We start from the raw sequence: 101,743 nt of genomic DNA on the forward strand, positions 1-101,743 counted from the left end.
GCGCCATGACCGGCTACGGCTTCCCGGACATCCTGGTGGAGCTGGTCGATCTCTTTGCTCAAGGCAAGCGCGAGGAGGCGCACGACCTCTTCGACGCGCACCTGCCGCTGATCCGCTACGAGCAGCAGCTCGGCATCGGGCTTGCTGTGCGCAAGCACGTGCTGATGCGGCGCGGCGTCATCGCCTCGGACGCGCAGCGCAAGCCGGGCATGGCATTGTCTGCGACGGCGCGGGCGGAGGTGGATTATCTGCTGGAGCGGCTTGGCCGGCGCGACAAGCGCGCGGCGGTCTGAGACAGAGCAAGCGGGCGGCGTGGGCTGCCCGCTTTGCGCCATGGTCAGGCGTCGGCGAGTTCGATCCAGGCCGGCGCGTGGTCGCTGGCATGCTCCCAGCCCCTCACCTCCCGATCCACCTCAGCACGCGTGAGCCGGCCGGAGATCGACGGGCTCAGAAGCAGGTGGTCGAGCCGCAGCCCCGCATTGCGGCCCCAGGCGTTCCGGACGTAATCCCAGAAGGTGTAGATCGTCTCGTCCGGGTGGAGCTGCCGGATTGCGTCCATCCAGCCCTGGGCGATCAGACCGGCATAGAGCGCCCGCACTTCGGGGCGAAACAGCGCATCGTCCTGCCAGCGTTTTGGCGCATAGACATCGAGATCCGTCGGCATGATGTTGTAATCGCCCGCGAGAACGACGGGTGCGCCTGTCGCCAAAAGGTCTTCCGCATGCGCCAGGAAGCGCTGGTACCAGGACAGCTTGTAGTCGAACTTCGGCCCGGGTGCGGGATTGCCGTTCGGCGCATAGAGGCAGCCGATCAGGACGCCCTGCACCGCCGCCTCGATATAGCGGCTGTGGCTGTCATCCGGATTGCCGCCCAGCCCGCGCCGCGTCTCGATCGGATCGGCATCACGGGCGAGGATCGCGACACCGTTCCAGCTCTTCTGGCCGTGCCAGACGGCGCCGTATCCGGCCCTTTCGATCTCGCGATAGGGGAATTTGGCGTCCGGCGCCTTCAACTCCTGCAGGCAGACGACGTCCGGGCTCGCCTCCCGGAGCCAGCGAAGCAGGATATCCAGCCGTCCGTTGACGCCATTGACGTTGAAGGTCGCGATCTTCATGCTGCCCTGACCCGGCCGACCTGGGAAAACTGACGTCTGTGGACGCCTTTGGCCATTCGATCTCTCCTGCTTACCAAAGGATTTCATCTTGTGAAGCGAGGCTAGAACGTGCGGGAGGTGCAATCGATGCCTGCTTTGGAAAGTCTTTACGATCGCCTTTAGCAAAAGATTCAGCCGCCCGTGCCATGGTTTCCGTCCAATGACGGGCGTCGCACTGCCGAACGCGGAAGGCTCGTCCGACTATCCGAATGGGGAGCAGCCATCATGGCCCAAAGATTCCGTGCGAATGTCCGCGAATTCATCGCCGAAAATTTCCTTTTCCGCGCCGACGCCGAGATTGCCGACAGCCAGTCGCTGCTCGACAGCGGTGTGATCGACTCCACCGGGGTTCTGGAACTGATCGCCTATCTGGAGGCGACCTACGGCATTAGCATCGCCGACGAGGACATCGTCCCGGAAAACCTGGACAGCATCGACAACATGACGGGCTACCTGGCGCGGAAGCTGCCGGTCGCGGCCTGACGACCCGCGATGCGCATCGAGGCCCGGTTCCGCGACAGCGTCAGGCATTTTCCCGCAAAGACGGCGCTTGTCGCCGGCGGACGCCGGCTGAGCTATGCGGACCTCGATGCCCAATCGGACCGACTGGCCGCGGCGCTGATCCGGTCCGGGGTCGAGCCAGGATCACGGGTTGTCCTGCTCCTGGACAATGATGCCGAGGCGGTTGTGAGCTTCCTTGCGACCTGGAAGGCGGGCGCCGTCGCCTGCCCCCTCTATCCGACGATGAAGGCGGAAAAGCTTGCGGCGATTCTGACGAATATCGAACCGACGGCGATGATCCTCCACGCGCGGGGGCTTCCCACTCTCCTGGCAGCCGTCGCCATCGCCGACACCAGACCGGTGATCATTGCCGCGCATCTGCCTGAGGACGCCGCCCAGGACATCCTGCGTTTCGAACGTCTTGTCGCCGTGGACGCCGTGGACGTGCTGCCGGTGATTGCCGACGATAGCGAGCTTGCCCTGCTGATCCATACCTCCGGTTCGACCGGCCGCCCCAAGGGGGTGATGCTCAGCCATGCCAATGTCGATGCCGCCTGCCAGTCGATCCTGGGCTATCTGGAGAACACTGCGGACGACGTCGTGTTGAGCGTCCTGCCGCTTTCGTTCGGGTACGGGATCACGCAGATGGTGACGATGGCTTCCATCGGCGGGACGCTGGTGCTGGAGAAGAGTTTTGCCTTCCCGCGCAAGATCGTCGATCGTCTGGCCGAGGAAGAGGCAACCGGCTTCCCCATGGTGCCGGCCATGGCCGCACTGCTTGGCGGCATGAAGGACCTGGAGCCCGGCTTCCTGCCAAAACTCCGCTATGTCACCAGCGCCGCAGCCGCCCTGCCGCCGGCGCTTTCCGGCCGATTGCAGGCGCTCCTTCCCGAGACGAAGATCGTCGTGATGTACGGCCAGACCGAATGCCTGCGGGTGAGCTTTCTGCCGGCAGGGGAACTTGCCGGACGGCCGACCTCCGTGGGCGTCGCCATTCCGGGCACCCGGGCCTATGTAGTCGACGAAACAGGCGAACCGGCTGAACCGGGGACAATCGGCGAACTGGTGGTCGAAGGGCCGCATGTCATGGGCGGCTACTGGGGTGATGACCGGTCTTCCCAGGCGACGCTCGAGGTGACGAAGCATGGACGACGCCTGCGCACCGGCGATCTCTTCCATGTGGATGCCGAGGGCTTTCTCCATTTCGTCAGCCGCAAGGACGACATCATCAAGACGCGCGGCGAGAAGGTTAGCCCGCAGGAGGTCGAAAGGGTGCTCTACGCCCTTCCCGGCATCCGCGAGGCGGCCGTCGCCGGCGTCGACGATCCGATCTTTGGCCAGGTGGTTCGCGCCTATGTGGCACTCGAACCGGGTGCGCGCCTGTCGGAAAAGGATATCATCCGACACTGCGCCGGCCAGCTGGAAGACTACATGGTGCCCAAGAGCGTCGAGTTTCGCGACGCGCTGCCGAAGACCACGACCGGAAAGATCAGACTGAGCGCCGGCGCCGAGACCGAACCACAACTGGAGAATGCCCTATGACCCCGAGCATGATGACTGCCGCGAAGGCTGCGACATTCTCCGCTGCCAGCTTGCACCTCGACACGGAGGCCGAGATCGAGCGCATCTGCGGCTGGATCCGCGAAACCGTGAACAAGGACCTGCGCAAGCGGGGCGTCGTGCTCGGCCTTTCCGGCGGCATCGATTCCAGCGTCACGGCGGCGCTCTGCGCCCGGGCGCTGGGGCCGGGCAAGGTCACCGGCATCTTCATGCCGGAACATGATTCCGATCCGGAGAGCCTGCGGCTCGGTCGCGCGCTCGCGGAGGCCACCGGCGTCGAGACGGTGCTGGAAGACATAGGCCCTTCTCTTGCAGCTATGGGCTGCTACACCCGGCGGGATGGCTTCATCCGCCAGATCGTGCCGGAGTTCGGCGAAGGCTGGGGTTGCAAGGTGGTGCTGGAGAATGCGCTGTCGAGCCGCGGCTACAATATCTCCTGGCTGGTCGTTGCTCCGCCGTCCGGCGAACAGAGCCGGCACCGCATGCCGCTCGAGGTCTATCTCGGAATGATTGCCGCCGCCAACATGAAGCAGCGCACCCGCAAGCAGATCGAATACTACCACGCGGACCGGCTGAACTTTGCGGTCGCGGGAACGCCGAACCGGCTGGAATACGACCAGGGCTTCTTCGTCAAGAACGGCGATGGCGCGGCCGACTTCAAGCCGATCGCGCATCTCTACAAGACGCAGGTCTACCAGCTGGCGGCGGCGCTCGGCGTGCCGGAGGAGATCTGCCGGCGGCCGCCGACGACGGACACATGGTCGCTGCCGCAGGGGCAGGACGAGTATTATTTCTCGCTGCCCTACGACCGCATGGATATCTGCCTCTACGGCCTCGACAACGGCATCGACCGGGAGGCCGTCGGCGACGCGGCCGGGCTGACGGCAGATCAGGTGGATGCCGTGTGGCGCAATATAGCCTCGAAGCGGAAAGTGGCCGAATATCTGCACGCCATGCCGGCGACGATGCTGGATTGAGGTCTCGAGGCGCAGGGCCGGTCAGTCGAAACTGTCGCCGATCAGCCTCATCCAGTTTTCGCCGGCGAGGCCCGTGATCAGGGCCTGGCCGGACTGGATCGGTTGCAGCAGTGCCTTGTCCCTGGCGTGGGCGAGATAGTAGGTCCGCCCGAAGAAGGCCGTCCTTCGCGTCAGCAGGTCCGGCGTCAGCCAGGGATGACCCGCCCCCCGCAGCCCGGCGCAACCGCTTTGATCCGCATGCGCGAACAGATCATCGACCAGCTCGCCCGCAACCGCCGGTGCGCAGAGCGCCTGCAGAAGCCGGCCGATACCCCTGGGCCGGCCGAAATAGCCATAGCATCCGGCAAGCTCACCGTTGCGCGAGAGGCCGACGCGCCAGGCCACCTTGCCGAAATTTCGTTTCTGTGCGGCATGATCGAGCAGCCAGTCCAGCCACTGGCGGTCCCATTGCGGCCGCAGCGGAAACGTATCCTTCAGCGTCAGAACGGCATCACGGAACTCCTCCCGTGTCGCGTCCCGGAACTGGACACGACGAGCGGGCGAGACAGGCGCGCGCAGGGTCGAGAGACCTGACCTCTCCACCACCAGATCGGCGAATGAACCGATAGGCCGCAGAACGCGCGCAACGCCGGAGACCGTCTCCATGACATTCACCGCCGCTTCTGCCGGGCGGAAGATGCGCAGCCAGTTGAGGCTGTAGCCGAGATCGGGATGCAGGGAGAGTTTCTGCCACATGCCAAGCGTCACGGCATTGGCCGTTTCCGTCAACGAGATGTCCTGCGGGCCGGCCAGAAAGGCGCGCAGCAGTCGGGCGCCCGCCAGCGGGTTTCGCTCGTGACCTTCCACCATCATGGAGCCCGCGAAGGCCGCACGCAGAGATCGGCCCTCCCATTCAAGTCGCATGGGAAAGACGCCGATGAAGCCTTCGACCTTGCCTGCCGGACCGACGAGGACCTTCGAGCGGATATCGGCATCGGCCCAGGGATGATCGAGGAAAACGGTGCCCAGGTAGGGCACCAGGGAGGACGGCAGCGTGTCGACCTTGCGGAAGGTCTTCTGGAACAGTTTTGCGACGGCGGGGAGATCCTCGCGCTCGAGATCACGCACTCCCGCCTTGTCCAGCTGTTCCAGCATCGGTTCCTCATGGGCACCACCTGGATGGTGGCGGCGGCCATGATTGGCACCAAGGCATTAAACAAATGAAAAGAGGCCCCGCGCCGCGGAGCCTCCTGCAAAAAACGGTTCAGATGTTAAGCCTACATCCAGTAAGGCGGAACGCCGTAGTAGTCGTAGATCGTCCGGCCCTTGTCCTGATACCAGCTATCATCTTCCAGATCGTTGTAGCGCGGCGCGCCGGTGATCTGATCCTTGGTCAGGTCGATGCGGTAACCGTCGAGTTCCTCATCGTACGTCAGCTTTTCCCAAGGCAGGGGATAGTAGTCATCGCCGATCCCCATGAAGCCGCCGAAGCTCAATACGGCATAGGCGACGCGGCCGCCGCGTTTCTCCAGAAGGACGCGGGCGATCGAACCGATATGCTGGCCGTCGGCGCCGTAGACGCGCGTGCCTTCCACCTTGTCGCTGGCAATCAACGAGGGCGTGTCCTTCACATAGGGATCCTGCCCTGCGCGCGGTTCCTGGTGCAACATCACGTACCTCCTTGTGGTTCGTTTGGTGTACCTGGAAACAACTCGAGCCCCGGCGCTTCGTTCCCGTTGACGTTTACGTCAAGGTTATATACCAAAAACCAATGGAGATTGGCCTGAACCGGGGCCCGTGGCATAGTCACGCTCTGCCGCAGAGTGGAGGACTTTGCGCCAGGTCGATCCCGGGACAAGAAAAGGGAAGAGGAGGCCCCGATGAACGAACTGCACGCGCGCGAAGGCAACCGACAAGACAAGGTGTGGCTTGCTTCCTACCCGCCATCGGTGGCGGCGGAGATACCGCCGCTCGCCTATACGTCGCTCGTTCACCTGTTTGAGAGCTGCTGCGTGGAGTATCTGCCGCGCATCGCCTTCTCCAGCATGGGCCGCGCCATGACCTACCGCGACCTGGAGGCCGAGTCCCGCAAGGTCGGCGCCTGGCTTCAGGCACAGGGGCTGGCGAAAGGCGACCGCGTCGCGGTGATGATGCCGAATGTGCTGCAGAATCCGGTCGTGACCTACGGAATCCTGCGCGCAGGGCTGGTGGTGGTCAACGTCAATCCGCTCTATACGCCGCGCGAGCTCGAGCACCAGCTGAAGGACTCCGGCGCAAAAGCGATCTTCGTGCTGGAGAATTTCGCGCACACGGTGCAGCAGGTTGCAGCGCAGGTAGGGCTTAAGCACATCGTCGTGACGGCAATGGGCGACATGCTCGGCGTCAAGGGCCATGTCGTCAACCTCGTCGTGCGCAAGGTCAAGAAGCTGGTTCCCGCCTGGTCAATCCCTTCGGCCGCGACCTTCAAGACGGTTCTCTCGGAAGGCAAGCACCAGACGCTGAAGCCGGTGGACATTGCCAGCGACGACATCGCGTTCCTCCAGTATACCGGCGGAACGACCGGCATATCCAAGGGCGCGGCGCTGACACATGCGAACCTCATCTCCAACAAGATGCAGATCTCGATGTGGCTCGACGCCGCCTTCGAAAACCGGCAGCGGCCCGAGATTCTGACGTTCGTCTGCGCGCTGCCGCTCTATCATATCTTCGCGCTGACGGTGAACTCGCTGATGGGCATTGCCATGGGCGGACACAACATCCTCATCGCCAATCCGCGCGATATCCCGGCCTTCGTCAAGGAGCTGCAGCAGCACAAGGTGCATGTCTTTCCGGGCCTCAACACGCTCTTCAACGCGCTGATGAACAATCCCGACTTCGGCAAGGTGGACTTCTCGTCCATGATCCTGGCGCTCGGCGGCGGCATGGCGGTGCAGCGACCGGTCGCGGAGCGCTGGCAGGCCATGACGGGAACGGCGATCACGGAGGGATACGGCTTGTCGGAGACATCCCCGGTGGCCACCGCCAATCGCTTCGACATGCAGGAATTCACCGGCATGATCGGCCTGCCGCTGCCGTCGACGGACATCTCCATTCGCGACGAGGAAGGCAATGCGCTGCCGCTCGGCGAAGTCGGGGAGATCTGCATCCGCGGGCCGCAGGTCATGGCCGGCTACTGGCAGCGCCCCGACGAGACCGCCAAGGTGATGACCGAGGACGGCTTCTTCCGCTCCGGCGACATGGGCTACATGGACGACCGCGGCTATACCAAGATCGTCGACCGCAAGAAGGACATGATCCTCGTCTCCGGCTTCAACGTCTATCCGAACGAAGTGGAAGAAGTGGCGGCCATGCATCCCGGAGTGCTCGAATCTGCCGCCATCGGCGTTCCGGACCGGCATTCCGGCGAAGTGGTGAAGCTCTTCGTCGTCAAGAAGGATCCCAATCTGACGGAAGAGGATCTGCGCGAGCACTGCGCTGCCAACCTGACGGGATACAAGCGGCCACGGCTGATCGAGTTTCGCACCGAGCTGCCGAAGTCCAATGTCGGGAAGATCCTGCGGCGGGAGTTGCGCGGCTAGAAGTCAGGCACGATACGCCGCTTGATTTGACACCGAAAGCTTATAGGTTCCCGTGCATCCCTCCCCCGGACCACGAGGACCCCCATGCAGGCCATCGTCAAAGATCTGAAGAACACCGCCGCCGCCACGAATGCGACCGATCTTCGCGCCGCATTCGCGGCCGACCCGGAGCGCTTCGCGCATTACAGCGTGGCGCTCGGCGACCTGCTGATGGATTTTTCCAAGACCGGCGTCAACGAGCAGGTCATGGAACTCCTGGAGCGGCTTGCCGGGGAAGCCGGTGTCGCTGCCAAGCGTGACGCGATGTTTGCCGGCGAAGCGATCAACTTCACCGAAGGGCGGGCGGTGCTGCATACGGCGCTGCGCAACCGGGACAACACGCCGGTTCTGGTCGACGGCAAGGACGTCATGCCCGATGTCAACGCGGTGCTTGCAGCCACGGGACGCTTTGCCGAGGGCGTGCGGTCCGGAGAACTCCAGGGCGCGACCGGCAAGGCGATCACCGACATCGTCAACATCGGCATCGGCGGCTCGGACCTTGGCCCGGTGATGGCAACGCTGGCGCTGGCACCCTTCCACGACGGCCCGCGCGCCCACTTCGTCTCCAACGTCGACGGCGCCCATATCGCCGATACGCTGAAGACGCTCGATGCCGAGACGACGCTCTTCATCATCGCCTCCAAGACCTTCACCACCATCGAGACCATGACAAATGCCGCCTCGGCGCGCGCCTTCATTGCCGATACCCTGGGCGAGGATGCCGTAAGGCACCATTTCGCGGCCGTTTCGACGGCGCTCGACAAGGTCGCCGCCTTCGGGATCGAGAGCGACCGGATCTTCGGCTTCTGGGACTGGGTGGGTGGACGCTATTCCATCTGGTCGGCAATCGGCCTGCCGCTGATGATCGCGATCGGAGCTGAGAATTTCGGCCGTTTCCTCGATGGCGCCCATGCCATGGACACGCATTTCCGTGAGGCGCCGGTGCGGGAAAACCTGCCGATGCTGCTCGGCCTGATCGGCTTCTACCACCGCAATGTTCTGGGTTACCCGTCGCGGGCCATCCTGCCCTACGACCAGCGGCTGTCGCGCTTCCCTGCCTATCTGCAGCAGCTCGACATGGAATCGAACGGCAAGGGCGTGACTGTCGACGGCACACCGGTGGAGGGTAATTCCGGGCCTGTCGTCTGGGGCGAGCCCGGCACCAACGGCCAGCACGCCTTCTACCAGCTCATCCACCAGGGCACGACCGTGATCCCGGCGGAGTTCATGATCGCCACCAAGGGCTTCGAGCCGAAGCTGCACCACCAGCACGAACTGCTGATCGCCAACTGCCTGGCGCAGTCGGAAGCGCTGATGAAGGGCCGCAGCCTTGACGAGGCCAAGGCACAGCTCACCTCCAAGGGGACGGACGAGAGCCAGGCGGCCTTCCTCGCCCCGCATCGCGTCTTCTCCGGCAACCGCCCTTCGATCACCTTCGTCTACGACCAGCTGACACCGTTTGCGCTCGGGCGCCTGATCGCGCTCTACGAGCACCGCGTCTTCGTGGAAGGCGTGCTCTTCCGCATCAACTCGTTCGACCAGTGGGGCGTGGAGCTGGGCAAGGAACTGGCGACCGGACTGCTGCCGGTCGTGCAGGGGACGGAAAGCGCCGAGGGACACGACAGCTCGACCCAGGGACTCGTTGCCCGGCTTCGCAGCAAAAGCGCCTGATCGGCAACAGGGGGAGCTGCTCCCCCTGCCCTTTCGCCGGCTCAGCGTCTGGCGAATCTTGACCAGTCGATCCGCGGCTGCCGGCGCGTCGAGCGGCCGGCTGCCATCAGCAGCGAACGGCCCCGGGCGAGCTCGATTGCCATCTGCAGGCGAAAGTTGCGAAACCCGGTCTTCGGCTTGAAGGTCCGCGGCTCGTCACTCCGTACAAATGCCGGCTCCTGCGGCGTATCCGGGAAAAACCGCATCTGGACCACCTGCGCCGGCTCGATCATCTGGCCGTGCAGCCAGTGACGCTGCCAGAGGTAGGAATCGATCAGGCGGTAGCGTTTCGTTTCGGCAAGAAGACGCGAGGCCGCCTCCGGGCCGATGACATAACCCGCCAGCCCGACGCGATTGCGATAGATGCGACTTGCGGAGACGGACCCTTGCTCGTCGCTCCAGGTCGGCGTGTCCGCGATGATGTGAGGCTCCGGGGTGAACTCCAGATCATAGACGTGGCGCCAGTCGTGATGCTTCCCCTCGATCGCCGCCAGTGCGACGGAGATGGTGTCGGCAAGCACGGCATCGTCCTCGAGGATCAGGCACAGGGCGCCGTCGGCAACAACCTCTTCCCATGATTTCCGGTGGGATTGAAAGCAGGCGATATCCTGCGGGAGCGTCGGCCCTGGCCAAGTCTGGGCCGCCTCCAGGCAGTGGGCGTCGCTCAACTCCGCCGCCTCGACGGCATCGACGAATTCGTACTGCAGGCCGAGGCGCTGCATCTGTTCAATCTGGAAGCTGCGCCGGCCTTCGGCACCGATCCTGCTGATGATGCGTATCTTCAAGATCGGCTGCCTCCGGCCTTAGAGCCCGATCTCGTGTGCGAAGGGCGGGTTCGCGCCGGCGCGGGAGACGGTGACGGCGGCGGCCCTGGCACCCAGTTCGAGTGCCCGGCGGACCGAACTCTCGTCGAGCGCGGCGATCTTCTCCTTGGTCAACAGATCCTGCATCTTGAAGGATGCCAGAATGCCGGCGTCGAAGGTGTCGCCGGCGCCGACGGTATCGACCACGGTCACGCGCTCGCTCGGGACAGAGACCTTGAAGCGGGACGTATAGCCCGTTGCACCCTCGGCGCCGCGGGTCAGCACGACCAGACTGGCGCCCTGCGACAGCCAATAGGCCGCCCTTGCATCGTCATCGCCCTCCAGGCCGAACCAGTCCAGGTCCTCGTCGGAGAACTTGATGATGTCCGACATCGCGGCCATGCGAGCGACGCGGTCGAGATGCTTCTGCTTGTCCTTGATGAAACCGGGGCGGATGTTGGGATCGAACGAAATGACGCGCGTCTGGAATTCACGCCGCATCAGGGCCTCGTAGGTACCGCCGCAGGGTTCGGGGATGAGGCTGATGGCACCGAAGTGGAGCGCCTCGCAGCTTTCTCCCAGCACAGGCAGATCGGCCTCGGTGATCATCCGGCCGGCCGTTCCCTCGTCATAGAAGGCGTAGCTCGCCTGGCCATCCACCAGCTTGACGAAGGCGATGGTCGTCGGACGGGACGAGACCGCGGCGAAACTGGAATCGACGTGGCTGGCGGCCAGCGTGTCGCGCAGGATGTCGCCCATCATGTCGTCGGAAAGGCCGGTGAAGAAGCCGGTCGGCTGGCCCAGACGGCCGAGCGCGATGGCCGTATTGAAGACGGCACCGCCGGCGTAGGGGGCAAATCCCTTCTCCCCCAGCGTCGTCTCGCGGGGCAGCATGTCGATCAAAGCCTCACCGCAACATACAATCATGACGATCCTCCCAGAGACACGATGCCTATCCGATTACGCGAGCTTTTGCCCATTGACTAGAGCGAAAGCTCAGCAACCCCGCCGTTGCGCCCGGACCAGGCGAGCGGCGCGTCGAGGAAGGCCTCCACCTCGGCGAGCGTCTTCTCATCGAATAGTTTTTCAGCGCGGGCGACCGCCAGAACGTGCCGCCAGGTGGCGATGTGATGCAGTTGCACCTCGCCCTTGGCAAAGCGCGCCTGGGCTTCGGGAAAGATGTCGTAGAAGAAGAGTGCGATGCCGTGATCTACCGTGCCGCCCGCTTCGCGGATGGCGTCGATGAACTTGAACATGCTGCCGCCGGCGGTCGTCAGGTCCTCGATGACGAGCACCCGCGCGCCTTCCGGCATATGGCCCTCGATCTGGGCATTGCGGCCATGGCCCTTCGGCGCCTTGCGCACGTAGATCATCGGCAGGCCCAGCCGCTCGGCCAGGAATGCGGCAAAGGGAATGCCGGCGGTCTCGCCCCCTGCAACGCAATCGAACTTCTCGAAGCCCGCGTCGCGCATCGCCGTCGCGGCGGCGAAATCCATGATCGTCGAGCGGATGCGGGGATAGGAAATCAGCTTGCGGCAGTCGATATAGACGGGGCTCATCATGCCCGACGACAGCTTGTAGGGCTTGTCGGCGGCGAAATGGACCGCCTTGATCTCCCAGAGCATCTTCGCCATCAGCTCGGCCATCACGCTGCGCTCAGGAAAAGTGGTCTGGATCATGCTGCCGCTCCTTCAAAGATGCCCGGTTCCTTCGAGCGCCATAGCAGCATGTGCGCCGGTTTGCCAGATGGTCGGCGCCCGAGGCATCACGCGCGGTTGCGATCCTCTTCGGCGTTCACCTCGCGCAGATGCCGCGCGAATTCGACGCGGTTGCGGCCGGCACGCTTGGCGGCGAACATGGCATCATCTGCCGACCCGAGAACTTCTTCAAACGGCCTGCCGTCCTCGGTACCGATGGCCACCCCGGCGCTGAAGGTGCAGCGAAAGACATCGGATCCGGCCACGAAATCCTGCAGGGAAAACCGGGCCGCGATGTCCCTGGCTGTTGTTTCAGCGCGACCCGCCTGGGTATCTTCGAGGATCATGACGAATTCTTCCCCACCAAGGCGAGCCACGGTGGCCTGACTGTCGATTTCGCGTGAAAGCTCCCTGGCAAAGGTCCTCAGGACTTCATCACCGGTCGCATGTCCATACTGGTCGTTGATCGACTTGAAGCGGTCGATGTCGAAGACGACAACGGCAGTCGAAGGGTACAGGCGGCGGTTCTGATGTTCTTCAAAGAGCGCGCGACGGTTCAGCAGCCCTGTCAGGGGATCGGTCATGGACTCGCGCTTGTGGTGCGCTGCCATGCGCCACTGGTGAAGCGCCAGAGACAAGGCACCAATGCCGGTCATGCCGGCAATGCATACGCCGATGTTGAGATTTTCCGCCCAGTTCTGCGGCGCATGTCCGAGGCGCCACTGGCGCTCCGCAATGAGAACGGCCGCACACAGAAGAAAGGAAACGCCGCTGGCGACATAGAGGATCGCCATGCCCATCAGCGCGCCGGGCGCCTCGCGCCGCGCCAGCCAATACTGCCTGGCCGTTTCCACAAGCAGCGTTGCCGTTGCCGTATTCATCACGATGAAACCGACCCCGTCGAGCCCTCCCAGCATCAACGGCAATCCCAGCGCCGCACAGACAAGCGTCAGAAGGCCTGCCGTTCGCCACCGCCTCATGCCGGTGCGGAACTGGAGTGCCGCACTGTAAATCGTGCTGAACCCGGCCATCAGGAGCGTGTAGGCGACCGATGCGCCCAGCGGCCCGGCCTTCACGGTGTAGAAGCTGTAGGCGACAATGCCGCCGATCGTCAGGAAGAGCGCGATGACGAGCGTGAGGAGAAAGGAATCGCTGCGACGGGAGAACCAGGTCCCGAACAGCGTCACCATCAAGCACGCCGCCGACACCCCAAGGGCGAGCAGGAGAGACTGGTAGTCAACCATGACCCGTGGCTTTCTCTTGCAGATGATCCCTCAGAAGAGGTCGGGGAGCAGGCTAGTCTGATTCTTGCAGGAAAGTTACAATTCCACTCGCAGTTCTCTAAACCTTGGTCGAGATGCCGATTTCCTAGCTGCCGCCCACACGCCAGTACAGCGGGAACATCGGGTCGAACACGGTGATCGGTCCGGATCCGGTATCGCATTTCGGCGGATAGCTTAGCGGCACATCCCCCCGCACCAGCGTCATCCTCTCCTCGTTGGGCGCAAGGCCGTACCAGGCTGGACCGTTCAGCGACGTGAACGCTTCAAGCCGGTCCAGCGCATCGTCCTGTTCGAAGACATGCGCAAGGCAGCTCATCGTGTTCGGTGACGTGTAGATTCCGGCGCAGCCGCAGCCGCATTCCTTCAGCGGGTCCACATGCGGCGCCGAATCGGTGCCGAGGAAGAAACGATGGTCGCCGGAGGTGGCCGCTGCCCGGAGCGCCAGGCGGTGGCTTTCACGTTTGGCGACGGGCAGGCAGTAATAGTGGGGGCGGATGCCGCCGACGAGGATGGCATTGCGGTTGATGATGAGGTGATGGGTGGTGATGGTGCCTGCAAGGTTGCCGGACGAACCCATGATGTAGTCGACGCCATCCTTGGTGGTGACGTGCTCCATGGTAATCTTCAGCTCGGGCAGCCGCTTGCGCAGCGGATCCAGAACCGTCTCGATGAAGACAGCCTCCCGATCGAAGATATCCACGTCGGCGGAGGTCACCTCGCCGTGCACGCAGAGCGGCAGACCGACCTCGGCCATCCGCTCCAGGACCGGCATGGCATTTTCGAAGTTGCGCACGCCGCTGCTGGAATTGGTGGTCGCGCCCGCGGGGTAGAGCTTTACGGCGGTGATGAGACCGCTCTCCTTGCCAGCCGCGACATCGTCCGGATCCGTGCCCTCCGTCAGGTAGAGCGTCATCAGCGGCTCGAAGCGATCCCCCTCCGGAACCGCGGAGACGATTCGCTCCCGGTAGGCGGCTGCGTCCGCAGTGGTGACCACCGGCGGCACAAGGTTCGGCATGATGATGGCCCGGGCAAAATGTCGGGTGGTATCGCCAATCACGCCCTTCAGGACGTCACCGTCACGCAGGTGCAGATGCCAGTCGTCGGGGCGGCGGATGGTCAACGTCTTCATGGGAGCATGCCTTCGCAGTCATCGATGCCCTCGCATAGCATCAATGGCCGGGCGGGAACAATCGCCGCCGGGCTGTTCAATTGCCCGCAGAGCCTCAGACGCTCGCGAAAAGGTGAAGGCAATTGCGGGTTGCGCGCAAAGGCGAAGCGACCGCTCAAGGAACCGCTTACCGGTTCGAGCGTTCGTTAATCCAAATGAAGAATATATGAATCGGAGCCAACCATGAAATCCCGGATTTCGAAAGTCAACAGGGGTTTTGCATTTGCCACAGGCACAGCCATGTTCCTCCTGAGCATGACGGCTGCCCCCAATGCCGAAAACCGCATGGATGCCGGCGGCTTCCTTGCAGCGCAGGCAGACTGCGACCGCCTGGCCGGCAGCCCCAACGACAATCAGCGGAATCGTGCCTATGGTGCCGTCGAGATCGACAGCATCGACGTGGCGGCGGTAGACTCCTGCCGGTTGGCCTTCGACGCCACCGGCAATCCGCGTTTCGCCTATCAGCTCGGACGCGCGCTCAATCAGGCGCAGGACATCGATCAGGCCATCGTCGCCTATGAGGCCGCGGTCGCAGCCGACTACCCGGCCGCCAAGGTGAATTTCGGCATGTTGATGGGTCGGCTCGGTGACGCGGACGCCGAGTTCAAGATGTACAGCGAAGCTGCCAACAGCGGCAACGTCCTGGCCTCCTACAACCTCGGCGTTGCCTATCGCGATGGTCTCGGCACCACCCCGGATGCGGAAAAGGCGCTCTACTGGCTTGAAAAGGCTGCCGCCGCCGGTGACGATACGGCTGCTTTCAATATCGCTGTCATCTATGACGAGGGAAAGCTTGTTCCCGCAGACGATCAGACGGCAATCGCCTGGTATGACATTGCGGTATCGCGCGGCAATGTCGATGCCATGGTCAATCTCGGCATCATGCTGGAGACCGGCGAAGGCATCGAGCCGAGCCTGCAGCAGGCTGCGGAAATGTATGCCCTGGCGGCCCAGCACGGCGACGTCTTCGGCGCAACGCGGCTCATGGAACTCCAGGATGCTGGCGTCCTCGCACCGCCATCCGCGCTCGCCGAAATGGACGAAGGCATGAAGACGCTGGTGCTGAAGGAAGGCGACGTCGAGACACCCGCCTCTTTCGCCAAGGACATCTGAGCAGATCGCGACTGGCGGCTTGACCGCAGGCTCTCCGGCGCAGCTGACAGCTGGCTAGCAACGCACATCGCGCCATGCCCGATATCAGTAGATGGTTGGGGAGAAATGGCGCACCCGGAACGATTCGAACGTCCGACCCCCAGATTCGTAGTCTGGTGCTCTATCCAGCTGAGCTACGGGTGCGTGCTGCAAGGCGACGGTGCCGCTTGCGTGGCGATCCTCTAAAACGTCCGCTTTCCGATTGCAAGCGATTTTCCGACGGCAATCCAAAATTTGCGTGTGAATTCACCCGAACGGTCTGAAAACACGAGAGTTTCCGCTCACGCCCGGGCGCGATAGTCCTCCAGTTCCACCGGCCGGTCCGGAATTTCGATCCTGAACTGGGTTCCAGGCCCGGGTTTTTCGACCAGCGCAATCGTGCCGCCATGAGCGAGGACCAGCTCGCGGGCGATGGCCAGCCCGAGGCCCGTACCGCCGGAGCGCGCCGATCCGCGGAAGGCGGCAAACAGATTTTCCCGCGCCTTGCGCGGCATGCCGGGGCCGGTATCGTCGATGGTGATGCTGACGACGCTGCCGATGCGGTGCGCCATGACCGTGATCCGCCGCACGGTCGCCGGATCGTCAGGATGGAAGGCTGCGAGCGCCTGGGCGGAGTTGCGGCAGATATTGTGGATGATCCGAAACAGCTGTTCGCCATCGGCGTCGACTTCGAGATCCGTCGCGATCTGTTCGACGAACTCGATGTCGCCGTCCGCATCAAGCGCGAGTATCTCGCGAACATCCTGGCAGAGTTCGGCGAAGCGGACACGGCGACGCCTTGGTGCCGCCTCCGTGGCCTGTCCATAGGAGAGAACCTCGCTGGTATAGCCCACCGCCCGGTCGATCGTGCGCAGGAGCTTGGGAGCAAAGCTGCGCACCATCGGGTCATCGACATCGACGAGACGGTCCGACATCAATTGCGCCGAGGCCAGGATGTTGCGCATGTCGTGGTTGATCTTGGAGACCGCGAGACCAAGATCGGCGAGGTTCTTCTGCTGCTTCAGCGTCCGCTGAAGCTCCACCTGCATAGCGGAAAGATGGCGCCCGGTAACGGCAAGTTCGCCCTTCGCGCCGCCGCCCTGAAAGACCCGCTGCGGGTCCTCCGGCCGTTCCGAGAAGAGCTGCATGTTGCGTGTCAGGTTGCGGATCGGGCGGATCATCATCCGGTTGATGGCAAGGAAGATGAGGACAGCCGTGATGAGGGAGATGACCAGCGAGAGGGTGAACATCATGCGCGAATACTGCAGCATGTCCCGGCGCAGGGCGTCGTCGGTCATCACCAGTTCGATGATCATGTCGCTCTCGCCGACAGGGCCGAAGACGCGCATGATGCGTCCGCCGCCGAAGACGAGCGTATCCATGGCATCGCGGATCGAGACGAGAAGCGGCACATCGGCAAGATCGTACTGGTCGTCCACCTGCGGCGGGATGTCCACTGCCGCCAGCAGACGGGAGGTCCCGTCCTTGCGAAGCGCGATGACCTTGGCACCTGTCGCCAGGAGCGTGTCGTCCTGGACACTGCGCGGCAGTTCCGAAGGCTGCAGGCCATCGATGACGATCCCGGCAGCCGCGGCGGTATCGAGCCGATCGCGCAGCCAGTTCATGCGCATGCCGGCGACAGAGGGGGCGAAGATCAGGACCTCCGCGAGCATCACGAAGACGACCGTCATCCAGAGAAGCCGCCCGGAAAGCCCGCGAAACAGCCCCGGCATCGGCTCATGGCCAGTTTGAGCCGACAAGACATCCGTTTCTGTTTGCGCTTCACCGCTCATGCGGATCTCCGGTCTTCGATGCGGCGGAACATCCGCGGCAGCAATGTACTTAGAAGCCCCAGGTTCTTTTACCAGTTTTTGCACCGCGCACAAACAAGGGCCGGATATGTCTCCGGCCCTTTCTGTCGATCCTGAAGCTGATGCCTGTGCGGCTCAGAACTCTTCCCAGTCCGCTTCGGCCGCAGCCGAGGATGCCGCTGCTCCGCCGACCCCGAACGCCTTGGCGATCGCGCCGGTCATGGCACGGGCCGGAGAGACGCGGGGGCGCTGGTCGGAGGCGGCGACCGGACGTGCCGGCCTTGCTGCCGCAGGCATCCGCTCGTGCACGGGCGCAGCTGCGCCGTGGCGCGGTGCGGCAGGCTGGGCGGCGCGCGCCTCGCCACTGCCGATCTCGAACCGCGACACCATCGAGAAGAGGCTGTTTGCTTCAGACGAGAGCTTCTGCGTGGCAGCCGAGGTTTCCTCGACCATGGCGGCATTCTGCTGGGTCACCTGATCCATCTGGTTGATCGCGGTATTGACCTCCTGCAGACCGGTTGCCTGTTCCTTCGCCGCCAGGGCGATGGAGTGGATATGATCGTTGATGCGCAGGACCCTGCTTTCGATTTCGGACAGCGACTCGCCGGTCTTCTGCACGAAGCGCACGCCGCCGGCGACTTCCTCGCCCGACTTGGTGATCAGGCCCTTGATGTCCTTGGCCGCCGCCGCCGACCGTTGAGCCAGCTCACGCACTTCCTGGGCAACGACGGCAAAGCCCTTGCCGGCCTCGCCAGCACGTGCCGCCTCGACCCCGGCATTGAGCGCCAGGAGGTTGGTTTGGAAGGCGATTTCATCGATGACGTTGGTGATCTGCGCGATCTCGCGGGAGGCCTGCTCGATGCGGCCCATGGCTTCGACGGCGCTGCGGACGACGGCACCGGACTGAACCGCACTTTCCTTCGCCTCGCCCACCATTACGGTCGCTTCCTGGGCACGTTCTGTCGACGTGCGCACGACCGCGGTGATCTGGTCGAGAGCGGCCGAAGTTTCCTCGAGCGCTGCAGCCTGCTGCTCCGTGCGCTTGGAGAGGTCGTTGGTGGCGCTGCTCAACTCGTTCGAGCCGCCGCTGATCGTGCTCGTGCTCTGCCGCACACTCTGCATCGCTTCGCAAAGGCTTTCGACCGCAGCGTTGACGTTGGACTGCAGATCCGCAAATGCGCCGCGGAAATTGCCGGACATGGATTGCGTCAGGTCTCCCTGCGCCAGACACTTGGCAACGCGTCCCGTCTCGCTGACACCGGCTTCCACGGTCGCCAGGAGCTGGTCGACGTTGCGGGCGAAATTGTCCAGGCTCTCGTCGCCGAACTGCTTGTCGATGCGCTTGCTGAAGTCGCCTTCCACCGCGGCGCCGACGACAGTTTCCATCCGCATGCGCAGATCGTCACTGCGGGCACGGCTGCCGTTCTCCTGCTCGTTCATCTGCGCAACTTCGATACCATTGCGCTTGAAGACTTCGACAGCGGCAGCCATCTCGCCGATCTCATCGGCCCGACCGACAGACGGAACGGCCGTCACGAAATCGCCTGCCGCGACCCGCTTCATGCTGTCGGTAATCTCGATGATCGGTCCGCTCAACTGGCGGCGGCCGAGATAAAGTCCGAAGGACGCGCCGGCTCCCACGCCGAGCAGCGTGATCGCGCCGACGACCCAGATAATCGTGCTGCTGAAATCGTCGAGGTTGGCATCCACACGCTGCAGCTCGGCCAGATCGGATTGGACAATTGCATCGATCTCGGCCTGGTATGCCTTTCTGTTGTTGCGGTTGCCTTCGTTGTTGCCCTGTTCGTTTGCCGCCTCCGGGCCGACCTCACTCCCGAGCCGGACCGTCTCAGACCGGAACGCCTTGAATTCGGCCGAGCGCTGCAGAAGGTTCTGGAAACCGGCCCGCTGGCTTTCCGGCAGAATGGCCTGCCAGTCCGCCAGCAGTTTCTCCATGCTGCCGAGGCTCTTGACCACGCCTTCGCCGAACTTCGCCGCCTGCTCGGTGCTTTTCGATCCGTAGATACCACGAGCATCCATGACCACCGCAGTCACGAGCCTGTTCAAGGTTTCGCCCATATGGGCTCGCTGCGCAGCCGCCTCATAGGCCTGCATGCGCGTCCGATATTCCGACATCGCAAAGACAGACAAACCGCCGACAAGCAAAGCCACGGCACTCATCAGTCCAACCAGAAGATTGATCTTGCCCCGGATTTTCATGAAATTCCCTTCTCTCATAACACTTCTCTGATCGCAGGGAAGTTTCATTGCGCCTGAGCACCACCCAGCCCAGTGCAAGAATTGACATTGAGGCATTAACAAATGCTTGAGCGAAACAAGGCGGGATAGACCTCCAATACGGGCGGAAAAATCGATCAAGGCCTTGGTTCAAGAGGGGTTTTACCGCAGGATTATTGATTTTACGCAAGACTACAGGTTTTCATCCCTCATTTTAGCGCGCGAGGATGTAATCGACCGTAGCCCCATTGGTTAATTTTGGCGCTTCCGTCGGGTCGCAGCGACCCATGAATTGACTTTTTGGGGAAAGTGCATCTATAAGCCGCGCACGTTCCGCCCTTTGCAGGCTCGCGCGCGTGCGACCTATGGCAGAACGTCTCCGAAACGCTGTTGCCGCAAGGCAAATTCAAGAAGGGCCGCACACCGCGGTATTAAATAAATGTCTAAGCGTACCTTTCAACCGTCCAAGCTTGTTCGCAAGCGTCGTCACGGTTTCCGTGCCCGTATGGCCACCGCTGGTGGCCGCAAGGTTCTTGCAGCTCGTCGCTCGCGCGGCCGCAACCGTCTCTCGGCCTAAGGGCCGGGCGTGCCCGTTCGCCGGGCGATGACGGACGAAGACACATCAAAGACAACTGCCGGGCGGCTGAAAAGCCGGCCGCAGTTTCTTGCCGTGCGCGCTGGCGAAACACGCCGTGGCCGCAACTTTGTTCTGGAAGTCCTGGACCGCAAGGAACCCGAGGCTGAGCCACGGGTCGGATTCACGGTCACCAAGAGGCACGGCAATGCCGTCGAACGCAACCGGATGCGGCGGCGCCTGAAGGAGGCCGTCCGACAATCTGCCGCGTTTGCAATGAAGCCCGGACACGACTATGTCATTGTCGCGCGACGGGAGGTCCTAACGGTGCCCTTCGCAGAATTGACCGTTCAGCTTGTCGAGCGCATCGAGGCACGGCCGAAACATAAGCGGTCCGAGGAGACCCGTTCCAGGAAAGCATGATGGAAAAGAACCGCAATTATTTTATTGCGATCGCCCTTTCGGTGGTGATCGTCATTGCCTGGCAATTCCTCTACATGAACCCGAGGATGGAAGCGCAGCAGCGGGCTCTTGAAGCCCAGCAGGCACTCCAGGGCGAAGCTCCGCAGCCCGTGGCCCCCGAAAGCCCCGGCGTCGCCGTCAATGGCACGCTGCCCGGGACGGTCCAGGCGCAGCCAACGGCTACCCGTGAGCAGGCGCTGGCGACAGCCCCGCGGGTCGCCATCGACACGCCTGCGCTGGCCGGCTCCATCAACCTGATCGGCGCGCGCTTCGATGACCTGAAGCTGCGCGAATATCACGAGACGGTCGACGACGAGAGCCCGCTCATCACTCTCTTCTCCCCTGCAGATACAGCCGGTGGCTATTTCACCGAACTCGGGTTCGTCCAGAGCGAGACATCCGGAGCGGTTCCGGGTCCCGGCACCGAATGGACCCTGGCGAGCGGCGAGAAACTGACCGTCGATACGCCGGTCGTCTTGAGCTTCACCAACGACCGAGGCGTCGTGTTCAACCGGACCATTTCGGTCGATGACCACTACATGATCACCGTCGTCGACAGCATCCAGAACGGTGCCGGCGAAGCCGTGACGTTTGCACCCTACGGTCGGGTCACCCGCTACAACAAGCCCGCCACGCCCTCGGTCTTCGTGATCCACGAAGGCTTCATCGGCGTGATCGGCGAGACGGGCCTCGTCGAAGAGAGCTACGGCGACATCGAAGACGACGCCGTGGCCAATGCCAAGGCCACCGGCGGCTGGCTTGGCATCACCGACAAATACTGGGCTGCCACGCTCGTCCCGCCGCAGGCGCTGCCCTACGAATCCCGTTTCTCGCATTTCACGGACGGCCAGCCCCGTTACCAGGCCGATTTCAAGAGCGATGCCCTGACCGTCGAGCCCGGTCAGTCCGTCGAACTGACGAACCTGGTCTTTGCCGGCGCCAAGGAAGTGCCGCTGGTCGACCAGTACGAGGAAGCCCGCTCGATTCCGCGCTTCGAGCTCCTGATCGACTGGGGATGGTTCTACTTCATCACCAAGCCGATGTTCCACCTGATGGACTTCTTCTTCCGCTACTTCGGCAACTTCGGTGTGGCGATCCTGCTGACGACCATCGTCGTGAAGGCCCTGTTCTTCCCGCTGGCCAGCAAGCAGTACGCGTCGATGGCCAACATGAAGCGCATGCAGCCGAAGATGGCCGAGCTGAAGGAGAAGCACGGCGACGACCGCATGGCGATGCAGCAGGCGATGATGCAGCTCTACAAGGAGGAGAAGATCAACCCGATCGCCGGCTGCTGGCCGATCCTCCTGCAGATCCCGGTGTTCTTTGCCCTCTACAAGGTGATCTACGTCACCATCGAGATGCGCCATGCACCATTCTTCGGCTGGATCCAGGATCTGTCTGCTCCGGATCCGACCTCGCTCTTCAACCTGTTCGGACTTCTTCCCTATGACGTTCCGAGCTTCCTGATGATCGGCGTCTGGCCGCTGATCATGGGCATCACCATGTTCGTGCAGATGCGCATGAACCCGACGCCGCCGGATCCGACACAGGCGATGATCTTCAACTGGATGCCGCTTGTCTTCACCTTCATGCTGGCGACATTCCCGGCCGGTCTGGTGATCTACTGGGCATGGAACAACAGCCTTTCGATCATGCAGCAGGCGCTGATCATGAAGCGTCACGGCGCCAAGATCGAGCTCTTCGACAATATGAAGGGCCTGTTCCGGCGAAAGCCCGCAGCCAACAAATAACCCTGAAAGCCCCGGTTCGCCGGGGCTTTTTCTTTTGGGGACATCGTGGAGGGCGCTGTCAACTTGACAAGCCGGAGCAAAAGCTGGAAGCCCTCCGTTCCATAGCGACAGGACCGAGACATCATGCCCGCAGACACGACCCCGGACGAGAAGCCGTTGTTCGGCCGCCCCTGGATCTTCATCCGCGGCGTGCCCTCGCTTGAATTCCTGCCACCGGAGGGCCCTCTGGAAGTGGCCTTCGCCGGACGATCGAACGTCGGCAAGTCGTCGCTCATCAACGCGCTGGTCGGCCACAAGGGGCTTGCCCGGACGTCCAATACGCCCGGTCGCACCCAGGAACTCAACTACTTCGTGCCCGAGGGCTATTCCGGCGCAGGCGGAGACCTGCCGCCGATGGCTCTCGTCGACATGCCGGGCTACGGCTATGCCAAGGCGCCCAAGGAAACCGTCGACGCCTGGACGAAGCTGGTCTTCGACTACCTGCGCGGTCGCGCCACGCTGAAGCGTGTCTACGTGCTGATCGACAGCCGCCATGGCATCAAGAAGAACGACGAGGACGTGCTGGACCTCCTGGACAAGGCTGCCGTTTCCTACCAGATCGTCCTCACCAAGACGGACAAGATCAAGGAGGCCGGCGTACCGCGGCTTCTTTCCGAGACGGCCGAAAAGATCCGCAAGCGGCCGGCCGCCTTTCCGCAGCTGATCGCCACCTCCTCGGAAAAGGGAAAAGGCCTCGACGAGTTGCGCCAGGCCATCCTGGACACCATCAGCTAACCGCTTCAAGGGCCAACATCCGGCAGCCTTGTTTCCACGATTGAAAACTTGCGCTACAAGGCGCCGCACCCCGATCGACGAGGACCTCCATGACTGCTTCGGACAGCGAACTTCAGGCACAACTCCTGGCCAAGGCGCTGCCCTACATGCAGCGCTACGAGAACAAGACGATCGTCGTGAAATACGGCGGACACGCCATGGGCGATGTCGAACTCGGCAAGGCTTTCGCGGCCGACATCGCGCTCCTGAAGCAGTCCGGCGTCAACCCCATCGTCGTCCACGGCGGTGGACCGCAGATCGGCGCGATGCTGACCAAGATGGGCATCGAATCCAAGTTTGAGGGCGGCCTGCGCGTGACCGACCAGAAGACGGTCGAGATCGTCGAGATGGTTCTGGCCGGCTCCATCAACAAGGAGATCGTCGCGCTGATCAACCAGACGGGCGAATGGGCGATCGGTCTCTGCGGCAAGGACGGCAACATGGTCTTTGCCGAAAAGGCGAAGAAGACGATCATCGACCCGGATTCGCGCATAGAGCGTGTTCTCGACCTCGGTTTCGTCGGCGAGGTCGTCGAAGTCGACCGCACATTGCTCGACCTGCTGGCCAAGTCCGAGATGATCCCGGTCATCGCACCGGTGGCACCGGGGCGCGACGGCGCCACCTACAACATCAACGCCGATACGTTTGCGGGTGCGATCGCCGGCGCGCTGCGCGCCACCCGCCTGCTGTTCCTCACCGACGTTCCGGGCGTGCTCGACAAGGACAAGCAGCTCATCAAGGAGCTTTCGGTGGCGCAGGCCCAGGCGCTGATCCAGGACGGCACGATTTCCGGCGGCATGATCCCCAAGGTCGAGACCTGCATCGAGGCGATCAAGGCCGGCGTGCAAGGGGTCGTCATCCTCAACGGCAAGACAGCGCATTCGGTGCTGCTCGAGATCTTCACCGAACACGGTGCAGGAACGCTGATCGTTCCTTGAGGCCGAGGACGGCAGCGCGCCTGTCCCTCAGAGCAGGACGAGCGCCAGGATCCCGAGCACGATCAGCAGACAACCGGCGATCTCCAGCCGGTTGACGTGCTCCTTGAAGACCAGGACCGACGAGGCGAAGGTAAACAGCATCTCGATCTGCGCCAGTGCCTTGATCACGGCCGCCGGCTGCAAGGTCATCGCCGTGAACCAGCCGAAGGACGCCGTGGCGCCGACGAAGCCGACGATTGCGGCCGGTCGCCATGCCCGGGCGATGCGAGGCAGCTCCTGCCGATCCTTCAGAACCAGCCAGACGAGCATCGCCACCGCCTGCATGACGATGACGACGAGCAGCGTATAGCCTGCCTGCATCACGGGGTCCGCAGCCGGCAGGCTTGGGGCCAGCGAGAGTGACGCATAGCGGTAGGAAACGCCCGATATCCCGAAGAGGAGACCCGACAGCAAGCCGAAGACGGCGGTTCGACTGCCGACGGAGGTCACCAGCGACCGCAGCGTCAGCTCGGTCCTCGCCACCGAGATGAGGATGACGCCGACGACGGAGATGGCGATGGCGACCACCGTTGCGACCGTGATCGTCTCTCCCACGAGGATCAGGGCCACCAGAGCGGCCTGCGCCGGTTCGGTGCGCGAATAGGCCGTGCCGACCGCGAAGTTGCGGAAGGCGAAGATGTAGACGAGCAGGAAGGTGGCGCCGATCTGGGCAAAGCCGCCTGCGACGGCCCAGATCGCGAAGGTGATGTTGGGTACCGGCATCGGCCGGCCGAGGCCGTAGTGAAGGATCGCCATGTAGAGGACGGCGAAGGGAACGCCGTAGCCAAAGCGCACGAAGGTGGCGCCGGTGGTGTTCAGCCTGCCGCGCAGGTGCTTCTGCAGCGCCGAGCGCATGTTCTGCAGGAAGGCCGCCGCAATCGTGATAGGGATCCAGAGTTCCATGCGATCGGCGGTAGCACCACCGTCGTGTTCCGCCAAGATCACTTTCGGCGCAGATCGAAGTCTGCCGTTTTCTTTCGCCGCCACAGCGTGCATAAGGCGGCATGACAAAGCCCAGCACCTCCCCTTTGCCCGCCGATTTCGCCCATGTCAAAGAGTGGGTCTTCGACCTCGACAACACGCTCTACCCGCATCACGTCAATCTGTTCTCGCAGATCGACAAGAACATGAGCGCCTTCGTCGCCGAACTGCTGCAGCTGGAGCCGGACGAGGCGCGGGCTCTGCAGAAGCGCTACTACCACGAGCACGGAACGACCCTGCAGGGGCTTATGCTCAACCATGGCATCTCGCCCGATGCCTTCCTGGAGCGGGCCCATGCGATCGACTATTCGGCGCTGCTGCCCCATCCGGAGCTTGGCGAGGCCATCAAGGCGCTGCCAGGCCGCAAGTTCATCTTCACCAACGGCAGTGTCCCGCATGCGGAAGCGGCTGCCCGCGCGCTCGGCATTCTCGAGCATTTCGACGACATCTTCGACATCGTCGCCGCCGACTACGTGCCGAAGCCTGCGGGCGCGACCTACGACAAGTTCGCCAGCCTGCACCGCGTCGATACCCGCCATGCGGCGATGTTCGAGGATCTGCCCCGCAACCTGAAGGCGCCCAAGGCGCTCGGCATGCGCACCGTGCTGCTGGTGCCGCGCAATCTCGACGACGTGCTGATGGAGCGCTGGGAGACGCTGTCGGACGAGGACGACCACATCGACTACGTGACGGACGATCTGGCAGGGTTCCTCACCGGTGTCTTGGGCTGAACCTTACCGAAAGTTCACCCAGGTTACGGATGTTTAAGTGGTTCCTCATGTCGGTTGCGCCTACCTTCGGGTCATAGACAAACCGAAAAGGAAGCCTTCCCATGAAGACCAACAAAGTCATTCTGGCATCACTTGCAGCCGTCCTCGTCGCCGGCACCGCCCTGCCAAGCTTTGCTGCACCCGGACGGGATGGCCCCGGTCGTGATGGTCCCGGCCGCCACGGCGCCAGAGGCGGCATGATGCAGGAGATGATGTTCGTCCGCCTGCTCAAGACCGCGGACGCCGACAAGAATGCGCAGATCAGCAAGGAAGAGCTCTCCGCACGCCAGGAAGCGCTGTTCTCCGAAATGGACGCCGACAAGGACGGCACCCTGATCCCCGGTGAAATGCGTGCCTATCGCGAAGCCAAGATGGAAGAGTTCCGCAAGGACAACCCGCGCCCCGATCGTGCGGAACGTCGCGAAGAGCGCCGCCAGGAGATGGCCCAGAACAACGGCGATGACGCGGATGACAGCAACGATCGTCCCGGCCGCCGCGGCGACCATGCAGATCGCCGTCACGAAGGTGGACGCATGGGCATGCATCACGGCGGACGCATGGGCCCGCAGATGGGTGGCATGCAGCTGATCCGTCAGGCGGACACCGACGAGAACGGCCAGTTCAGCAAGGCTGAAGTGACCGCTGCCGTAGACAAGCGGTTTGCCCGCATGGACCGCAACGAAGACGGCGTCATCAGCATCGACGACATGCCGGACCGCCCTTTCTAGTCACCAGTCCCCCAGACTAGTACGGTTCGTCATCAACCCGCCCCACCGCCTGGGGCGGGTTTTCTTTTGGCTTAGTGCTCGTAGAAGTCGGCGACGATCTTCCAGGCCTCGTCGGCCGTTTCAACGAAGCTGATCAGCTCGAGATCTTCCGGCGCGATCGTTCCGAAATCCGCCAGCGCCTGCCAGTTCACCATGGTGTTCCAGAACTCCTTGCCGAACAGGACAAAGGGAATGCGCTCCATGCGGCGCGTCTGGATCAGCGTCAGCGCCTCGAACATCTCGTCCATGGTGCCGAAGCCGCCCGGGAAAATGATAATGGCCTTCGCCCGCATCATCAGATGCATCTTGCGGACGGCGAAATAGTGGAAATTGAAGCTGAGCTCCGGCGTCACATAGGGATTGGGCGCCTGCTCGTGCGGCAGGACCACATTGAAGCCCACGGTCGGCGCGCCGGCTTCCGAGGCGCCGCGGTTGCCGGCCTCCATGACGCCGGGCCCGCCGCCGGTCACCACCACATATTCCTGATGGTCGAACTGCTCTCCGTAACTGGCGCAGAGATGGGCGAACTTGCGGGCTTCCTCGTAGTAGACTGACGCGGCCTCGAGGTTCCCGCGCTGGGTCTCGTTGCGCGCAGCCCAGGCTGCCTGGCCCGGCGCGGGAATTCTGGCGCCGCCGAACAGCACGACGGTCGACTTGATCCGACGCTCCGCAAGGACCATCTCGGCCTTGAGCAGTTCCAGCTGCAGGCGCACGGGCCGCAGCTCCTCGCGGCAGAGGAAGTCCTCGTCGGCATAGGCAAGGCGGTAGGTCGGCGACATCGACTGCGGCGTCTTCGGGACACCGGCGGCACTCCGCCTGTCGGTGGAACTATCCTTCAGGGGATCCCAGACGCCATCCTTGCGCCGCGGGCCATCCTTCTTCGCCTTCGCCATGTCCTGCCTTCCAAGCCTGATGCGTCGCGCCAATTCACATTGACGGTCGAGTGGCGGTCGCTTAGAGCAATTAGCATCATTTGGCCAGCCGCCAGACCACTCCGTTCCACCCTACTGACGCGACCTTAAGGACTTCCCATGAGCACCACCGACCTCGCCTCGCTGGAGACCACCATCGAGACTGCCTTCGAACAACGCGACGGCGTTTCGGTTTCGACCAAGGGCGAAGTTCGTGACGCCGTCGATGCCGCGCTCGAACTGCTCGACGGTGGCAAGGCCCGCGTTGCCGAACGCCAGTCCGACGGATCCTGGAAGGTCAACCAGTGGCTGAAGAAGGCCGTTCTCCTGTCGTTCCGGCTGAACGACATGGGCGTGGTGACGGGCGGCCCCGGCCAGTCCACCTGGTGGGACAAGGTGCCCTCCAAGTTCGAGAACTGGGGCGAAAACCATTTCCGCGCCGCCGGCTTCCGCGCCGTGCCGAACGCGGTGGTGCGCCGCTCCGCCTATATCGCGCCCAACGTCGTGCTGATGCCGTCCTTCGTCAATCTCGGCGCCTATGTCGGCGAGGGCACGATGGTCGACACCTGGGCGACCGTCGGCTCCTGTGCCCAGATCGGCAAGAACGTGCATCTCTCGGGCGGCGTCGGCATCGGCGGCGTGCTGGAGCCGATGCAGGCCGGCCCGACGATCATCGAGGATAACTGCTTCATCGGCGCCCGCTCGGAGGTCGTCGAAGGCTGCATCATCCGTGAAGGCTCCGTGCTCGGCATGGGCGTCTTCATCGGCCAGTCGACGAAGATCGTAGACCGGGCGACCGGCTCGATCTCCTACGGCGAAGTGCCCCCCTATTCCGTCGTTGTCGCCGGCACGATGCCGGGCAAGCCGTTCCCGAATGGCGAACAGGGCCCGAGCCTCTATTGCGCCGTCATCGTCAAGCGCGTCGATGAGAAGACCCGCTCGAAGACCGGCATCAACGAACTGCTGCGGGACTGATCGACAGCCATGGCCACAACCGATCCCGTCGAGAACCTGCAGGCGCTCATCCGCTGCCGTTCGGTCACGCCGACCGAAGGGGGGGCGCTGTCGACGCTGGAATCCGCGCTGACATCACTCGGCTTCCGGGTGGAGCGGATGGTGGCGACAGCGGAGGGGACGCCGGACGTGGAGAACCTCTACGCCCGGCTCGGGACCGAGGGGCCGCACCTGATGTTTGCGGGCCATACGGATGTCGTCCCGCCCGGCGACGAGGCATCCTGGTCGCATCCGCCGTTTGCGGCGGAAATCGCCGACGGAATGCTCTACGGGCGCGGCGCGGTCGACATGAAGGGCGGCATTGCCTGTTTCGTGGCGGCGGTCGCACGCCATCTCGAAAAGCATGGAGCACCCCGTGGCTCTATCTCGCTGCTGATCACCGGTGACGAGGAAGGCCCGGCCGTGAACGGCACGGAAAAGCTTCTGACCTGGGCCGCCGAAAAGGGCGAGACCTGGGACGCCTGCCTCGTCGGCGAACCGACCAACCCGGATGCGCTCGGCGACATGATCAAGATCGGGCGGCGCGGATCGCTGTCGGGCAAGATCACCGTCCACGGCGTGCAGGGCCATGCCGCCTATCCGCATCTGGCGGACAACCCGCTACGCGGGCTGCTGCAGCTGACGCATGCGCTGATGGACCCGCCCTTCGACCATGGCACGGACGACTTCCAGCCCTCTAACCTCGAAGTGACCACCATCGACGCGGGCAATCCCGCCGTCAACGTCATCCTGGCGAAGGCCACGGCGGCCTTCAACATCCGCTTCAACGACAGCTGGACGGCCGACAGCCTGAAGATGGAAATCATCCGCCGTCTCGACCTGGCCGCCGCAGAAGGCGCGTTGCGGCCCGGGCGCTCGCCGGTGCGTTACGACATCGCCTGGAGCGAGCGTCCGAGCCATGTCTTCCTGACCCGCAACAATGCCCTGACAGCCTCGCTGTCCGAAGCCATCGAAACGGTCACCGGACAGACGCCAATTCTCTCCACCACCGGCGGCACGTCGGATGCGCGGTTCATCAAGGATTACTGCCCGGTCGTGGAATTCGGCCTCGTGGGCCAGACCATGCACATGGTGGACGAGCGCGTTGCCGTGGCGGACCTCGAGACGCTGACCCAGATCTACGGCGGCTTCATTGCCAAATGGTTCGATCATGCCCGGGCTGAATGAGGTCAGGGTCTATCTCTCCGGTCTCTGGCTCCTCATCCGCGGCGAGGCAGCCGGGCTGAAGCGCCTCGACGTCAGCGACCGCGGACTGATGCGGTCCTTCTGGGCCATTCTCTGGTGCCTGCCGGCCATGACGGTGTCGTGGCTCTGGTGGCGCGCGCTCTACCTGCGGGGAATGCCGCAGGACACGGAACTCGGCGGGATCTTCTTTTTCCGGCTGGCGATGCTGGAGCTTGCCAACTGGCTCGTTCCGCTGATCCTGATCGGCTTCATGGCATGGGGGCTGGCGCTGGGGCGCAAGTATTATGCGATCGTGGTGGCCGTGAACTGGCTTTCGGTTCCCTTCGCCTATGCCTATGCTGTTCTCAGCCTGCTCCTGATGCTGGCACCGAACCTGACCGGCATTCTCTCGCTGATCTGGCTGATGCTGATGATCGCGCTGATCGTCTCGGTGTCGCGGATCTTCCGGGTCATCTGCGGTCAGCATCCGCTGATGGTGGCAACGCTGACCATGGTGCTGATCGTTCCGACGATGCTGCTCTCCGACTCGCTGGAGCGCTTCCTCGGCATCTACCCCGGCTGAGGATCAGACGTCACCCGGGTAATCCACCTTCATGAAATAGAGCCCTTCGGGCGGCGCCACCGGACCGCAGGCCTTGCGGTCCTTTGCCTCCAGCGCCGCGCGCACATCCTCTGGCGTCATCTTGTGCTCGCCGGCAAGTTTCAGCGTGCCTGCGAACGAGCGGATCTGATTGTGCAGGAAGCTCTGGGCCGAGGCGCGGATCTCGATGAGGTCGCCCACGCGCGTCACGTCCAGCCGGTCGAGAGTGCGCATGGGGCTCCTGGCCTGGCAATGGGTGGAGCGGAAGGTGGTGAAGTCGTGGTGGCCGACAAGCATCTGCGCCGCCGCATGCATGGCCTCGTGATCGAGCCCCTTCGGCAGCCACCAGGCCCGCCGTGCCTCAAGTGCCAGCGGCGCCGGGCGGCAGATGATCCGGTAGAGATAGTGGCGCCGCAGGGCGGAGAAGCGGGCATCGAAGCTGTCGTCCACCGCCTGGACGTCAAGGATCGCCAGCTTCTCTCTCTTCATTCCGAGGTGGGCGTTGAGCGCGTTGCGCAGCTTGTGGGGCTCCCAGCTCCGCGAAATATCCGCGTGGATGACCTGGCCCATGGCATGGACGCCGGAATCGGTGCGCCCTGCCCCGCGGATGGCGACCGTCTCGCCTGTCAGCGACAGGATTGCCTTCTCGATCGCCGCCTGCGCCGAATGTCCGTTCTCCTGCCGCTGCCAGCCGACATAGGGAGAGCCGTCATATTCGACCGTCATGCGGTAACGGGGCATCAGCCGAGCCTCATGCCGGGAAGGATCGGCGTTCCGCGCAGAAACTCCGACCCGTCAAGCGGCTTGCCGCCCGCCTTCTGGAGGCGTGCGAGCCGGACGGCGCCACTGCCGCAGGCGACGGAAAGACGATCATCCAGGACGGTACCCGGCTCGCCTTCGCCGGTCGCCAGCTCCGACGCCAGTACCTTGATGCGTTCGCTCTTGCCGTTGACGACAGCCTCCGTCCAGGCGCCCGGAAAGGGAGCAAGGCCGCGGATGTGGTTGTGGACCTCTTCGGCGGACCTCGAAAAATCGATGCGGGTCTCGCTCTTGTCGATCTTGGCGGCGTAGAGGACGCCGTCCTCGACCTGCGGCGTCAGCGGCAGGTCGTCCGCCTCCAGCTTGTCCATCGCCTCGACCATGGCGCGGGCGCCGACGAGCATCAGCTGGTCATGGAGTTCGCCGGCGGTGGTGTTTTCGCCGATCTCGACCTCGCGGGTGAGTGCGACGGGGCCGGTATCCAGTCCCTTTTCCATCTGCATGACCATCATGCCGGTCTTGGCGTCGCCCGCCATGATCGCCCGCTGGATCGGGGCGGCACCGCGCCAGCGCGGCAGAAGCGAGGCGTGGCCGTTGTAGCAGCCCAGCCGGGTGCCTTGGAGGATGGCTTCGGGAAGCAGCAGGCCGTAGGCGACGACGACCGCCACATCGGCCTGGAGGGCGCGGAAACGCTCCCGCTCGGCCTCTTCCTTGAAGTTCAGCGGCGTGAAGACCGGGATGCCCAGAAGCTCGGCCGCCTGGTGGACCGGCGACTTCTGCAGGTCGAGGCCGCGACGGCCGCCGGGGCGCGGCGGCTGGCTGTAGACCGCAACGATCTCGTGGCCCGCCTCCTTCAAGGCGCGCAGCGTCGGGACCGAAAATTCCGGCGTTCCCATGAAGATGATGCGAAGCGTCATCGTGATCCCGTCTGCGTTCGAGTGCACTCAGGTGGTAAGCCGCTGATGCCGAGCATCCAAAGGCTGTCGTCAGACAACGCGCGAGCGTGCAGCCTTGGTGAACTTCTTGATCACCATCTCACGCTTCAGCCGCGAAATATGGTCGATGAACAGGATGCCGTTGAGGTGGTCGATCTCGTGCTGCAGGCAGGTGGCGAGCAGGCCATCCGCCTCGACCGTCTCCTGCTTGCCGTCTCGCCCGATGTACTGGACCGTGACGGCGGCCGGGCGTTCGACCTCGGCGTAGTAATCCGGGATCGAAAGACACCCCTCCTCATAGACGGAGCGGTCGTCGGACGACGCCACGATCTCCGGGTTGATGAAGACCTGCGGCTTGTTCTCCTCGTCCTCGCGGGAGATATCGATCACCAGCAGCCGGCGCGGGACGCCGATCTGGACTGCAGCAAGGCCAATGCCCGGCGCATCGTACATCGTCTCCAACATGTCGTCGGCCAGGCGAAGGACTTCGGTGTCGACCTGCTCGAACGGCCTGGACGGCTGGCGGAGGATCGGATCGGGGAGAATGATAAGAGGCTTGATCGTCATCGCCTCCCATAGCGCATCTTTTTCGCGGATGGAACAGGCGAGAATGGTCTCTGAAGCGCTGCAGAGCCCCGATGTTCCTGTTTTGATCTTTCCACCGTTGCGATATCTGCTAGGGTGCGGGAATGGACAGCATCATCGACCTTCTGCACACATCTCTCCGGACCGTGCCCCCGACATTCTGGGTGATCCTCGTGATCGCGGCACTCGTCTGCGCCGCGGCGGTCTATGCCATTGCCTCCGCGCACCGGCGGGGCACAGAGGCGGCGCGCCAGGCGGCACAGGCGGAGGCCCGGCTGATCGAGCTCATGCGGCACCAGGCCGAGATGCAGGGACGCCTTGCGCATATGACGGAGACGCTGTCGCAGCGACAGTCGGAGCTGGGCCAGGCGGTGAACCAGCGGCTGGACGGCATGAGCCAGCGGCTCGGCAGCACGATCACCGAGCAGACGAAGTCCACGCACGAGAACCTGCGCCTGCTGCAGGAGCGGCTCGCCGTGATCGACGCGGCGCAGAACAACATCCAGAGCCTTGCCAAGGACGTTGTCGGGCTGCAGGCCATCCTCTCCAACAAGCAGACCCGCGGCGCCTTCGGCCAGGGGCGAATGGAGGCGATCGTGGCCGACGGGCTGCCGATGGGCGCCTATGAGTTCCAGGCGCAGCTATCCAACGGCAAGCGGCCCGACTGCACGATCAAGATGCCAAATGGAGCGCCGCCGCTGGTGATCGATGCGAAGTTCCCGCTGGAGGCATGGAATGTCTTTCGCGATGTGGCCGCACCCGAGGCGCGCAAGGCCGCCGCGGCGCAGTTTCGCCGCGATCTCGAGGTGCATATCCGCGATATCGCCGAGAAATACCTGATCCCGCGCGAGACCCAGGAGATGGCCTTCCTGTTCGTTCCCTCGGAATCGATCTTCGCGGAGATCCACGAACATTTCGACGGCGCCGTGCAGAAGGCGCAGCGCTTGCGCGTGGTGATCGTTTCGCCCTCGCTGCTGATGCTCTCCATCCAGGTGATCCAGGCGGTGCTCAAGGACCAGCGCATGCGCGAGCAGGCGCATCTGATCCAGGGCGAAGTGGCACATCTGATGGAGGATCTTTCACGGCTCGACGACAGGACGCGCAAGCTCCAGGGGCATTTCCTCGCGGCACAGCGGGACGTGGAGCAGATCCTCACCTCCTCCGACAAGCTTGTGAAGCGTGGCGCCAAGATCGGCGGGTTGGAACTGGAGAGCGTCACGGAGTCCGCCTCCGAGAGCGAGCCGAGCCCACCGCGGGCCGTGGAAAGCCGTAGCGGCCTGTTGAAGTTCCGGGTGGTTGACGAGGACTAAGCGCCTCGGGCAGTGTCGCCGCGAATTCAGCTTCTTCAAGGCAGCACACTATGATCACCGTCCTCGGCTCCATCAACATGGATCTCATCGCCACCACGCCGCGGCTTCCGGAGCCCGGCGAAACGCTTGCCGGCATCGGCTTTGCCACCGCCGCAGGCGGCAAGGGCGCCAACCAGGCGCTGGCGGCCCGCCGTGCGGGTTGCCGCGTGCGCATGGTCGGCGCGGTGGGAAAGGATGAGTTTGCCAGACCTGCTCTCGCGCTGCTGGATGAAGCCGGCGTCGATCTCACGGGTGTCAGCCCTGTCGACGGCCCGACGGGAACCGCCCTGATTCTGGTCGGCGGGACCGGCGAGAACATGATCGTCGTCGTCCCCGGCGCCAACGGCACCGCGACAGAGGCACAGGCGAAAACGGCGGTCGAGGCCATGTCGGGGGGCGACATCCTGATGCTGCAGCTCGAAATTCCGGGCACCGCGGTCGAGGCGGCCCTCAGGACCGCCCGCGCCCGCGGCGTCACCACAATCCTCAACACGGCCCCGCTGACGGATCAGGCGGCGCGACTGGCCGCCCTTGCGGATATCGTCATCGCCAACGAGACGGAGTTCGAGCTCCTGGCCGGCCGGTCCGACCTCGAACCGGCGGCACGAGAGGAAGCCCTGCTCAAGCTGCACGGGGAGACCGGCCAGACCTTCATCATCACGCTTGGTGCAGATGGTGTCATTGCAGCCCGCGACGGCTCGCTGCACCGGACGAAAGGGCTGAAGATCGAGCCCGTCGACACGGTCGGAGCCGGAGATACCTTCTGCGGCTATCTCGCAGCCGCCCTCGACAGCGGCATCGCCTTCGACCAGGCGCTCCGGCGGGCTGCCGTCGCCGGCTCGCTCGCCTGCCTCAAGCCCGGCGCCCAGCCTTCCATCCCGACCGGAGACGAAGTGGAAGGCCGGCTGCAGGGTTGACAGGCTAGAGCCGGCCGACCCGTTCCGTCAGCAGGTCGAAGAAGCCGTCGGCATCGACATTGCGCATGACCATGGCGTTCGGCTTGCGGCCGGAGACCCGCCACCAGTCGACGACCGTCATCCCGACCGTCAGCTCCGACTGCGTCTCGATCTCGACATTGCAGTGGCGGCCGGAGAAGAGTTCGGGCCTTAGCAGGTAGGCGATCACCGTCGGGTCGTGCAGAGGCCCGCCGTCGGAGCCGTATTTCTCCTCGTCGAAGCGCTCGAAGAAGGCGAGCCAGTCGACCAGCACCTGGGCCGGGCGGGTTCCCAGCGCGGCGAGCTTTGCCACGCGGTCCTTGCGGGTGAGCAGCTGGTGGGTGACGTCGAGCGGCATCATCACGATCGGCATGCCGGACGCAAAGACGGCAGCGGCGGCGTCGGGATCGACATAGACGTTGAACTCGGCGGCCGGCGTGATGTTGCCGCCCTCGAAGAAACCGCCGCCCATCATCACCAGCTCCCTGACCCGGCCGGCAATCGCCGGTTCCTTCCGGAGCGCGAGCGCAACGTTGGTGAGTGGACCGAGGGTGCAAAGCGTGATCGCGCCCGCGGGCTCGCGCATGATCGTCTCGACGATGAAATCGACGGCAGACTGCGGGCGGACCGCCATCACCGGTTCCGGCAGTTCTGCGCCATCGAGGCCGGTGCGGCCATGCACATGCTCGGCGGTCACCGGCTTGCGGACGAGCGGCCGCTCCGCCCCCTCGTAGACCGCAGCATCGCTGCGTCCGCAAAGCTCGCAGACGATCCGGACGTTGCGGCTGGTAAACGACAGAGGCACATTGCCGGCGACCGCCGTCAGGCCGAGCACCTCGATCTCATTGGGGCTGGCAAACGCCATCATGATGGCTGCCGCATCGTCCTGCCCCGGATCGGTGTCTATGATGATCTTCCTGCGCTCTGCCATGTCCTACCCTTGTCCTCGTTCGGCCTTCCTAGCTACACGCGCTCCCGAAGGCAGGCAATGGCACTGCCGGGCGGAACCAACGGCTTGCGCGCGGAACCTTGGGTTCCCATATTGCGTGCGGATACGGTGCCGCCTGGCGGGCCGCAATCATGGTCGCTTTTGCAAGGACTGAACAATGAGCCGCATCACGCCGTTCGCGAGCCCGCTGCTTCTGGGCTTCGACGCCATGGAAAAGACGCTGGAGCGTCTGGCCAAGGCCAATGACGGATATCCGCCCTACAACATCGAACGGCTCCAGGCCAATCGCGCCGCAGATGAGCCCGAGCGGCTGCGAATCACGCTGGCGGTTGCCGGCTTCAGCGAGGCCGAGCTGGAGGTGACGGTCGAGGAAAGCCAGCTGGTGATCCGCGGCCGGCAGGTCGATCAGCCGGATCGCGACTATCTCTATCGCGGCATTGCGGCGCGCCAGTTCCAGCGCATGTTCGTGCTGGCGGACGGCATGGAAGTGGCCGGCGCGGCACTCAGAAACGGGCTCCTGTCGGTTGATCTCATCCGGCCAGAGGCGGCGCGCATGGTGCGAAAAATTAACATTTCCGCATCAGAGTAAAGACAACGACATTAACGTCGTTTCGCCCCTCAATGCCGGAGGCTGGAATGCTCCTGAAAGAAGCGAACACGCAGTTGACCCTGTCCGAACTTGCCCACCTGGGCGCCGGAGAAGTCGGCTACATTCGCAAAATACGGTCGGAAGATGTGTCCCGTTGCTTCCCCGAAGCACCTGACATGGATCCCAACCTCGATCTATGGGCACTGTTTGGTGCCGATGGAACGCCGATCCTGCTGACCGACAACCGGTCCAGCACGTTCTTCAAGGCGGCCGAAGACGACCTGAAAACCGTCAGCCTGCACTAACCCATTCAACCGATCTTGCGGAATGAGAGGTAGGCGGACGAACGCCCCTCCCGGCGAGCCTTGGCTTCGTATCGCGTGCCAGGCCACCCCGCAAAGGGTGTCAGCCAATCCGACGACTGCCCCGCCAGCCATTCGAACCCGCCATGATCCCTGCAGTGGATCAGCGTCCAGTTGACGTAAGTGTCGATATCGGAGGCGAATTGAAACAGCCCGCCCGGCTTCAGCACCCGATGGAACCGCTCCAGATTGACCTGGGACACGAAGCGGCGCTTCCAGTGCTTCCGCTTTGGCCAGGGATCGGGATAGAGCAGATCGATGCGGTCGACCGAGCCGGCCGGCAGCCAATCCAGAACCTGCGTGGCATCGTCGTCATAGAGACGGATGTTCTTCAGCCCCAGGTCCGTCACCCTCCCCACGAGCTTTGCCATGGAATTGACGAAGGGCTCGACGCCGATGAAACCCGTGTTCGGGCTTTCTTCGGCGCGATGGATCAGATGCTCGCCGCCGCCAAAGCCGATCTCCAGGCGGATCTCTGAGACTGGTACCGGGAAGAGCTCCTCCAGCCGGGCAGGAACAGCTGCATCGAGATCGAGCTTCAAGGTCGGCAGAACGACCGCCAGGCCCTCCGCCTGACGCTCCCGGAGCGGTTTTCCCTTGCGCCGTCCGAAAAAGGCTTCGGTGGCGCGGCCTGGGCGCTGCGGATCGGTCATCGGCGGGTCTTTCAACAATTGAAAAAGCGGGTGGCTTGAAGAGCCACCCGCTTTACAGTTTTCGTACAGGCTCCGTAAAGACCTATCAGGCGGCCTTCAGGGCTTCCTTCAAAGGCTTTGCCAGATCCACCTTCTCCCAGGAGAAGGAACCATCGCGGCCCGGCTTGCGGCCGAAGTGGCCATAGGCTGCGGTCTTGGCGTAGATCGGCTTGTTGAGATCGAGATGACGGCGGATGCCGGAGGGCGAGAGGTCCATGACCTTGCGGATGGCGGCCTCGACCTGATCCTCGACGACGCCCTTGCCGGTGCCGTGCAGATCCACGTAGACCGACACCGGCTGAGCGATGCCGATGGCATAGGCGATCTGGATCGTGCAGCGGTCGGCGAGACCGGCAGCCACGACGTTCTTGGCGAGGTAGCGGGCGGCATAGGCGGCAGACCGGTCGACCTTGGTCGTGTCCTTGCCGGAGAAGGCGCCACCGCCGTGCGGTGCGGCACCACCATAGGTATCGACGATGATCTTGCGGCCGGTTAGACCGGCGTCGCCGTCCGGACCGCCGATCACGAACTTGCCGGTCGGGTTGATGTACCACTTGCAGTCGTCGGCGATCGGAAGCTCACCGAAGGCCTCGCGGATGTAAGGCTCGACAACCGAGCGGACCTTCTGGGAATCCCAGGTCTCGTCGAGATGCTGGGTCGACAGCACGATGGAATCGACGCAGGCAGGCAGGCCGTTTTCGTAGCGGACGGTCACCTGGCTCTTGGCGTCGGGACCGAGCTTGCCGACGTCGCCCTCACCTGTCTTGCGAGCGGTCGCGAGAAGCTGAAGGATCTTGTGGGAATAGTAGATCGGCGCCGGCATCAGGTCCGGCGTTTCCTTGCAGGCATAGCCGAACATGATGCCCTGGTCGCCTGCACCTTCGTCGCCCTGCTTGTCGGCAGCGCTGTCGACGCCCTTGGCGATGTCGGCCGACTGCGAATGCAGCAGAACATCGATCTTGGCAGTCTTCCAGTGGAAGCCTTCCTGCTCGTAGCCGATATCCCGGATGGCCTTGCGTGCGGCGGACTTGAACTTGGACGGGTTGATGACATCCTTGCCATCCTTGTCCTTCTTCATCAGGCTTGCCGGCAGACGCACTTCACCGGCGATCACGACGCGGTTGGTGGTGGCGAGCGTCTCGCAGGCGATGCGGACCGACCATGGATCCGTTCCCGACTTTCCTGCCTCGCGGTATACCAGATCGACGATCTCGTCGGAGATGCGGTCGCAAACCTTGTCGGGATGGCCTTCAGCCACCGACTCGCTGGTGAAGAGATAATTGTCACGCATTCCGGGATTCCCCTCAAAGAAATAACAGCCAATGTGTTAGTGGCTCGCTCAGTCAAACACAAGCGCATAAATATATGTTTATATCTCAAATCGTACCTGTCATTATTTCAGGCACAAAAAAAGCGGCTCAAGAGCCGCCTTTCAGAGAGTGAGGGTCGTTACTCGGCGTCCGCCTCAGCAGCCAGGGCCTTGACCAGGTCAACAAGACGCCGACGGACCTTCGGATCGGAGATCTTCACGAAGGCACGGTTCAACTGAAGTCCTTCGGAAGACGACAGAAAATCGACGACATAGTTGGAGCTCAACGCCTCCTCCATGCCGCCCTGCTTGGTGGAATGGTCGCCGGGCACGTCTTCGAAGAAGAAGGATACAGGCACGTTGAGAATGCTCGAGATGTTCTGCAGCCGGCTTGCGCCGACGCGGTTCGTGCCCTTCTCGTATTTCTGGATCTGCTGGAAGGTGATGCCCAGGCTTTCCCCCAGCTTCTCCTGGCTCATCCCCAGCATCGTCCGACGAAGGCGGATCCGACTTCCGACATGGATGTCGATCGGATTCGGCTTCTTCTTATTCTCAATCATCATTGTGTCCTGACAAGTTGGTAATCAATGAACCGGTTTCGCTGATGATGCCCAAGCGTCTGTGGCTAATCCGTGACTAAAGCCAAACAACACATTCATGAAACTTTATGAAGTCCACTATGCGATTTTAGGGGTTTTGGGTCAATTCGTCGCGGATTTTAAACCTCTGCGAGCAATCCATGCAATCAAGAACATGGAGAACAGTATTAACCACTGATGAATTTCGCGGGCGGCACTGTGCCAGTTTCCGACCGTACTTGCAGGGACTTCGGAATCGACCACGCCCTTCCGGTTAAACGCCAGGCCGATGACGACGCGGCCGAGAGGATCCACGACCGCGGAGATGCCGCTGTTGGCGTCGCGGATCAGCGGCAGTCCTGTTTCCACTGCGCGTAGCCGCGCCTGCTGAAAATGCTGATAGGGACCCGGTGTGTCTCCGAACCAGTCGTCGTTGGTGATGTTCAGGATGGCCGTGGCTTGGCGAATGTCGCTGCCGATCTCGCCCGGGAAGATCGCTTCGTAGCAAATCAGCGGGTAGAGCGTCATGGCGTTCGGCAGCGTCAGCAGGGAGCGGGTTGCGGCTGCCGTGAAGCCGCCCGGCAGGGCGACCAGGCTGTCCACCCCCCAGTCCATCAGCCAGTCCTCGAAGGGCACGTATTCGCCGAACGGCGTCAGGTGCACCTTGTCCGAGGCACCCAGGATCTGACCGTTGGAGTCGATCATGTACACCGAGTTGTAGAACCTCGGTGCGGTTCCCGCGGCGGCATATTCGACGCGCACGGCACCAGCAATGAGTATCTGTCCATCCTGCAGCACCTCGGCGATGCGGGCGAGCGCATCCTGATTTTCCGTCAGGATGAAGGGCACGGATGTTTCGGGCCAGACGATGACGTCCGGCCGGCGCTCGCCCGCCTGCGGAGGCAGGGCGGAAAGCGCCAGATGTTCCTCGAAGATCTCGGCACGATCCGTGTTTTCCAGCTTCCGCGACTGATCGAGAACCGGCTGGACGAGACGGACGATTGTTCCGGTCCCGTCATGCGTCGTGTCGACGGTCGTCAACCTATAGGCGCCGTAGCCGAGATGGGCTGCAAAGAGGAGGCTTGCCATGACAAGGCCTGCGCGCAGCCCGCGACGGGTTCCGAACAGGGCCGGCGCGGAGAACACGAAGACGGCCAGCGTGGTGACGCCGAAGAGGCCAACGGCGGCGGCAGACTGCATCATCAACGGGATCGGCATGGCGCCATAGCCGATGGCGTTCCAGGGGAAACCCGTTGCCAGAAAGCTGCGCAGCCATTCGGCCAGGCCGAAACCGACGGCAAGGGCCGACAGGCGACCAAAACCGTCCGACCAGAACAGGCTCGCGAGGCTCGTTGCCAGGCCATAGAACAGCGCAAGGAATGCCGGCAGGCCGAAGACGGCAAGCGGCAGGGCCCACGCAAACTGGTCCGCCTCCACCAGAAGGGCATTGCCGAGCCACCAGAGACCGGCGACGAAATAGCCCAGCCCGAACAGCCAACCGAGAAAGAAGGCGGACCGCAGGCGTGCCAGCAGAGCGCTCTGAGGATGAGATGCCAGCCCGTCCATCAACCAGACGAGAAGCGTGAAGGAGATGAAGAGAGTGCCGAATACGCCAAAGGGCGGCAGGGCCAGAGCGCCGAACGCACCGGCAGCAATCGCAAGCGCGACCCGCCGGACGCCCCACAGAAGCATGACCTTGCCCGCAAGCCGCTCCATCAGGACCCCTTCCCCGCACCCACCCGAATCAGGACCGGAGTCTTGCAAAAATTGCGTCGCCTGTCGTCCTGCAGGCAAGAAAGAGGCTGGTATCGCTCAATGCCGCTGCTCGCCGGAAGCGGCCGGCACTGGAGCAGCGGGAGCGATATTGGCTTCGGGAGGCATATACTCCGGCTCCCCCTTGACGTGGCGCCGTCTCGCAAGCGTGCGTTTGCGGACGACCCTCACGCGCTTGATGCGGCGGGGGTCTGCTTCCAGAATATGGAATTCGAAGCCCGGCACCGCCTGAACCACCTCGCCACGGACAGGGATCCGTCCCAGTGCAGAGAAGATCAGGCCTCCAAGCGTATCGACATCGTCCAGTTGGTCGCGGATGTCGAAATCGGACCCGATGGCTGCGGAAATCTCTTCGAGCTCAACGCGGGCATCGGCGACGAAGATGTCCTCGCCGACTTGGGAGAACATGACTTCCTCGTCATCGTGTTCATCCTCGACGTCGCCGATGACCATCTCGACGATGTCCTCGTGCGAGGCCAGTCCATCGGTTCCGCCATATTCGTCGATCACGAGGGCCATCTGGGTGCGCGCGGCCTGCATGCTCTGCATCAGGTCCGAGGCGAGCATCGACGGCGGCACAAACAGGATCTTGCGAATGAGCCCGGCTTCGGCGACCGTTTTGGTCAGGTCCACACGGCCCAGGTCGAAAGCGGCCTTCGGCACGCGGCTCGGCTTTTCCGCCTTTTCATTGACCATCGGCATGGGCTGTGCCGTCGCCGCGCTGGCGGCGGCGCGAGGCACCGACCGCCGCTTGTTGCGCGCCTGCTTGGCAAGGTAGGACAGGAGGTCCCGGATGTGGACAAAACCGCGCGGATCGTCGAGCGTGTCACAGTAGACGGGCATGCGCGAGCGACCGGTTTCCTCGAAGTAGATCATCAGTTCGCCGAGGGTCATCGTCATGTCGACGGCCTCGATGTCGGCGCGCGGCACCATGATATCTTCGACCCTGACCTCGCGGAAGCGCAGGATGTTGTGCAGCATCGCGCGTTCTTCGGGCGAAAATGCGCTGCTGACATTGGCGTCCGTCATCAGCGCGTCAGCCAGATCCTCTCTCAGGCGTTCGCCTTGCGAAGGCCTCAGAAGCCGCAGCGCGCGGCCCCAGAAGGACGTCTGGCTGCGGGAGTTTTCATACCGTTGCGGACTACTGCCTTCTTCCGAAGCGTTGTCCGAACCGTCCTTGCCCTCTTGGGCAGTAAGTGTCGAAAAGTCGTTCATTGTTCCAAGCTAGGTGATCGGGTCTTGTCCCGCGTAGGGATCAGATAGGCCAAGCGTGGCCAAAATGCGAGTCTCCAGCGCTTCCATCTTTTCGGCTTCATGATTTTCGATGTGGTCATAGCCGAACAGGTGCAGGAAACCATGCACCAGAAGGTGGGTCAAATGGATTTCCGGAGTCTTGTCCAAGTCGGCGGCTTCCCGCTCCACCGTCTCACGCGCCACCACGATGTCTCCCAGCATCGGTCCGGGCATACCGCCCGGCTGCAGAGGGTAAGCCGGGAAGGACAGGACATTGGTCGGCTTGTCCTGACCGCGCCACTCCGCATTGATCTCGCGGATCGCCTCGTCGTTCGTGAAGACGAGGGAGACCTCGATGGGATGAGCCGGATAGGGCTGCTTCTCCGTCACCGCCAGATAGTGCGCAGCGGCCAGAAGGACTTTTTCGGCGTTGGGCTGCAGCTGACCCTCTTCGGGCCAGCCTTCGTCCTCGACGCTGATCTGTATGTCAAGTTGGGGCATGCAAATGGCGACCGCGCCTAGCGGTCGGCCTCCTCGCTTTCCTGATGCACGGCGTACTGCGAATCATAGGCACGGACGATCCGCCCCACCAGCGGATGGCGGACGACGTCGGCGTCGCTGAAGCGCACCACGGAGATGCCTTCGACACCCTTCAGGATATGCAGCGCCTCGACGAGCCCGGACTTGACGCCACGCGGCAGATCCACCTGGCTCGGGTCGCCGGTGATCATCATGCGGGCGTTCTCACCGAGACGGGTGAGGAACATCTTCATCTGCATCGAGGTGGTGTTCTGGGCCTCGTCGAGGATGACCGCGGCGTTGGCGAGGGTACGTCCACGCATGAAGGCGAGCGGCGCGATCTCGATCACGCCGGCGGTGATCGCACGCTCCACCTTGTCGCCCGGGATCATGTCGTAGAGGGCGTCGTAGAGCGGACGCAGGTAGGGGTCGACCTTGTCCTTCATGTCGCCCGGCAGGAACCCGAGACGCTCGCCGGCTTCGACGGCCGGACGAGAAAGGATGATGCGATCGACGGCGCCGCGCTCCAGAAGCTGGGCGGCGTGGGCGACGGCCAGATAGGTCTTGCCGGTACCGGCAGGACCGACGCCGAAGACGAGCTCCGAGCGCTCCAGGGCGCGCATATAGGCATCCTGAGTCGGCGTGCGGGCGGCGATCGTCTTCTTGCGCGTCGAGATCTGGGTCATCGACAGCTTGGCCTTGCGCTCCATCGTCGGCAGCTGCAGCTGGTCGTCCGCTGCGACGGCCATGCGGATTGCACCTTCAACGTCGGAAGCTTCCACGCTCGCACCCTTCTGTACACGGTCATAGAGGTAATCCAGCGCACGGCGCGCCTGGCTGGTCGCGGTGACATCGCCGGAAATCGTCACGGAATTGCCACGGGCGCGGGCATCGACCTGAAGGCGTTGCTCGAGCAGCTTCAGGTTCTGGTCAAATTGTCCGAAAAGTTCGCTGGCGAACCTGTTGTTCTCGAACGTGAGTACGAAGTGGTTGGAGTCGGTTGCAGCCGTTTGGGGTCGGCGTGCGGGTGAGGAAACCAGTTCGTGTCCGTTCAAGTAGGCAAGCTCCCGCCAGATGCTTCAAACTGCCACTAGACCCTGCGTCGGCTCTGCAAACAAGCTGTTCGGGCCAGTACCAATGATTCGTACCGGAATAATGTCACCGATCTGCGATGTTTTTGCATCAACATTCACAGACTGAAGCCAAGGAGATCTCCCGATCAGCTGTCCGGGCATCCGGCCCGGCTTCTCGAGCAGCAGATCGACGACCTTTCCGACACATGATTTGGCGAACTCGGCCTGCTGTTTCAAGAGCAGTGACTGAAGTCTTTCGAGGCGTTCGACCTTAACCTCCTCGGGCACGTGATCCGGCAGATCGGCACCGGGCGTTCCGGGACGCGTCGAATACTTGAACGAATAGGCCTGGGCATAATTCACGGCCTCGACGAGCTGCAGCGTTTCCTCGAAATCCGAGTCCGTCTCGCCGGGGAAACCGACGATGAAATCGCCCGACATGGCGATGTCGGGCTTTGCTGCCCGAATCCGCTCGATCAGCCGCAGATACTCCACCGCCGTGTGGCGACGGTTCATCGCCTTCAGAACCCGGTCGGAACCGGCCTGCACCGGCAGATGCAGGTAGGGCATCAGAGCCCGCAGGTCGCGGTGCGCCTCGATCAGCCGGTTGTCCATGTCGCGCGGATGGCTGGTGGTGTAGCGCAGCCGCGCCAAGCCGGGGATCTCGGCGAGCCTGTACAGGAGGTCGCCCAGGCCCCAGGTGCGTCCATCCGGCCCTTCGGCACGCCAGGCGTTGACGTTCTGGCCAAGCAGGGTGATCTCGCGCACGCCGCTGTCGGCAAGGCGCGCTGCCTCGTCGAGGATCTGGCGCAACGGCCGGGACACCTCGGCACCGCGGGTATAGGGGACCACGCAGAAGGTACAAAACTTGTCGCAGCCTTCCTGGACGGTAAGGAAGGCCGTCACGCCGCGCGCACGAATGCTCGCCTTGCCGGCGGCCGGCAGGTGCTCGAACTTGTCCTCGACCGCATAGTCCGTGTCGACGACACGATCCCCCTGGCGGGCGCGCCGCAATGCGTCGGGAAGCCGGTGATAGGTCTGCGGGCCGATCACCACGTCCACCGACGGCTCGCGCCGCAAGATCTCTTCGCCTTCGGCCTGCGCCACGCAGCCGGCAACGCCGATCATCAGCTCCTGCCCCTCGGCGTTGCGCGCCTTCTTCATGTCGCGCAGACGGCCAAGCGCGGAATAGACCTTGTCGGCCGCCTTCTCGCGAATGTGGCAGGTGTTGAGGAGGATGAGGTCGGCCTCCCCCATCTCCTCCGTCGGCACATAGCCTTCGCTCGCCAGCGCATCGCCCATGCGGGCGGAATCATAGACGTTCATCTGGCAGCCGTAGGTCTTGATGAAGACCTTGCGCGTGGGGGCGCCAGCCAAGTTTTCAGCGGGTGAGGTGGGGATCACGGTATCGGTGCTCATAGGCGGCTGTTTACCGCAAGACGGGCCGCAATAGAAGCGTCGAGTTAGCCGTAATCGCGGCCGCGCAGGCAGGCGAGCAACATGCGGCGGATCTGCGCTGCGACATTGGCGCTGAGGAGCTTGCGATTGTCTCCGGCCCTGAACTCGATCGTTTCACCGAAGGAAACCTCCACATCGATGGCTTCCGCCTTCAGCACACCCATCAGATGCGGAACCAGCTCGATGTCGCCGGGCCAGGCGGCGATAGGGCGATGGTAGCGGCCCATCGCCATGCCATAGACGCGGGTATAGGCGATGGCGACCGGCTGGACATGAACGATATTGCCGGGGACATGCGGGACGGCCGCAGCCGCCGCGCCGAAGAGCGACGACTTGATGTCCAGGAGCCGGTTGCCGTCGGAGGTGGTTCCCTCCGGAAACAGCACGACGATCTCGCCGGCCGTCAGCCGCTCGGCAATTTGCGTCACCTGGGCGCCGGCCTTGCGCTTGTCTTCCCGCGCGACGAAGATCGTCTTCTGCAGCTTGGCCAGAGGCCCGAAGATCGGCCAGCTTGCCACCTCCGACTTGGCGATGAAAGTGACATCGGCAATGGCACCGAGGACCAGGATGTCCTTCCAGGACGCATGGTTTGCCGCGAGCATGACCGGGCGGCGTTTCTCCAACTGGCCGTGCACGTGAATGCGGATGCCGAGAAGACGGCAGGCGGCACGGTGCCAGAGGCGCGGGATGTGGCGCCGGATCTTCAGGTCGAGAGCGAGCGCCACCAGCTGAAACGGCAACAGCGCCAGCGTGACGATGGCCAGCGCCACAACGACGAACCCGATCCGCAGCCAGGTGATCAAGCGTCGTCCTTGTCCAGCGGGATCCCGTAGAGTTCGAGGCGATGACCGACGAGGCGAAAGCCGTGTTCGCGCGCGATACGCTCCTGCAGCGCCTCGATCTCCGGGGAGTGGAATTCGATGACGGTGCCGGATTTCACGTCGATCATGTGATCGTGGTGCTCTTCCGGAACCGTCTCGTAGCGCGAGCGACCATCGCGGAAATCGTGCCGTTCGATGATTCCCTCGTCCTCGAACAGCTTCACCGTGCGGTAGACGGTGGAAATCGAGATGCGGGGATCGACCTTGGACGAGCGCCGGTACAGTTCCTCGACGTCCGGATGGTCGTCGGACTCCTGCAGTATCCGGGCAATGACGCGGCGCTGGTCCGTCATGCGCATGCCCTTTACGGCGCACAGTTCCTCCAGCGTCTGGGAAAGATCTGTCATGACGTTGCCGCCTTCATTCAATTCACAGTTCGATGGAACTAGCGAAGATCGCGCTTCATGACAAGCGCGGCGGACTTCGTGCCATCAGGGTTGGAATAATAGGCCGGGCGCTCCGCAACCGTCTGGAAATTCAGCTTCCGGTAAAGCCCGACAGCAGCCTCATTGGCTGCCTCGACCTCCAGGAAGACCACCTCGCCTCCGCGCTGGCTTGCCTCGCGCAGCGCCGCCTGCATCAGACGCCAGCCGAGACCGGATCTGCCGAATTTCGTCGACACCGCGATGGACAGGATTTCCGCCTCCCCCGCCGTTTCGCGCGCCAGGACGAAGCCGCCGATCGGCCGCGAAAAAAACGCGTTCGTCTGGCGGGCCACGAAGCCAAAGACGTTCGGCTGCAGGAAGAGGCTCATGAACTCGCCGTCGCTCCACTGTCGGGGGAAGCGCTGGCCATGGAGCAGGGACGCCTCAAAACAATCGTCGGCCACCCAGGGAACGATTTCGAAGAATGGCTTCCACTGCAGATAGGCGTCGATCATCAAACTCAGGCCCGGGCAAGTGCATAGCCAGTTTGCGGCTTGGCATCCGGCCCCCGCAGATACAGTGGCTTGGGCTTGGATGCACCCGCGACTTTCGCCGCACCCAGGCGGGCGACCGTCGCGATATCGAAGCGGTCGCCGCTTGAAGCCTCGGTCGACGCGTCGAGTGCGAGGGATCGGCCGGATCCACTGAGGTCCGCAGACAGGGAAGCCACCAGCGCGGCGGTTTCCTGAGGGGACATCGCCGCCGGATCACCCAAGGGGCTTCCATCCTGGGCAAAGGCCTGGACATAGAGTTCGCCGCGCTTGGCATCCATCGCGACGACGACTGGTCGTCCCGGATTTCCTTCGAGGTATCCGAGTGCAAGCGCTTCGAGCGTGGTGACACCGACGCATTCGGCGCCAAGGGCCAGGGCAAGGCCCCTCGCCGTCGCGACGCCAACGCGGATGCCCGTAAACGAGCCGGGGCCAATCACGACGGCAATCCGGCCGACCTCGCTCAACTCGCGACCAGCCTGCGACAGCGCCTCGTCGATCACGGCCATGAGCCTCTCGGCATGGCCCTTGCCGATCATATCGGTTATGGCAGCAAGGACCTGACCGGTGTCGCTGTCAAAGACCGCGGCGGAGCAATCCACCCCGGCCGTATCGATTGCCAAGATTATCATCCGCCGAGGGCAGCCTTAAAGCGCTTCGACCGCCTGCACTTCCGGTACGAAGTGGCGAAGCAGGTTCTGGACGCCGTGCTTCAACGTCGCAGTCGAGGACGGGCAACCGGAACAGGCGCCCTTCATGTTGAGGTAGACCGTGCCGTCCTTGAAGCCCTTGAAGGTGATGTCACCACCGTCCTGCGCAACGGCCGGACGAACGCGGGTCTCCAGCAGTTCCTTGATGGTGGCGACGAGCGTCTCGTCACCTTCCTCGTAGAACTCGCCCTCTTCGTCAGAAATCTCCGCCGTGCTGGTGCCGCCCCCCATGACCGGCTGCCCGGACATGAAGTGCTCCATGATCGAGCCGAGAATGGCCGGCTTCATGTGCTGCCATTCGCCGACCTCCTTGGTGACGGTGATGAAGTCAAAGCCAAGGTAGACACCGGTGACGCCGGGGACCGCAAACAGGCGGGATGCCAGCGGCGATGCGTCGGCCTCGCCGGCGTTGCGGAAATCGGCGGTGCCTTTTTCCATCACGACCTTGCCGGGCAGGAATTTCAGGGTCGCCGGGTTCGGCGTTGCCTCGGTCTGGATGAACATCTTGCATCTCCTGAGGGCCGGTTGGCACCTTCACTTTAGAATTCTTCCAAAGAAGATAATCCCAATCATCTTTGCGTTCAAGTGCGCCTTCCGAAAACCTCCGTCAAGGCTGGTCAGCACAGCGCATCGATTTCCTCATCCGTGAGGCTGTCGGGAAGAACGGTGACCGGGATGGGGAAGATTGCGCCGCGACCGGCGATGGCCGAAACCAGAGGGCCGGGCCCTTCCTTTGCAGAGGCTGCCGCGAGAACGAGAATGGCGATGTCCCGGTCTTCTTCCACCAGGCTGTTGATCTCCTCCGTGGCATTGCCCTCGCGAATGACGATCTCCGGATCGGTGCCGATGCTCTCGCGCACCTTCTGGGCCGCCTTGGCCATGATGGCCTCGGCTTCTTCGCGGGCTTCCGCGCGCATGATCGCCTCTACGCCCAGCCACTGCTGAAAATCCCCTTCCGGGATGACGTACAGCAGGACGAGTCCGCCGTTGGAGTTCTTGGCGCGCCGCCCGGCATAGTGGACGGCGCGTTCGCATTCGGGCGTGCCGTCGATGACGGCCATGAACTTGCGGCGATGCCCCTCAAGGCGCGAAAGTCGTTTCGATACCATGGCAGCTCTCTTCCTCCCCGATCTCGACCCGATGGGTCGAGCAGCGGAATTTATACCAAAGCCGGAAAATGAAAACCGGCCCCTCTGCGGCCATCAGACACAATCAGCGCAGGAAGCCGATGATGTCGAAGACTTCCGCCATCACCTTCTCGGCCCTTGCCCTTGCCCGTTCCCCGCCATCGCGCAGAATGGCATCGATGTGGGTCGTATCGCCCATCAGGCGGCGCATTTCCTCTGTGATGGGGGAAAGCACGTGGACGGCAAGATCGGCAAGCGCCGGCTTGAAGGCGGAAAACTGCTGGCCGCCGAACTCCTGCAGGACGTCGTCCTTCGTGCGGTCCGCGAGCGCCGCATAGATGCCGACGAGATTCTCGGCCTCCGGACGCCCCTTCAGGCCTTCGACCTCGCTCGGCAGCGAATCCGGATCGGTCTTAGCCTTGCGGATCTTCTTCAGGATGGTGTCGGCGTCGTCCATCAGGTTGATGCGCGACAGGTCCGAGGGGTCGGACTTCGACATCTTCTTCGTACCGTCCTTCAACGACATGACGCGCGGCGCCGGACCTTCGATCAGCGGCTCGACCAAAGGAAAATAGCCATGGATCGGCTCTTCGCCGACAACCATGTCGACACCGGTGCCGGTTTCGCGGATCTTCTGCTGGAAGTCGATGTTGAACTTCTGGGCAATGTCGCGGGCCAGCTCGAGGTGCTGCTTCTGGTCGTCGCCGACGGGAACATGGGTGGCGCGGTAGACGAGAATGTCCGCGGCCATCAGGCTCGGATAGGCAAGCAGGCCCAGCGAGGCGTTCTCGCGGTCCTTGCCGGCCTTGTCCTTGAACTGCGTCATGCGGTTCATCCAGCCGATGCGCGCCACGCAGTTGAAGATCCAGGCAAGTTCCGCGTGCTGCGGAACGGCCGACTGGTTGAAGACGATGTGCTTGACCGGATCGATGCCCGACGCGATGAACGCGGCCGCGATGGAGCGGATCTGGTTGCGCAGGTCATCGTGCACGAGCTGGGCGGTGATGGCATGCAGATCGACGACGCAATAAATGCAGTCGTTGTTCTCCTGCAGCGCCACGAATTTGCGGATGGCGCCGAGATAGTTGCCGAGGTGCAGGTTCCCGGTCGGCTGGACGCCCGAGAAGACGAGCGGCTGGAAGGTGGTCATGGTGTCCTCAATAGGCTGGTGGAGGGCCCCAGGCCGAAAGGCCATGTTGCTAACGACGGCGCTTATGCACGCCGCCGCCTGCCCGATCAAGTGGAGGCGAGGGTCGTGCCAAGGCCTCAATCGCTCAATTCTGTCTTATTTTCGTCACATTTCGAGGTGGGCGACGGTGCGCCTGCTTCGCCAGAAGCTTTTGGAACGGCATTCCTGCATATTTTCAGAGCAAGAGGGTACGCTTTTCCTCGCGCTTCTGCATAGCTTCCTATCAATTCCGATCAGCCTGATTCGTAAGGGACTTTGGAATGTTCTACCCCGCGCGATCGACTTTCCTGCCGGCAGGATGCATTGCAGCAAAGACTTAACCATACGCGCCAGCAACAAACCTCCATATTTGCGCCACGTTCTGGAACGATTTTCCGCCGCACCAAAGCCGGCCCGGATGATCTCGGGCCTATTGTGGGGGATACCATGCGCATTATTTATCGTGTCGCGCTTGCCTCTCTTCTCTCGCTTGGCATGAGCGGGATTGCGGAAGCCGACAACAGCCAGAAGCGTCGTGGCAACATCTTCAAGCACGACTACACCGCTGCCTATACGGTCCAGCGGGTAAGCGTCAGGACGAGTTGCTTTCCGAACAAGCTGAAAGCAATCCTGGCCCATATCGCGGTCCAGACCGGCAAGAAGCCGATGGTCACGTCCGGGCACAGACCCCGATCCGGCCGCTCGCAGCACAGCCACTGTTACGCAGCCGACATCCGGGTGCCGGGGATCTCCGAGAAGACCATTCTTGCCGCCGCGGCCTCCGCACCGGGCATTGGCGGGATCGGTCGATACTGCAACGGCCTCGTGCATGTCGACATCGGCCCGAAGCGTCGCTGGGCCCACTGCGGTCGCCGGAAGTAGACTTTAGACCTTCGGCGGCTTGCGCTTGAGGTTCCGGCGGATCATTCCGCTGTCGGCACCGCCGATGACAAAGGCGACCGGGAAATAGACCAGCATTGCGAACGCCAGCAGACAGGCCAGCGCGGCCACCTGCTGCAGGAGCGACACCTCCGGCGCGAGCCACGGCGCCGCATATGGCAGGGCATAGACCAGCGCCGCCCCCATCACGCCTGCAGAGACCAGTAGAAGCAGTGTCCGCCTCAGCAGCGCCCATTCCCACGGCAGGTCCCCTCGCCACAGCAGCGTGGAGAAGAGAAGCGTGGCATTGATCCAGCCCGCCGTGGCCTCGGCGGTGGCAATGCCCTGTTCGGCAAGGATCGGGAAAAGCGCGATCGCCAGGACAGAGTTGACGACCACCGATACGATCGTGAAGCGCATCGGCGTGCGAGTGTCTTCGCGCGCATAAAATCCCGGCTGCAGCGCCTTGATCAGGACGAAGCCCGGAAGGCCGATCCCATACACCGCCAGAATCGAAGCCACGACCGCGGAGTTTTCCGCCGAGAATGCACCGCGCTCGTAGAGCACGCGAATGATCGGTTCGGACAGGATCCAGAGGCCGACCGCCGCCGGCAGGGTCAGGAACAGCACAAATTCGAGCGAACGGTTCTGGATACCCGCCGCCTCCTTCATGTGCCCGCCCTTCAGCGCGCGCGACAGTTCGGGAAGCAGCACGACCCCCACCGCGACGCCGACCACGCCCAAGGGCAGCTGGTATATGCGGTCAGCGTACTGAAGCGCCGCAATGGCACCGTCCTTGGTCGAGGCAATAGCCTGGCCGATCACCTGGTTGATCTGCGTGACGCCGCCGGTGATGGCAGCAGGGACGGCGAGAACGAGAAGCCGCTTGACGTTGGGCGTCATCCGAGGCCGCCGGAAGCCGATCCGGATACCCGCATGGCGGACGCCGAAGTAGACGACGGAGAGCTGCAGGACGCCGGCCACCAGGACGCTCCAGGATAGATACCATGCTGTCAACAAGGCATCCGCGCCGCTCCACCAGGCGTAGCCCAGGGCCGCGATCATCACGATGTTCAGGAAAACCGGCGCGATGGCTGCCGCGAAGAAATAATGCAGCGAGTTGAGCATGCCGCTCATCATCGCCGTCAGCGACATGCACATCAGGTAGGGGAACATCACCGCTGCGAGCCGGACAGTCAGTGCCGACTTTTCCGGATCGTCGGCGAAGCCTGGCGCAATGATCCAGTCGACCAGCCAGGGCATGGCGAGTTCCATGGCGATGGTGATCAGCATCAGCACCGAGAAGAGGACGCCGAAGACTTCCTCGGAGAACCGCCTGGCGCCATCCACGCCATTGGTCTCGATCTCCTTCGAGAACAGCGGCACGAAGGCGGCGTTGAAGGCACCTTCTGCAAAGAGGCGTCGAAACAGGTTGGGAAAACGGAAGGCGGCATAGAAGACGTCCGCCATGGGGCCGGTCCCGAGGGCCGCCGCCATCATCGTCTCACGGGCAAAGCCGAACAGGCGGCTGCCCAGCGTGGCACCGCCGACGGTCGCAAACTTCCTGACGAGGCTCATGCTTCCGCCGCCTTTGGCCGGCGCTGTGCCGTCTGTGCGCGCCGATTAGGCGCCGGTGCCGGAGCGATGATGCCGGACGGCATGCCGCGCCTCAGCTCGTCCTCCTGCTCGCTCATCACCGCCTTCAGCCGCGCCGTGATATTGCCCTGGCGGTTTTCATTGGTGATCTTCGAGCCCAGAAGGTCTGTGACATAGAAGGTATCGATGACCTTTTCGCCGAAGGTGGTGATGCGGGCGGAGTGGATGTCGAGCGACAGGTCGGCCAGCACGGCGGTGATCTCCGCCAGAAGGCCGGTTCGGTCGAGGCACTCGACCTCGATGACCGTGAACTTGTTCGACAGGCCGTTCGAGAGGATCACCGATGGCGGGATGTGGAACGTCTTGTTGCGTTTCTTGCCCTTGGCGCGAGTGGCGATGACCTCGGGCAGCCGCTTCTTGCCCGACAGCACGTCCTCGATCATCTTGCCGATGGTTGCCGCCCGGCGCGTCTCGTCCTCGTCGATCGCAAACTCGCGGTTGATGAGGATCGTGTCGAGCGCCCGGCCATCCGTCGTCGTGAAGATCTGCGCGTCCGCGATATTGGCGCCCGCCGCCGCACAGGCGCCGGCGATGATCGACAGCAGCCGGGGATGGTCCGGCGCCAGAACGGTGATTTCGGTGATGGCGTGGAAGGAGTGCGTGCGCACCATGGTCGCCAGCACATGCCCGGCCCTATCGGTGTCGCGAATGAAGTGGGCATGCCGGACCTGGTCGTCGAGGGCCACCGAGAGCAGATAGGGCTGGTAGTGCAGCGTCGAATAAACGCGGCGGTCCTTCTGGCTCCAGTCCGACAGGGCCTGGAAAAGCTCCTCCTCCGCGTGCTTTGCCCGCTCCTTGCGCGAGACCTCCGAAAAGCCGCCGGAGAGCAGAAGCTCGGTCTCGTAATAGAGGGTGCGCAGCAGCTGGCCCTTCCACCCGTTCCAGACGCCCGGACCGACGGCGCGAATGTCGCAGATCGTCAGGATCAGCAGCAACCGCAGCCGATCCATCGACTGCACCTTCTCGGCGAAATCGGTGATCGTCTTGCGGTCATGCAGATCGCGGGTCTGGGCGGTCATCGACATGATCAGATGCTCTTCGATCAGCCAGACCACCAGTTCCGTCTGCTTCGCGTTCAGACCGAGGCGCGGGCAGAGCTTGCGCGCAATGCGGGCGCCGGCGATGGAATGGTCCTCCTGTCGCCCCTTGGCGATGTCGTGGAGCAGCACCGCGACATAGAGCGCGTCGCGTTCCTCGACGGAGGGCATCAGCTTGTTGGCCAGCGGATGAATGTCGGCAGCCTTGCCCTGGTCGACCTCCGACAGCGCTTCCACCGAGCGGAGCAGGTGCTCATCCACCGTATAGTGGTGATACATGTTGAACTGCATCATTGAGACGATCCGCCCGAAGTCCGGAATGAAGCGGCCGAGCACGCCCGCCTCGTTCATCCGCCTCAGCATCAGCGCCGGAGCGCGCCGCGAGGTCAGCATGGACAGGAACAGGCGGTTGGCTTCTTCGTCCTCGCGCACCTCGTCGGTGATCAGCGACAGGGAGCGCGTCACGCGTTTCAGCGCGTCCGGGTGGAACTCCAGATCGTTGATGTCGGCGACGTGGAAAAGCCGGATGATGTTGACCGGATCGCGCTTGAAGACGTCAGGATCGGCCAGCGTGATGCGGCCGCGGTCCTGGACGAAATCCACGGTTCCCGGGATCTTGTGGACGCGCTTGGTGAAGCGCGAGATGACGTTCTTCAGCCCTGGCGCCTCCTTGGCCTGCTCGTCTTCGAGCGCGGCGCAGAAGATGCGGGTCAGATCGCCGACATCCTTGGCGACGAGGAAATAGTGCTTCATGAAGCGTTCGACGGCCGCCAGGCCCGGCCGCGTGTGGTAGCCGAGGCTTTCCGCGATCTCCCGCTGGATGTCGAATGACAGCCGCTCCTCCGCCTTGCCGGTCAGAAAGTGCATGTGGCAGCGCACGGCCCAGAGAAAATCGTCCGACTTCTGGAAGACCTTCCACTCGTGTCGCGACAGGACGCCGAGCTTGACGAGTTCCTCCGCGTCGCGAATGCGGTAGTAGTATTTCGAGATCCAGAAAAGCGTGTGCAGGTCGCGCAGGCCGCCCTTGCCTTCCTTGACGTTCGGCTCGACCAGATAGCGCGTATCGCCCGCCTTCTGGTGGCGCTGGTCGCGCTCGGCGAGCTTGGCTGCCACGAATTCCGGGCCGGTGCCGGCGACGATCTCCGTGTCGAAGCGTTTCTCCAGATCGGCGACCAGGGCCTCGTCGCCGCAGATGTAGCGGCTTTCCAAAATCGCCGTGCGGATCGTCATGTCGGTCTTGGCCAGCTGGATGCATTCCTCGACCGTGCGGGTGGCATGGCCGACCTTGAAGCCCATGTCCCAGAGCACGTAGAGCAGGAATTCCACCGCCTTGCGCATCGCCTCGGAGTTCTTCGCCGGCAGCAGGAAGAGAAGATCGATGTCTGACCCCGGCGCCAACGTATCGCGGCCGTAGCCGCCGACGGCGGCGACGGCAACCCGCGTCGCCTCCGGCTGGACCTTCTCGGCGATCGTCTCGTGCAGGACCTGGATCAGCTGGTCCTGCAACCAGGACAGCCGCCGCGCGCAGGCGAGCCCGCCGCCGTCCTTGTCGAGCAGGCTGCGGATTGTGCTGCGGCTCTCGGTGCTTGCCTTGCGCAGGATGGCGAGCAGGGCCGCACGCATCTCCAGCATCGTCTGGCTGTCGTCCTTGACCACCGCCCGGCATTGCGCCCGCAACTGGTCCACATCGAGAATGTCGGAGAAGTCGTTCACGTCTGTCGCCATGTCGTCCTGCTGATGCCAACCCCGGGCAGGCTATATCCGCTCCGGGGGATGCTGGACAATGTTTATCATTGCCGAGTTTTCAAAGTCGTTTTTCGTCTTGTGACACGTTACCGCGTCTGTTTCACCGGCTTGCAGCCTCTTTCGCACGGCACCGGCTGCGATATTCCGAGGGACTTTGGCCGGTGATGCGGCGGAACTCCCGGTTGAAGTTGGACTTCGTGGAGAAACCCGATTCCAGCATGACCTGGGTTGAGGACATGTCCGTCTCCTGCAGGAGACGGCACGCTTCGGCAACCCTATACCCGTTTACAAACTGCGATACGTTGAGGCCCGTTGCCCTGTTCACGGCAGCGGAAACATTCCGTGCCGGCACGCCTGCCTGCCTTGCAAGCTTCGTCAGACTGAGATCATCCCGCTTGTAGAGTTTCCGGTCCTCAAGCGCCGCCCCTACCTTGGCGACAATCTCGCGGTCGTCGTCAGACACTTTGGCCGTGGCGGCCGTCGCTCCACCGGCCGAAGCGTCGTCACCGGCTGCCAGATAGTAGACGAGGACTGCCAGGATCGGCGCAAGGTTCATCAGGCTGACGGCGACAGGCACTCCGGAGTTGCCATAGCGGCTGGCGTAGAGCCAGAGCAGCCCGTCGCTGGCGCCAAAGAAGAGCATGAGCCCGGCCGTCAGGCGTGCTGCCCGAAGAACGGCGGTAACGCGGTGGAAAGGTGCCCTTTCCACCGCCACCTCGCCGCCGGTGCGCGTCATCTGGTAAAGCAAGGCTCCATAGGAGATGAAAATAACAAGAAGCAGCGGGTCGACGAGATTGCGGTTCGCCCATACGGCCATGGCAACGGCAGCCGGGGCCGCAAGATGTACCCATTGCGACACCACCCGCTGCGTCGTCAGAGCCTGAAAGGCAAGGAAAGCAAGCGGCGGCATTGCAGCGGCCGAGACGGGCAGGAATGGCGCCAGGGTTTCGATGCCATACCCGAAGCGCAGACCGATTCCCACGCCCTGCAGCGCATACAGTACCAGGAACAGGTTGAAGTAGAGGCGTGTCCCTGGAACGGCGACATGGCGCAAGCTGCGGTGAAGCACCAGAGCGAAGGTAAGGCCGGCGAGAAAGGGCAAGGGGACGGATAGCACCAGCGACCTCTCTAGCGGGGACCTTAATCGTGATCTTGGAGGCCTTTATCACGTTTCAAGTCGAATGGCAGGAGGGACAGGGCTCCATTCGGATGGCACGAAAAACATCACAGAGTCCTGAAAATGCGTCCTCGCCACCTCATCATTCCACTGCTGGCAATCTTCGCCATCGCAGATCCAGCCGATGCCTTCGAGGCCGGCACGCGCGCTGGATGACGTACCAGCCACCTCACCCTGCGGCCGCTGAATCCGTTCTCGTCACCCGTCCGGCCAAGGCTGGCGGGGACACGGTGGCGGCGACATTCTTCGGGAGGACCTTCACAAGGAGCTTCCTCGAGCGCTAGTTGCGCAGCTGCTTCTTCAGCGCATAGAGCGCGTCCAAGGCATCCCTCGGCGTCATGTCGTCCGGGTTGATCGCCTTCAGCGCCTCCTCGATCCTGGACGGGCCGGCTTTCTTCTGTTCCTCGCGGCGGACGGCGACCTGGAAGAGGGGCAGGTCGTCGATCAGCTGGCTGGCAGGGTTCTTGCGGTCGGAATCTTCCAGCTGGGTCAGAACATCGCGGGCGCGGGCGACGACGGAGGCCGGCAGGCCGGCGAGCCTTGCCACCTGAATGCCGTAGGAGCGGTCGGCGGCACCGGGACCGACCTCATGCAGGAAGATGACGTCGCCGTCCCATTCCTTCACCCGCATCGTTGCATTCGACAGCCGGTTGAGCTTCTCCGACAGCACGGTGAGCTCGTGGAAGTGGGTGGCGAACAACCCGCGGCAGCGGTTGGCCTCATGCAGGTGCTCGACGGCGGCCCAGGCGATCGACAGGCCGTCAAAGGTTGCCGTGCCGCGGCCGATCTCGTCGAGGATGACCAGCGAACGATCGCTCGCCTGATTGAGAATTGCTGCCGTCTCGACCATTTCCACCATGAAGGTGGAGCGTCCGCGGGCCAGATCGTCGGAGGCGCCAACGCGCGAGAACAGGCGGTCGACGACGCCGATATGGGCGGAGGCTGCCGGCACGAAGGAGCCCATCTGGGCGAGGATGGCAATCAGCGCGTTCTGGCGCAGGAAGGTCGACTTACCGCCCATGTTCGGGCCGGTGAGCAGCCAAAGCGCTCCGAACTCGCCGTCGCCCGAGGGGGAAAGATCACAGTCGTTGGCGATGAAGGGTCCGTCCGACTTGCGCCGCAGCGCCTGTTCCACCACCGGATGGCGGCCGCCTTCGATGGCAAACATCCGCGAGGCGTCCACCGTCGGACGGTGATAGCCCCATTCCTCGGCCAGCAGCGCCAGACCGGCGGCGACATCGATTTCCGCAATGGCGCGGGCGCCCTTCTTGATCGCTTCTGCTTCTGCCGTGACCGCCTCGACCATGCGATCGAATGCCGAGAGTTCGATCGCCAGGGCGCGATCCGCGGCATTGGCAATCCGGCTTTCCAGATCGGCGAGTTCGGTGGTGGTAAAGCGCATCGCGTTCGCCATGGTCTGGCGATGGATGAAACGGGCCTTGCCTTCCGGACTGTCGGTCATCGGTCCGGCATTGCCGGCGGTGACTTCGATGAAATAGCCGAGCACATTGTTGTGCTTGATCTTGAGCGACCGGATGCCGGTGTCTTCGGCATATTGCAGCTGCAGGCCGGCGATGACGCGGCGCGACTGGTCGCGCAGCGCCCGCACCTCGTCGAGTTCGGCATCGGCCCCGTCGCGCAGGAACCCGCCGTCCCGCTTCAGAAGCGGCAGTTCGTCGGCGAGCATGTCGCTCAGCTGTCGCTCAAGCGCCGATGGCAAAGCTCTCAGATCGGCAAGCGCCTGGCCGAGTTCCTCCGGCAGCATGACCTTCTCGAGATCGTCGACAACCGCCCGCGCGGCTTCGAGGCCATGCAGGATGGCGCCGAGATCCCGCGGACCACCACGGTCGAGCGCCAGGCGCGACAAGGCACGCGGCATGTCCGGCACCTGCTTCAGCGACGCGCGCAGGTCCGAGCAGAGCGACGGCTCGCCCAGAAGGAAGGAGATCGAATCCAGCCTGCGGTTGATCGGCTCCGGATCGGTCAGCGGCGACATCAGCCGCTCGGCCAGCAGGCGGGCACCGCCGCCGGTCACGGTGCGGTCGATCGCCTTCAGAAGCGTCCCGTCCCTATCCCCCGAAAGCGTCCGGGTCAGTTCCAGATTGCCGCGGGTGGCCGGATCGATAAAGAGCGTCGAGGCGGCACTTTCGCGCTCGGGGATGGCGAGCGGCGGCCGCTCGGCAATCTGCGTCTTCTCGACATAGGCGATGGCGGCCGAGGCTGCGGCAAGCTCGGCACGCGAGAAACTGCCAAAGCCGTCCAGTGTCCCGACACCGAAATAGCGGGTGATGCGGCCTTCGGCGCTGGCACTGTCGAAGAGGACGCCCGGCTGCGGCACCGCCACCTTGCCGAGCACGTCGAACACCGGCTTCAGGTCCGGGTCGTGGAACATCGTGTCGGGCACGATCAGTTCGCGCGGCTCGATGCGCAGAATATCGGCCAGAAGCCGCGACTGGTCCGTCTCCGCCAGCCGGAAGACGCCCGTGGAGATGTCGATCCAGGCAAGCGCCAGCAGCGGCTCCGACGTGCCGCGAATGCGGGCGAGCGCCATCAGGTAGTTGGATTCCGACGGCGAGAGGAGCTTGTCCTCGGTCAGCGTGCCGGGGGTTACCAGCCGCACGACGTCCCGCTTCACCACCGATTTGGAGCCACGCTTGCGGGCCTCGGCCGGGTCTTCCACCTGCTCGCAGACGGCAACGCGGAAGCCGAGTGAAATCAGCCTCTGCAGGTAATCGTCGGCAGCGTGGATCGGCACGCCGCACATGGGGATGTCCTGCCCCATGTGCTGGCCGCGCTTCGTCAGCGTGATCCCCAGCGCGCGGGCGGCCTCCACCGCATCCTCGAAGAACAGCTCGTAGAAGTCGCCCATGCGGTAGAAGAGCAGTGAACCCGGATTGTTCGCCTTGATCTCGATGTACTGCTCCATCATCGGCGTTGCCGTCGCACGGCTCTCGTCCGAGGCAAGCTCGGCGGCCGTCAGGGCGTCAATGGCGAAGCGTTGGTGCTGGGTCACGGGCCGATTTTCTGTTGCGGAAGCTGATGGCCGACTCTATCGATGATGGCCCCTGAAAGACAACCGATACCGCAGCCAGGAGGTTGGCTGCCCACAAAAAGCTGGAGGAGCTTTGCCATGAACGACAAGATCACCCGATCGCGGGCTTCCGTTACCGAACAGGAAGCCCTTGCGTTCCATGCCGAAGGACGCCCCGGCAAGCTGGAAATCAACCCGACGAAGCCGATGGCGACGCAGCGCGACCTGTCGCTGGCCTATTCGCCGGGCGTAGCGGTGCCGGTGAAGGCCATCGCTGCCGATCCCGACTGCGCCTACGATTACACGACGCGCGGCAACATGGTGGCCGTCATCTCCAACGGCACGGCGATCCTCGGCCTCGGCAATCTCGGGGCGCTGGCCTCGAAGCCGGTGATGGAAGGCAAGGCGGTGCTGTTCAAGCGCTTCGCCGACGTCGATTCCATCGATCTGGAGGTCGACACGGAGAATGTCGACGAGTTCATCAACTGCGTGCGCTTCCTCGGGCCTTCCTTCGGCGGCATCAACCTGGAAGACATCAAGGCGCCGGAGTGCTTCATCATCGAGAGCCGCCTGCGCGAGCTCATGGACATCCCGGTCTTCCATGACGACCAGCACGGCACGGCGATCATCGCCGCAGCCGGTCTGATCAATGCGCTGGAACTGACGGGCCGCGATCTGACGACGACGAAGCTCGTCTGCAACGGCGCGGGTGCGGCCGCCATCGCCTGCATGGAGCTCATCAAGGCGATGGGCTTCGCTGCCGAAAACATCATCCTCTGCGATACCAAGGGCGTCATCTACCAGGGCCGCACCGAGGGCATGAACCAGTGGAAATCCGCTCATGCCGCCAAGACCGACAAGCGGACGCTGGAAGAGGCGATGAAGGGTGCCGACGTGGTGTTCGGCCTGTCGCAGAAGGGCGCCTTTTCCGAGGAAATGATCCGCTCGATGGCGGACAGGCCGATCATCTTCGCGATGGCCAATCCGGATCCGGAGATCACGCCCGAGGAGGTGGCCCGCATCCGCGACGACGCAATCATGGCGACCGGGCGTTCGGACTATCCGAACCAGGTCAACAACGTGCTGGGCTTCCCCTATATCTTCCGTGGCGCGCTTGATGTGCGCGCGACCCAGATCAACGATGCGATGAAGATCGCTGCCGTGCGGGCGCTTGCCAATCTCGCCCGCGAGGACGTGCCCGACGATGTGGCCGCCGCCTACCAGGGCAACCGGCCGCGGTTCGGCTCGCAGTACATCATCCCGGTTCCGTTCGACCCGCGACTGATCTCGGCGATCCCGGTCGCGGTGGCGGAAGCGGCCATGGAAAGCGGCGTCGCCCGACGCAACATCACCGATCTCGCCGCCTATGGCCGAGAGCTTTCGGCCCGCCGCGATCCGATGGCCGCGACCACGCAGGGCATCTACGAGCGCGTGCGGCGCTTCCCGAAGCGGGTCGTCTTTGCGGAAGCCGAAGAGGAGCAGGTGATGCGGGCGGCGGTTTCCTTTGCCCACCACGGGCTTGGAACGGCCATCCTGCTGGGCCGCGACGATGTCATCCGCACGACCGCGGAGAAGGCCGGTATCGACCTCGATCGCCCCGGCATCGAAATCGTCAACGCCCGCATCTCCACCCGGGTCGAGGCTTATATCGATCACCTCTACGAAAGGCTGCAGCGGCAGGGTTTCCTCCTGCGCGACGTGCAGCGGCTCATCCACAATGACCGCAATCACTTTGCGGCCACCATGGTCGCGGTGGGCGACGCCGACGCGATGGTGACCGGCACCACCCGCAACTATGCCTCAGCACTCCAGGACGTGCGCCGCTGCATCGATACGAAGCCGGGACACCGGGTGATCGGGGTCTCGCTTGCGCTGTCGCGCGGCCGGACCGTGTTCGTTGCCGATACCGCCGTCCACGACATGCCGACGGCCGAGGAACTGGCCGATATTGCCGTGGAGGCCGCACGGGTCGCCCGCCGCATGGGGTATGAACCGCGCGTGGCGATGCTCGCCTATTCCACCTTCGGCCAGCCCACGGGAGAGCGCTCGGAGCGGGTGCGCGAGGCGGTGAGGATCCTGGACAAGCGGCGGGTGGATTTCGAATATGACGGGGAAATGGCCGCGGACGTGGCACTCAATCCGCACCGCATGGAGCAGTATCCGTTCTGCCGTCTGTCAGGCACGGCCAATGTGCTCGTCATGCCGGCGATCCATTCCGCATCGATCTCGACGCGGATGCTGCAGGAACTGGGTACCGCGACCGTCATCGGACCGCTGCTGGTTGGCCTGGACAAATCCGTGCAGATCACCTCGATGGGCGCCAAGGACTCCGACATCGTCAACATGGCCGCGATTGCCGCCTACAACGCCGGCACCTGAGACTGGCGACGCCGGCCTTCGCGTCAGCTTGCGAAGCGGCCGGCGTCGGCGCCGTAATAGTTGATGTATCGGCCGGAGATGGCGGAGATCGGCAGCACCACCAGGACATCGGTGGTGTTGAAGGCCTGGTCGACGACCGCGCCCTCGCCGATCATGGCACCGAGCCGCAGGTAGCCCTTGATCAGCGGCGGCATGGCGTTCAGCGCCTTGCGGGCGTTGGCCGCCTCGACCGGCATCAGGTCCATCTCGCGATAGAGGTCCGGCAAGGCCGCCACATGCCATTCGCCCTTCACGCGGGCATTGTGGTGTAGGAAGGACAGCGCCAGCGCGTGCTCTTCCGGTCGGGTGCCGAAGAAGGAGGCGCAGCCGAACATGGCCGATACGCCGTGCTTCAGGGCATAGGCCCAATTGCCCTGCCACAGCAGCTCCACCGTCCGCTTGGTGCGATAGGCGGGCAGCACGCAGGAACGGCCGAGCTCCATGAACTTCTTGTCGGGATGGCGGGCGAGCAGCGGGGCGATGTCGAACTCGGATGCCGAGTAGAAACCGCCATGGGCCATCGCAACCTGCTGGCGCAGCAGCCGGTAGGTGCCGACAATCTGATCTTCTATGTCGCCGTCGATCGACCGATCCACAACCAGGAGGTGATCACAGACCGCATCATAGGCGTCAAAGTCACGGCGCTGGCGCATGGCATCCGCAGGCAGCTGGGCCTTCATCTCCTCGACGAACACCCGGTAGCGCACCGCCTGGGCAGCGTTGACCTCGCGCTCGGTGCGGGCGAGGCGTGTCTCGAGGCTTCCAATCCGGCCCAGCAGATCGCCTGCCTGGTCCCCCGACAGCGACTGACTGGGGTTTACGTTCACGTCGTGCTTCAGGAATTCGAGCGCCATGGCAATCTGCCCTACCGGTTCAAGTCACCGTCAATAATCATGATCCCGCGACAGGAAAATGACAATGATTGTAACAATGGAAACCGCCTGTCGAGAGGGCCTTTTGCCGACTAATTCAGGCCAAGACAAGCGGCTCGTTCGCTGATTGTCAGCTGCGTGACGCCGAATCAGGCTTCTTTCCTGACCCCAGGATTTCGTCCAGAATCACCAGTCCCGCACCGATGGAGATGAAGCTGTCGGCAAGATTGAAGACGGCGAACGACCATGTCCCGGTATGGAAGAGGATGTAGTCGATCACATGGCCGTAGAGAAAGCCGTCGATCAGGTTGCCGATCGCTCCCGAGACAATCAGGGCGAAGCCCAGATGGGTCCAGGTTCGATCGGCCGGCGTGCGGCGCCACAGCCAGAGCACGAAGCCGACGATGACAATACGCATGCCGATGATGAACTCCCGCTCCATGCCCGAGAGGAGCGAAAATGCAACGCCGAGGTTGTAGGTCCGGTAGAGGGCCAGCACCGGAAGAAGCGGCACGGCTTCCTGAAGCGGAAGATAGGCTTCGACGGCAAACTTGATCGCCTGATCAAGGATGACGGCGATCAGGATAACGGCGGCAGCAACCAGCGGCCGCGAGAAAATCGACGCAGCGCCCGTCATCGATCGGCATCCAGAGACAGGAGATGGCGACGTGCTTCAAACAGCATTACCGCCGTTGCAACGGCGAGATTGAGGCTGTCGGCCCGCCCCTGCTGGGGGATCCGCACCAGCCGGTCTGCGGCCTTGGCAAGACTGTCCGGCAGGCCGGACTGTTCATTGCCCATCAGAAGTGCCACCGGCTTCTTGACGTAATCCACCGTCCGGTAATCCACCGCACCGGCCAGATGGGTGGCGACCACCTCGATGCCGGCCCGCTTCTGCCAGGCCAGAAACTGCTCCGGGGAGGCCTTGACCAGCGGAAGGGCGAAGACGGAGCCCATCGTGGCCCGAACCGTCTCCAGCGAAAAGGGATCGGTGCAGTCTCCCACCAGGATGACCCCCGAGGCACCGGCCGCATCGGCCGTCCGGATGATCGTTCCCAGGTTGCCCGGATCGCGGACGCGATCGAGCGCGACAAAGGTCTTGCCCTTCGCCGGATCCAGGGCCTCGAGCGTGCCCCAGCGCTGGTCGAAGATGCCGACGACCATCTGCGGATTGTCGCGCCGGGTGATCGACGACAACACCTTCTCGCTCACCTCGAGCACCAGCCCGCCCTTGGCGACAGTCTTCGCCGCGACCTGCTCGACGAGCGGCTTACCCTTTGCCGCCTTTGCGTAGACCAGCGTTCGGATCGTCCAGCCGAGCTCCAGCGCATCGATGACCAGCTTCAGGCCCTCCGCCATGAAGGTGCCGGTCTGCTCCCGGTCCTTCTTGCTGGTCAGCGCCTTGATGTCCTTGATGATGGGATTGGAGAGGCTCGTTACCTCCTTCACCTGCCCCACACGGCGCGGACCGCCGTCTCGTGTCTCGTCTCTCATTGCGGAATCCAGCGGCTGAAAAGGGAGGTGGAAAGCGCGCGCCCGGGGTCATTGCCCTCGAGGCCGCCCTCGCGAATTACCAGTTCGCCCGATTCCACCACGCCGCCGGCGCCGCGCATGATGTCGCGCATCAGCTCATGGGTGGAATAGAAGCTGGCGCGGATTGAATAGGCGGTCAGCACCAGGCCAAGGGCCTGGGGCGACAGGAGCTCCCGGCAGATATTGAGCATCAGCGGCAGGTGCTCGAAGAGATGCCAGACCTCGCCATTCGGGCCGCGCCCGAACTTCGGCGGGTCGGTCAGGATGATATCGTAGCGGCTGCCGCGTCGTTCCTCGCGCTGGATGAACTTCATGGCATCCTCGCAGATCCAGCGGATCGGGGCACGCTCCAGCCGCGACAGCGCCTGGTTCTCGCGCGCCCAGCCGATCGCCTTCTTGGAAGCGTCCACATGGGTGACCTCCGCGCCGGCGGCCGCGGCCACCAGCGAAGCGACACCGGTATAGCCGAAGAGATTGAGGACCTTGACCGGCCGACCGGCATTTTCGACCTGCTTCTTCATCCACTCCCAGTGGACGATCTGCTCGGGGAAAACGCCGACGTGGCGAAACGAGGTGAAGCGCCCATGGAAATCGACGCCCAGCAGCGACAGGGGCCAGGTCTCGCCATGCGCTTCCTTGGGGAAGCGCCAGCGGCCCATGCCGTCCTCGTCGGTATCGCCGGTGAAGACGGCATCCACATTGCTCCAGACACTCTCGCTCAATGCCGGCTGCCACAGAGCCTGCGCTTCCGGCCGGATAATCCGGTAGGGGCCGTATTGCTCGAGCTTCAGGGCATTGCCGCTGTCGACCAGATGAAAATCGCCGGCGCCGGAAGATTCCAGGATCACCGGGACGCGCTCGACAGGGCGATCGCCCTGACGCGTCATCAGGCGACGCTGCGGCACTGCCTCTTCCTGCTTCGGCTTTGCTACAGGCGAGACAGCCGACGTCGGCCTGGCTGCGCCAGACGGCGTAGCCGATGCCCGAGGCTTTCCCGGCCTCTTGTCGGAGCGCTTGTCCTTGATCCTGACCATATTCTTCCAGCTGTCTTGTGGTTTGGGTGCAAATAGCATCCACCCGCCACTTGGCAAAGCGCTTTCCCCTGCCGTAACGTCCTCTCCCACGATCTGGGAGGAGGTCCACATGGATGTTGACGGTGAAGAGCGCATCGCTGCGCCGCGCGAGGTGGTGTGGCACGCCTTGAACGACCCGGAAATCCTCAGGCAGTGTATTCCGGGCTGCCAGAGCCTGGAGAAGACGTCGCCGACCGAACTCGTGACGACCGTCCGCATCAAGATCGGGCCGGTCGGCGCGACCTTCAACGGCGAGATTACCCTCTCCAACATCAATGCTCCGGAAAGCTATACCATCTCGGGGGAAGGCAAAGGCGGCATTGCAGGGTTCGGCAAGGGCGCAGCCGACGTCGTCCTGATCGAAGACGGCGACGAGACCATCCTGCGTTATGCTGCCAAGGCGCAGGTCGGCGGGAAGCTTGCCCAGCTCGGTTCACGTCTCATCGATTCCGCATCGCGCAAGCTCGCGCAGCAGTTCTTCGCGGATTTCAACGCGGCCGTTGCGGCGGACGGCCAGACTTGATCGCGTGCCGGCGAGAGGTGCCCCTTAGTCCCGAAACGCGGTATGATGTCTGCGAATCGCCGGCGAGTAGCGTCAGCGTTCTGCCCCTATTTCGCAGGGCATTCGGCACGTATATTAACGATGCGTTGACTTTCGGGGCGCGTGGCGCTAGAAGCGCGCCGCAATTGCAACGTACGCAAAAAGAACGATCCCCAAATTTCAGTCTCCAGGCCTCAAATTCATTCTCGTGCTCTGCGATGCGCTTGGATGAGGGGACAGCTTGGCGTAGACTGGAACACGCAAGTCACGACAAGAAGGAATAAATCCATGAGTGTGCGTGTAAGTGGTAAGCAGATGGAAATCGGTGAATCGTTCCGCGAGCGGATCGAGACTCAGATTTCGGACGCTGTGACCAAGTACTTCGATGGAGGATACTCGGGCCAGGTCATCGTCGAGAAAGCCGGCTCGCGCTTTTCGAGCGATTGCAAGGTTCACCTCGACACGGGCGTCGTCCTGCATGCTGCCGGCGAAGCCAATGATCCGCAACTGAGCTTCGACGCAGCCGCGGAGCGCATCGAGAAGCGCCTGCGCCGCTACAAGCGGAAGCTGAAGGACCACCATTCCGGCCCGCAGGGCAATGGTCATGCCGAAGTTGCATACACCGTCATGGATGCTGTTCCGGACGATCATGACGAGGTCCCCGAGGACTTCGCGCCGACGATCGTAGCGGAGAGTTCGAAGCAGCTGAGAACAATGTCGGTCGCCACTGCCGTGATGGCATTGGACATGACCGACGAACCCCTCCTCCTGTTCCGGGCTCCGGGCACGGAGGACCTCAATGTCGTCTATCGCCGCCAGGACGGCAATATTGGCTGGATCGACGCCGCCAATATCAAAGGCTAACAGATCTCTAGGCGAGCGTTGGCAACAGCGCTCGCTCCGCCCTCGCGGTGGCACAAAGGATGAAGAGAATGGCTTTGGCAGATTTGCTGCAGCAAGATGCAATTATTCCCGCCCTCAAGGTGAATTCCAAGAAACAGTTGCTGCAGGAGCTGGCCGCCAAGGCGGCGAAGCTGACGGGCGTGCCGGAGCGGGAGATCTTCGACGTCATCCTGCAGCGCGAACGCCTTGGCTCGACCGGGGTGGGCCATGGCGTCGCCATTCCGCATGGCAAGCTCGGCAGCATCTCTTCGATCAAGGGCGTCTTTGCGCGCCTCGACAGTGCCGTGGATTTCGAGGCGCTCGACGACGAGCCGGTGGATCTCGTGTTTCTTCTGTTGGCCCCCGAAGGGGCCGGAGCCGACCATCTGAAGGCCCTTTCGCGGATTGCCCGCGTCCTTCGCGACCAGGAACTGGTCAACAAGCTGCGGCAGACGGATTCTGCCTCGGCGATCTACGCCTTCCTCAATGAGGAACAGGCGTCCAACGCGGCCTGATCCTTCCCCTTCGATTGCCCAAAACAAAACCGCCTGCCATGGACGTGGCAGGCGGTTTTCGTTGTGCATGGACCTGAAGGTGTCAGCCCTGGCCGTTTTCGCTCCCGGCGGCGGCTGCCGAAGGGTCAGCCTTGGGGCCGCCCTTGGAGACGCCGACCATGGCCGGCCGCAGCACGCGATCACCAATGGTGAAGCCTGCCTGGACCACCTGCAGGACGGTGTTGTTGGGCACTTCCGGGTTGGGGATCTCGAACATCGCCTGGTGGAAGTTCGGATCGAACTTCTGGCCTTCTGCGTCGATCTTGCGGACGCCATGGCGCTCGAGGGCAGACAGCATGGAGCGTTCGGTCAGTTCCACCCCTTCCAGAAGCATCGCCAATGCCTGGTCGGCATTCTGACGAACATCTTCCGGCACGGCATCCAGTGCGCGACGCAGGTTGTCGGAGACCGCCAGCATGTCGCGTGCGAAACCGGCAACCGAATAGGACTTGGCGTCCTTGACGTCGCGATCCGTCCGGCGGCGGAGGTTTTCCATTTCGGCCACCATGCGCAGGAAACGGTCGCGCAGGTCGGCGTTCTCGGCCCTCAACACTTCCATCGGATCCGGCTCGACGGCCGTCGCCTCGTCCGCCTCGTCGGCTGCTGCGTCCTGCAGAGCGGACGCCACCGCTTCGGCGGTGTTGTCGGGGGCGTATTCGTTATGGCCCGCGTCAGGTCCGTTCTTCTTTGTCTCGTCGGTCATGACCTTCTCCGGTATTGTGGTTCACAAAGTCGTGCCCGATATCGAGGTTTGAACCTCAAAAATCAAGGCTTGGCAGGGGATTGTGTGGCTATAGCGGCTGGCGGGTGAGCCGAGCAAGAAGCTGGGCCGTGTAATCCACCATCGGCACCACGCGGGAATAATTGAGCCGGGTGGGCCCGATCACCCCGACCGCTCCGACGATCCGCTCCTCCTGATCGCGATAGGGCGCGACGATCAGCGACGAGCCGGACAGCGAGAACAGCTTGTTTTCGGAGCCGATGAAGATGCGCACGCCAGGCCCGGTTTCGGCGAGGTCGAGGATCTCGATCAGGCTGTCCTTCTTCTCCAGATCGTCAAACAGCATGCGCAGCCGGTCGAGATCATCGACATCAGTCATCCCCTCGAGGAGATTGGCACGGCCGCGGACGATCAGCTGATTGGGCTTGCCTTCTTCGCGGCTACCGGACCAGACGGCCAAGCCACGCTCCACCAGATCCTGGGACAGGATCGTCAGTTCGTCCTGAACCTCCGCCTTCAGCTTCTGCAACTGCCCCCGGAGCTCGACCAGCGTCTGACCGCTCAGATGCGCGTTCAGGAAATTGGCGGCCTCGGTCAGCTGCGAGGAGGTGACGCCAGCCGGCAGATCGATGATGCGGTTCTCCACCTGATTGTGCTCGCCCACCAGTACCGCCAGAGCCTTGGTCGGCTCCAGCCGGATGAACTCCACGTGCTTCAGCACCGGGTCGCTCTTGGCGGTGATCACGATGCCGGCGCCGCGGGAGACGCCCGACAGCATGCGGCTCGCCTCGTTCATCAGGCTTTCCATCGGCCTGTCGCGGTCTTCCGGGCGGATCTGACGCTCGATCGTCGTGCGTTCCTCCTCGGTAAGATCGCCCACCTGCATGAAGGCGTCGACGAAGAAGCGCAGGCCCGACTGGGTCGGCAGACGCCCGGCACTGATGTGCGGCGCATAGATGAGGCCAAGCTCCTCCAGGTCGCTCATCACGTTGCGGACCGAAGCGGGAGACAGCGACATCGGCAGGATGCGCGCCAGGTTCCTTGACCCGAGTGGTTCTCCAGTCTCCAGATAGGTTTCCACGATCCGGCGGAATATTTCGCGCGAACGGTCGTCCAGCCGGGTGGCGTTGTCCCCTCGTGCCATAAAGTCCATGGTTCGCTTTGAACCCTCTGATTGTCATCTGAACGTAAAATATAGTCTTTCCCCCGCCACTCCGCCAACGGAAAATCCTTGGCAAGGCGCCGCGGGACACTGTGAAGGCCCCTTTTCCTTTGCAAATGACCTGACGGCCCCTTAGAAGGCGCCTACACACTCTCGGGAGCACGATATGCGGCCTTCAGGCAGAAAAACCGACCAGATGCGCAAGGTTTCCTTCGAGCGCAACTTCTCCAAGCATGCGGAAGGCTCCTGCCTTGTCCGGTTCGGCGATACGCATGTGCTCTGCACGGCAAGCCTTGAAGAGAAGCCGCCGGCCTGGCTGCGCAACAGCGGCAAGGGCTGGGTGACGGCCGAATACGGCATGCTGCCGCGCGCCACGGGCGACCGGATGCGGCGTGAAGCCACCGCAGGAAAGCAGGGCGGTCGCACACAGGAAATTCAGCGGCTGATCGGTCGTTCGCTGCGCGCCGTCGTCGATCTGACGGCACTCGGGGAAAAGCAGATCACGATCGACTGCGACGTCATCCAGGCGGACGGCGGCACCCGGACGGCTGCCATCACCGGCGGCTGGATTGCGCTTCACGACTGCCTCAAGTGGATGGAAGCCCGCTCCATGGTGAAGCTCGACAAGGTTCTCAAAGACCACGTCGCCGCCATCTCCTGCGGTATCTTCGCCAACCAGCCGGTGATCGACCTCGATTACCTGGAGGATTCCGCCGCCGAGACCGACGCCAACTTCGTGCTGACCGGCACCGGCGGCATCGTCGAAATTCAGGGCACCGCGGAAGGCGCACCGTTCAGCGAGGAGGAATTCCTGTCGCTGCTGAAGCTTGCCAAGGCGGGGACGGAAGAGCTGGTTGCGATGCAGAAGCAGGCGATCGCGCAGTAGCCAGGAGGCGCGGGTGACGGTGCTGATCGAAGGTATCCTGGAAACCGCCCTCTATGCGGAAGACCTCGATGCCGCCGAGGCCTTCTACGGCGGAGTGCTCGGCCTCGAGCGCGTATTGCGTGCCAGCGACCGACATGTCTTCTTCCGGTGCGGCGCCGGCATTCTGCTGATCTTCAATCCGGCGGAGACGGTCAAGCCGCCGCCGGAGAATGCCCTGCAGGTACCGCAGCATGGTGCAAACGGCCCGGGGCACGCCTGTTTCCGTGTCGCCCGGGACCATCTCGACGCCATGGCGGAGAGACTTACGGCGGCCGGGATTAGCATTGAGAGCGACGTGACCTGGCCCAACGGCGCCCGGTCCATCTATTTCCGCGACCCTGCGGGCAACAGTCTCGAATGTGCCGAACCAGGTCTCTGGTCGATCGGCTGAGGTGATCCTGATGCGAAAGCTTGAAACAAAAACCATCGTCGTTGCCAGCCACAATGCCGGCAAGATCCGCGAAATCGCCGAGCTGATCGGTCCGTTCGGCTTTTCCGCCAGATCGGCCGCCGACCTGAATTTCGAGGAGCCCGACGAAACCGGTACCACGTTTGAAGAGAATGCTGCGATCAAGGCCCTGGCCTCCGCCAAGGCGTCTGGTCTTCCGGCGCTTTCGGACGATTCCGGCCTGGTGATCGACGCTTTGGACGGTGCGCCTGGCGTCTATACGGCCAACTGGGCCGAACGCGAGGACGGAACGCGCGATTTCGTCATGGCGATGGAAAAGCTCGAGAAGGCTTTGGCCGAACGCGGTGCCGTCAGAGCCGACCAGAGAACCGCCCGGTTCGTCAGCGTGCTCTGCCTCGCCTGGCCGGACGGGCACACCGAGTTTTTCCGCGGCGAGGTCGAAGGCGTCGTCGCCTGGCCACCACGGGGAGACAAAGGCTTCGGCTACGATCCGGTCTTTCAACCCGAAGGTCATGAGCTTACCTTCGGCGAGATGAGCTCGGATGAAAAGCACGGCTGGCAGCGCGGCGAACCGGAAGCCCTGTCCCACCGCGCCCGCGCCTTCAAACGCTTCGTCGAAACCTGCCTGGAGGCCTGAACTCCGTTGAACATCGACGCCCCCCTTCTTCCCGACACCGGCGAGCCCGGCTTCGGGATTTACCTGCATTGGCCGTTCTGCGCGGCCAAGTGCCCCTATTGCGACTTCAACAGCCATGTCCGGCATCACCCGGTGGACCAGGCGCGGTTCGCCGCCGCCATGCTGCGCGAGATGGAAACGATGCGCCGGATGAGCGGCCCCAAGACCGTCACCAGCGTCTTTCTCGGCGGCGGCACGCCTTCCCTGATGGACCCGGTGACCGTTCAGACGGTGATCGACGGCATTTCCCGCCACTGGCATATGCCGGACGGGATCGAGATCACCATGGAGGCCAACCCCTCCAGCGTCGAGGCCGAACGGTTTCGCGGCTACAGGGCCGCCGGCGTCAACCGCGTGTCGCTCGGCGTGCAGGCGCTGAACAACACGGACCTGCGCTTTCTGGGCCGGTTGCACGATGTCGACGACGCGCTGAAGGCGATCAAGCTTGCCCGCGAGATCTTTCCGCGCATGAGCTTCGACCTGATCTATGCCCGCCCGCGACAGACGATCGCGGCCTGGGAGGCGGAGTTGAAGGAGGCCATCTCCTACGCCGTGGATCACCTCTCGCTCTACCAGTTGACCATCGAGGAGGGCACACCCTTCTACGGGCTGCACAAGGCTGGCAAGCTCATCGTGCCGGACGGTGACGAGTCCGCTGACCTCTACGAGGCGACGCAGGAGATCACCGCCCGCCACGGAATGCCGGCGTATGAGGTTTCCAACCACGCACGGCCAGGAGCCGAAAGCCGCCACAACCTGACCTACTGGCGCTACGGCGACTATGCAGGCATCGGTCCGGGCGCACATGGGCGGCTGACGCGCGGACCCTACAAGATTGCCACCGCCACGGAACGGCGCCCTGAAGCCTGGCTCGAGCTTGTCGAGAGACAGGGCCACGGGATGGTGGACGAGGAAGAGCTTGGACGCGACGAACAGGCCGACGAGCTGCTGCTGATGGGGCTGCGGCTGACCGAAGGCGTCGACCTTGCGCGCTGGCAGCAGCTTTCCGGGCGCGATCCCGATCCGGTCCGAGAGCAGACCCTGCTGGAACACGGCTTCATCGAACGGCTCGGCAATTCGCGGCTGCGCTGTACGCCGTCCGGCATGCTGATCCTCGATTCCGTCGTCGCCGACCTCGCCTGCTGATCAAGGCGCTCCGCACGTCGTTTCCGTTAGGATTGGCGCGGGCTGAGACCTGGTGACAAGGCAATCCCTCCACAGACCAAAAAGCCCCGGCGTGATCCACGCCGGGGCTTTTTGGTCTGTGGAGGGAGAAACTCTCAGGCGTTGTTTTCGTTGATCAGTCGCTTCAACAGCTCGACCTCATGGCAGAGCTTGGTGTCGCCGGTGATCAGGTCCTCGATCTTGCGCACGGCGTGCAGGACGGTCGTGTGGTCGCGGCCACCGAAGCGGCGTCCGATTTCCGGGAAGGACCGCGGCGTCAGGGTCTTTGCCAGATACATGGCGATCTGGCGGGGCTTGACCACGACGCGTGTGCGGCGGTTGGAGACCAGCTCCTGCCGCGAGACGTTGTAATGGCGTGCGACGATGCGCTGGATGTCCTCGATGCGGACCCGCTTGGCTTCACCCGTGCCGACCAGATGCACCAGGAGTTCGTCCACGCGCTCGAGCGAGAGCGACGGCTCGAAGGACTTGCGGAAGACCAGCTGGTTGAAGGCGCCTTCGAGGTCGCGGCCACTGCTGGCGACACTGCGCGCCACATGCGAAAGAATTTCGACGGAGATATCGAGCGACGGATCGTCCTGCTGCGCAATCTCCAGGCGGCGCTTCAGCATTTCAAAGCGCATCTCGTAGTCGGGGCTTTCCATTTCGATGGCGACGCCGCCCTGAAGGCGCGAGCGCACGCGCGGATCGAGCGATTCCAGTTCCCATGGCGCACGATCGCCGGCCACGACCACCTGCTTGGCGCTGTCCAACAGCGTGTTGAGCAGATGGCAGAACTCGTTCTGGATCATCTTACCCTGCAGGAACTGCATGTCGTCGATGATCAGCAGGTCGATGTTGCGCAGTGAGTCCTTGAGCGTCAGGGCGTCGTTGTCGCGGATGGCGGTGGCAAAGCGCCACATGAAGTATTCTGCCGTCAGATAGACAACCCGCGGCGCGCGCGCGCTGGAGACGGCGGAATTGGCGATGGCCTGCAGCAGATGGGTCTTGCCCAGACCGACGCCGGAATGGATGAAGAGCGGGTTGAAGCGGACCGCGCCCGCGCCTGCCTCGGCAATTGTCTTGGCAGCCGCAAGGGCAACGCGGTTGGACGGACCTTCTATATAGCTGTCAAAGGTGAAGCGGGAATCCAGCGGCGAACCGAACAGCGGGCCGGCTGCGGCAGGCCGCGTGCCGAGCGACATTGGAAAGGACGCAACCTTGCCCGTCTCGCGGGCCGCGGAGCCTCTCGGAAACGACATGGGGGCAGCTGCGGACGGAGCGGCTTCCGCGATCAGGGGGCGGTCTTCACTGGCAACCGGACGGGCGCTGCGGCTCGCGCTGCGCACCAGGATTTCCACCTTGAGAATGTCGGGGTCTTCGGCCTGCAGAATGGTCGTGATCTGGTCGAGATAGCGATTGTTGATCCAGGACTTCAGAAAGGTCGTGGGAACCGTGAGGCGGACGACGCTTTTGGAGATGGAATGAAGCTTCAGGCGACCGAACCAGCTTGCGTAGACGTCCTGACCGACTTGCGCCTTCAGACGCTTGCTGAATCGCTCAAACAGAGCCTCATGCTTCATGTCCGAAATGCCCCCTGCCGCCTGGGTCGTCTTTGAATCGAGCGCCTGCCGCGCATGCTCCACATCGCCAGATGCGCGTGCCGATACGATGTTCGTCTGCATGTAATTTGCCGCCTTCCACATTTTTTTCCATCTGCCAGCGCCTCGCGTCGCCGCCAGAAAAGATCTTGTCTAAGGACAGGGCTTTCCCATCATGAGAAGCCCGGTCTTTGCCCCATCACGGCACCGCCTCCGCATCCACCGCCAGGGTGAGTGTGGCCTCGATACCGGCGACCTTCCAGGAAGGTCCTCTTCCTCTCCCGGCAAAAGGCCATCCTCGTCATGGCCCTGCACCGGTAAGTCTTCACGCCCGGACGAATGCAGGTATGCATCAGGCCACGGCGATTCCGCACGTGAGACCAAGATGGACTCTCGCTGCACAACCGCTGGTTACATGAAGAGCGGGATGTCAGTCCCGCTGCAAGGGTCCAAAGAGACTGTGCTCCACAGCAGAAGCTGCGACTGGCACCGGTCTCTTTCGTCGTTGTCCCCGTGCCCTTGCTGAGATCATTTAGGCAGGATCAGGGACCAAGATCAATGGCGAAATTTACCCGCCATTAATCGGCGAGCGTTGACTCTCGCGCTCACTTTGGCATCGCCTAAATCCTGCTCAGGAGAATCCCTGTCGAATCAATGACATTGAAAAATGACAGCCAAAAAAGGCAGCAGATCGCCAGAAAAATAAAAATTAGCTTGACTCATTTTCGGGATCCAGCGGGGAGAGCGAGAAGCCTCACTTCCTCAAGCACCTGTCACAAGTCACTGAAATTTAACAATTATCTCTGTCGCTGCTCTGACATCAACGCAGAGACGGACATTCACAATTGGAAGCAATAGGCACAAATCAAGAAAGCCCGGCGAACCGCCAGGCCTATTCACTAATTCTTGATTATGACAATTAAGCCGAGAGGGCTTTGACTCGAGACGCCAGGCGGGAGACTTTCCGCGATGCCGTATTGCCATGCACAACACCCTTTGTGGCGGCGCGCTGGATTTCCGGCTGGGCTGCCTTGAGAGCTTCAGCAGCGACAGTTGCGTCACCGGCTGCGATTGCCTCTTCGACCTTGCGGATGAAACCGCGCATGCGCGAACGACGAGCCTTGTTGACTGCAGTACGGCTAGCGATCTTGCGGGTCGCCTTTTTCGCCGAAGTTGTATTGGCCATGTATGCCTCTCTACGAATTCGAACCAAACTCCACCGTTGCCGCGCCGGTCGTGTGCGACCTTAGTTTCAGCAATGTAGGAGCATTAGAGGAAGCCGTGATCGGGCTTTCCCAACTGTGGCGCGGCATATAGCTTGAAAGGCGGGTTCAGTCAACGCGCAATTTTGGCCGCTCCGCCTGCCGAGCACATCAGCGATTGCCGAAGTTCGGCTTTCGCTTTTCCACGAAGGCCGCCATGCCCTCCTTCTGATCCTCGGTGGCAAAGAGAGACTGGAAGAGCCGGCGCTCCTGACGCAGGCCTTCGGCAAGCGTGAGTTCGTCGGACCGGTTGACGGCCTCCTTCGCCATCAGGACGGCAGCGCGAGAGAAGGTGGCAATCTTTGCCGCCGCCTCCAGCGCCTCGTCCAGGAGACGCTCCGGCGCCACGATGCGGGCCACCAGGCCAGCCTTCTCGGCCTCTTCGGCCCCCATCATCCGTCCCGTGAGCACGAGATCCATGGCCTTTGCCTTGCCGACGGCACGCGTCAGCCGCTGCGAGCCGCCCATGCCCGGGATGATGCCGAGGGTGATCTCCGGCTGCCCGAACTTGGCCGTCTCCGAGGCGATGATGAAATCGCACATCATGGCGAGCTCGCAGCCCCCACCCAGGGCGTAGCCCGAGACCGCGGCGATCAGGGGCTTGCGGGTTGCGGCCACGGCCTCCCAGCCGCCCAGGAAGTCGCCGACATAGGCTTCCACGAAGCTTACCGGCTGCATCTCCTTGATATCCGCGCCGGCGGCGAAGGCCTTTTCGGATCCGGTCAGGACGATCGCGCCGACAGCCTCGTCGGCGTCATAGGCCGCGAGCGCCTCTGCGAGTTCGCGCATGACCGCAGAATTCAGCGCGTTCAGCGCCTGCGGGCGGTTCAATGTGATGAGGCCGACGTTGCCCCGCTTTTCCGCCAGCAGTGTCTCGAAGTGTTCCATGGCACCCTCCCCGGTTCCGGCTTCATTTCTGGCAGGCGGCACAATAGAAGGATGATCGACCGGCCTGCACGATCCGCGCGACCGTACCGCCGCAGCCGGGCGTCCTGCAAGCCTCGCCTTCCTGATCATAGACGGAGAAGGAGTGCTGGAAGTAGCCCAGCGAGCCGTCCGTCTGGATGTGGTCGCGCAGCGAGGAGCCACCGGCCAGGATCGCGTCCGCGATCACCGCCCGGATCGCCTCGGTCAGCAGCAGCAGTTCCTTCTTCGGGCGACCGGTCGGCGTCACGAGGGTGCCGGCCTTCCGCCGCGGCGAGAGGTGAGCCCGCCACAGCGCCTCGCAGACATAGATGTTGCCGAGGCCGGCAATCACGGTCTGATCGAGCAGCGCGCCTTTCAGCGGTTGGCTTTTGCCGGCGAGACGCCTGGCGAGGTAATCGGCATCGAGCGCGTTGCCGGTGGGCTCCGGCCCGAGGCCGACGAAGGCGGGATAGGTATCGAGCTCGCTGCGCTTCCAGAGGTGCATGAAGCCGAACCGGCGCGGATCGTTATAGATGACCCGCAGGGGGACGCTCTCGGCCGTCAGGTGGAAGACGACATGATCATGCTTTTCGTCCTTGGAGCGCGGGTGGTGGAAGTCTCCCGGCGCTGCAGCGGGCCCGCCGCTCTCCACCCGAAAGGATCCCGACATTCCCAGATGCGCAATGATCGTCTGGTCGCCCTCCAGATCAATGAGCAAATATTTGGCCCGTCGCCCCAGAGACAGGATGCGCCTGCCTGCGGCCGCTTCCGCGAGGTTTTCGGGCAGCGGAAAGCGGAGATCCGGGCGGCGCAGCTCCAACCTCGCAATCGACGCCCCTTCCATGGCCGGCGCAAGACCACGCTTGACCGTCTCCACCTCTGGCAATTCCGGCATGGCTAACTAACTTCCTGTTTCAACGCCTCGACACCTGGTCTATAGACCGGGGCCGAACGTCGCACTGCTCCTTTGCACCTGCGGCACAGATAGCGAGGCGCAACCGATTTCGCTATGGTCGCCGGCCAGATGACGAGCAAGGAGTTCCCGATGAGTGAAGCGCGTACCTCTGCCGAAGGCGGGATGGAAACCTCCTACGGCTTTCGCCAGGTGGCTGAGGGTGAGAAGCAGCCGCTCGTCAACGATGTCTTCCATAAGGTTGCCAAGCGCTACGACATCATGAACGACGTGATGTCGGGCGGTCTGCACCGGATCTGGAAAGATGCGCTGGTCTCGGCGCTGCATCCGCGCAAGGACGACAGCTACAAGGTGCTGGATGTCGCCGGCGGCACGGGCGATATCGCCTTCCGCATCGTCGAGGCGTCGGACCGCAAGGCCCATGCGATCGTGCTCGACATCAATGGCTCGATGCTGTCGGTCGGTGCGGAGCGCGCCGCCAAGAGAGGTCTCTCCGACCACCTGACCTTTGTGGAAGCCAATGCGGAGGAACTGCCCTTCGAGGCAAATTCCTTCGACGCCTATACGATCGCCTTCGGCATTCGCAACGTGCCGCACATCGACGTTGCTCTGAAAGAGGCTTACCGCGTGCTGAAACGCGGCGGGCGCCTGATGGTGCTGGAGTTTTCGGAAGTTGGCCAGCCCATGCTCAACCGGATCTACGACGAGTGGTCGTTCAAGGCCATCCCGCGCTTCGGCAAGATGATCACCGGCGACAGCGAGCCCTATCAGTATCTGGTGGAATCGATCCGCAAGTTCCCCAACCAGGACAACTTCGCAGGCATGATCCGGAATGCCGGCTTCTCGCGGGTGACCTATACGAACTACACCGGCGGGGTTGCCGCCCTTCATTCCGGCTGGAAGCTTTGAGCCGATGAGGACTGCAGCCAGCGTAAGCGCCAGAGGCGGCACATGAGCACGGTCGGCGCCTATTTTCGCCTCGCGCGGGTCGGATGGGTTCTGGTGCGCGAGGGCGTGGTGTCCGCGCTGCCGACACAGGACATGCCGCCGTCCATCGGGCTTCTGAAATCGCTGACGGAACCGTTTGCACGCTTTCGTGCCAAGAAGGAGGCGCGCAGCACCCGTCTCTCGCGCGCCGTCGACCGGCTAGGCCCCTCCTACGTCAAGATCGGACAGTTCCTCGCCACGCGGCCTGACGTCGTCGGCGTCGACTGGGCGCTGGACCTCTCCATGCTGCAGGACCGCATGGCCTACTTCCCGACAGCGATCGCGAAGTCGGCGGTCGAAGGTTCGCTCGGCCGCACGATCTCCGATCTCTATACAGAGTTCGGCGACCCGATTGCGGCCGCCTCGATCGCACAGGTGCATCCGGCCCAGGTCGACGGTCGAAAGGTTGCCGTCAAGGTCGTCCGCCCTGGCGTGAGACAACGCTTCGCCCACGATATCGAGAGCATGTACCTGCTGGCGCGGATGCAGGAGCGCTTCGTTCCTTCCAGCCGCCGTCTGAGGCCGGTCGAGGTGACGCGGACGCTGGAGCAGACCACCAAGGTCGAGATGGACCTGCGGCTCGAAGCCGCCGCCCTGTCGGAGATTGCCGAGAACACCAAGAACGACCCCGGCTTCCGGGTGCCGACGGTGGACTGGGAACGCACGGGACGCGACGTCATCACCATGGAGTGGATCGACGGCGTCAAGATGGCGGATCTGGACGGCCTTCGTGCCGCCGGTCATGATCTCGACCGCCTGGCGGAGACACTGATCCAGTCCTTCCTGCGCCACACCCTCCGGGACGGCTTCTTCCACGGCGACATGCACCCGGGCAACCTCTTCGTCGATGCCTCGGGCACGATCGTCGCCGTCGACATGGGCATCGTCGGGCGCCTGGGGAAGAAGGAACGACGGTTCCTGGCGGAAATCCTCTACGGCTTCATCACCCGGGACTACCTGCGGGTGGCGGAGGTGCATTTCGAGGCCGGCTACGTACCGGCGCATCACGACGTCGCGAGCTTTGCCCAGGCGATCCGGGCCATCGGCGAGCCGATCCACGGCCAGCCGGCGGAGACGATCTCCATGGCGCGGCTGCTGGCGCTGCTCTTCGAAGTGACCGATCTTTTCGAGATGGAGACCCGGCCGGAGCTGATCCTGCTGCAGAAGACGATGGTCGTCGTCGAGGGCGTGTCGCGCATTCTCAACCCGCGTTTCAACATGTGGAAGGCCGCCGAGCCGGTCGTCGGCGACTGGATCCGCGACAACCTCGGGCCCAAGCGGGTCGTTGCAGACCTGCGCGATGGCGTGAAGGCAGCGGTCAAGCTTGCCGAGGCTCTGCCGGAGATTGCCGCAAAGACCGAGAAGCTGCACCGCGAGGTGGTGCGGATGAGCGAAGACGGTCTTCGTTTCGATCCGGAGACCACGGAGGCGATCGGCAAATCGGAAGCCCGCCACAGCCGCTCGGGACGCGTCGCGCTCTGGATCATCGCGCTCTGCCTCGTCTATCTCGTCTTCACCATCGGGTGAGGCTGGCGGCCAGGAGGGGCCAGCCGCGCCACAGCCTTCATTTTGCCCCCTTCTTCAGAGCTTGTTAAGAATTCATTCCTGTCGGAGGTCTTCATGGCGCTTGGCGCATCGCATCGCTTGCAGGACGGCGTCCTTGCCGTCGAAACCATGACGCGCTTTGCGCTTGCTGTGCTCGCTCTCGCGTCCGGCGTCTATACCTATCTCGGGGTCCGTAGCCTCCTCGACGGGTCGCCGACCGCCGTCTTCTTTGCCGCCATCATCTATTCCGCTTCGGTCTCGGTCGCGATCTACGCCTTCTGGTCCTACATGGCGCGCTTCTATCCGCATGTCACCGGCGCTGCCTCCCGCGGCGCCATGATCGGCGTAATGGCACTCGGCTGTGCCATGATCATCGCCATGTCGAGCTGGCTGAACGCCGCAGCCCTTGCAGGGTCCGCGGCGCTCGAACAGCATCTCGCGGAGACCGTGCAGGACTATACGGCCGACCTCGACCAGGCGCATCAGAACGCGCTGGCGGCGCAAAGCCTGCTCCCGGACATCCAGCGGACATCCGAACGTTTTTCGCGGCTTGCGGAGGACGAACGCCAGAACGGCGCGCTGACGGGAACGACCGGTTCCGGCAGCGTCGTCCAGCTTCTGTCGCAGATGTCCTCGCAGCTCAGCGAGCTCGAGACCGGCATCATCGCGTCCCGTGAACGGGTCACCACGCTCTTCGACCAGGGGCGGAGCCATCTTGCGACCATGCGCACCCTGGTTTCGGCGCCAGGGGCCGTGGCGCCGCGCAGCGATGAATTCTCTGCCGAGGTCGTGGCGCTCTCCGGCGTCATCACCTCGCTGGAACAGACCTCGATTGCCCCCTCCGTCAAGCGGGCGGCGGAAGACCTGTCGCTCGGTTTCATCGCGCCGGTTGCCGACGGTCAGGCTGCGGATCTCGCCAATCGCCAGGACGAGGTGATGCAGACGATCCGGGCATCCGTCGCCGCCCAGTCCGGGGTTCTCTCCCAAGCTGCAGACGACATCCTTGCGCGTGAACCTGTCGCAGAGCGCCGCTTCGTGCCGCTGTCCTCCGCAGAAGCCGTGCTGCGCTATGCTGCCGACTTCATTCCCGCCTGGGCGGGCGCGATTTCGATCGATCTGCTTCCCGCCGTCCTCGTCTTCATCCTCGCCGTCGTTCACGGTGCGATCCGTCGGCAGGAGGAGCGGATGCCCTTCGCGCAGCGGATTACCGCGGCCGAACTTCTGGAAGCGCTCGAAGTGCAGCGGGCGCTCGGCCGACACGGGATCGATGTGGAGCAGGCCGTGCAGCACGCCGAGACCCAGGCCGAGGCTGACCGCACGGACTCCAACATCACCAGCCTCGACATGTCGTCCAACACCCCACGAAAGGGCCCGCCCGCGTGAGACCTTCATCGCTTGGCCTGCGCCTGAAGGACGCTTTCCTGCGCGCCGATGACGGCCTGCTGATGCGCGGCGCATTTTTCGGGCTTCTGGCGGCAGCGGGCGTTTTCCTCTTCGTCGACCTGCGGGAAATGAGCCTGGCCAGCGCCGAGCTTCCCGGCCATGATCCGATGACGACGGACGCACCCGTGCTGCCCCCCGCGCTGACGGACGGTGTGCCCCAGTCGTCGCCGGTCGAGCCGGAGAGTTCGCCGGAAGTCCTGCGCCAGCCGATGCGCTTCGAACTCCTGCCCGGCGGCACGCTCAAGGCAGAAGGATCGATCGATCTCGGCGCAGCGGACCGTTTTGCCGAAGAGATCGCCGCACGCGGCGAGTACGTGAAATCGGTATCGCTGAACTCGCCGGGCGGCTCCGTCAACGACGCGCTGGCGATGTCGACGCTGATCCGGGAAAAAGCGCTGAACACGAGAGTGGCGACGAAGGCCCTCTGCGCGTCCTCCTGCCCGCTCGTCTTTGCCGGCGGGGTTGCCCGCGAGGCGGAAGAGGACGCCATTCTCGGCGTCCACCAGGTCTTCAACGCCGGACAGGAGCAGCCCTCTCCCGAGCAGGCCATGTCCGGTGCCCAGAGCACGACGGCCCGCATCGCCCGCCACCTGGACGACATGGGCATCGGCAACGGGCTCTGGATCAACGCCCTGGAAACGCCCCCCGACCGACTCTACTACCTGACGCCGGAGGAGATGGTGGAGTTCAAGCTGACCACCGCACCAGTGGCGACGGCCGAGCAGGCGGACTAGGCTTCCTTTACGCCCTCTAGTGGCATGATCGCGTTCGAAGGGTTCGACCCGCCTCCTGCCTCGTCCCATGGCTAGCCTCATGGGAGGCCGCCATGGCGCGACGGATTGCAACTGCGGCTGCAAAGGCTTAGCTTCCGCCGAACTTAAACGGCGAGCCTTCCATGGACCTCAGCGGCAAACGTATCCTTCTCATCATCTCGGGCGGCATCGCAGCCTACAAGAGCCTCGACCTGATCCGTCGCCTGCGCGAGCGAGGCGCCTCGGTGCGACCGGTGATGACGGCGGCCGCGCAGGAGCTCATCACGCCGCTTGCCGTCGGCGCGCTCTCCGCCTCGCATGTCTATACGGACCTTTTTTCGCGGGAGGACGAGCAGGACGTCGGGCACATCCGCCTTGCTCGCGACTGCGATCTTGTGTTGGTCGCGCCGGCGAGCGCCGATCTTCTGGCGAAGATGGCCCATGGGCTGGCAAACGATCTCGCCAGCACCATCCTGCTGGCCAGCGACCGGCCGATCCTGGTTGCCCCCGCCATGAACCCGAAGATGTGGGAGGCGGCTGCCACCAAGCGGAACATCGAGACGCTTCGCACCGATGGCGTCCATATGATCGGACCGATGCGCGGCGAGATGGCCGAGAGCGGAGAAGCCGGCGTGGGCCGCATGGCGGAGCCTCTCGACATTGCCGCCGAAGTGGTTCGCCTGCTTGGCGTTGGAACCGGTCCGCTTGCCGGAAAGACCGCGATCGTGACCTCTGGACCGACCCACGAGCCGATCGACCCGGTCCGCTACATCGCCAACCGGTCCTCCGGCCGCCAGGGGCACGCCATCGCGGCCGCACTTGCGAGGCTTGGCGCCGATGTGACGCTGATCTCCGGGCCGGTCACCATCCCCGACCCGTCCGGCGTACGGACGATTCATGTGGAACGGGCCGAGGAGATGCGCGATGCCGTCGTCTCGCGCCTGCCGACGGACATCGCCGTCATGGTGGCGGCCGTCGCCGACTGGCGGGTCGTTACCGCCGCCGACCAGAAGATCAAGAAGCGTGCGGATGAGGCTCCGCCGTCGCTGGAACTGGCGGAAAATCCGGACATCCTGAAGACCGTCGGCCATCACCCGCAGCGTCCGAAACTGGTGGTGGGCTTTGCCGCAGAAACGCAGGACGTGGAGGCCAACGGGCGGCAGAAGCTCGATCGCAAGGGCGCCGACCTGATCGTCGCCAACGACGTCTCACCTCAGAGCGGCGTGATGGGTGGCACGATCAACCGCGTCAAGATCATCTCGATGGGCGGCGTTGAGGATTGGCCGGAGATGACAAAGGACGAGGTGGCCGAGCGGCTGGCAGCGCTCATCGCCAGTAGACTGTCGGCGAACTAGGCTGCGCGCGCCGACGCCTCTGCCAGAAACGGGCTTACCGACATCCCGTCTTCGCCGATGACGACGATGCTGCCGTCGGGAACCTCCATCCAGCAGTCGACATCGTCGTTCAGCGGTTCCGACACCAGGCAGTAGCTCGTCGCGTTGCCGAGGGGCGCAGCATAGAGGGTGGGCGGCCGGCTGTCGGTCGCATAGCGGACGGCATAGAGAGCCTCGCCGTTCGAGAAAGCGGCGGTAAAGCGCACCAGAACGTCGCCGCAGATCTCGGCCGACAGGGCTTCGATGGTTGCAATGGCGCGCGAGACGGCACCATGCGGGTCGCGATCCAGGCCGAACTCGAGCGCCAGCAGGAAGAGAAGTTCAGAATCGGTGCTTCCGGTCCGGGCGTCGAAGATCTCGTCCGAAAGCAGCGCCTCCATGCGGCGGCGGATGCGGTCGAAGCCGGAGATCTGGCCGTTGTGCATGAAGGACCAGCGCCCGTGGACGAAGGGATGGCAGTTGTCGCGGCGGGTTGCCCCATGGGTTGCGGCGCGGACGTGGGCAAGGAACAAAGGCGAGCGGATCTGCCGGGCAAGGCTGCGCAGGTTGCAGTCCGACCAGGCGGGCAGGATGTCGCGGTATCGACCTGGCTCCGGGTGATCGCCATACCAGGCGATGCCGAAGCCATCGCCGTTGGTAGCCGTCTTGGCGCGGGTGGCGCAGTGCGACTGCTCGATCAGCGAGTGTGCGGGAGACGAGACAAGTTCTTCCAGATAGATCGGATCGCCACGATAGGCTGCCCAGCGGCACATGTTCTCAAGCTCCGTCTCGTCTTGCACAATGCGTTTGATCAGAGTTGCCGCAGAGGGTTAACACGCCGTAAACCCCGGGGTGTTAATGGCGAATTTATGAATAGGATCGGCACCTTGTGCGCTCGCGCGCTCGTAACGGCCTTGCCACATCCGTTCACTGGTCTACATACTGCCGCATGTTGAACTCTGAATCGCCACAGACGAACGACGGCCCGGACGCCTCTCAACCACTGGACTGGCTCGTCAGAACACTGACGCGGGAGCCGCAGACTTGGGCTCTCTTTCTCGACATCGATGGTACGCTGATCGATCTTGCGCCCTCTCCTGACGACATCGTCGTGCCTCCCGACCTTCCTGGCCATCTCACCTCTGTCTCCGGTCATCTCGGTGGGGCTCTGGCGCTGGTGACCGGGCGGGCGCTGCCCTATGCCGACCGGCTCTTCCAGCCCCATATGTTCCCGATCGCAGGGCTTCATGGCTCAGAACGCAGGACGGCTGACGGCACGGTCAGCCGAGTTGCCGCAACCGATGCGTTCGACGAGGTAAAGAGTGCGCTTCAGGCCGCCGCCGGCCGATGGCCGGGCGTCCTGATCGAGGACAAGGGAGCCGCTGTCGCCGCCCATTATCGCCAGGCGCAGGAGCATCGGGCCGATGTGGAAGAGGCCATGGAATATTACCTCCTACAGGCCGGCCCGGACTTCACGCTTCAGCGCGGCAAGATGGTCTTTGAGATCCGCCCGGCCCGCGCCGACAAGGGCGGAGCCTTGCAATCCTACCTCAGCGAAGAGCCCTTCAAGGGCCGTCGCCCGATCGCCATCGGCGACGATGTGACGGATGAAGCGATGTTCAAGGTCGTAAACGAGTTGAACGGGTACTCCATCCGGGTCGCAGAGACCGCGGGAGACACGGCAGCCCGAAGCATCGTCGCGTCCGCGGCAGACATACGACAGGCGCTTGCCGACATCGCCGATGCGGCGCGCGGTCTCCCAAATCCAGAAGATGCATCCCAGAAAGGAAAACGCTCTTGAGCCGCCTTGTGGTCGTTTCGAACCGGGTCACCCTGCCGGCAAAGGGCGGCGTTGCGCCGGCCGGCGGCCTTGCCGTCGCCTTGCAGGCCGCACTGGAGGAGCGCGGTGGCATCTGGATGGGCTGGTCCGGAAAGTCGAGCGGGTCCCGGGAGCCGGAGCCGCTGTCGATGCAGGAGCACGGCAATATCACCTATGCCCTGACCGACCTGACCAAGACGGACGTCGAGGAATACTACGAAGGCTTTGCCAACCGCGTCCTCTGGCCGATCTGTCACTACCGGCTCGACCTTGCCGAATACGGGCGCAAGGAGATGGCCGGCTACTTCCGCGTCAACCGCTTCTTTGCGCATCGGCTGGCGCCGATGCTGAAAGAGGACGATGTCATCTGGGTGCATGACTACCACCTGATCCCGCTGGCTGCGGAGCTGCGGCAGATGGGCGTGAAGAACAAGATCGGCTTCTTCCTGCACATTCCCTGGCCGCCTGCCGATGTGCTGTTTGCGATGCCCGTGCACGAAGAGATCATGCGTGGCCTGTCGCACTACGATCTCGTCGGCTTCCAGACGGACCACGACCTTACCAATTTTGCCGGTTGCCTCGTGCGCGAAGGCATCGGCGAGGCGTCGGGCGACGGCAAGTTCACCTCCTACGACCGGACCTTCAAGGGCGGCTACTATCCGATCGGAATTGAGACTGCGGCCTTTGCGGAATTTGCAAAGAAGGCAGCGAGCAACATCATGGTGCGCAAGGCGCGCCAGAGCGTCGAGGGCCGTGACCTGATCATCGGCGTCGACCGTCTCGACTATTCGAAGGGGATCACCCAGCGCATCGATGCCTTCGAGCAGTTCATCAAGTCCAACCCGGGCTATCAGAACAAGGTCACCTATCTGCAGATCACTCCGAAGTCCCGCTCCGAGGTGCCCGAATACGAGGCCATGCAGCGAACGGTCGCGGAACAGGCGGGACGCGTCAATGGCGCGCTCGGAACGGTGGACTGGGTGCCGATCCGCTACATCAACCGCTCGATCGGTCGTCCGGTCCTGGCCGGTCTCTACAGGCTGGCAAAGATCGGACTGGTGACGCCGCTGCGGGACGGGATGAACCTGGTGGCAAAGGAGTATGTCGCAGCCCAGGATCCGCAGGATCCGGGCGTGCTCGTGCTGTCGCGGTTTGCCGGCGCCGCCCGCGAGCTGAGGGGCGCCCTGCTCGTCAATCCCTATGATATCGAGGGCACGGCGAACGCCATCGCCCGTGGGCTCAGCATGTCGCTGGAGGAGCGCCAGGAACGCTGGGGCCGGATGATGGAGCATCTGCTCGAGCGTGACGTGATGCGCTGGTGCGACGACTTCCTGGCCGACCTCGCCTGATCAGGTCCCGCCTTCGGACACGCCGAAGTTAAAGACGCCGAGAGGCCGAACCGGGAGATCACGCCGCCTTGGCGACGTGATACTCCTTGATGGCGACCATCTTGATGGCCGGATAGCGCTCCGCCTCGTAGCGCAGCGAGAAGGCGTCCTGCGCCAGGAAGACCGGATCGCCATCCAGATCGCGGGCGATGTCGCCGCGCTTGACCGTCAGGAACTTCTCCATCTCGGCCGGCTGGTCCGAGGAGATCCAGCGGCAGACGGAGAAACGGGCCATCTCGAAGGAGACCGGCAGCGTGTATTCCGCCGACAGCCGCTCCTTCAGGACGTCGAGCTGCAGGGCACCGACGACACCGACGATGGCCGGCGAGCCATCCTCGGGGGAAAAGAGCTGAACCACGCCTTCTTCCGCCATCTGCTGCAGGGCTTCCTTTAGCTTCTTCGCCTTCATCGCATCCTCCAGCCGCACCCGGCGAAGAATTTCCGGCGAGAAGTTCGGCACGCCCTGGAAGACGAGCTGTTCGCCTTCGGTCAGCGTGTCGCCGATTCGCAGCGTGCCGTGGTTGGGAATGCCCACCACGTCACCCGCAAAGGCGGTATCGGCAAGCTGGCGCTGCGAGGCGAAGAAGAATTGCGGCGCCGTCAGGCCCATCAGCTTTCCGGTGCGGGCGAGCCGCGCCTTCATGCCCCGCTCCAGCTTTCCGGAACAGATGCGGGCGAAAGCAATGCGGTCCCGATGGTTGGGATCCATGTTGGCCTGAATTTTGAAGACGAAGGCCGTCATCTTTTCTTCGTCCGCCTTCACCGTACGGATATCGGCCACCTGGTCGCGCGGCGGCGGCGCAAAGTCGCCGAGCGCATTGATGAGATCGCGCACGCCGAAATTGCGCAGCGCCGAGCCGAAGAAGACCGGCGTCATGTGGCCTTCGAGGAAGGCCTGACGGTCGAAGGGACGGCAGGCTTCGCGCGCCAGTTCCACTTCTCCAATGAAGGCCTCCCGCTCGTTTTCCGGAAGGTTGTCGGCGACGCTCTGGGGGCCATTGACCGGTGTCGGCACGACCTGCGTGTCGGAGCCGCGGTAGGTATTGTCGGCGAGATTGTAGGAGCCGCAGAAATATTTGGACCGACCGACCGGCCAGGTGATCGGCGCGGTGTCGAGCGCCAGCTTTTCTTCCACCTCGTCCAGGATTTCGAAGGTGTCGCGGGCTTCGCGGTCCATCTTGTTGACGAAGGTGATGATCGGAATGTCGCGCATGCGGCAGACTTCGAAGAGCTTCAGCGTGCGCGGCTCGATACCCTTGGCCGCGTCGATCACCATGACGGCGGCATCGACTGCCGTCAGCGTGCGATAGGTGTCGTCGGCGAAGTCTTCGTGGCCGGGCGTGTCGAGGATGTTGAAGACATTGCCGTCGAACTCGAAGGTCATCACCGAGGTGACGACGGAGATGCCGCGTTCGCGTTCGATCTTCATCCAGTCGGAGCGGGTCTGGATGCGATCCTTCTTTGCCTTCACCTCGCCGGCCAGCTGGATGGCGCCGCCGAACAGCAGGAGCTTCTCGGTGAGCGTGGTTTTGCCGGCGTCCGGGTGCGCGATGATCGCGAAGGTGCGGCGGCGGGATACCGCCTCGGCGAGACTTTCTGCCATATCTGCTAATCCTATGAGTTGCCGCGTATCTAGCGATTTGACGGGCGTTATGCAATTGACCGAGGAAACAAAGGAGCCCGCCATGCGCGACGTCATCGGACCTCTCGTCCCCCTCATCCGGCTGCCGCACGGCGGCGACCTGCCGCTGCCGGCCTATGAGACGCCAGGTGCCGCCGGCATGGACCTGCGGGCCGCCGTGGCGGAGGGCGAGCCGCTGACGCTGCAGCCGGGCGAGCGGGCGCTGGTGCCCACCGGCTTCGTCTTCGAGGTGCCGGATGGCTTCGAAGCCCAGGTGCGACCGCGCTCGGGACTGGCCTTCAAGCACGGCATCACCTGCCTCAATACGCCCGGCACGATCGACAGCGACTACCGCGGTGAGGTGAAGGTGCTGCTCATCAATCTGGGCCAGGAAGCGTTCGTCGTCCCTCGCGGCATGCGGATTGCCCAGATGGTGGTGGCGCCGGTGACGCAGGTGCGGGTCATGGAGCGCTCCGAAGCCAGCACGACGCCGCGCGGCGCCGGTGGCTTCGGATCGACCGGCGTCTGAAATCGCAACGGCGTGCCACCGCAAGCGCCGTCGGCGGAACAAAATTCCGCAAACTCCACCTCAATAACCGGCTGATCGCTGGTCATGCGCGGCCGGTCGCCTTACCTTGTGTGCAACCTAGGGAGAGTACCATGGCAGACATGAAGAAGCCCGGCCGCGGCCGGATCTATTCCTCGATTACCGAAACCATCGGAGACACGCCAATCGTTCGCCTGGACAAGCTGGCGAAGGAAAAGGGCGTGAAGGCGAACCTGCTCGCGAAGCTCGAGTTCTTCAATCCGATCGCCTCCGTCAAGGATCGTATCGGTGTGGCGATGATCGAGAGCCTCGAAGCGCAGGGCAAGATCACGCCCGGTAAGACGACCCTGATCGAGCCGACGTCGGGCAATACCGGCATCGCACTGGCCTTTGCCGCCGCAGCCAAGGGCTACAAGCTGATCCTGACGATGCCGGAGACGATGTCGATCGAGCGCCGCAAGATGCTGGCGCTGATGGGCGCCGAGCTGGTGCTGACGGAAGGCCCGAAGGGCATGAAGGGCGCGATCGCCAAGGCGGAAGAACTGGCCGCGAGCACGCCGGATGCCATTATTCCGCAGCAGTTCGAAAACGCCGCCAATCCGGAAATCCACCGCAAGACGACGGCCGAGGAAATCTGGAACGACACCAATGGCGAGGTCGACATCTTCGTCGCCGGCATCGGCACGGGCGGCACGATCACCGGCGTCGGCCAGGTGCTGAAGGGCCGCAAGCCCGACGTCAGGATCGTCGCCGTCGAGCCGACCGACAGCCCTGTCCTCTCCGGCGGCAATCCCGGGCCGCACAAGATCCAGGGCATCGGCGCCGGCTTTGCGCCGAAGATCCTCGATACCGGGATCTACGACGAGGTCGTCACCGTCTCCAACGACGAAGCCTTTGGCATGGCCCGTCTCGTTGCCCGTCTCGAAGGCGTGCCTGTCGGCATCTCGTCTGGTGCCGCACTGGTTGCCGCCATCCAGGTCGGCAGCCGCGAGGAGAATGCCGGCAAGAACATCGTCGTCATCATCCCCTCGTTTGCAGAGCGCTATCTGTCGACGGCGCTGTTCGACGGGCTGGGCGAGTAGCGAGTCGCTCACTCTCCTTCACGCGGCCGCCGAGAGCCGCTCTCCGGCCATGCGGTAGGAGATCGCTTCGGCGAGATGGATGCGACCGACGGTGACACTGCCGTCGAGGTCGGCGAGCGTGCGGGCGACCTTCAAAACGCGATGATAGCCGCGGGCGGAGAACTTCAGCTTCTCCGCCGCATCCCGCAGAAGCTGAAGGCCGGCGGCATCGGGTTCGGCGATTTTCTCAATCAGGGCGGTCGAGCACCGGGCGTTGGTCAGAACCTGCGGCACGCCGGCCTCCTGGAAACGCTCCCTCTGCCGTTCGCGCGCCGCGGCCACCCGCCTTGCGACGACGGCACTCGCTTCGGCCGGGCGCGGCCGGATGAGGTCGGCTGCCGAAACGGCAGGCACATCGATCCGGATATCGATGCGGTCCATCAGCGGCCCGGAGATACGGCCCTGATAATCCGAAACGCATTTCGGTCCGCGGGCGCAGGTATGCCCCGGCTGCCCGGCCATGCCGCAGCGGCAGGGGTTCATGGCGGCGACCAGCTGAATGCTTGCCGGATAGGTGACCCGGTGGTTGGCTCGCGCGATGACGCATTCCCCCGTTTCCAGCGGCTGTCGCAGCGCGTCCAGCACCTGCGGCGAGAACTCCGGAAACTCGTCGAGGAAGAGGATGCCGTGATGGGCAAGCGACGCCTCGCCCGGCTTTGCCCGCAGCCCGCCGCCGACGAGTGCCGCCATGGTGGCGGAATGGTGCGGCGTGCGAAATGGCCGCCGGTCGGAGAGCTTGCCGCCCGACAGCTGGCCGGCGATCGAGTGGATCATCGAGACCTCGAGCAGCTCGGGCGCCGACAGTGGCGGCAGGATGGAGGGCAGACGGGCAGCCAGCATGGATTTGCCCGAACCGGGTGGGCCGACCATCAACAGATTATGGCCACCGGCGGCGGCGACCTCCAGGGCGCGCTTGGCGCTCTCCTGCCCCTTGATGTCGATCAGGTCCGGCAGATTGGCGGGCAGCGCCCGGATGGCCGGCTCCGGCCGCGACATCACCTGCGTTCCGCGAAAATGGTTGGCGAGGCCGATCAGGCTGCGCGGCGCCAGGATATCGATGTCGGGACCGGCCCAGGCGGCTTCCGGCCCGCTGTCATAGGGGCAGATCAAGCCCTTGCCGAGCGCATTGGCGCTGATGGCCGCCGGCAGGGCACCGGCAACGGGGGCCAGCGTGCCGTCAAGATTCAGCTCGCCGATCACGACATAGTCCGCCAGTGCATCGCCAGGAATGGCGCCAAGCGCTGCCATCAGGCCCAGCGCGATGGCGAGATCGAAGTGCGAGCTTCTGCCATATTGGACAAACAATATCCTAACAAGGAAGCATGCGAACGCAGTTCGCATTCCGTTTAGTAGGCATGGTCGGAAGAGCGGCTTACAAATAGCAGGTGATGGAGACCAGGCCGTCTCTCTCAATGATAGTGACGGCGAAGCCGACCGTTTCGCGAAGCGCGGTGGACCCGTCGACGGCTTCAGCCGGCGACGGGCCTGTAGAACCTCGATGGATTACTGCTGCTGCATCCCGAGCACGATGGTTCTATTCTTTACTGCTGCGCGAGAGAGCAAGGTAGGTCGCCTTCTTGATCTTGAAGCCTGGTCCGTGTTCATCATTAGGCCAGAAGAAAATCACGCCTTGCTCCTCCAACGCTTTCCGCACCTTCTCAATGGTGCGAGTGCCGACGTGTCTGTCTGTGCTTTCAATATGCGAAAGGGTGGCGGGGCTGATTTGTGCAAGTTCCGCCAGCCGCAAATTGCTCAGCTTCAGCGCAACGCGTGCGGACTTAAAGAAATCGCGCGGAAATTCGCCATCCATGTTTTGCAGCTAACGCGACTTACATAAAGTCGCAACGAAAACAGCTGTTTGCCCGAATAATAATAAATCATTTATAAAAAAATTGAAATCATATCGAATCTGCGATAACTGAATCTGGGCGGGTAGCCATAGTGGTTCTCTCAGGTTCACTAAGTTGGAGCGGTGATTCGGCATGATAACTTTGGCGACAAGCGGACGCGAATTCCCTTCTCCAAGAGATCTCAAAGAGATTTTGAGGTGGGGTAAGCTCGCTGAAGATCTCAGCTTCGTGCTTTCTAATCCGCTTTCCGCGGTCGGGGACCACGAGAAATTCCCCCTCTTGGAAGCTTGGTCGTTGTCTGCCCGTTATGTCCCCTGCCTCGTCGGAACTGCAATCGGACACCCGAATTTCCCCGGCCGCGAGTTTCCATTTACTACATCTGAGCTAGTGCTTTTTGCCCCGGCTGCTGCCTTGGCTCGAACCCGCTCGCGCTGGTTTCAACTGGGCAGTCCGGCGGAAACAATGGACTACGATTGCTGATGGCTGGGTCTTCCGAGACAACTAGAGGAAGGCTGTCCCGTCACTTCGTACGGCGTCTGCGCCATAACAAGACTGCGGAGATTATTGCTTCAGCGGTGGAACAAGGAGTCCTTCGTGTTCGAAGCTTCGAGTATCAGAGTCATAGATGCCTAAGGTTCCATTCCTCATCAGCAGCGGAGACCATGAACAAAGAGGAGATCATAACTCGAGTAAGCGAACCCTTCGAATTTGGCATCGGACGGCGGCACCGCTTCATCTTTGCGGATGGCGAAATCGTTGTAGATGAAAGCTTCAATCCAGCCAGAATCAAATACAGCGGCGCGAGAGAGATTGTAGTTGGCGCAGACATCGAGCCTGATTTTGATGCATCTCTCTGCAATGATTCTCGAAAGCTACGAGCACACCACCGTAAGACGGCGGCCCTACTCGCCTTACTCAAAAAGCGGATTGTTCGTCCTTCGGCGGCAGAGGTGGGCGCATTGCTCCTTCTAGCAGAAGGCATCGACCAAGCAGCCTTCTCGCTAGGAGGTTTGATCCGCGCTCTCAGGAAGCGCCGACCAATCGTCGTGATCACTTGTCCAGTTGAGGGTTTCGACGACCGTATTGTCGAGCTCCTCCGACGAGGCCTTATCCTGCCCGGAGAATCGCTCGTTTCCGTTGCTGGGGATTTGGCGCAAACTTCAGAACTTCGGGCGGGGGTGCGAAGAGGAGCTAGACGTCATGTAACTACTATACCGTCCGCAATGCCTGCCGATGACCATGATCGTCTTGCCATGGCGGTTGAGGCCTCATTACCAATTTTGTGCCTACCTTTGTCCCATGAAGGTATTCCGGCGTCGATATCAGCGGCGACAAACGTGCGGATTAGGTGTGGCCACCTGTCTAAAGAGACAATCGAAGAAACGATCGAGATCGTTACAGGGAAAAAGCCTCCGGCGTTGGATGATATAGACGTTTCGTCCATCACGCTTGATGACCTTGAGCTTGCGGTAGGGCCCGGCAATTCGGCGAGAGAGGCTGCGAAATTTCTGAAGGAACGCGCACATGCGCGGTTCAAAGCGGCTCAGGAAACTGCCAGGGAACGCACCATTCTCAAGAGCGGAAGTGAAGCCAGTAGGCCCGTTCCGCGGCAAAAGGCGGGACCGCTAGTCATCGAGTCCATGAGCGGTTACCCTGCCCCATTGCTCGAATGGGTAAGCAGCTTGGAACAAGATCTGAGGCTATGGCAAGGGGGAAAACTACCTTGGGAAGAGGTCAGCTCCGCCCTCTTGGTCTCCGGTCCACCAGGTACTGGCAAGACCATATTCGTCAAAGCTCTTGCTAACACACTGCAACTCCCCCTAATCCGAACCTCGGTATCGTCGTGGATGAACGGGGGGCATCTCAACTCCGTGATAAATCGGATGACCGATTGTTTTGCCGAGGCAAGAGCACTGGCTCCGGCCATTCTTTTCATCGATGAGATCGATGGGATCGGATCTCGCGAGAGCCAGGGGAAAGACTATTCGGATTATTGGACAACGATCGTGAATAAACTCCTGGAAGCGTTGAATTCGCTTCCAGATATGCAGGGGCTGGTTGTCGTCGGAGCGACCAATCGTCCCGAAGCAATGGATCCGGCTTTGCTACGGTCAGGGCGACTGCAGCCTCATCTAGAGATCGGATTGCCTGATACTGCAGCGTTAGCAGGTATCTTCCGTCATCACCTTGGTCACGACGTTAGGCAAGTCGTTGACACGGCACCTCATGCGGGGGGCTTTTGATGCTGGAGATCAGAAAGAACCATCCACCTCATCACCTTCACTTTCCCGACGCTGTTTGGAAGGATCGAGCTGCCGACGTGATGGCCTCGCTCGCGAGACGCGCTACCGGAATGACCGGTGCGGATATCGAACAAGTCGTTCGACATGCTCGCCGTCGTGCTAGAGGTGAAAACCGTTCGATAACGTATTCAGATATCGACTACGTCTTAAGATGTGCTCGCCCGCCTAAATCCGATGCGTTTTCGTTCCGAATTGCCAATCACGAAGCCGCACATGCCGTTGTTCGGATTTACCTGGGTGTCAGTTCCATTGATCAGATTACACTAAACGGAACTGGAGGGAATGCTTACGTAGCAGGCCAATACGACGTAGATGAGACTGTGACGGAAGAACGAATTATGGCTCAAATAATCGTTTTTCTGGCCGGCCGTGCTGCTGAGCAGGAATTGTGCGGAGGCATTTCGGCACACTCTGGTGGCGGAGAAAAGAGTGACTTGGCGCAGGCGACGCGGCTAGCATACGCCATAGAGATGACCACTGGATTGGGTCGCTACCATCCGTTGGTTTATCGGGATGCGAAAGATCCGTTTACGGTGTTAGCCGACAATCCTCCGTTGGTTGAACTGGTCGATCAGAGGCTCGCCGCCTCATACGAGGCGGCACGTAAACTAGTTGTCCGCCATCAGAAAGCCATCGAGTATTTGGCTGGTTGTCTGCTCATCTGGGAGACACTCGATGGAGAGCTCTTGGAGAGAGCCCTTGCAAACGTGAGGATTATCCTTGAGGAATCGTCATAGTGAAGATCGTCGCACCAGGCATTCATGACTTAGCACCAGAGAGGCCATTGCGCTTCCTGGCAGCGCGTTCAGCATCAATACCAACAAGACGTACTGGCGGGGGTAGCTATCTCTGATGTCTAGTTTTGAGTATGAAGTGCGGGAAAACCTGAGGCAGGTACTTGCAGGGACTGATCCGTCAACCATTCCTGGGTCAACAACAATCCGTGGAGCACTCGGGCTTATCTTAGACAATCCAGTGCTCACAACTGAAGCTTCGGAGGATTGGATGTGGTGCCAGCTACAGCCTGAGAATAGGAAATTGGTTCATCGGCTGCGCGATGAGTTCTGGGACGAGATCGAAGAATGGAAGTCAAAGCAGTGAGCCCGTTTCGTCTCGCCACGCCATGTATGACGGCACCAGTGAACTGCTACGGCGGGTGGATGTCTGTCAGGATGAATACCTCCCACCTCCTAGTCAGCAACAAGCCGCGAGCTCCCGATGACGCGACCCGTGGGAGGCTGGGAGGAAGCTCGAGAGGAACTTTCTGAAGATATCGACAAGAGACGTAAGGCGAAGTCAGGCCCTCTAATTAACCCGGGTTCAATCTCATCATCCACATTATCGTCTTGAACGGTCTCTTCGAATATTTCAAATCCGGCCGACAACGACCTCAGCAGTAGCCTCCAGAACTGCATTCTTGCTCATGGAGACAGCTATGACTTCCCGATCCGAGCGTGGTAGTTGAAGTGTTTGGTTCGGAGGGATCATTTGGCGAATTCAACCATTAAAACTGCTGCGATCGTTCGAGCCGGCTACGAGTTCCAGGATCTGGTCGGCATTGAAACACTCATTCGTTTCTATCGCGAGCCCCATCTTTATAGCTGGGTAATGCTCGAAGCCGATGGGGATTCATTCGGTGCGCTAGACGATGTTGTCGCGGCGCGTGCAGACGGCACTATTGACTATATCCAAGTAAAATTCACGGTTGATTCTGAAGAATATGCGCTCGACTGGGACTGGTTGTTGAAAAAGAAGCCCCGCGGCACCTCTATGTTAGGAAAATGGTCAAAATCGTTTGCTCGGGTCCAGACACTTGGGCCGATTCATTCGAGCTGTCTGCGAACCAATCGACGGCCTACTAAGACATTCGAAATGGTGATGAACGGTAGTCGGGTCGACCTGTGCTTGCTTGACGTAGAGCTACGGACGCGGATTGAACAGGAATGCGGGGGAGCAGGTCCGGCTAACGAGTTCTTCAATTCTTTTGAATTCGTCTCAGTCCCCGATGACCTGTACAGTCTTGAAGCCAAAATCAAACTGGAGCTCGTTCCTTCTGATCTCTCACCCAGCGGCTGGAACTACTTCCGCGAACAAGTCCGTAGTTGGTCAATCAAGCGAAATGTACCGCCTGGCGGGCGAATACTCTATAAGCACCTAGCCCAAGTAATCACTCGTCAGCGCTCTGAGCCAATTCGTCAAGAGTTTCTGGTGCCGCGGGGCTATGCGCCCCCGAGCGAAGCCTTCCATAATAGTTTTTTTAAACGCGTATCCAATTCAGAGACTCCCGTGAGTGTCCTCTGGGGCTCGCCAGGCAGAGGAAAAAGTACATACCTCAGCTACCTCGTCACGTTCCTGAGAAGACAAGGCACCGCCGCCATTCGGCATCACTACTTTCTCTCGGGCGAGGATACAGCCGATCGAATTTCTTTCTCGGAAATTTCTTATTCGCTGATAAGTCAACTTGTCGAACGCTATCCGGATTCCGTACCCGACAATACAGACGAAGCGAGCAATCTTCATGACATCTTAGCTGCTGTTGCTCAAGAACTTGAGAGCCGAGGAGAGCGGCTTCATATCATTATCGATGGGCTCGATCACGTTTGGCGTGATTTTCAAAAAGTTGATCATCTAAATTTCCTCTTCAATCAACTCCTGCCAGTTCCGCCAAACGTGAGCGTCATTGTCGGAACGCAACGTGTTCCTCACAGTCAACTACCACGTCGCCTGCTCGACGAGACAAGCGAGGAGGACTGGGTTGAGATACCCGCCATGGATACGATCGCTGTGCATCAATGGACTAGGGCTCAAGATGATGCCGGGCGTCTGTTGCTCGCTGATGAGCGCACGGGTGGAGATCGAGATGATGCGGTTCTTTCTATTTCAGAAGCCTTCCATACAATCTCGGGAGGCCACCCACTGCATCTGATCTACGCATTCGAAGCCATACTGCGAACAGGCTGTTCTGTCCGATCGGATGATGTACTGCTTCTCCCTCCTTGTCCTGACGGTGACATCAGGAAGTACTATGAAAATCTCTGGCGCAGTCTGAGTGTCGCTGACCGTGGCATACTACATGGATTGGCCGGATCTGAATTTAACTGGCCCGGACTCGGTATCCGTCAGTGTCTAGGGGACTACGATAATATAGGGTTCCTTTTAGAGGCTAGGAACGCGGCAATGGTTCCGTTCCATGGAAGCATCTTGGCTTACGTCCGTGAGCGTTCAGATCATGCCGAGAACTTTCAAAGTCTCTTGCCGCGTATCGTAGCTTGGCTTGACTCAGAGGCACCAGATTATTGGCGCTGGGGATGGTTGTGGCTCTGTCAAGCGAAGCAGGGTGACTACGCACCTCTTCTAGCTGGAGTCTCCAGAGAATGGGCTGTTTCGTCGCTTGCGCGAGGATGGCCCGAAAAGCAGATCACGCGTCTCCTCACAGAAGCGGAATCGTATGCGCTTAGACAGCTCAGTTTGGCTGAGGCCTTACGAATTAGGTCCCTTAAGACGCGTGTAGTCAACGCGCCTGAATATCAAATCCAAGAATTTTCGTTGTTCAAAGAGGCTGCCATACGTTCGTACGCAAATGAGCAGCAGCTGAAGAACATGTGGGACGACATCGGATCACTATCCAATGCTGAAGTCGCTATGCTTCCCCGAGCAACTTCAGCAGCCCTGAGCGATGAGGTCGGAGAAATCTGTGAACTAGAGCTCCGCCGCAGAATTGAGATATGGCTCGAGTTAAGACACCGTCCTGATAGCGATTTTATCGGGCTCGCTCGCGACTACCTTGATGTCATTGCTCGTCGTAGAAGACCTGATGTGCAACAAGCTTGGGATTTCCTGCGGCGCTTTCATGATCCCGTTCAGCATATTCGACACTTCACGGAACGCCTGGTTTCTTCAGGGCACTATGATGGACTATTGCAACTCTGGGATATCATTCGGTCTTCAGGGTGGAAAGCCGAGCTGGCTGATCTGGAGGATCAGGTACTTCGAGTGGCTTGTGCAGTTGGTGCCGATCCATTTCTGGCAATCACCTTCGAAGACGGCGTGATAAGTCCTCGCTATGCTTCATGGTGTGCCTTCCGAGGCCGTAATCACTCATTCGGTGTGAGCCAGCCACCCGTCCCAAAGAACTTAGTAGGTGACCGGGTCGATTACGGAATAGACATCGGCCTCCGAAATTTTTTCGAAGCAGTTTTCTTCAGTAGCCTCGCCCATTCGTTGACTTCGGATGATGCAGAAAGGTTCGAGTATCCAGGCCTTGTTACCGAGGGACTCGGTTGGCTAAGGGACGCTTTTGAACTGTTGCTTCGTGTCAGTAGGCAGGTGGCGAATGGGGAGCTTTCAGCGGACCTCTCTGGCCCCTATTTGGGGACTGCTGATCTTGAACCCGTGTTGCATGGTCAAGCTGGAGCCACAGAAAGCGACTACCGTAGATATCATTCCTTCTTGGCGGCGCTTCGCAGGATCTCTTTTGATCTGCACCTTCTTGCATCGCCCACAACTTCCCACCTTGTTAACCTCGAGGTCCTCCAGAAAGCAAGGGTGACCACCCATTGGAATGACGAGGCATGGTTAGCCATCGCGGGAGAAACTTCCGAGCCCATTATGACCGCAGAGGCGGCGAAGTGGTTTCTTGAAAGTAGCGCTGCCGAACTCGCTGCAACGATCTCTGTCTTCAATGAAAGATCTGAGGCTTGGACGTTACGAGCACGTGTGGCCGCGACGCACAGCCTGATCCAAGCTAAAGATTTAACGCTCCGTGCTGCTGATTGCCTGTTAGGTTACGGCTACCGAAAGGATCCATGGATTTTTGATGTGTTGGCAGCGGTGGATGCGGCACACGACGCTTCCGTCAGTCCGGCTCTCGGTTGGCTCAAGACGCTTGTCCCGATTGTCGAACAGATCACTGATTACACGGACGGTTCTGGTACCGGTCACGCGAGAACTAATATTATAGGTATTGTCGCAAAAGCCTACCCAGAGCGTCTTACATTGTTTTTCAACCATCACGTCGGTCAGGAAGAATGGGCTTACGCAGATGAGTGTTTGCGTCAGTCATTAGCTGTAACGTCACTTGAAAGCCCTGAGATGGTTGCCCTTGCAAGCACCATTCTTGATCCAAGAGTTTTGGACGAGCTCGAACAGAGAGCACAGTCTCACGTGCAGGCAAAGACACTCTATGATGACCAACTGCTTTTTCTAGGAGGGAAACCAACCGATCATTCAGATCGCTATGGGACAAGCAGCTCAGACCTGGATCCAGGAGTAATCGTGACTATGGCGCGGGGTCCGAAGGAGTTCGAGGCACTCGTCGCCGATGCTGCAGCCTCATACGACCACGCGGCTAAACGACAACATTTTGAGGCGTGGCTGAATCGCCATAAGGAAGCGGGAAATGGAAAAGCGGCACTACAATCAGTGAGAGACTACTTCAAACGTCGTCACTCTACTTTTGATGCCGAAGAAGTCCTCGACTTGGCGGCTGAAGTAAGTCTGGAGGTCGAAGGTCGCGGTGCAGCATACGATTTTCTTGTTCAAGCACATATCACACGGCATGGATGGCAGAGTAATTGGACGTCTCGTAGCGAAGCGATCGGTCGTTTGCGTTTTGCAGCAAGTAAGTTCCCTGACCGCTGGAAAGACTACATCATCGACACCGCCCATCCGCGGGATTTTTATAAGAAACGAGGTCACGGACTTACCATTGGATCGAGGTATCTGGTTGAGTATCTTCTTCTTGTCGGTCAACGTGACCTCGCTGTTCAAGTCGTCGACGCAATGGTAAAAACGATCGTGGACGAAGTGCATGATCTTGAGATCCCGGAGGCCTTGTGGTTCCACTGATCGCTGAGAAGGAAATCGCGCTTCCCTTGCTCGTCGAGCGCTTGCGTTGGCCAGTACCAATGGTCCGCTGGAAAACGGCCAAAGCTCTTCGCTCACTTTTGGTTGGCACCACTACCCGCGAAGCCGCCACCCAGGCTCTACTTGCTTGGCTCAGTGCCAGACATTTCGAAAGCGAGGCATTGGCAGCGCTTAGCGTATTCGCTGTCTCTCCCCTTCACACTCGCCCGCCTCTTCCTTCGTTGGAAACATCGATCATCGCGCCATCGATAGGGTCAGACTTTTTGTTGAATGAAATGTACGGTGTGGTCAGTGACAATTGGCGATCTCGTCACAGTGGAACCGCCCCTTCGAATTTCACTCCTGACAGCTACTTTGATGAATACAAAACGGCGCAAGTGCCAGGTCACCTCCTGCATGAGCTGGAATTCCTTGAATCGAAAACAAAACTACCGTTCAGGAAGCAATGGGCCTTTGAGTGGACAAATTTGAGAGAGAGGCATCAAGTTCGTTACACACGCTATCCAACGTATTTTGGCGATTATGGGCTTCAGCGCGACGGGATGGTGGGCCAGTTCATCCAGCAACAAGCTGAGGTCTACCGCTCAGCCTATCAACGCGCACTTGCATGCGCCGCCTCAGAATGGCAACTGCCGCTGAGTGTCGTCGGCCCTTTCTCTATTTGTGGGTTGCCAGCGCTTCCTGGCCTCTTTGACGTCGATCCGGTTCCAAGACCCTCTTGGCTACCGAAGATCGATGCTAGCATTCTGTACGATCGCGACCTCACATCTGTCGCTATGGATCTGCTATCTCGCGAGCCCAAGGATGATTTCAGAACAGTCCTTCTGCGGATCCCACTCGACAAGACGTTTGATGAGTTTGGTGAATTGGAGATCGCCGCGCATTTCATCAGCGACGATTTTGAACCACTTGGTGAACCTAATCCGAACACCAGTTCGCAATTTACGGAGAGCGACCAGTATCATTTTGATATGGTGCGTCAACACACGGATCCAAGGCCGATACCTGGCAAGACTGGTGGAACGTTTCCCATTTGCTGTGACGAGATGCCAATGGTCCACGGCTACTGGCATGGTGCATACTATCAGCGCGGTGTCTCGTTACCCGCTCCCTATTGCTTCCAGAAATCTACGTACCGACGTGCAAACGCAGATGGTATTCGCCTCATGATCGGCACCGAGCAGGTTGCATCGACCATCTTTTGGCATGACGCGTGGACACCGCTGTACCCTCCTAACGGAGCAACGCGGATCGGGACATCGACAAGGATGCAAGGATCACTGTTGGCTGCCGCAGAGAACCGATTAAGTCGTAAACTTGGTTGGCACATACGGGTTTCGCGTATGGAGAAGTCGGAGGGAGGATTCGAAGTGAAGCAGACCGTCCGTACCGCTTTTACCCGCTAGACCACAATCGAGAATTCAAGTCGCCGTCTCCTGGCCAGCAGACCTCCAAAGGTTAAACCCAATCGTACCTTCTGGTCGTCTAATGCACTAAGTCGGTGGAAAAGGCAGAAGAAACCGACGACGGTCAGTGTGACCCACTCATGGCTAATAACGTTCTGTTTCTCTTGTCGTGGCACTCTCAGCCGATCAATGCTTCGTGGCGTGGGTCCGAGTTCTCTTTGGCTACCTTGAGAAGCTCCTATGTCAATCGGCGCGGAAAGTTGACCCCATAT

At 62.4% G+C, this 101,743-nt stretch carries 91 protein-coding genes, 1 tRNA gene and 1 pseudogene; 43 read left to right on the top strand and 50 right to left on the bottom strand.

Annotated features, from left to right (window positions below; all coding sequences use genetic code 11):
* Positions 1-293 (top strand): dihydrodipicolinate synthase family protein (locus EO99_RS0117720; protein ID WP_029619941.1); only part of this gene is annotated, 293 nt, incomplete at its 5' end.
* A 44-nt stretch (positions 294-337) separates the two neighbouring features.
* Here the strand turns inward: EO99_RS0117720 and xth are convergent.
* Positions 338-1,114: an exodeoxyribonuclease III gene (xth, locus tag EO99_RS0117725; protein WP_029619942.1), complete on the bottom strand. Its 777-nt coding sequence runs from the start codon at positions 1,112-1,114 to the stop codon at positions 338-340.
* A 264-nt stretch (positions 1,115-1,378) separates the two neighbouring features.
* Between xth and EO99_RS0117730 the strand changes: the two genes are divergently transcribed.
* From EO99_RS0117730 to nadE, 3 genes are read left to right on the top strand one after another with little or no spacing between them, the layout of a single operon-like run.
* Positions 1,379-1,636, top strand: coding sequence for an acyl carrier protein (locus tag EO99_RS0117730; RefSeq protein WP_029619943.1), 258 nt, complete (start codon positions 1,379-1,381; stop codon positions 1,634-1,636).
* Positions 1,637-1,645: 9 nt separating this feature from the next.
* Complete coding sequence (locus EO99_RS0117735) at positions 1,646-3,196, top strand: class I adenylate-forming enzyme family protein (protein WP_029619944.1); 1,551 nt, start codon at positions 1,646-1,648, stop codon at positions 3,194-3,196.
* 8 nt (positions 3,197-3,204) lie between these two features.
* A complete protein-coding gene (gene nadE / locus EO99_RS0117740; protein WP_029619945.1) occupies positions 3,205-4,191 on the top strand; it encodes an NAD(+) synthase in 987 nt (328 codons plus the stop codon).
* A 21-nt stretch (positions 4,192-4,212) separates the two neighbouring features.
* Here nadE and EO99_RS0117745 read toward each other — a convergent pair whose 3' ends face one another.
* On the bottom strand, positions 4,213-5,325 hold the full coding sequence (locus EO99_RS0117745; protein ID WP_051679943.1) for a hypothetical protein: 1,113 nt from the start codon (positions 5,323-5,325) through the stop codon (positions 4,213-4,215).
* Between the two features lie 122 nt (positions 5,326-5,447).
* Positions 5,448-5,840: a PRC-barrel domain-containing protein gene (locus EO99_RS0117750; RefSeq protein ID WP_029619947.1), complete on the bottom strand. Its 393-nt coding sequence runs from the start codon at positions 5,838-5,840 to the stop codon at positions 5,448-5,450.
* A gap of 210 nt (positions 5,841-6,050) precedes the next feature.
* Between EO99_RS0117750 and EO99_RS0117755 the strand changes: the two genes are divergently transcribed.
* Positions 6,051-7,748 (top strand): long-chain fatty acid--CoA ligase, encoded by a 1,698-nt coding sequence (locus EO99_RS0117755; protein ID WP_029619948.1) that lies wholly within the window; start codon positions 6,051-6,053, stop codon positions 7,746-7,748.
* Positions 7,749-7,832: 84 nt separating this feature from the next.
* Positions 7,833-9,458, top strand: a complete 1,626-nt coding sequence (gene pgi, locus EO99_RS0117760; protein WP_029619949.1) for a glucose-6-phosphate isomerase — start codon at positions 7,833-7,835, stop codon at positions 9,456-9,458.
* Between the two features lie 41 nt (positions 9,459-9,499).
* Here pgi and EO99_RS0117765 read toward each other — a convergent pair whose 3' ends face one another.
* From EO99_RS0117765 to pyrC, 5 genes are all read right to left on the bottom strand, one after another.
* Positions 9,500-10,282 carry a glycosyltransferase family 25 protein gene (locus EO99_RS0117765; RefSeq protein WP_029619950.1) on the bottom strand — a complete coding sequence of 261 codons (783 nt, stop codon included), beginning with the start codon at positions 10,280-10,282 and terminating at the stop codon, positions 9,500-9,502.
* An 18-nt stretch (positions 10,283-10,300) separates the two neighbouring features.
* Positions 10,301-11,227 (bottom strand): carbohydrate kinase family protein, encoded by a 927-nt coding sequence (locus tag EO99_RS0117770; RefSeq protein ID WP_029619951.1) that lies wholly within the window; start codon positions 11,225-11,227, stop codon positions 10,301-10,303.
* A gap of 56 nt (positions 11,228-11,283) precedes the next feature.
* Positions 11,284-11,979, bottom strand: coding sequence for an orotate phosphoribosyltransferase (locus tag EO99_RS0117775; RefSeq protein ID WP_029619952.1), 696 nt, complete (start codon positions 11,977-11,979; stop codon positions 11,284-11,286).
* Positions 11,980-12,065: 86 nt separating this feature from the next.
* Positions 12,066-13,241, bottom strand: a complete 1,176-nt coding sequence (locus tag EO99_RS0117780) for a GGDEF domain-containing protein (RefSeq protein ID WP_029619953.1) — start codon at positions 13,239-13,241, stop codon at positions 12,066-12,068.
* A 124-nt stretch (positions 13,242-13,365) separates the two neighbouring features.
* Entirely contained in the window at positions 13,366-14,409 is a 1,044-nt protein-coding gene (gene pyrC, locus EO99_RS0117785; RefSeq protein ID WP_029619954.1) for a dihydroorotase, read from the bottom strand.
* A gap of 222 nt (positions 14,410-14,631) precedes the next feature.
* Here pyrC and EO99_RS26390 point away from each other — a divergent pair, with 222 nt between their 5' ends.
* Positions 14,632-15,561, top strand: a complete 930-nt coding sequence (locus tag EO99_RS26390; protein ID WP_051679944.1) for a tetratricopeptide repeat protein — start codon at positions 14,632-14,634, stop codon at positions 15,559-15,561.
* A gap of 106 nt (positions 15,562-15,667) precedes the next feature.
* Here the strand turns inward: EO99_RS26390 and EO99_RS0117795 are convergent.
* The 3 genes from EO99_RS0117795 to EO99_RS0117805 form a co-directional block, all read right to left on the bottom strand.
* Positions 15,668-15,744: transfer RNA gene (locus EO99_RS0117795), tRNA-Arg, on the bottom strand.
* 137 nt (positions 15,745-15,881) lie between these two features.
* Positions 15,882-17,372, bottom strand: a complete 1,491-nt coding sequence (locus tag EO99_RS0117800) for an ATP-binding protein (RefSeq protein ID WP_037112364.1) — start codon at positions 17,370-17,372, stop codon at positions 15,882-15,884.
* Positions 17,373-17,525: 153 nt separating this feature from the next.
* Positions 17,526-19,610: a methyl-accepting chemotaxis protein gene (locus EO99_RS0117805; protein ID WP_029619957.1), complete on the bottom strand. Its 2,085-nt coding sequence runs from the start codon at positions 19,608-19,610 to the stop codon at positions 17,526-17,528.
* Between the two features lie 457 nt (positions 19,611-20,067).
* Between EO99_RS0117805 and rpmH the strand changes: the two genes are divergently transcribed.
* The 5 genes from rpmH to argB all read left to right on the top strand — a co-directional run bounded on the left by rpmH (position 20,068) and on the right by argB (position 24,166).
* A complete protein-coding gene (gene rpmH, locus EO99_RS26820) occupies positions 20,068-20,205 on the top strand; it encodes a 50S ribosomal protein L34 (RefSeq protein ID WP_077067111.1) in 138 nt (45 codons plus the stop codon).
* A gap of 27 nt (positions 20,206-20,232) precedes the next feature.
* Entirely contained in the window at positions 20,233-20,625 is a 393-nt protein-coding gene (gene rnpA / locus EO99_RS0117810; protein ID WP_029619958.1) for a ribonuclease P protein component, read from the top strand.
* On the top strand, positions 20,622-22,415 hold the full coding sequence (gene yidC / locus EO99_RS0117815) for a membrane protein insertase YidC (RefSeq protein WP_029619959.1): 1,794 nt from the start codon (positions 20,622-20,624) through the stop codon (positions 22,413-22,415). The genes rnpA and yidC overlap by 4 nt, the downstream gene beginning before the upstream one ends.
* Before the next feature lie 123 nt (positions 22,416-22,538).
* On the top strand, positions 22,539-23,189 hold the full coding sequence (gene yihA, locus EO99_RS0117820) for a ribosome biogenesis GTP-binding protein YihA/YsxC (protein WP_029619960.1): 651 nt from the start codon (positions 22,539-22,541) through the stop codon (positions 23,187-23,189).
* 89 nt (positions 23,190-23,278) lie between these two features.
* On the top strand, positions 23,279-24,166 hold the full coding sequence (gene argB, locus EO99_RS0117825; protein WP_029619961.1) for an acetylglutamate kinase: 888 nt from the start codon (positions 23,279-23,281) through the stop codon (positions 24,164-24,166).
* 27 nt (positions 24,167-24,193) lie between these two features.
* On the opposite strand, the gene EO99_RS0117830 is transcribed toward argB, so the two are convergent.
* Positions 24,194-25,108, bottom strand: coding sequence for a DMT family transporter (locus tag EO99_RS0117830; RefSeq protein WP_029619962.1), 915 nt, complete (start codon positions 25,106-25,108; stop codon positions 24,194-24,196).
* 101 nt (positions 25,109-25,209) lie between these two features.
* Here EO99_RS0117830 and EO99_RS0117835 point away from each other — a divergent pair, with 101 nt between their 5' ends.
* Both EO99_RS0117835 and EO99_RS0117840 read left to right on the top strand, forming a co-directional pair.
* The gene (locus tag EO99_RS0117835; protein WP_029619963.1) at positions 25,210-25,917 is read left to right on the top strand and encodes a pyrimidine 5'-nucleotidase; all 708 of its coding nucleotides are present in this window, start codon (positions 25,210-25,212) and stop codon (positions 25,915-25,917) included.
* A gap of 101 nt (positions 25,918-26,018) precedes the next feature.
* Positions 26,019-26,684: a hypothetical protein gene (locus tag EO99_RS0117840; RefSeq protein ID WP_029619964.1), complete on the top strand. Its 666-nt coding sequence runs from the start codon at positions 26,019-26,021 to the stop codon at positions 26,682-26,684.
* Between the two features lie 71 nt (positions 26,685-26,755).
* Here EO99_RS0117840 and EO99_RS0117845 read toward each other — a convergent pair whose 3' ends face one another.
* Positions 26,756-27,616, bottom strand: coding sequence for an LOG family protein (locus EO99_RS0117845; RefSeq protein WP_029619965.1), 861 nt, complete (start codon positions 27,614-27,616; stop codon positions 26,756-26,758).
* Between the two features lie 138 nt (positions 27,617-27,754).
* Between EO99_RS0117845 and dapD the strand changes: the two genes are divergently transcribed.
* Genes dapD through EO99_RS0117860 form a run of 3 tightly spaced genes read left to right on the top strand, consistent with a single transcriptional unit; the run spans position 27,755 to position 30,395 of the window.
* The gene (gene dapD / locus EO99_RS0117850; protein ID WP_029619966.1) at positions 27,755-28,609 is read left to right on the top strand and encodes a 2,3,4,5-tetrahydropyridine-2,6-dicarboxylate N-succinyltransferase; all 855 of its coding nucleotides are present in this window, start codon (positions 27,755-27,757) and stop codon (positions 28,607-28,609) included.
* A gap of 9 nt (positions 28,610-28,618) precedes the next feature.
* Entirely contained in the window at positions 28,619-29,815 is a 1,197-nt protein-coding gene (dapE, locus tag EO99_RS0117855) for a succinyl-diaminopimelate desuccinylase (RefSeq protein ID WP_029619967.1), read from the top strand.
* Positions 29,799-30,395, top strand: a complete 597-nt coding sequence (locus EO99_RS0117860) for a hypothetical protein (RefSeq protein WP_029619968.1) — start codon at positions 29,799-29,801, stop codon at positions 30,393-30,395. Before dapE ends, EO99_RS0117860 begins: the two co-directional genes overlap by 17 nt.
* Before the next feature lie 3 nt (positions 30,396-30,398).
* On the opposite strand, the gene truA is transcribed toward EO99_RS0117860, so the two are convergent.
* The 3 genes from truA to def all read right to left on the bottom strand — a co-directional run bounded on the left by truA (position 30,399) and on the right by def (position 32,674).
* Positions 30,399-31,154 (bottom strand): tRNA pseudouridine(38-40) synthase TruA, encoded by a 756-nt coding sequence (truA, locus tag EO99_RS0117865; protein ID WP_029619969.1) that lies wholly within the window; start codon positions 31,152-31,154, stop codon positions 30,399-30,401.
* The gene (fmt, locus tag EO99_RS0117870; protein ID WP_029619970.1) at positions 31,154-32,089 is read right to left on the bottom strand and encodes a methionyl-tRNA formyltransferase; all 936 of its coding nucleotides are present in this window, start codon (positions 32,087-32,089) and stop codon (positions 31,154-31,156) included. Before fmt ends, truA begins: the two co-directional genes overlap by 1 nt.
* Positions 32,090-32,158: 69 nt before the next feature.
* A complete protein-coding gene (def, locus tag EO99_RS0117875; protein ID WP_029619971.1) occupies positions 32,159-32,674 on the bottom strand; it encodes a peptide deformylase in 516 nt (171 codons plus the stop codon).
* 122 nt (positions 32,675-32,796) lie between these two features.
* On the opposite strand from def, the gene EO99_RS0117880 reads away from it, so the two are divergent.
* Together EO99_RS0117880 and EO99_RS0117885 are read left to right on the top strand one after the other, a co-directional pair.
* Positions 32,797-34,002 (top strand): DNA recombination protein RmuC, encoded by a 1,206-nt coding sequence (locus tag EO99_RS0117880; RefSeq protein ID WP_029619972.1) that lies wholly within the window; start codon positions 32,797-32,799, stop codon positions 34,000-34,002.
* A 50-nt stretch (positions 34,003-34,052) separates the two neighbouring features.
* Positions 34,053-34,958 carry a ribokinase gene (locus EO99_RS0117885; RefSeq protein WP_029619973.1) on the top strand — a complete coding sequence of 302 codons (906 nt, stop codon included), beginning with the start codon at positions 34,053-34,055 and terminating at the stop codon, positions 34,956-34,958.
* Between the two features lie 4 nt (positions 34,959-34,962).
* Here EO99_RS0117885 and EO99_RS0117890 read toward each other — a convergent pair whose 3' ends face one another.
* Complete coding sequence (locus EO99_RS0117890; RefSeq protein ID WP_029619974.1) at positions 34,963-35,907, bottom strand: nucleoside hydrolase; 945 nt, start codon at positions 35,905-35,907, stop codon at positions 34,963-34,965.
* Between the two features lie 175 nt (positions 35,908-36,082).
* Here EO99_RS0117890 and EO99_RS0117895 point away from each other — a divergent pair, with 175 nt between their 5' ends.
* Positions 36,083-36,514, top strand: a complete 432-nt coding sequence (locus EO99_RS0117895) for an Hsp20 family protein (RefSeq protein ID WP_029619975.1) — start codon at positions 36,083-36,085, stop codon at positions 36,512-36,514.
* A gap of 47 nt (positions 36,515-36,561) precedes the next feature.
* On the top strand, positions 36,562-36,819 hold the full coding sequence (locus tag EO99_RS0117900; RefSeq protein ID WP_029619976.1) for a BQ00720 family protein: 258 nt from the start codon (positions 36,562-36,564) through the stop codon (positions 36,817-36,819).
* Between the two features lie 5 nt (positions 36,820-36,824).
* Here the strand turns inward: EO99_RS0117900 and trmB are convergent, their stop codons facing one another.
* From trmB to trpS, 15 genes are all read right to left on the bottom strand, one after another.
* The gene (gene trmB / locus EO99_RS0117905; RefSeq protein WP_029619977.1) at positions 36,825-37,529 is read right to left on the bottom strand and encodes a tRNA (guanosine(46)-N7)-methyltransferase TrmB; all 705 of its coding nucleotides are present in this window, start codon (positions 37,527-37,529) and stop codon (positions 36,825-36,827) included.
* An 85-nt stretch (positions 37,530-37,614) separates the two neighbouring features.
* The gene (gene metK / locus EO99_RS0117910; protein ID WP_029619978.1) at positions 37,615-38,859 is read right to left on the bottom strand and encodes a methionine adenosyltransferase; all 1,245 of its coding nucleotides are present in this window, start codon (positions 38,857-38,859) and stop codon (positions 37,615-37,617) included.
* Between the two features lie 158 nt (positions 38,860-39,017).
* Complete coding sequence (locus tag EO99_RS0117915) at positions 39,018-39,437, bottom strand: helix-turn-helix domain-containing protein (protein ID WP_029619979.1); 420 nt, start codon at positions 39,435-39,437, stop codon at positions 39,018-39,020.
* A 141-nt stretch (positions 39,438-39,578) separates the two neighbouring features.
* Complete coding sequence (gene lnt / locus EO99_RS0117920) at positions 39,579-41,171, bottom strand: apolipoprotein N-acyltransferase (protein WP_029619980.1); 1,593 nt, start codon at positions 41,169-41,171, stop codon at positions 39,579-39,581.
* 96 nt (positions 41,172-41,267) lie between these two features.
* A complete protein-coding gene (locus EO99_RS0117925) occupies positions 41,268-42,443 on the bottom strand; it encodes a transporter associated domain-containing protein (RefSeq protein ID WP_051679945.1) in 1,176 nt (391 codons plus the stop codon).
* Between the two features lie 9 nt (positions 42,444-42,452).
* Positions 42,453-42,962, bottom strand: coding sequence for an rRNA maturation RNase YbeY (ybeY, locus tag EO99_RS0117930; protein WP_029619982.1), 510 nt, complete (start codon positions 42,960-42,962; stop codon positions 42,453-42,455).
* A gap of 17 nt (positions 42,963-42,979) precedes the next feature.
* Positions 42,980-44,035, bottom strand: coding sequence for a PhoH family protein (locus EO99_RS0117935; protein WP_029619983.1), 1,056 nt, complete (start codon positions 44,033-44,035; stop codon positions 42,980-42,982).
* A 24-nt stretch (positions 44,036-44,059) separates the two neighbouring features.
* Positions 44,060-45,472 (bottom strand): tRNA (N6-isopentenyl adenosine(37)-C2)-methylthiotransferase MiaB, encoded by a 1,413-nt coding sequence (gene miaB, locus EO99_RS0117940; RefSeq protein WP_029619984.1) that lies wholly within the window; start codon positions 45,470-45,472, stop codon positions 44,060-44,062.
* A 44-nt stretch (positions 45,473-45,516) separates the two neighbouring features.
* A complete protein-coding gene (locus EO99_RS0117945; protein WP_029619985.1) occupies positions 45,517-46,311 on the bottom strand; it encodes a lysophospholipid acyltransferase family protein in 795 nt (264 codons plus the stop codon).
* A complete protein-coding gene (locus tag EO99_RS0117950; RefSeq protein WP_029619986.1) occupies positions 46,311-46,739 on the bottom strand; it encodes a Fur family transcriptional regulator in 429 nt (142 codons plus the stop codon). Before EO99_RS0117950 ends, EO99_RS0117945 begins: the two co-directional genes overlap by 1 nt.
* A 38-nt stretch (positions 46,740-46,777) precedes the next feature.
* On the bottom strand, positions 46,778-47,272 hold the full coding sequence (locus EO99_RS0117955; protein ID WP_029619987.1) for a GNAT family N-acetyltransferase: 495 nt from the start codon (positions 47,270-47,272) through the stop codon (positions 46,778-46,780).
* A gap of 5 nt (positions 47,273-47,277) precedes the next feature.
* On the bottom strand, positions 47,278-47,940 hold the full coding sequence (tsaB, locus tag EO99_RS0117960) for a tRNA (adenosine(37)-N6)-threonylcarbamoyltransferase complex dimerization subunit type 1 TsaB (protein WP_029619988.1): 663 nt from the start codon (positions 47,938-47,940) through the stop codon (positions 47,278-47,280).
* Between the two features lie 15 nt (positions 47,941-47,955).
* Positions 47,956-48,522 carry a NifU family protein gene (locus EO99_RS0117965; RefSeq protein ID WP_029619989.1) on the bottom strand — a complete coding sequence of 189 codons (567 nt, stop codon included), beginning with the start codon at positions 48,520-48,522 and terminating at the stop codon, positions 47,956-47,958.
* Positions 48,523-48,635: 113 nt separating this feature from the next.
* On the bottom strand, positions 48,636-49,127 hold the full coding sequence (locus EO99_RS0117975; RefSeq protein WP_029619990.1) for a universal stress protein: 492 nt from the start codon (positions 49,125-49,127) through the stop codon (positions 48,636-48,638).
* Positions 49,128-49,230: 103 nt separating this feature from the next.
* Positions 49,231-50,295, bottom strand: coding sequence for a tryptophan--tRNA ligase (gene trpS / locus EO99_RS0117980; RefSeq protein ID WP_029619991.1), 1,065 nt, complete (start codon positions 50,293-50,295; stop codon positions 49,231-49,233).
* 465 nt (positions 50,296-50,760) lie between these two features.
* Here trpS and EO99_RS0117985 point away from each other — a divergent pair, with 465 nt between their 5' ends.
* Positions 50,761-51,195 carry a YcbK family protein gene (locus EO99_RS0117985; protein ID WP_029619992.1) on the top strand — a complete coding sequence of 145 codons (435 nt, stop codon included), beginning with the start codon at positions 50,761-50,763 and terminating at the stop codon, positions 51,193-51,195.
* Between the two features lie 3 nt (positions 51,196-51,198).
* Here the strand turns inward: EO99_RS0117985 and murJ are convergent, their stop codons facing one another.
* The 4 genes from murJ to mutS form a co-directional block, all read right to left on the bottom strand.
* Positions 51,199-52,770: a murein biosynthesis integral membrane protein MurJ gene (gene murJ, locus EO99_RS0117990; protein ID WP_029619993.1), complete on the bottom strand. Its 1,572-nt coding sequence runs from the start codon at positions 52,768-52,770 to the stop codon at positions 51,199-51,201.
* Positions 52,767-55,610 carry a [protein-PII] uridylyltransferase gene (locus tag EO99_RS0117995; protein ID WP_037112371.1) on the bottom strand — a complete coding sequence of 948 codons (2,844 nt, stop codon included), beginning with the start codon at positions 55,608-55,610 and terminating at the stop codon, positions 52,767-52,769. Before EO99_RS0117995 ends, murJ begins: the two co-directional genes overlap by 4 nt.
* 121 nt (positions 55,611-55,731) lie before the next feature.
* The gene (locus EO99_RS0118000; RefSeq protein WP_156034884.1) at positions 55,732-56,748 is read right to left on the bottom strand and encodes a helix-turn-helix domain-containing protein; all 1,017 of its coding nucleotides are present in this window, start codon (positions 56,746-56,748) and stop codon (positions 55,732-55,734) included.
* A 340-nt stretch (positions 56,749-57,088) separates the two neighbouring features.
* Positions 57,089-59,737 carry a DNA mismatch repair protein MutS gene (gene mutS, locus EO99_RS0118010; RefSeq protein ID WP_081852120.1) on the bottom strand — a complete coding sequence of 883 codons (2,649 nt, stop codon included), beginning with the start codon at positions 59,735-59,737 and terminating at the stop codon, positions 57,089-57,091.
* A gap of 201 nt (positions 59,738-59,938) precedes the next feature.
* Between mutS and EO99_RS0118015 the strand changes: the two genes are divergently transcribed.
* On the top strand, positions 59,939-62,218 hold the full coding sequence (locus EO99_RS0118015; RefSeq protein WP_029619997.1) for an NADP-dependent malic enzyme: 2,280 nt from the start codon (positions 59,939-59,941) through the stop codon (positions 62,216-62,218).
* 23 nt (positions 62,219-62,241) lie between these two features.
* Here the strand turns inward: EO99_RS0118015 and EO99_RS0118020 are convergent, their stop codons facing one another.
* The 4 genes from EO99_RS0118020 to EO99_RS0118035 form a co-directional block, all read right to left on the bottom strand.
* The gene (locus EO99_RS0118020) at positions 62,242-63,111 is read right to left on the bottom strand and encodes a GNAT family N-acetyltransferase (RefSeq protein WP_029619998.1); all 870 of its coding nucleotides are present in this window, start codon (positions 63,109-63,111) and stop codon (positions 62,242-62,244) included.
* 148 nt (positions 63,112-63,259) lie between these two features.
* A complete protein-coding gene (lspA, locus tag EO99_RS0118025) occupies positions 63,260-63,766 on the bottom strand; it encodes a signal peptidase II (RefSeq protein WP_029619999.1) in 507 nt (168 codons plus the stop codon).
* Positions 63,763-64,623, bottom strand: a complete 861-nt coding sequence (locus EO99_RS0118030; protein ID WP_029620000.1) for a TrmH family RNA methyltransferase — start codon at positions 64,621-64,623, stop codon at positions 63,763-63,765. Before EO99_RS0118030 ends, lspA begins: the two co-directional genes overlap by 4 nt.
* The gene (locus EO99_RS0118035; RefSeq protein WP_029620001.1) at positions 64,620-65,696 is read right to left on the bottom strand and encodes a class I SAM-dependent methyltransferase; all 1,077 of its coding nucleotides are present in this window, start codon (positions 65,694-65,696) and stop codon (positions 64,620-64,622) included. The genes EO99_RS0118030 and EO99_RS0118035 overlap by 4 nt, the downstream gene beginning before the upstream one ends.
* Positions 65,697-65,805: 109 nt before the next feature.
* On the opposite strand from EO99_RS0118035, the gene EO99_RS0118040 reads away from it, so the two are divergent.
* The 3 genes from EO99_RS0118040 to ptsN all read left to right on the top strand — a co-directional run bounded on the left by EO99_RS0118040 (position 65,806) and on the right by ptsN (position 67,673).
* Complete coding sequence (locus tag EO99_RS0118040) at positions 65,806-66,258, top strand: SRPBCC family protein (RefSeq protein ID WP_029620002.1); 453 nt, start codon at positions 65,806-65,808, stop codon at positions 66,256-66,258.
* Positions 66,259-66,564: 306 nt separating this feature from the next.
* Positions 66,565-67,140 (top strand): ribosome hibernation-promoting factor, HPF/YfiA family, encoded by a 576-nt coding sequence (hpf, locus tag EO99_RS0118045; RefSeq protein ID WP_029620003.1) that lies wholly within the window; start codon positions 66,565-66,567, stop codon positions 67,138-67,140.
* A 68-nt stretch (positions 67,141-67,208) separates the two neighbouring features.
* Entirely contained in the window at positions 67,209-67,673 is a 465-nt protein-coding gene (gene ptsN / locus EO99_RS0118050; RefSeq protein WP_029620004.1) for a PTS IIA-like nitrogen regulatory protein PtsN, read from the top strand.
* Between the two features lie 82 nt (positions 67,674-67,755).
* Here the strand turns inward: ptsN and grpE are convergent, their stop codons facing one another.
* Positions 67,756-68,415: a nucleotide exchange factor GrpE gene (gene grpE, locus EO99_RS0118055; protein WP_029620005.1), complete on the bottom strand. Its 660-nt coding sequence runs from the start codon at positions 68,413-68,415 to the stop codon at positions 67,756-67,758.
* Positions 68,416-68,503: 88 nt separating this feature from the next.
* The gene (gene hrcA, locus EO99_RS0118060) at positions 68,504-69,586 is read right to left on the bottom strand and encodes a heat-inducible transcriptional repressor HrcA (protein WP_051679946.1); all 1,083 of its coding nucleotides are present in this window, start codon (positions 69,584-69,586) and stop codon (positions 68,504-68,506) included.
* 175 nt (positions 69,587-69,761) lie between these two features.
* On the opposite strand from hrcA, the gene rph reads away from it, so the two are divergent.
* The 4 genes from rph to hemW are packed head-to-tail and all read left to right on the top strand — an operon-like array spanning position 69,762 to position 72,751.
* The gene (rph, locus tag EO99_RS0118065; protein WP_029620007.1) at positions 69,762-70,481 is read left to right on the top strand and encodes a ribonuclease PH; all 720 of its coding nucleotides are present in this window, start codon (positions 69,762-69,764) and stop codon (positions 70,479-70,481) included.
* A 22-nt stretch (positions 70,482-70,503) separates the two neighbouring features.
* Complete coding sequence (locus EO99_RS0118070) at positions 70,504-70,911, top strand: VOC family protein (RefSeq protein ID WP_029620008.1); 408 nt, start codon at positions 70,504-70,506, stop codon at positions 70,909-70,911.
* A gap of 10 nt (positions 70,912-70,921) precedes the next feature.
* Positions 70,922-71,566: an RdgB/HAM1 family non-canonical purine NTP pyrophosphatase gene (gene rdgB / locus EO99_RS0118075; RefSeq protein WP_029620009.1), complete on the top strand. Its 645-nt coding sequence runs from the start codon at positions 70,922-70,924 to the stop codon at positions 71,564-71,566.
* A gap of 6 nt (positions 71,567-71,572) precedes the next feature.
* Positions 71,573-72,751, top strand: coding sequence for a radical SAM family heme chaperone HemW (gene hemW / locus EO99_RS0118080; RefSeq protein WP_029620010.1), 1,179 nt, complete (start codon positions 71,573-71,575; stop codon positions 72,749-72,751).
* Between the two features lie 134 nt (positions 72,752-72,885).
* On the opposite strand, the gene dnaA is transcribed toward hemW, so the two are convergent.
* The 4 genes from dnaA to mutM form a co-directional block, all read right to left on the bottom strand.
* Positions 72,886-74,454, bottom strand: a complete 1,569-nt coding sequence (gene dnaA / locus EO99_RS0118085) for a chromosomal replication initiator protein DnaA (protein WP_037112376.1) — start codon at positions 74,452-74,454, stop codon at positions 72,886-72,888.
* A gap of 835 nt (positions 74,455-75,289) precedes the next feature.
* Positions 75,290-75,556, bottom strand: a complete 267-nt coding sequence (rpsT, locus tag EO99_RS0118090) for a 30S ribosomal protein S20 (protein WP_029620012.1) — start codon at positions 75,554-75,556, stop codon at positions 75,290-75,292.
* Positions 75,557-75,743: 187 nt separating this feature from the next.
* Positions 75,744-76,520, bottom strand: coding sequence for an enoyl-CoA hydratase (locus tag EO99_RS0118095; protein WP_029620013.1), 777 nt, complete (start codon positions 76,518-76,520; stop codon positions 75,744-75,746).
* Positions 76,521-76,542: 22 nt separating this feature from the next.
* Entirely contained in the window at positions 76,543-77,433 is an 891-nt protein-coding gene (gene mutM, locus EO99_RS0118100; RefSeq protein WP_029620014.1) for a bifunctional DNA-formamidopyrimidine glycosylase/DNA-(apurinic or apyrimidinic site) lyase, read from the bottom strand.
* Between the two features lie 150 nt (positions 77,434-77,583).
* Here mutM and ubiE point away from each other — a divergent pair, with 150 nt between their 5' ends.
* From ubiE to coaBC, 5 genes are all read left to right on the top strand, one after another.
* The gene (gene ubiE, locus EO99_RS0118105; RefSeq protein WP_029620015.1) at positions 77,584-78,360 is read left to right on the top strand and encodes a bifunctional demethylmenaquinone methyltransferase/2-methoxy-6-polyprenyl-1,4-benzoquinol methylase UbiE; all 777 of its coding nucleotides are present in this window, start codon (positions 77,584-77,586) and stop codon (positions 78,358-78,360) included.
* 42 nt (positions 78,361-78,402) lie between these two features.
* Positions 78,403-79,965 carry a 2-polyprenylphenol 6-hydroxylase gene (gene ubiB, locus EO99_RS0118110; protein ID WP_029620016.1) on the top strand — a complete coding sequence of 521 codons (1,563 nt, stop codon included), beginning with the start codon at positions 78,403-78,405 and terminating at the stop codon, positions 79,963-79,965.
* Between the two features lie 93 nt (positions 79,966-80,058).
* Positions 80,059-81,366 carry a hypothetical protein gene (locus tag EO99_RS0118115; protein WP_029620017.1) on the top strand — a complete coding sequence of 436 codons (1,308 nt, stop codon included), beginning with the start codon at positions 80,059-80,061 and terminating at the stop codon, positions 81,364-81,366.
* Between the two features lie 17 nt (positions 81,367-81,383).
* Complete coding sequence (locus EO99_RS0118120) at positions 81,384-82,160, top strand: COG3904 family protein (RefSeq protein WP_029620018.1); 777 nt, start codon at positions 81,384-81,386, stop codon at positions 82,158-82,160.
* Between the two features lie 161 nt (positions 82,161-82,321).
* Positions 82,322-83,533 carry a bifunctional phosphopantothenoylcysteine decarboxylase/phosphopantothenate--cysteine ligase CoaBC gene (coaBC, locus tag EO99_RS0118125; RefSeq protein WP_029620019.1) on the top strand — a complete coding sequence of 404 codons (1,212 nt, stop codon included), beginning with the start codon at positions 82,322-82,324 and terminating at the stop codon, positions 83,531-83,533.
* Here the strand turns inward: coaBC and EO99_RS0118130 are convergent.
* Entirely contained in the window at positions 83,530-84,324 is a 795-nt protein-coding gene (locus EO99_RS0118130) for a class II glutamine amidotransferase (protein ID WP_029620020.1), read from the bottom strand. The genes coaBC and EO99_RS0118130 overlap by 4 nt on opposite strands.
* Positions 84,325-84,500: 176 nt before the next feature.
* Here EO99_RS0118130 and otsB point away from each other — a divergent pair, with 176 nt between their 5' ends.
* Positions 84,501-85,352, top strand: coding sequence for a trehalose-phosphatase (gene otsB / locus EO99_RS0118135; RefSeq protein WP_051679947.1), 852 nt, complete (start codon positions 84,501-84,503; stop codon positions 85,350-85,352).
* Complete coding sequence (gene otsA / locus EO99_RS0118140; protein WP_029620022.1) at positions 85,349-86,719, top strand: alpha,alpha-trehalose-phosphate synthase (UDP-forming); 1,371 nt, start codon at positions 85,349-85,351, stop codon at positions 86,717-86,719. The genes otsB and otsA overlap by 4 nt, the downstream gene beginning before the upstream one ends.
* 58 nt (positions 86,720-86,777) lie before the next feature.
* On the opposite strand, the gene EO99_RS0118145 is transcribed toward otsA, so the two are convergent.
* A complete protein-coding gene (locus EO99_RS0118145) occupies positions 86,778-88,361 on the bottom strand; it encodes a peptide chain release factor 3 (RefSeq protein WP_029620023.1) in 1,584 nt (527 codons plus the stop codon).
* A gap of 82 nt (positions 88,362-88,443) precedes the next feature.
* Here EO99_RS0118145 and dut point away from each other — a divergent pair, with 82 nt between their 5' ends.
* Positions 88,444-88,908, top strand: a complete 465-nt coding sequence (dut, locus tag EO99_RS0118150; protein WP_029620024.1) for a dUTP diphosphatase — start codon at positions 88,444-88,446, stop codon at positions 88,906-88,908.
* A gap of 131 nt (positions 88,909-89,039) precedes the next feature.
* Positions 89,040-90,008 (top strand): cysteine synthase A, encoded by a 969-nt coding sequence (gene cysK, locus EO99_RS0118155; RefSeq protein WP_029620025.1) that lies wholly within the window; start codon positions 89,040-89,042, stop codon positions 90,006-90,008.
* A gap of 18 nt (positions 90,009-90,026) precedes the next feature.
* Here the strand turns inward: cysK and EO99_RS0118160 are convergent.
* Both EO99_RS0118160 and EO99_RS0118165 read right to left on the bottom strand, forming a co-directional pair.
* Positions 90,027-91,328 (bottom strand): annotated as a pseudogene (locus EO99_RS0118160) (YifB family Mg chelatase-like AAA ATPase); the annotation flags it as partial.
* 253 nt (positions 91,329-91,581) lie between these two features.
* Positions 91,582-91,857 carry a helix-turn-helix domain-containing protein gene (locus tag EO99_RS0118165; protein ID WP_029620027.1) on the bottom strand — a complete coding sequence of 92 codons (276 nt, stop codon included), beginning with the start codon at positions 91,855-91,857 and terminating at the stop codon, positions 91,582-91,584.
* A 702-nt stretch (positions 91,858-92,559) separates the two neighbouring features.
* On the opposite strand from EO99_RS0118165, the gene EO99_RS26395 reads away from it, so the two are divergent.
* From EO99_RS26395 to EO99_RS27590, 4 genes are all read left to right on the top strand, one after another.
* Positions 92,560-94,140 (top strand): AAA family ATPase, encoded by a 1,581-nt coding sequence (locus tag EO99_RS26395; RefSeq protein WP_029620028.1) that lies wholly within the window; start codon positions 92,560-92,562, stop codon positions 94,138-94,140.
* On the top strand, positions 94,140-94,937 hold the full coding sequence (locus EO99_RS26825) for a M41 family metallopeptidase (RefSeq protein ID WP_077067113.1): 798 nt from the start codon (positions 94,140-94,142) through the stop codon (positions 94,935-94,937). Before EO99_RS26395 ends, EO99_RS26825 begins: the two co-directional genes overlap by 1 nt.
* Positions 94,938-95,688: 751 nt before the next feature.
* Positions 95,689-100,047, top strand: coding sequence for an ATP-binding protein (locus EO99_RS26830; protein ID WP_077067114.1), 4,359 nt, complete (start codon positions 95,689-95,691; stop codon positions 100,045-100,047).
* Positions 100,035-101,471 (top strand): hypothetical protein, encoded by a 1,437-nt coding sequence (locus tag EO99_RS27590; protein ID WP_156034888.1) that lies wholly within the window; start codon positions 100,035-100,037, stop codon positions 101,469-101,471. Before EO99_RS26830 ends, EO99_RS27590 begins: the two co-directional genes overlap by 13 nt.
* The last annotated feature ends 272 nt before the right edge of the window (positions 101,472-101,743 follow it).

The sequence above is a fragment of the Pseudorhizobium marinum genome (genome assembly GCF_000705355.1).
Classification (GTDB): domain Bacteria; phylum Pseudomonadota; class Alphaproteobacteria; order Rhizobiales; family Rhizobiaceae; genus Neorhizobium; species Neorhizobium pelagicum.

Coding starts and splice junctions, on each gene's coding strand:
- nadE (WP_029619945.1), top strand. CDS start 3,205: ATGATGACTGCCGCGAAGGCTGCGACATTCTCCGCTGCCAGCTTGCAC.
- ptsN (WP_029620004.1), top strand. CDS start 67,209: ATGGCTTTGGCAGATTTGCTGCAGCAAGATGCAATTATTCCCGCCCTC.
- fmt (WP_029619970.1), bottom strand. CDS start 32,089: ATGACGCTTCGCATCATCTTCATGGGAACGCCGGAATTTTCGGTCCCG.
- dapD (WP_029619966.1), top strand. CDS start 27,755: ATGAGCACCACCGACCTCGCCTCGCTGGAGACCACCATCGAGACTGCC.
- miaB (WP_029619984.1), bottom strand. CDS start 45,472: ATGAGCACCGATACCGTGATCCCCACCTCACCCGCTGAAAACTTGGCT.
- metK (WP_029619978.1), bottom strand. CDS start 38,859: ATGCGTGACAATTATCTCTTCACCAGCGAGTCGGTGGCTGAAGGCCAT.
- hrcA (WP_051679946.1), bottom strand. CDS start 69,586: ATGGACTTTATGGCACGAGGGGACAACGCCACCCGGCTGGACGACCGT.
- EO99_RS0118130 (WP_029620020.1), bottom strand. CDS start 84,324: ATGTGCCGCTGGGCAGCCTATCGTGGCGATCCGATCTATCTGGAAGAA.
- EO99_RS0117965 (WP_029619989.1), bottom strand. CDS start 48,522: ATGTTCATCCAGACCGAGGCAACGCCGAACCCGGCGACCCTGAAATTC.
- EO99_RS26825 (WP_077067113.1), top strand. CDS start 94,140: ATGCTGGAGATCAGAAAGAACCATCCACCTCATCACCTTCACTTTCCC.
- xth (WP_029619942.1), bottom strand. CDS start 1,114: ATGAAGATCGCGACCTTCAACGTCAATGGCGTCAACGGACGGCTGGAT.
- EO99_RS0117835 (WP_029619963.1), top strand. CDS start 25,210: ATGACAAAGCCCAGCACCTCCCCTTTGCCCGCCGATTTCGCCCATGTC.
- EO99_RS0117880 (WP_029619972.1), top strand. CDS start 32,797: ATGGACAGCATCATCGACCTTCTGCACACATCTCTCCGGACCGTGCCC.
- murJ (WP_029619993.1), bottom strand. CDS start 52,770: ATGAGCCTCGTCAGGAAGTTTGCGACCGTCGGCGGTGCCACGCTGGGC.
- EO99_RS0117895 (WP_029619975.1), top strand. CDS start 36,083: ATGAGCCGCATCACGCCGTTCGCGAGCCCGCTGCTTCTGGGCTTCGAC.
- trpS (WP_029619991.1), bottom strand. CDS start 50,295: ATGACCACCTTCCAGCCGCTCGTCTTCTCGGGCGTCCAGCCGACCGGG.
- grpE (WP_029620005.1), bottom strand. CDS start 68,415: ATGACCGACGAGACAAAGAAGAACGGACCTGACGCGGGCCATAACGAA.
- EO99_RS0117860 (WP_029619968.1), top strand. CDS start 29,799: ATGCCCGGGCTGAATGAGGTCAGGGTCTATCTCTCCGGTCTCTGGCTC.
- rpsT (WP_029620012.1), bottom strand. CDS start 75,556: ATGGCCAATACAACTTCGGCGAAAAAGGCGACCCGCAAGATCGCTAGC.
- rph (WP_029620007.1), top strand. CDS start 69,762: ATGCGGCCTTCAGGCAGAAAAACCGACCAGATGCGCAAGGTTTCCTTC.
- mutS (WP_081852120.1), bottom strand. CDS start 59,737: ATGATGGAGCAGTACATCGAGATCAAGGCGAACAATCCGGGTTCACTG.
- EO99_RS0117745 (WP_051679943.1), bottom strand. CDS start 5,325: ATGCTGGAACAGCTGGACAAGGCGGGAGTGCGTGATCTCGAGCGCGAG.
- ybeY (WP_029619982.1), bottom strand. CDS start 42,962: ATGCCCCAACTTGACATACAGATCAGCGTCGAGGACGAAGGCTGGCCC.
- tsaB (WP_029619988.1), bottom strand. CDS start 47,940: ATGATAATCTTGGCAATCGATACGGCCGGGGTGGATTGCTCCGCCGCG.
- EO99_RS0117915 (WP_029619979.1), bottom strand. CDS start 39,437: ATGATTGAGAATAAGAAGAAGCCGAATCCGATCGACATCCATGTCGGA.
- cysK (WP_029620025.1), top strand. CDS start 89,040: ATGGCAGACATGAAGAAGCCCGGCCGCGGCCGGATCTATTCCTCGATT.
- EO99_RS0117985 (WP_029619992.1), top strand. CDS start 50,761: ATGCGCATTATTTATCGTGTCGCGCTTGCCTCTCTTCTCTCGCTTGGC.
- EO99_RS0117830 (WP_029619962.1), bottom strand. CDS start 25,108: ATGGAACTCTGGATCCCTATCACGATTGCGGCGGCCTTCCTGCAGAAC.
- ubiB (WP_029620016.1), top strand. CDS start 78,403: ATGAGCACGGTCGGCGCCTATTTTCGCCTCGCGCGGGTCGGATGGGTT.
- otsB (WP_051679947.1), top strand. CDS start 84,501: ATGTTGAACTCTGAATCGCCACAGACGAACGACGGCCCGGACGCCTCT.
- dnaA (WP_037112376.1), bottom strand. CDS start 74,454: ATGCAGACGAACATCGTATCGGCACGCGCATCTGGCGATGTGGAGCAT.
- EO99_RS0117840 (WP_029619964.1), top strand. CDS start 26,019: ATGAAGACCAACAAAGTCATTCTGGCATCACTTGCAGCCGTCCTCGTC.
- dapE (WP_029619967.1), top strand. CDS start 28,619: ATGGCCACAACCGATCCCGTCGAGAACCTGCAGGCGCTCATCCGCTGC.
- EO99_RS0118020 (WP_029619998.1), bottom strand. CDS start 63,111: ATGGCGCTCGAATTCCTGAAGCACGACGTGAACGTAAACCCCAGTCAG.
- EO99_RS0117755 (WP_029619948.1), top strand. CDS start 6,051: ATGAACGAACTGCACGCGCGCGAAGGCAACCGACAAGACAAGGTGTGG.
- EO99_RS0117805 (WP_029619957.1), bottom strand. CDS start 19,610: ATGAAAATCCGGGGCAAGATCAATCTTCTGGTTGGACTGATGAGTGCC.
- EO99_RS0118165 (WP_029620027.1), bottom strand. CDS start 91,857: ATGGATGGCGAATTTCCGCGCGATTTCTTTAAGTCCGCACGCGTTGCG.
- pgi (WP_029619949.1), top strand. CDS start 7,833: ATGCAGGCCATCGTCAAAGATCTGAAGAACACCGCCGCCGCCACGAAT.
- def (WP_029619971.1), bottom strand. CDS start 32,674: ATGACGATCAAGCCTCTTATCATTCTCCCCGATCCGATCCTCCGCCAG.
- lnt (WP_029619980.1), bottom strand. CDS start 41,171: ATGGAGCGGCTTGCGGGCAAGGTCATGCTTCTGTGGGGCGTCCGGCGG.
- EO99_RS0117800 (WP_037112364.1), bottom strand. CDS start 17,372: ATGAGCGGTGAAGCGCAAACAGAAACGGATGTCTTGTCGGCTCAAACT.
- EO99_RS0117955 (WP_029619987.1), bottom strand. CDS start 47,272: ATGATCGACGCCTATCTGCAGTGGAAGCCATTCTTCGAAATCGTTCCC.
- lspA (WP_029619999.1), bottom strand. CDS start 63,766: ATGACGGGCGCTGCGTCGATTTTCTCGCGGCCGCTGGTTGCTGCCGCC.
- EO99_RS0117780 (WP_029619953.1), bottom strand. CDS start 13,241: ATGGTTGACTACCAGTCTCTCCTGCTCGCCCTTGGGGTGTCGGCGGCG.
- yidC (WP_029619959.1), top strand. CDS start 20,622: ATGATGGAAAAGAACCGCAATTATTTTATTGCGATCGCCCTTTCGGTG.
- EO99_RS0117775 (WP_029619952.1), bottom strand. CDS start 11,979: ATGATCCAGACCACTTTTCCTGAGCGCAGCGTGATGGCCGAGCTGATG.
- pyrC (WP_029619954.1), bottom strand. CDS start 14,409: ATGAAGACGTTGACCATCCGCCGCCCCGACGACTGGCATCTGCACCTG.
- EO99_RS26395 (WP_029620028.1), top strand. CDS start 92,560: ATGAACAAAGAGGAGATCATAACTCGAGTAAGCGAACCCTTCGAATTT.
- trmB (WP_029619977.1), bottom strand. CDS start 37,529: ATGACCGATCCGCAGCGCCCAGGCCGCGCCACCGAAGCCTTTTTCGGA.
- coaBC (WP_029620019.1), top strand. CDS start 82,322: ATGGACCTCAGCGGCAAACGTATCCTTCTCATCATCTCGGGCGGCATC.
- EO99_RS0118030 (WP_029620000.1), bottom strand. CDS start 64,623: ATGAGAGACGAGACACGAGACGGCGGTCCGCGCCGTGTGGGGCAGGTG.
- mutM (WP_029620014.1), bottom strand. CDS start 77,433: ATGCCGGAATTGCCAGAGGTGGAGACGGTCAAGCGTGGTCTTGCGCCG.
- EO99_RS0118035 (WP_029620001.1), bottom strand. CDS start 65,696: ATGGTCAGGATCAAGGACAAGCGCTCCGACAAGAGGCCGGGAAAGCCT.
- EO99_RS0117925 (WP_051679945.1), bottom strand. CDS start 42,443: ATGAACGACTTTTCGACACTTACTGCCCAAGAGGGCAAGGACGGTTCG.
- EO99_RS0117845 (WP_029619965.1), bottom strand. CDS start 27,616: ATGGCGAAGGCGAAGAAGGATGGCCCGCGGCGCAAGGATGGCGTCTGG.
- EO99_RS0118145 (WP_029620023.1), bottom strand. CDS start 88,361: ATGGCAGAAAGTCTCGCCGAGGCGGTATCCCGCCGCCGCACCTTCGCG.
- EO99_RS26390 (WP_051679944.1), top strand. CDS start 14,632: ATGAAATCCCGGATTTCGAAAGTCAACAGGGGTTTTGCATTTGCCACA.
- EO99_RS0117975 (WP_029619990.1), bottom strand. CDS start 49,127: ATGGTATCGAAACGACTTTCGCGCCTTGAGGGGCATCGCCGCAAGTTC.
- yihA (WP_029619960.1), top strand. CDS start 22,539: ATGCCCGCAGACACGACCCCGGACGAGAAGCCGTTGTTCGGCCGCCCC.
- EO99_RS0118115 (WP_029620017.1), top strand. CDS start 80,059: ATGGCGCTTGGCGCATCGCATCGCTTGCAGGACGGCGTCCTTGCCGTC.
- ubiE (WP_029620015.1), top strand. CDS start 77,584: ATGAGTGAAGCGCGTACCTCTGCCGAAGGCGGGATGGAAACCTCCTAC.
- EO99_RS0117730 (WP_029619943.1), top strand. CDS start 1,379: ATGGCCCAAAGATTCCGTGCGAATGTCCGCGAATTCATCGCCGAAAAT.
- rdgB (WP_029620009.1), top strand. CDS start 70,922: ATGCGAAAGCTTGAAACAAAAACCATCGTCGTTGCCAGCCACAATGCC.
- EO99_RS0117735 (WP_029619944.1), top strand. CDS start 1,646: ATGCGCATCGAGGCCCGGTTCCGCGACAGCGTCAGGCATTTTCCCGCA.
- EO99_RS0117750 (WP_029619947.1), bottom strand. CDS start 5,840: ATGTTGCACCAGGAACCGCGCGCAGGGCAGGATCCCTATGTGAAGGAC.
- EO99_RS0117885 (WP_029619973.1), top strand. CDS start 34,053: ATGATCACCGTCCTCGGCTCCATCAACATGGATCTCATCGCCACCACG.
- argB (WP_029619961.1), top strand. CDS start 23,279: ATGACTGCTTCGGACAGCGAACTTCAGGCACAACTCCTGGCCAAGGCG.
- rpmH (WP_077067111.1), top strand. CDS start 20,068: ATGTCTAAGCGTACCTTTCAACCGTCCAAGCTTGTTCGCAAGCGTCGT.
- EO99_RS0117890 (WP_029619974.1), bottom strand. CDS start 35,907: ATGGCAGAGCGCAGGAAGATCATCATAGACACCGATCCGGGGCAGGAC.
- EO99_RS0117995 (WP_037112371.1), bottom strand. CDS start 55,610: ATGGCGACAGACGTGAACGACTTCTCCGACATTCTCGATGTGGACCAG.
- EO99_RS0117950 (WP_029619986.1), bottom strand. CDS start 46,739: ATGACAGATCTTTCCCAGACGCTGGAGGAACTGTGCGCCGTAAAGGGC.
- EO99_RS0118095 (WP_029620013.1), bottom strand. CDS start 76,520: ATGGAACACTTCGAGACACTGCTGGCGGAAAAGCGGGGCAACGTCGGC.
- rnpA (WP_029619958.1), top strand. CDS start 20,233: ATGACGGACGAAGACACATCAAAGACAACTGCCGGGCGGCTGAAAAGC.
- EO99_RS0118015 (WP_029619997.1), top strand. CDS start 59,939: ATGAACGACAAGATCACCCGATCGCGGGCTTCCGTTACCGAACAGGAA.
- EO99_RS0117900 (WP_029619976.1), top strand. CDS start 36,562: ATGCTCCTGAAAGAAGCGAACACGCAGTTGACCCTGTCCGAACTTGCC.
- EO99_RS0118040 (WP_029620002.1), top strand. CDS start 65,806: ATGGATGTTGACGGTGAAGAGCGCATCGCTGCGCCGCGCGAGGTGGTG.
- dut (WP_029620024.1), top strand. CDS start 88,444: ATGCGCGACGTCATCGGACCTCTCGTCCCCCTCATCCGGCTGCCGCAC.
- hpf (WP_029620003.1), top strand. CDS start 66,565: ATGAGTGTGCGTGTAAGTGGTAAGCAGATGGAAATCGGTGAATCGTTC.
- EO99_RS0117770 (WP_029619951.1), bottom strand. CDS start 11,227: ATGATTGTATGTTGCGGTGAGGCTTTGATCGACATGCTGCCCCGCGAG.
- truA (WP_029619969.1), bottom strand. CDS start 31,154: ATGCCCCGTTACCGCATGACGGTCGAATATGACGGCTCTCCCTATGTC.